This window comes from Pseudoalteromonas sp. SCSIO_11900 (genome assembly GCF_000576475.1).
In the GTDB taxonomy this organism is placed as follows: domain Bacteria; phylum Pseudomonadota; class Gammaproteobacteria; order Enterobacterales; family Alteromonadaceae; genus Pseudoalteromonas; species Pseudoalteromonas tetraodonis.
The window spans coordinates 1,830,191-1,945,533 of record NZ_KK070023.1; the positions used below are offsets into that span (position 1 = coordinate 1,830,191).

General features: G+C 39.8%; 98 protein-coding genes, 5 tRNA genes, 1 other RNA gene and 4 pseudogenes (1 of these 108 cut by a window edge). 70 read left to right on the forward strand and 38 right to left on the reverse strand.

The genetic code is table 11. The features are described from left to right. Positions 1–59 precede the first annotated feature (59 nt). The 4 genes and pseudogenes from BG00_RS18030 to BG00_RS18485 form a co-directional block, all read left to right on the forward strand. Positions 60–356 (forward strand): annotated as a pseudogene (locus BG00_RS18030) (zinc ribbon domain-containing protein); the annotation flags it as partial. A 58-nt stretch (positions 357–414) separates the two neighbouring features. Continuing rightward, positions 415–765, forward strand: a pseudogene (locus tag BG00_RS17360) (DUF3369 domain-containing protein); the annotation flags it as partial. 20 nt (positions 766–785) lie between these two features. Then, positions 786–1,157, forward strand: a complete 372-nt coding sequence (locus tag BG00_RS18035; RefSeq protein ID WP_252729905.1) for a sensor histidine kinase — start codon at positions 786–788, stop codon at positions 1,155–1,157. 155 nt (positions 1,158–1,312) lie between these two features. Then, entirely contained in the window at positions 1,313–1,435 is a 123-nt protein-coding gene (locus tag BG00_RS18485) for a hypothetical protein (RefSeq protein ID WP_340139791.1), read from the forward strand. A 198-nt stretch (positions 1,436–1,633) separates the two neighbouring features. Here BG00_RS18485 and BG00_RS08530 read toward each other — a convergent pair whose 3' ends face one another. Together BG00_RS08530 and BG00_RS08535 are read right to left on the reverse strand one after the other, a co-directional pair. After that, positions 1,634–2,368, reverse strand: a complete 735-nt coding sequence (locus BG00_RS08530; protein WP_036981895.1) for a UDP-2,3-diacylglucosamine diphosphatase — start codon at positions 2,366–2,368, stop codon at positions 1,634–1,636. A 67-nt stretch (positions 2,369–2,435) separates the two neighbouring features. Continuing rightward, positions 2,436–2,927 carry a peptidylprolyl isomerase gene (locus BG00_RS08535; RefSeq protein ID WP_008111051.1) on the reverse strand — a complete coding sequence of 164 codons (492 nt, stop codon included), beginning with the start codon at positions 2,925–2,927 and terminating at the stop codon, positions 2,436–2,438. A gap of 154 nt (positions 2,928–3,081) precedes the next feature. On the opposite strand from BG00_RS08535, the gene cysS reads away from it, so the two are divergent. Together cysS and BG00_RS08545 are read left to right on the forward strand one after the other, a co-directional pair. Continuing rightward, positions 3,082–4,461 (forward strand): cysteine--tRNA ligase, encoded by a 1,380-nt coding sequence (gene cysS, locus BG00_RS08540; protein ID WP_036981896.1) that lies wholly within the window; start codon positions 3,082–3,084, stop codon positions 4,459–4,461. A gap of 189 nt (positions 4,462–4,650) precedes the next feature. Then, on the forward strand, positions 4,651–5,547 hold the full coding sequence (locus BG00_RS08545) for an EamA family transporter (RefSeq protein WP_036981897.1): 897 nt from the start codon (positions 4,651–4,653) through the stop codon (positions 5,545–5,547). 30 nt (positions 5,548–5,577) lie between these two features. Here the strand turns inward: BG00_RS08545 and folD are convergent, their stop codons facing one another. Continuing rightward, positions 5,578–6,432, reverse strand: a complete 855-nt coding sequence (folD, locus tag BG00_RS08550; protein WP_036981898.1) for a bifunctional methylenetetrahydrofolate dehydrogenase/methenyltetrahydrofolate cyclohydrolase FolD — start codon at positions 6,430–6,432, stop codon at positions 5,578–5,580. Between the two features lie 349 nt (positions 6,433–6,781). Here folD and BG00_RS08555 point away from each other — a divergent pair. The 11 genes from BG00_RS08555 to ppiD all read left to right on the forward strand — a co-directional run bounded on the left by BG00_RS08555 (position 6,782) and on the right by ppiD (position 16,238). Continuing rightward, positions 6,782–6,858 (forward strand) — tRNA-Pro (locus BG00_RS08555). A gap of 55 nt (positions 6,859–6,913) precedes the next feature. Then, a tRNA-Arg gene (locus BG00_RS08560) sits at positions 6,914–6,990 on the forward strand. 24 nt (positions 6,991–7,014) lie between these two features. After that, positions 7,015–7,090: transfer RNA gene (locus BG00_RS08565), tRNA-His, on the forward strand. A gap of 19 nt (positions 7,091–7,109) precedes the next feature. Next, positions 7,110–7,186: transfer RNA gene (locus BG00_RS08570), tRNA-Pro, on the forward strand. A 56-nt stretch (positions 7,187–7,242) separates the two neighbouring features. Further along, positions 7,243–7,319, forward strand: a tRNA-Pro gene (locus BG00_RS08575). Between the two features lie 353 nt (positions 7,320–7,672). Then, positions 7,673–8,977 carry a trigger factor gene (gene tig, locus BG00_RS08580; protein WP_036981899.1) on the forward strand — a complete coding sequence of 435 codons (1,305 nt, stop codon included), beginning with the start codon at positions 7,673–7,675 and terminating at the stop codon, positions 8,975–8,977. 159 nt (positions 8,978–9,136) lie between these two features. After that, positions 9,137–9,754 (forward strand): ATP-dependent Clp endopeptidase proteolytic subunit ClpP, encoded by a 618-nt coding sequence (gene clpP / locus BG00_RS08585; RefSeq protein WP_013465450.1) that lies wholly within the window; start codon positions 9,137–9,139, stop codon positions 9,752–9,754. A 131-nt stretch (positions 9,755–9,885) separates the two neighbouring features. Further along, the gene (clpX, locus tag BG00_RS08590; RefSeq protein WP_036981900.1) at positions 9,886–11,169 is read left to right on the forward strand and encodes an ATP-dependent protease ATP-binding subunit ClpX; all 1,284 of its coding nucleotides are present in this window, start codon (positions 9,886–9,888) and stop codon (positions 11,167–11,169) included. 150 nt (positions 11,170–11,319) lie between these two features. Then, positions 11,320–13,680: an endopeptidase La gene (gene lon, locus BG00_RS08595; protein ID WP_036981902.1), complete on the forward strand. Its 2,361-nt coding sequence runs from the start codon at positions 11,320–11,322 to the stop codon at positions 13,678–13,680. Between the two features lie 126 nt (positions 13,681–13,806). Beyond that, positions 13,807–14,163: an HU family DNA-binding protein gene (locus BG00_RS08600; RefSeq protein WP_255314649.1), complete on the forward strand. Its 357-nt coding sequence runs from the start codon at positions 13,807–13,809 to the stop codon at positions 14,161–14,163. 173 nt (positions 14,164–14,336) lie between these two features. Continuing rightward, complete coding sequence (gene ppiD, locus BG00_RS08605) at positions 14,337–16,238, forward strand: peptidylprolyl isomerase (protein ID WP_036981903.1); 1,902 nt, start codon at positions 14,337–14,339, stop codon at positions 16,236–16,238. 51 nt (positions 16,239–16,289) lie between these two features. Here the strand turns inward: ppiD and BG00_RS08610 are convergent, their stop codons facing one another. From BG00_RS08610 to pspF, 6 genes are read right to left on the reverse strand one after another with little or no spacing between them, the layout of a single operon-like run. Further along, the gene (locus BG00_RS08610; RefSeq protein ID WP_036981905.1) at positions 16,290–17,051 is read right to left on the reverse strand and encodes an ATP-binding cassette domain-containing protein; all 762 of its coding nucleotides are present in this window, start codon (positions 17,049–17,051) and stop codon (positions 16,290–16,292) included. Beyond that, the gene (locus BG00_RS08615) at positions 17,051–18,043 is read right to left on the reverse strand and encodes a peptide ABC transporter ATP-binding protein (protein ID WP_036981906.1); all 993 of its coding nucleotides are present in this window, start codon (positions 18,041–18,043) and stop codon (positions 17,051–17,053) included. Before BG00_RS08615 ends, BG00_RS08610 begins: the two co-directional genes overlap by 1 nt. After that, positions 18,044–18,937 carry an ABC transporter permease subunit gene (locus BG00_RS08620; RefSeq protein ID WP_036981907.1) on the reverse strand — a complete coding sequence of 298 codons (894 nt, stop codon included), beginning with the start codon at positions 18,935–18,937 and terminating at the stop codon, positions 18,044–18,046. Then, positions 18,924–19,958 carry an ABC transporter permease gene (locus BG00_RS08625; RefSeq protein ID WP_036981909.1) on the reverse strand — a complete coding sequence of 345 codons (1,035 nt, stop codon included), beginning with the start codon at positions 19,956–19,958 and terminating at the stop codon, positions 18,924–18,926. Before BG00_RS08625 ends, BG00_RS08620 begins: the two co-directional genes overlap by 14 nt. After that, a complete protein-coding gene (locus tag BG00_RS08630) occupies positions 19,958–21,565 on the reverse strand; it encodes an ABC transporter substrate-binding protein (RefSeq protein ID WP_036981910.1) in 1,608 nt (535 codons plus the stop codon). Before BG00_RS08630 ends, BG00_RS08625 begins: the two co-directional genes overlap by 1 nt. Before the next feature lie 14 nt (positions 21,566–21,579). Then, positions 21,580–22,641 (reverse strand): phage shock protein operon transcriptional activator, encoded by a 1,062-nt coding sequence (gene pspF / locus BG00_RS08635; RefSeq protein WP_036981912.1) that lies wholly within the window; start codon positions 22,639–22,641, stop codon positions 21,580–21,582. Positions 22,642–22,827: 186 nt separating this feature from the next. Between pspF and pspA the strand changes: the two genes are divergently transcribed. The 8 genes from pspA (at position 22,828) to BG00_RS08675 (ending at position 29,425) form a co-directional block, all read left to right on the forward strand. Further along, positions 22,828–23,487 (forward strand): phage shock protein PspA, encoded by a 660-nt coding sequence (pspA, locus tag BG00_RS08640; RefSeq protein WP_016899278.1) that lies wholly within the window; start codon positions 22,828–22,830, stop codon positions 23,485–23,487. Positions 23,488–23,553: 66 nt separating this feature from the next. Then, positions 23,554–23,787 carry an envelope stress response membrane protein PspB gene (gene pspB / locus BG00_RS08645; RefSeq protein ID WP_008111014.1) on the forward strand — a complete coding sequence of 78 codons (234 nt, stop codon included), beginning with the start codon at positions 23,554–23,556 and terminating at the stop codon, positions 23,785–23,787. Continuing rightward, the gene (gene pspC, locus BG00_RS08650) at positions 23,784–24,182 is read left to right on the forward strand and encodes an envelope stress response membrane protein PspC (protein ID WP_036981914.1); all 399 of its coding nucleotides are present in this window, start codon (positions 23,784–23,786) and stop codon (positions 24,180–24,182) included. The genes pspB and pspC overlap by 4 nt, the downstream gene beginning before the upstream one ends. Before the next feature lie 63 nt (positions 24,183–24,245). Then, a complete protein-coding gene (locus BG00_RS08655; RefSeq protein WP_036981915.1) occupies positions 24,246–25,664 on the forward strand; it encodes a YcjX family GTP-binding protein in 1,419 nt (472 codons plus the stop codon). Continuing rightward, positions 25,661–26,689, forward strand: coding sequence for a TIGR01620 family protein (locus BG00_RS08660; protein ID WP_036981917.1), 1,029 nt, complete (start codon positions 25,661–25,663; stop codon positions 26,687–26,689). The genes BG00_RS08655 and BG00_RS08660 overlap by 4 nt, the downstream gene beginning before the upstream one ends. 135 nt (positions 26,690–26,824) lie before the next feature. Continuing rightward, on the forward strand, positions 26,825–28,006 hold the full coding sequence (megL, locus tag BG00_RS08665; protein WP_036981919.1) for a methionine gamma-lyase: 1,182 nt from the start codon (positions 26,825–26,827) through the stop codon (positions 28,004–28,006). A 238-nt stretch (positions 28,007–28,244) separates the two neighbouring features. Then, positions 28,245–29,042 (forward strand): phenylalanine 4-monooxygenase, encoded by a 798-nt coding sequence (gene phhA, locus BG00_RS08670; RefSeq protein ID WP_036981920.1) that lies wholly within the window; start codon positions 28,245–28,247, stop codon positions 29,040–29,042. Between the two features lie 38 nt (positions 29,043–29,080). Continuing rightward, on the forward strand, positions 29,081–29,425 hold the full coding sequence (locus BG00_RS08675) for a 4a-hydroxytetrahydrobiopterin dehydratase (RefSeq protein ID WP_013465435.1): 345 nt from the start codon (positions 29,081–29,083) through the stop codon (positions 29,423–29,425). Positions 29,426–29,510: 85 nt separating this feature from the next. Here BG00_RS08675 and BG00_RS08680 read toward each other — a convergent pair whose 3' ends face one another. The 5 genes from BG00_RS08680 to map form a co-directional block, all read right to left on the reverse strand. Beyond that, positions 29,511–31,568, reverse strand: a complete 2,058-nt coding sequence (locus tag BG00_RS08680; protein ID WP_036981922.1) for a BCCT family transporter — start codon at positions 31,566–31,568, stop codon at positions 29,511–29,513. A gap of 230 nt (positions 31,569–31,798) precedes the next feature. After that, entirely contained in the window at positions 31,799–32,815 is a 1,017-nt protein-coding gene (locus tag BG00_RS08685) for a tetratricopeptide repeat protein (RefSeq protein ID WP_036981924.1), read from the reverse strand. Positions 32,816–33,090: 275 nt separating this feature from the next. Further along, positions 33,091–33,918 carry a 2,3,4,5-tetrahydropyridine-2,6-dicarboxylate N-succinyltransferase gene (gene dapD / locus BG00_RS08690; protein WP_008467531.1) on the reverse strand — a complete coding sequence of 276 codons (828 nt, stop codon included), beginning with the start codon at positions 33,916–33,918 and terminating at the stop codon, positions 33,091–33,093. Between the two features lie 9 nt (positions 33,919–33,927). Further along, positions 33,928–36,546 (reverse strand): [protein-PII] uridylyltransferase, encoded by a 2,619-nt coding sequence (glnD, locus tag BG00_RS08695; RefSeq protein WP_036981926.1) that lies wholly within the window; start codon positions 36,544–36,546, stop codon positions 33,928–33,930. A 168-nt stretch (positions 36,547–36,714) separates the two neighbouring features. Then, positions 36,715–37,500: a type I methionyl aminopeptidase gene (map, locus tag BG00_RS08700; protein ID WP_008467527.1), complete on the reverse strand. Its 786-nt coding sequence runs from the start codon at positions 37,498–37,500 to the stop codon at positions 36,715–36,717. A gap of 272 nt (positions 37,501–37,772) precedes the next feature. Here map and rpsB point away from each other — a divergent pair, with 272 nt between their 5' ends. The 14 genes from rpsB to BG00_RS08770 all read left to right on the forward strand — a co-directional run bounded on the left by rpsB (position 37,773) and on the right by BG00_RS08770 (position 51,391). Next, positions 37,773–38,501, forward strand: a complete 729-nt coding sequence (gene rpsB, locus BG00_RS08705; protein ID WP_024601804.1) for a 30S ribosomal protein S2 — start codon at positions 37,773–37,775, stop codon at positions 38,499–38,501. Between the two features lie 104 nt (positions 38,502–38,605). Further along, entirely contained in the window at positions 38,606–39,457 is an 852-nt protein-coding gene (gene tsf / locus BG00_RS08710; protein WP_013465429.1) for a translation elongation factor Ts, read from the forward strand. A 158-nt stretch (positions 39,458–39,615) separates the two neighbouring features. Beyond that, positions 39,616–40,365, forward strand: coding sequence for a UMP kinase (gene pyrH / locus BG00_RS08715; RefSeq protein WP_016899281.1), 750 nt, complete (start codon positions 39,616–39,618; stop codon positions 40,363–40,365). Between the two features lie 50 nt (positions 40,366–40,415). Next, positions 40,416–40,937 carry a ribosome recycling factor gene (gene frr, locus BG00_RS08720; protein ID WP_215908014.1) on the forward strand — a complete coding sequence of 174 codons (522 nt, stop codon included), beginning with the start codon at positions 40,416–40,418 and terminating at the stop codon, positions 40,935–40,937. Positions 40,938–41,193: 256 nt separating this feature from the next. Beyond that, positions 41,194–41,973: an isoprenyl transferase gene (locus tag BG00_RS08725; RefSeq protein ID WP_036981930.1), complete on the forward strand. Its 780-nt coding sequence runs from the start codon at positions 41,194–41,196 to the stop codon at positions 41,971–41,973. Between the two features lie 21 nt (positions 41,974–41,994). Continuing rightward, positions 41,995–42,861: a phosphatidate cytidylyltransferase gene (locus BG00_RS08730; protein WP_036981932.1), complete on the forward strand. Its 867-nt coding sequence runs from the start codon at positions 41,995–41,997 to the stop codon at positions 42,859–42,861. Further along, a complete protein-coding gene (gene ispC / locus BG00_RS08735) occupies positions 42,858–44,060 on the forward strand; it encodes a 1-deoxy-D-xylulose-5-phosphate reductoisomerase (RefSeq protein ID WP_036981934.1) in 1,203 nt (400 codons plus the stop codon). Before BG00_RS08730 ends, ispC begins: the two co-directional genes overlap by 4 nt. Before the next feature lies 1 nt (position 44,061). After that, on the forward strand, positions 44,062–45,414 hold the full coding sequence (gene rseP, locus BG00_RS08740) for a sigma E protease regulator RseP (RefSeq protein WP_036981936.1): 1,353 nt from the start codon (positions 44,062–44,064) through the stop codon (positions 45,412–45,414). 106 nt (positions 45,415–45,520) lie between these two features. Continuing rightward, positions 45,521–47,992: an outer membrane protein assembly factor BamA gene (bamA, locus tag BG00_RS08745; protein ID WP_036983418.1), complete on the forward strand. Its 2,472-nt coding sequence runs from the start codon at positions 45,521–45,523 to the stop codon at positions 47,990–47,992. Between the two features lie 11 nt (positions 47,993–48,003). Then, the gene (locus BG00_RS08750; RefSeq protein ID WP_036981939.1) at positions 48,004–48,522 is read left to right on the forward strand and encodes an OmpH/Skp family outer membrane protein; all 519 of its coding nucleotides are present in this window, start codon (positions 48,004–48,006) and stop codon (positions 48,520–48,522) included. A gap of 7 nt (positions 48,523–48,529) precedes the next feature. Then, positions 48,530–49,552, forward strand: coding sequence for a UDP-3-O-(3-hydroxymyristoyl)glucosamine N-acyltransferase (gene lpxD, locus BG00_RS08755; RefSeq protein WP_036981941.1), 1,023 nt, complete (start codon positions 48,530–48,532; stop codon positions 49,550–49,552). Positions 49,553–49,579: 27 nt separating this feature from the next. Next, entirely contained in the window at positions 49,580–50,032 is a 453-nt protein-coding gene (fabZ, locus tag BG00_RS08760) for a 3-hydroxyacyl-ACP dehydratase FabZ (protein ID WP_036981943.1), read from the forward strand. 2 nt (positions 50,033–50,034) lie between these two features. Further along, on the forward strand, positions 50,035–50,805 hold the full coding sequence (lpxA, locus tag BG00_RS08765) for an acyl-ACP--UDP-N-acetylglucosamine O-acyltransferase (RefSeq protein ID WP_013465422.1): 771 nt from the start codon (positions 50,035–50,037) through the stop codon (positions 50,803–50,805). Between the two features lie 178 nt (positions 50,806–50,983). Next, positions 50,984–51,391 (forward strand): septal ring lytic transglycosylase RlpA family protein, encoded by a 408-nt coding sequence (locus tag BG00_RS08770; RefSeq protein ID WP_036981945.1) that lies wholly within the window; start codon positions 50,984–50,986, stop codon positions 51,389–51,391. On the opposite strand, the gene cydC is transcribed toward BG00_RS08770, so the two are convergent. Genes cydC through BG00_RS08795 form a run of 5 tightly spaced genes read right to left on the reverse strand, consistent with a single transcriptional unit; the run spans position 51,388 to position 57,778 of the window. Beyond that, a complete protein-coding gene (gene cydC / locus BG00_RS08775; RefSeq protein ID WP_036981947.1) occupies positions 51,388–53,124 on the reverse strand; it encodes a thiol reductant ABC exporter subunit CydC in 1,737 nt (578 codons plus the stop codon). The two genes, BG00_RS08770 and cydC, sit on opposite strands and share 4 nt — an antisense overlap. Then, a complete protein-coding gene (gene cydD, locus BG00_RS08780) occupies positions 53,117–54,892 on the reverse strand; it encodes a thiol reductant ABC exporter subunit CydD (RefSeq protein WP_036981949.1) in 1,776 nt (591 codons plus the stop codon). The genes cydC and cydD overlap by 8 nt, the downstream gene beginning before the upstream one ends. Continuing rightward, positions 54,882–55,046 carry a cytochrome bd-I oxidase subunit CydX gene (gene cydX, locus BG00_RS08785; RefSeq protein ID WP_036981951.1) on the reverse strand — a complete coding sequence of 55 codons (165 nt, stop codon included), beginning with the start codon at positions 55,044–55,046 and terminating at the stop codon, positions 54,882–54,884. The genes cydD and cydX overlap by 11 nt, the downstream gene beginning before the upstream one ends. Before the next feature lie 12 nt (positions 55,047–55,058). Further along, entirely contained in the window at positions 55,059–56,198 is a 1,140-nt protein-coding gene (gene cydB / locus BG00_RS08790; RefSeq protein WP_036981952.1) for a cytochrome d ubiquinol oxidase subunit II, read from the reverse strand. Beyond that, positions 56,195–57,778 carry a cytochrome ubiquinol oxidase subunit I gene (locus BG00_RS08795; protein ID WP_036981954.1) on the reverse strand — a complete coding sequence of 528 codons (1,584 nt, stop codon included), beginning with the start codon at positions 57,776–57,778 and terminating at the stop codon, positions 56,195–56,197. Before BG00_RS08795 ends, cydB begins: the two co-directional genes overlap by 4 nt. A 292-nt stretch (positions 57,779–58,070) precedes the next feature. Here BG00_RS08795 and lpxB point away from each other — a divergent pair, with 292 nt between their 5' ends. The 6 genes from lpxB (at position 58,071) to BG00_RS08825 (ending at position 66,058) form a co-directional block, all read left to right on the forward strand. Then, the gene (lpxB, locus tag BG00_RS08800) at positions 58,071–59,228 is read left to right on the forward strand and encodes a lipid-A-disaccharide synthase (RefSeq protein WP_036981956.1); all 1,158 of its coding nucleotides are present in this window, start codon (positions 58,071–58,073) and stop codon (positions 59,226–59,228) included. Then, positions 59,218–59,820, forward strand: a complete 603-nt coding sequence (rnhB, locus tag BG00_RS08805; RefSeq protein ID WP_036981958.1) for a ribonuclease HII — start codon at positions 59,218–59,220, stop codon at positions 59,818–59,820. The genes lpxB and rnhB overlap by 11 nt, the downstream gene beginning before the upstream one ends. A gap of 3 nt (positions 59,821–59,823) precedes the next feature. Further along, positions 59,824–63,315: a DNA polymerase III subunit alpha gene (gene dnaE, locus BG00_RS08810; protein ID WP_036981959.1), complete on the forward strand. Its 3,492-nt coding sequence runs from the start codon at positions 59,824–59,826 to the stop codon at positions 63,313–63,315. Between the two features lie 16 nt (positions 63,316–63,331). Beyond that, positions 63,332–64,288 carry an acetyl-CoA carboxylase carboxyl transferase subunit alpha gene (accA, locus tag BG00_RS08815; protein ID WP_036981960.1) on the forward strand — a complete coding sequence of 319 codons (957 nt, stop codon included), beginning with the start codon at positions 63,332–63,334 and terminating at the stop codon, positions 64,286–64,288. 121 nt (positions 64,289–64,409) lie between these two features. Next, entirely contained in the window at positions 64,410–65,720 is a 1,311-nt protein-coding gene (gene tilS, locus BG00_RS08820) for a tRNA lysidine(34) synthetase TilS (protein WP_036981961.1), read from the forward strand. After that, positions 65,717–66,058, forward strand: a complete 342-nt coding sequence (locus BG00_RS08825; protein ID WP_036981962.1) for a hypothetical protein — start codon at positions 65,717–65,719, stop codon at positions 66,056–66,058. Before tilS ends, BG00_RS08825 begins: the two co-directional genes overlap by 4 nt. Positions 66,059–66,115: 57 nt before the next feature. On the opposite strand, the gene BG00_RS08830 is transcribed toward BG00_RS08825, so the two are convergent. Continuing rightward, the gene (locus BG00_RS08830; protein ID WP_036981963.1) at positions 66,116–67,012 is read right to left on the reverse strand and encodes a GGDEF domain-containing protein; all 897 of its coding nucleotides are present in this window, start codon (positions 67,010–67,012) and stop codon (positions 66,116–66,118) included. Positions 67,013–67,139: 127 nt separating this feature from the next. Here BG00_RS08830 and BG00_RS08835 point away from each other — a divergent pair, with 127 nt between their 5' ends. Continuing rightward, positions 67,140–69,113, forward strand: coding sequence for a monovalent cation:proton antiporter family protein (locus BG00_RS08835; protein ID WP_036981965.1), 1,974 nt, complete (start codon positions 67,140–67,142; stop codon positions 69,111–69,113). A 17-nt stretch (positions 69,114–69,130) separates the two neighbouring features. Here the strand turns inward: BG00_RS08835 and BG00_RS08840 are convergent, their stop codons facing one another. Next, complete coding sequence (locus BG00_RS08840) at positions 69,131–70,276, reverse strand: patatin-like phospholipase family protein (RefSeq protein WP_036981966.1); 1,146 nt, start codon at positions 70,274–70,276, stop codon at positions 69,131–69,133. A gap of 346 nt (positions 70,277–70,622) precedes the next feature. Between BG00_RS08840 and BG00_RS08845 the strand changes: the two genes are divergently transcribed. From BG00_RS08845 to BG00_RS08865, 5 genes are all read left to right on the forward strand, one after another. Further along, a complete protein-coding gene (locus BG00_RS08845) occupies positions 70,623–71,501 on the forward strand; it encodes a DUF3014 domain-containing protein (protein WP_036981968.1) in 879 nt (292 codons plus the stop codon). 139 nt (positions 71,502–71,640) lie between these two features. Further along, positions 71,641–71,737, forward strand: an RNA gene (gene ffs, locus BG00_RS17365) — signal recognition particle sRNA small type. 133 nt (positions 71,738–71,870) lie between these two features. Beyond that, complete coding sequence (locus tag BG00_RS08855) at positions 71,871–72,500, forward strand: TnsA endonuclease N-terminal domain-containing protein (RefSeq protein ID WP_036981971.1); 630 nt, start codon at positions 71,871–71,873, stop codon at positions 72,498–72,500. Beyond that, positions 72,493–74,316, forward strand: coding sequence for a Mu transposase C-terminal domain-containing protein (locus tag BG00_RS08860; RefSeq protein WP_036981973.1), 1,824 nt, complete (start codon positions 72,493–72,495; stop codon positions 74,314–74,316). Before BG00_RS08855 ends, BG00_RS08860 begins: the two co-directional genes overlap by 8 nt. Before the next feature lie 2 nt (positions 74,317–74,318). Next, complete coding sequence (locus BG00_RS08865; RefSeq protein WP_036981975.1) at positions 74,319–75,320, forward strand: TniB family NTP-binding protein; 1,002 nt, start codon at positions 74,319–74,321, stop codon at positions 75,318–75,320. An 11-nt stretch (positions 75,321–75,331) separates the two neighbouring features. Here the strand turns inward: BG00_RS08865 and BG00_RS08870 are convergent, their stop codons facing one another. Beyond that, a complete protein-coding gene (locus BG00_RS08870; protein WP_150111313.1) occupies positions 75,332–76,159 on the reverse strand; it encodes an HNH endonuclease in 828 nt (275 codons plus the stop codon). Between the two features lie 344 nt (positions 76,160–76,503). Continuing rightward, positions 76,504–78,306: an AAA family ATPase gene (locus BG00_RS08875; RefSeq protein ID WP_036981979.1), complete on the reverse strand. Its 1,803-nt coding sequence runs from the start codon at positions 78,304–78,306 to the stop codon at positions 76,504–76,506. 183 nt (positions 78,307–78,489) lie between these two features. Between BG00_RS08875 and BG00_RS08880 the strand changes: the two genes are divergently transcribed. The 7 genes from BG00_RS08880 (at position 78,490) to cas6f (ending at position 87,815) form a co-directional block, all read left to right on the forward strand. Continuing rightward, complete coding sequence (locus BG00_RS08880) at positions 78,490–78,816, forward strand: helix-turn-helix domain-containing protein (RefSeq protein WP_036981981.1); 327 nt, start codon at positions 78,490–78,492, stop codon at positions 78,814–78,816. A 36-nt stretch (positions 78,817–78,852) separates the two neighbouring features. Further along, a complete protein-coding gene (locus BG00_RS18040; RefSeq protein WP_253861363.1) occupies positions 78,853–79,992 on the forward strand; it encodes an NACHT domain-containing protein in 1,140 nt (379 codons plus the stop codon). 83 nt (positions 79,993–80,075) lie between these two features. Further along, entirely contained in the window at positions 80,076–82,886 is a 2,811-nt protein-coding gene (locus tag BG00_RS08885; protein WP_253861364.1) for a hypothetical protein, read from the forward strand. 74 nt (positions 82,887–82,960) lie between these two features. Then, the gene (locus BG00_RS08890) at positions 82,961–84,136 is read left to right on the forward strand and encodes a TniQ family protein (RefSeq protein ID WP_036981983.1); all 1,176 of its coding nucleotides are present in this window, start codon (positions 82,961–82,963) and stop codon (positions 84,134–84,136) included. 3 nt (positions 84,137–84,139) lie between these two features. Next, positions 84,140–86,191, forward strand: a complete 2,052-nt coding sequence (locus BG00_RS08895) for a type I-F CRISPR-associated protein Csy2 (protein ID WP_036981985.1) — start codon at positions 84,140–84,142, stop codon at positions 86,189–86,191. Next, entirely contained in the window at positions 86,191–87,219 is a 1,029-nt protein-coding gene (csy3, locus tag BG00_RS08900; RefSeq protein ID WP_036981987.1) for a type I-F CRISPR-associated protein Csy3, read from the forward strand. Before BG00_RS08895 ends, csy3 begins: the two co-directional genes overlap by 1 nt. After that, positions 87,216–87,815, forward strand: a complete 600-nt coding sequence (gene cas6f, locus BG00_RS08905) for a type I-F CRISPR-associated endoribonuclease Cas6/Csy4 (protein ID WP_036981989.1) — start codon at positions 87,216–87,218, stop codon at positions 87,813–87,815. Before csy3 ends, cas6f begins: the two co-directional genes overlap by 4 nt. A 422-nt stretch (positions 87,816–88,237) precedes the next feature. On the opposite strand, the gene BG00_RS08910 is transcribed toward cas6f, so the two are convergent. The 4 genes from BG00_RS08910 to BG00_RS08925 all read right to left on the reverse strand — a co-directional run bounded on the left by BG00_RS08910 (position 88,238) and on the right by BG00_RS08925 (position 90,056). After that, positions 88,238–88,687: an antitoxin Xre/MbcA/ParS toxin-binding domain-containing protein gene (locus BG00_RS08910; protein WP_036981990.1), complete on the reverse strand. Its 450-nt coding sequence runs from the start codon at positions 88,685–88,687 to the stop codon at positions 88,238–88,240. 49 nt (positions 88,688–88,736) lie between these two features. Further along, on the reverse strand, positions 88,737–89,144 hold the full coding sequence (locus BG00_RS08915; protein WP_249929824.1) for a MerC family mercury resistance protein: 408 nt from the start codon (positions 89,142–89,144) through the stop codon (positions 88,737–88,739). A gap of 102 nt (positions 89,145–89,246) precedes the next feature. Beyond that, complete coding sequence (locus tag BG00_RS08920; protein ID WP_004588890.1) at positions 89,247–89,624, reverse strand: MerR family transcriptional regulator; 378 nt, start codon at positions 89,622–89,624, stop codon at positions 89,247–89,249. A 42-nt stretch (positions 89,625–89,666) separates the two neighbouring features. Then, the gene (locus BG00_RS08925; protein ID WP_004588889.1) at positions 89,667–90,056 is read right to left on the reverse strand and encodes a Cd(II)/Pb(II)-responsive transcriptional regulator; all 390 of its coding nucleotides are present in this window, start codon (positions 90,054–90,056) and stop codon (positions 89,667–89,669) included. A gap of 77 nt (positions 90,057–90,133) precedes the next feature. Here BG00_RS08925 and BG00_RS08930 point away from each other — a divergent pair, with 77 nt between their 5' ends. The 9 genes and pseudogenes from BG00_RS08930 to BG00_RS08970 all read left to right on the forward strand — a co-directional run bounded on the left by BG00_RS08930 (position 90,134) and on the right by BG00_RS08970 (position 103,476). Beyond that, positions 90,134–90,748, forward strand: a complete 615-nt coding sequence (locus tag BG00_RS08930) for a cation efflux transmembrane domain-containing protein (RefSeq protein WP_004588888.1) — start codon at positions 90,134–90,136, stop codon at positions 90,746–90,748. 55 nt (positions 90,749–90,803) lie between these two features. Beyond that, on the forward strand, positions 90,804–91,535 hold the full coding sequence (locus BG00_RS08935; RefSeq protein ID WP_004588887.1) for a transglutaminase-like domain-containing protein: 732 nt from the start codon (positions 90,804–90,806) through the stop codon (positions 91,533–91,535). Further along, positions 91,522–92,424 (forward strand): cation diffusion facilitator family transporter, encoded by a 903-nt coding sequence (locus BG00_RS08940; RefSeq protein WP_004588886.1) that lies wholly within the window; start codon positions 91,522–91,524, stop codon positions 92,422–92,424. Before BG00_RS08935 ends, BG00_RS08940 begins: the two co-directional genes overlap by 14 nt. A gap of 46 nt (positions 92,425–92,470) precedes the next feature. Continuing rightward, positions 92,471–92,830 carry a hypothetical protein gene (locus BG00_RS08945; RefSeq protein WP_235190303.1) on the forward strand — a complete coding sequence of 120 codons (360 nt, stop codon included), beginning with the start codon at positions 92,471–92,473 and terminating at the stop codon, positions 92,828–92,830. Between the two features lie 83 nt (positions 92,831–92,913). After that, complete coding sequence (locus BG00_RS08950; RefSeq protein WP_008468875.1) at positions 92,914–94,131, forward strand: TolC family protein; 1,218 nt, start codon at positions 92,914–92,916, stop codon at positions 94,129–94,131. Positions 94,132–94,195: 64 nt separating this feature from the next. Then, complete coding sequence (locus tag BG00_RS08955; RefSeq protein WP_002962258.1) at positions 94,196–95,452, forward strand: efflux RND transporter periplasmic adaptor subunit; 1,257 nt, start codon at positions 94,196–94,198, stop codon at positions 95,450–95,452. 11 nt (positions 95,453–95,463) lie between these two features. Continuing rightward, complete coding sequence (locus BG00_RS08960; RefSeq protein ID WP_036981991.1) at positions 95,464–98,664, forward strand: efflux RND transporter permease subunit; 3,201 nt, start codon at positions 95,464–95,466, stop codon at positions 98,662–98,664. 345 nt (positions 98,665–99,009) lie between these two features. Next, positions 99,010–100,452, forward strand: coding sequence for an IS1182 family transposase (locus BG00_RS08965; RefSeq protein WP_004589456.1), 1,443 nt, complete (start codon positions 99,010–99,012; stop codon positions 100,450–100,452). Positions 100,453–100,865: 413 nt separating this feature from the next. Then, positions 100,866–103,476: pseudogene (locus BG00_RS08970) on the forward strand (response regulator). Between the two features lie 74 nt (positions 103,477–103,550). Here BG00_RS08970 and BG00_RS08975 read toward each other — a convergent pair. The 5 genes from BG00_RS08975 to BG00_RS08990 all read right to left on the reverse strand — a co-directional run bounded on the left by BG00_RS08975 (position 103,551) and on the right by BG00_RS08990 (position 107,259). Beyond that, positions 103,551–103,952: a DUF6691 family protein gene (locus BG00_RS08975; RefSeq protein ID WP_036981992.1), complete on the reverse strand. Its 402-nt coding sequence runs from the start codon at positions 103,950–103,952 to the stop codon at positions 103,551–103,553. A 3-nt stretch (positions 103,953–103,955) separates the two neighbouring features. Beyond that, a complete protein-coding gene (locus BG00_RS08980; protein WP_036981994.1) occupies positions 103,956–104,369 on the reverse strand; it encodes a YeeE/YedE family protein in 414 nt (137 codons plus the stop codon). 3 nt (positions 104,370–104,372) lie between these two features. After that, a complete protein-coding gene (locus BG00_RS18050) occupies positions 104,373–104,684 on the reverse strand; it encodes a hypothetical protein (protein WP_253861367.1) in 312 nt (103 codons plus the stop codon). A gap of 6 nt (positions 104,685–104,690) precedes the next feature. Next, on the reverse strand, positions 104,691–105,668 hold the full coding sequence (locus tag BG00_RS08985; RefSeq protein WP_445322874.1) for an OmpP1/FadL family transporter: 978 nt from the start codon (positions 105,666–105,668) through the stop codon (positions 104,691–104,693). Between the two features lie 166 nt (positions 105,669–105,834). Further along, positions 105,835–107,259 carry a sugar porter family MFS transporter gene (locus tag BG00_RS08990; RefSeq protein WP_051498241.1) on the reverse strand — a complete coding sequence of 475 codons (1,425 nt, stop codon included), beginning with the start codon at positions 107,257–107,259 and terminating at the stop codon, positions 105,835–105,837. Between the two features lie 195 nt (positions 107,260–107,454). On the opposite strand from BG00_RS08990, the gene BG00_RS08995 reads away from it, so the two are divergent. Both BG00_RS08995 and BG00_RS18490 read left to right on the forward strand, forming a co-directional pair. After that, a complete protein-coding gene (locus BG00_RS08995) occupies positions 107,455–109,611 on the forward strand; it encodes an exonuclease domain-containing protein (RefSeq protein WP_036981999.1) in 2,157 nt (718 codons plus the stop codon). Between the two features lie 243 nt (positions 109,612–109,854). Further along, positions 109,855–110,289 (forward strand): annotated as a pseudogene (locus tag BG00_RS18490) (sel1 repeat family protein). 2 nt (positions 110,290–110,291) lie between these two features. On the opposite strand, the gene BG00_RS17370 reads toward BG00_RS18490, so the two are convergent. From BG00_RS17370 to dinG, 6 genes are read right to left on the reverse strand one after another with little or no spacing between them, the layout of a single operon-like run. Beyond that, a complete protein-coding gene (locus BG00_RS17370; protein ID WP_081762898.1) occupies positions 110,292–110,444 on the reverse strand; it encodes a YbaM family protein in 153 nt (50 codons plus the stop codon). Next, complete coding sequence (locus tag BG00_RS09005; RefSeq protein WP_036982001.1) at positions 110,437–110,709, reverse strand: late competence development ComFB family protein; 273 nt, start codon at positions 110,707–110,709, stop codon at positions 110,437–110,439. Before BG00_RS09005 ends, BG00_RS17370 begins: the two co-directional genes overlap by 8 nt. A gap of 50 nt (positions 110,710–110,759) precedes the next feature. Then, a complete protein-coding gene (locus BG00_RS09010; protein ID WP_036982005.1) occupies positions 110,760–111,647 on the reverse strand; it encodes a histone deacetylase family protein in 888 nt (295 codons plus the stop codon). Then, complete coding sequence (locus BG00_RS09015) at positions 111,647–112,255, reverse strand: primosomal replication protein (RefSeq protein ID WP_036982007.1); 609 nt, start codon at positions 112,253–112,255, stop codon at positions 111,647–111,649. Before BG00_RS09015 ends, BG00_RS09010 begins: the two co-directional genes overlap by 1 nt. Before the next feature lies 1 nt (position 112,256). After that, positions 112,257–113,033: a TSUP family transporter gene (locus BG00_RS09020; RefSeq protein WP_036982008.1), complete on the reverse strand. Its 777-nt coding sequence runs from the start codon at positions 113,031–113,033 to the stop codon at positions 112,257–112,259. Continuing rightward, the gene (gene dinG, locus BG00_RS09025; protein WP_036982010.1) at positions 113,033–115,108 is read right to left on the reverse strand and encodes an ATP-dependent DNA helicase DinG; all 2,076 of its coding nucleotides are present in this window, start codon (positions 115,106–115,108) and stop codon (positions 113,033–113,035) included. Before dinG ends, BG00_RS09020 begins: the two co-directional genes overlap by 1 nt. 60 nt (positions 115,109–115,168) lie before the next feature. Here dinG and BG00_RS09030 point away from each other — a divergent pair, with 60 nt between their 5' ends. Then, on the forward strand, positions 115,169–115,343 hold the 5' end (the start) of the coding sequence (locus tag BG00_RS09030) for a DNA polymerase II (protein ID WP_036983421.1). The gene runs 2,174 nt beyond the window's last position; 175 of the gene's 2,349 nt are visible here — the first part of the coding sequence; its start codon is at positions 115,169–115,171; its stop codon lies beyond the right edge, outside the window.

The window sequence follows — 115,343 nt, forward strand, 5'->3', positions numbered from 1 at the left end:
AAGCGGTTGAGCGCCAAGTTGCTATTAAACTATAAGACCCCGAATTTGAGCTTGAAGGTAAACTTTATCACGAGATTGGCAGGTTTGAAAAATCCACTGGGGTTTGTTCTGAATGCGGCCAACATCATGTTTTAACATTGAACGACAGATATTTCACATGTATGGCTTGTGAAACTTACCAAAGCCGAGACTTGTCAGCGGCTAAAAGCATAGCAAAAACAGGTGAATTAGATTTGATTGCGGCTGGGATCGTCGCAAGGGTTACCCCCACATCTCAGCAGAAATCAGCCATTAAAACGAAAGTCTTCGAGCTATCGAAGTTTGCTGTTGGAACTGAGAAAAAAGAAGCAGCCTAGTCTCCAAGTCAAGGCTGTAGAAGCCCATTGATCGACACGGAGTGGCGTCGATGGGTAGTTCACAGATGTGGTGATGGAGGAGGATGACTCGGGTCTGCGTTTGGTGAATACTATTCGAGAGGTCATCGGTAACGCAGAAATGCGTATTGTGCTGTTAAGAGGCAACCTGGTTTTGCACCAGAGAGCGGTATCATGAAAATGCTCGATATCGATGAATACTGGAATAAATCAGATATTACAGCAGATAAGCTGCAATCAATTGTTAATAGTAACATACGTACATGGGAGTATATTTCACAAATTAGGTCAGCTAAGCAAGGTTTATAGCTGGTGCTTGAAGCATCTAGAAGTATTAACGCTAAGCACGATATGGCCTCTTTCCTATGCTGTGCTTAAAGAAATTAGCAGTTTCAAAATCAGCTATTAGCCTTGTCACATAAATTACATATTGAAAAGATAGAGCTAGATATCGTTAATCGTGAGCTTGATGCCACAATTAAGCAGCAACTGCAAGAAGGGTTAATTGAAGCGCAAAAACTATCCTCATTAGGGTTGCTCGTGGCAGGTGTTGCTCATGAAATGAATACGCCTATCGGTGGAACCGTTATTTCTGTTTCAAATGCAGATATGTCATTGAATAAATTAAATGAAGCGATGAAACAGGGGCAGACTAAATCAACGTTAGAAAGTATTACAACAAGTATTGGAGAGAGCCTAGCGCTGGCTAAAATTAATTTAAATAAAACCGCCGTATTAGTAAAAAGTTTTAAAAAAATGGCGATTGATCGCCATAATGATTAATTTATAGCATGTGATATTGAAAAAATTATTGAAGAGCTATTATTGTCATTAAACTCCAGGTTAAAAAACTCGCCAATAAAAGTGAAAACTGTTTTTTACTTAATAAACATATAATTAGCTTGCCAGGTATTATTTCTTAGGAGGTCGAAAACTCAGTGGTTAATGCGCTAAACCATGCTTTTGATGAAAAGCAGGAGGGGGTAATAGAAATAAAAGTCGAACAAGCGACTAATAATAGGGTGAGGCTGAGCGTGTCAGATAATGGCAGATATATTTGAACCCTTTTATACTACAGCTAGAGGTAACACGGGTTTAGGTTTATATAGTTTATCAATGGGTAACCAAGGTTTTAAAAGGGGACATCAAACTTCATTCAGAACCACAAAGCGATACCTATTTTAAAACACAATTTATTATTACTTTACCTGACTTAAAAGCAAAGTCTCATTACGATTAGTCAATAAAGGCTAAAAACCCTACAAGGGGGTCGAAACTAACTCTTGAAAATTAGGGGTCACCACTAAATACGATCCTTGAGTATACCAATCGCCCAATACTGTGCGAGTAAGCGTTTGGTTATTAACTTCATAGGTATGTACATCAGGGCGGTGAGTATGGCCGTGGATCATATTAGCCACGTTATGTTTGGCGAAGGTTTCGAGTACTGCGCTTTGCACCACATCCAGTATTTCTATTGGCTTATTAGCTTGGCTGAGCTTACTTTTTTCACGTGCATCACGGGCTATTTTTTTACGATACCACAATGGCATAGCAAGCATAAGTTTAGGCCACCACCAACCACGGCTCTTTCGACGAAACTTTTGGTACTCAACATCCTGGGTACACATTTCATCACCGTGCAAAATGACAGTAGGAGTGCCGTAGAGGTCGATCACTGTTTGCTCATTCAGTAAGGTCATTCCTGCCATATCGGCGTACTGTTCTCGCATGATAAAGTCGCGATTACCGTGTACAAAATAAATAGGAATACCTAAGTTATTAACCGCTTTTAGTTGTTCTGCCACTGCTGCTGAAAGTTCGCTAACATAATCGTCACCAACCCAAACTTCAAAAAAATCACCTAAAATATATAGGGCGTCTACTTTTTGAGGAACAATATGGGAGTGTAAAAACTTAAAAAATGCCGCTGTAATATCTGGGCGATTTTCACTCAAATGTAAATCAGCAATAAAGTAGGTTTGGCGAGTCATGGTGATTCCAGTTAAATAAAAGCGGGTGAATACCCGCTTTATGTATTCTGTGAAGAATAAGGAGGTTTTAGCTTACAGTTACACTTTCAATTACCACATCTTCAAGTGGTACATCTTGGTGAAAACCATTACTACCTGTAGCAACACCTTTGATTTTATTTACTACGTCCATGCCTTCCACTACTTCAGCAAACACACAGTAACCCCAGCCTTGTGATGTTTCACTGCTGTGGTTTAAAAAGTCGTTGTTATTCACGTTAATGAAAAATTGCGCTGTAGCTGAGTGTGGATCAGGCGTACGCGCCATTGCTAAAGTACCTACTTTGTTAGATAGGCCGTTGTTAGCTTCATTTTCAATTGGGTCGTTTACTTCTTTTTGCTCCATGCCAGATGCAAAACCACCGCCTTGAACCATAAAACCATCAATTACACGGTGAAAAATAGTGCCGTTATAAAAACCTGAGTTTGCATACTCTAAAAAGTTTTTTACTGTATTTGGAGCTTCGCTTTCGTGCATTTTAATGGTGATATCACCAAAGTTTGTGTGTAGAACAACCATGAGGTTTCCTATAGCTAGTTTAAATATTGGCGCTATTTTATCGTAGTTGACCCAGATTAACAAAGTAGATGTTAGGTTTGTTATAAACCGCTAGAGCCCGTGCTTAGCAAGTGGTAACATAGCTTTTCTGTTAATCGTGAAGGAAAGCAACTAAATGGTACAAATATACAACACACTGACACGCCAAAAAGAAGAGTTTAAACCTATGGTCGATGGAAAAATCGACATGTATGTGTGTGGTATCACCATTTATGATTACTGTCACATTGGCCATGCACGCACATTTGTGGGTTTTGATGTAATTGTTCGCTACCTTCGCCACTTAGGTTACGATTTAAAGTATGTACGTAATATTACCGATGTTGATGATAAAATTATCAAGCGCGCAAATGAAAACGGTGAGGCGATTAACGACTTAACCGTGCGTATGACTAAAGCTATGCATGAAGACTTTGACAGTTTAAATATGCTACGTCCTGATATAGAGCCAACCGTAACCGGCCACATGGATGAAATTATTGCTATGGTTGAGCGTTTGATTGCCAAAGGCCACGCTTATGTTGCAGCCGATGGTGATGTATTGTTTGATGTTTCTACCTTTGAGCAGTACGGGGCGCTTTCGCAACAAGATTTAACCATGTTGCAATCAGGTTCGCGTGTTGAAGTAGCACAAGATAAAGACGACCCACTTGACTTTGTTTTATGGAAAAAAGCCAAAGCAGGGGAGCCGTCGTGGTCATCACCTTGGGGTGAGGGTCGCCCTGGTTGGCACATAGAATGTTCAGCGATGAGTTCAAAGCACTTAGGAGAGCATTTTGATATTCATGGTGGTGGTTCAGATTTACAGTTCCCACATCACGAAAACGAAATTGCGCAATCATGCTGTGCAAATAACGGCCAATACGTTAATACTTGGATCCACACCGGTATGGTACAAGTTAACAAAGAGAAGATGTCTAAATCGTTAGATAACTTTTTTACTGTCCGTGAAGTATTAAAACAATACGACGCTGAGTCGGTTCGATACTTTTTAATATCAGGCCATTACCGCAGCCAGCTTAATTACTCGCAAGAAAACTTAGACCAAGCACGTTCATCACTTGAGCGTATTTACACGGCATTACGTGGTGTTGAGCCAGTTGAATGTGAGCTTGAAGGTAATGAGTATGTGGCTAAGTTTAGAAGAGCTATGAATGATGACTTTAATTCGCCAGAAGCATTACCGGTTGTATTTGAAGTTGCTAAAGAGCTAAATCGAGTAAAAGACAGTGATAGCGAAAAAGCAGGACATTTAGCCTTTATTCTACGTAGCTTAGGTGAAATACTTGGTATTGCTCAACAAGCACCAGAGGCATTTTTACAAGGCAGTCAAAACGACGATGAAGTGGCTGAAATTGAGGCACTGATTGTAAAACGTAATGACGCACGTGCGAGTAAAAATTGGGCTGCAGCAGATGAAGCTCGCGATGCTTTAAATGCACTGGGTGTAATACTTGAAGATTCAGCGGGAAAAACAACGTGGCGTAAAGCATAGAGGTTATTAACCTTTGCGGATTTAGCCATAACGCGCGGATCACAAAAAAAAGGGTTGCCATAGGGTAACCCTTTTTTGGTTATATCAATTGCATTAAATTGATTATGTTTTTAATAAAATTGATATTCTTGACCTCAATTATGGTTGAGGTTTTAAACTCGCATTCATCAGTTTAAAAATGGAAAATTAATGAATATTTTACTTGCCATGATCCCTGCTTTTTTGTGGGGAACAACTTATGCGGTAACTAAATACGCAACCCCAGAGTGGCCGCCAATTTTATTAGGGGCCATACGTGCACTGCCTGCTGGTTTATTATTGTTGTTATTTAAACCTTCTTGGCCAACAGCAAAGCAATGGCCTGGTATCTTTTTAATCGGCACGATTAATATTGCGCTATTTTTTAGTTTTATTTTTGTAATGGCAATTAACCTACCTGCAGCTATTGCAGGCGTGGGTATGGTGTCTGTACCGGTAGTGGCATTATTGTATGCCTGGCTTGTTAAACGGCAACGGCCTGCGTTAGTGCAAGGTTTTTGTGCCCTTGCTTTAGTGGTTTTAGCATGGCGCTTATTTGATCCACAGCATGTAGCACTTAATGTATTGGGAGTAGTGGCACTGATAGGGGCGCTATTAACTATTGTTATAGGCAGTACGCTGGTAAAAAAAGTAACCGCTAAAGTTCACTGGTGGACGGTACTTACCTGGCAGTTAATCATTGGCGGTAGCTTGTTAGCAATTGCCGCTATGGTTCAAGCTTTTTATTTTGCTCCACAGCAGTATCAATTTTTAACTGCATCAATAACTAGCACCCAATGGCTGGCGTTATTTTGGCTGGTGATACCTAACACTGCTTTGGCTTACATCCTATATGTTTGGTTATTAGGACGAATGTCAGTAGTTGAATTTACTTTTGGCACTATAGCCAACCCAATTGCCGGTATTTTATGTGCAGGAATATTAATTAACGAGCAGTATGCAAATTGGCAATACGCGATTATGTTATTAATGATTGTGTTTTCGGTTTTGCCACAAGGCTTGGACTTAATAAAACGTAGAATGATGATACAAAAAGCCCGCAATTAAGCGGGCTCTTCATTGCTTTGTTTTTGCTTATTAGCTGTGATATTTCTCACACGCTTCTAATGTATTTTCAATTAAGCTGGCAACTGTCATCGGGCCTACACCGCCTGGTACAGGAGTAATAAAGTCAGCTTTTTGTTCTGCAACGGCGTACTCAACGTCACCCACTAATTTACCGCTGTCCAAACGGTTAATACCCACATCAATAACAATCGCACCGTCTTTTATCCAATCGCCAGGAATAAACTCTGGTTTGCCTACGGCAACAACCAGTAAATCAGCACGGCGAACATGGGTTTCTAAATCTTGGGTAAACTTATGACAAACAGTAGTAGTACAGCCAGCTAACAACAGTTCAAGTGACATAGGACGACCTACAATATTAGAGGCGCCCACAACCACTGCGTGCATGCCTTTGTAACGCACGCCAGTTGAATCTAATAAGGTGATAATACCTTTAGGTGTACATGGGCGAAGGGCTGGCATACGCTGCGCCAAACGACCAATGTTATAAGGATGAAAGCCATCAACATCTTTATGCGGGGTAATACGCTCAAGAATTTTTTCCGCGTCTAAGCCTGCAGGTAAAGGAAGTTGCACTAAAATACCGTCAACCTCGCCATCAACATTCAATTCATCAATTAATGCTAATAGTGCTTGCTCTGTAGTGTCTGCGGGTAAATCAAAAGATTTAGAAATAAAACCAACTTCTTCACAGGCTTTACGTTTTGAACCAACGTAAACTTGGCTTGCTGGGTCTTGTCCAACCAGCACCACAGCTAATCCTGGGGCTCTTAGGTTTTGTGCAACACGTTCTGAAACTCGTTCAGCCACTGCGCTACGTACTTGTTTTGCTACTGCTTTACCATCAATGATGTTTGCCGTCATGGGTGACCTTTAATTAGGTTAATTAACTTGATACCGATACATTTAAAAAACGAATGCATATATAGGGGTTAAAATGCCGATAAAGAAAAACACCTTTACCTTACTCATTTTTTAATATGGCGACTATTTTCGCAGAAAAGCGGTTGAGCGCCAAGTTGCTTTTAAATTATAAGCCCCCGAATTATAAAAAAAGAGTTTAAAATTTATCCCTGTATCGTAATATTTGAGCATTATGAACTAAAAATGAGCAATTGATTTTTTTTCTTAAAAAAACGTTTGACCTAACCCGGTCAAATCACTATTATGCACCCCGTTGTCAACGAGGTCACTCGCAGACAATAGTAAGTATCGGCGATTAGCGCAGTTTGGTAGCGCACTTGGTTTGGGTCCAAGGGGTCGCAGGTTCAAATCCTGCATCGCCGACCATTTTTATGTTTACTCATAACAATTTAACTTACTAGTGAACTATGAAGTTTTCGATGCGCCCATAGCTCAGCTGGATAGAGCAACGCCCTTCTAAGGCGTCGGTCGAAGGTTCGAATCCTTCTGGGTGCGCCATTTTGAAAACATTGTAATGCCGTGGTGATTGTAGCTCAGTTGGTAGAGCCCCGGATTGTGATTCCGGTTGTCGTGGGTTCGAGCCCCATCAGTCACCCCAATTTACAAAAAAAGAATATCGGCGATTAGCGCAGTTTGGTAGCGCACTTGGTTTGGGTCCAAGGGGTCGCAGGTTCAAATCCTGCATCGCCGACCACTTTCTTATAAGTGGTCTTAAAATCTAAGTTTGAGTATTCGAGAAAATATCTACATCGGCGATTAGCGCAGTTTGGTAGCGCACTTGGTTTGGGTCCAAGGGGTCGCAGGTTCAAATCCTGCATCGCCGACCATTTTCCCCTAAGTAAAACACATCTAAATTCTACTTTTATTACGCAACTCCCTTAATTTTTTCTTTACTAATCGTATTTTCACTTAATTAGTCTGTTTTTTATTCGCTTAGTCGTTATCTACCCTGATCTACCCCAAATAATTGCCCCCTACACTCGACTATCATAAATATTAGGTTATAATGCCGCGTCTATTTGTTTAATAATATAGTGCCCGAAGGGCAGAGCAGCAATGGTATCTCCTGGTAGCGACGGATTTTTTTAAGCCCAAAGCTTGAATTTTATCAAGACGCCTATAGATTACTTTGTTTGTAAGGAAGGCGAACAGTCGCCAAAATTGAATATTGAGGTAAATCATGCAAGTTTCTGTTGAGACGACTCAAGGCCTTGAGCGCCGTCTGACCATCACCGTTCCTGCAGAGAACGTTGAGACCGAAGTAAAAAAACGCTTACAACAACTGTCAAAAACGCAGCGTATCGACGGTTTCCGTGCTGGTAAAGTTCCAGTATCAGTAATCAACAAGCGTTTCGGACCAGCTGTTCGTCAAGAAGTTGCTGGCGAAGTAATGCAACGTAATTACATTGAAGCAATTGTTGCTGAAAAAATTAACCCTGCAGGCGCACCGACATTTGCTCCTAAAGCGCTTGAAGCAGGTAAAGATTTAGAGTTTTCAGCAACATTTGAAGTTTACCCTGAAATTGAAGTTCAAGGTTTAGAGAAAATTGCTGTTGAAAAACCAGCGGTAGAAGTTACGGACGAAGATTTAGCAAACATGCTAGAAACACTTCGTAAGCAACACGCTTCTTGGGCTGATGTTGATGCAGCGGCTGGCGCAAACGACCGTGTAACGGTTGATTTCGTTGGTACTATCGACGGCGAAGAATTTGAAGGCGGCAAAGCTGAAGACTTCCCATTAGAACTTGGGCAAGGTCGTATGATCCCAGGTTTTGAAGATAACATCGTTGGTAAAAAAGCAGGCGAAGAAGTGGTTGCTGATGTAACTTTCCCTGAAGATTACCATGCTGAAAACTTAAAAGGTAAAGCGGCTCAATTCACTATCACAGTGAAAAAAGTGGAAGCGCAAGAATTACCTGAATTAAGCGATGAGTTTGCAACTAAATTCGGTGTTACCGAAGGCGGCGTAGACGCGCTTAAAGAAGAAGTTAAAAAGAACATGACGCGTGAGCTAGACCAAGCGGTTAAAGCTAACGTAAAAGACCAAGCAATCAAAGGTCTTTTAGAGCAAAACGAAGTTGAAGTGCCTAAAGCATTAATCGACCAAGAAGTTGACGCTCTACGTGAGCAAGCTGCTCAACGTTTTGGTGGCAATGGTCAAAACATGCCAGAGCTTCCAGCTGAATTGTTCCACGAACAAGCTGTAACACGTGTTAAAACTGGCCTATTATTAGGTGAAGTGATTAAAGCGAATGACATCAAAGTTGATGACGCTAAAGTTGAAGCATTGATTGCTACTGTAGCTTCTGCATACGAAGATCCAACTGAAGTAGTAGAATACTACAAAGCAAATGATCAACTAATGCAGCAAATGCGTAATGTAGCAATGGAAGAGCAAGCTGTTGAAGCTATTTTAGCTAAAGCAACTGTGACTGATGTTGAAAAAGCATTTGATGACATCATGAATCCACAGCAAGGTGCATAATAAGTCATTGACTTAAGCGCTCGCTAACGATTAAATGGCTCGTGTTACTCTGTTTATGCAGTGTGCCCGGGCCATTTTAGTTTGTGGTTCTTAATTAGCTAAAAATGATCATTATGCTTTTCTCAGAATAAGTATAAGCGCATAAGGAATTAAATAAGTATGAACACTGGTATGACAGATCCCCTAAACGCATTAGTCCCTATGGTTGTTGAGCAAACAGCTAAAGGCGAGCGCTCGTTTGATATTTATTCGAGGCTATTAAAGGAGCGTATTATCTTTTTAACGGGCCAAGTTGAAGACAACATGGCAAACCTGATCTTAGCGCAAATGCTATTTTTAGAATCAGAGAACCCAGAGAAAGATATTTTCTTATATATCAATTCACCGGGTGGCTCTGTCACTGCGGGAATGGCTATTTACGATACAATGAACTTTATTAAACCAGACGTAAGCACAATCTGTGTAGGCCAAGCGGCTAGTATGGGCGCATTTTTACTGTCTGGTGGCGCGAAGGGTAAACGTTTTTGTTTACCAAACTCACGCGTGATGATTCACCAACCGTTAGGTGGATTCCAAGGTCAAGCGTCTGACTTTGAAATACACGCGAAAGAAATCCTGTCTATTAAAGACAAGTTAAATCGCTTAATGGCTGAGCATACTGGCCAACCGCTTGACGTTGTTTCACGCGATACGGACCGTGACAATTTTATGAGTGCAAGCCAAGCTGTAGATTACGGTATTGTTGACTCAGTATTTACTAATCGCGGTAGCAAGTAAGTATGCCTGCAAGCAGTGATGCTTGCTAATGAGAGTTACTATGCGAAAAACACTAAATTTTGGTATAGTTAAAGCGTATTAAAATAGCCACCAAGACTTTGGTGGCCAACGTAATAAAATGAGGTAGCTGAATGTCTGACACTCCTACAGACGGCGAAAAAAGTAATAAATTGTTATACTGCTCTTTTTGTGGCAAAAGCCAGCATGAAGTTCGAAAGTTAATTGCAGGACCTTCAGTATACGTTTGTGATGAATGTGTAGAGCTGTGTAATGATATTATCAGGGAAGAAATTAAAGACATCGCGCCTAAGCATGATGCCGCTGACAAATTACCTGTGCCAAAAGAAATTCGTAACCACTTAGACGACTACGTTATTGGTCAAGACCATGCTAAAAAAGTATTGTCTGTAGCGGTTTACAATCACTACAAGCGTTTACGCAATCAATCAACTAAACAAGACGTTGAACTAGGTAAAAGTAATATTTTATTAATTGGCCCAACCGGGAGTGGTAAAACATTATTAGCTGAAACGTTAGCTCGTTTACTTGATGTGCCGTTTACTATGGCCGATGCCACTACACTAACCGAAGCCGGTTATGTAGGTGAAGATGTTGAAAACATTATTCAAAAGCTTCTACAAAAATGTGACTACGACGTAGAAAAAGCACAACGTGGTATTGTTTACATTGATGAAATCGACAAAATTTCTCGTAAATCAGATAACCCATCAATCACACGTGATGTATCAGGTGAAGGTGTACAACAAGCCTTACTTAAACTGATTGAGGGTACAGTGGCTTCTGTTCCTCCACAAGGTGGACGTAAACATCCACAGCAAGAGTTCCTGCAAGTAGATACTTCTAAGATCCTGTTTATTTGTGGTGGTGCATTTGCTGGTCTTGATAAAGTTATTGAGCAGCGTAGCCACAAAAACACCGGTATCGGTTTTGGTGTTGACGTTAAAGAGTCGGCGGCGAGCCGTTCTTTGAGTGAAACATTTAAAGATGTTGAGCCAGAAGATTTAGTAAAATATGGTTTAATTCCAGAGTTTATTGGACGTTTACCTGTAGTTGCAACATTGACTGAACTTGATGAAGCCGCGCTGGTACAGATTCTAAGTGAGCCTAAAAACGCCATTACTAAGCAGTTTTCAGTATTGTTTGGTATGGAAGACGTTGAACTTGAGTTTCGTGATGATGCACTACGTGCTATTGCTCACAAAGCAATGGAACGTAAAACCGGTGCGCGTGGCCTACGTTCAATCGTAGAAGGTGTATTGCTTGATACTATGTATGAGCTGCCTTCAATTGATAACGTAAGCAAAGTGGTTGTTGATGAAACCGTCATTAAAGGTGAGTCTGACCCAATCTTGATTTATGACAGCAGTAATCAAGAACACGCAGCAGCAGATTAAATTCTGAGCGAATTATAAAAAAAGGAGCCATTGGCTCCCTTTTTTTTATAATTAATTTAATCGAGTTGGCAAAAATTGTTGAACTTTAATTAGGTTATCCCCATATACTTGAGTAATCTTTAAATAAATGAAGTGCAAAGAGAAAATACAATGACGCTTGAGAGAAACGATCGAGTCGAAATCCCTGTGCTAGCACTGCGCGATGTTGTGGTGTATCCACACATGGTGATCCCGCTTTTTGTAGGCCGTGAAAAATCAATAAAATGCCTAGAAGCGGCAATGGACAAAGACAAACAAATTTTCTTAGTTGCACAAAAAGATGCAACTGTAGATGAGCCTGAGAAAGACGATATTTATCGTGTTGGGACAATTGCGACTGTACTTCAATTATTAAAGCTACCCGATGGTACAGTAAAAGTATTAGTTGAAGGCACGCAGCGTGCGAATATCGAAGAGTTTGTTGATAACGAAGACTTCTTTGTTGCCAATGCACAGTTTATTGAATCGGATTCAGTGAACGAACAAGAACAAGATATTTTTATTCGCAGTGCATTAAGCCAGTTTGAAGGCTACGTAAAATTAAATAAAAAAATCCCACCTGAAGTGATGACCTCGGTCTCTGGTATTGATGAGCCAGCGCGTCTTGCTGATACCATGGCTGCACATATGCCATTAAAAGTGCCTGAAAAGCAAAAAGTACTTGAAATATCAAGCGTTACAGAGCGCTTGGAGTACTTAATGGCGCTAATGGAAGGTGAAATAGATTTATTGCAAGTTGAGAAAAAAATTCGTACCCGCGTTAAAAAGCAGATGGAAAAATCGCAACGTGAGTATTACCTCAATGAGCAAATGAAAGCGATTCAAAAAGAGCTTGGCGAAATTGATGATGTACCAGATGAATTCGAAGCGCTAAAAAAACGCATCGAAGAGTCAGGTATGCCCAGCGAAGCAAAAGAAAAAGCCACCGCAGAGTTTAACAAACTTAAAATGATGTCGCCGATGTCGGCAGAGGCCAGTGTTGTTCGCTCATACATAGATACGTTAATCAACGTACCGTGGAAAAAACGCTCTAAAGTGAAAAAAGATTTAGCCGGTGCGCAAAAAATACTAGATAGCGATCACTACGGGCTTGATAAAGTCAAAGAACGCATTATTGAGTACCTCGCGGTACAGCAGCGTACCAATAAACTTAAAGGGCCAATTTTGTGTTTAGTAGGGCCGCCGGGGGTGGGTAAAACCTCACTTGGGCAATCTATTGCGCGTTCAACGGGTCGTAAATACATTCGTATGGCACTGGGTGGCGTGCGTGATGAAGCCGAAATACGTGGTCACCGTCGTACTTACATTGGCTCTATGCCTGGTAAGTTGATTCAAAACATGACTAAAGTGGGCGTTAAAAACCCGTTATTCTTGTTAGATGAAATTGATAAAATGTCAGCGGATATGCGTGGCGACCCTGCATCAGCATTATTAGAAGTACTGGATCCTGAACAAAACAGTCACTTTGCGGATCATTATTTAGAAGTTGATTACGACTTATCTGATGTGATGTTTGTTGCAACTTCAAATAGCTTTAATATTCCAGGTCCTTTATTAGACCGCATGGAAGTGATTCGATTATCGGGTTACACCGAAGACGAAAAGCTAAATATTGCTAAAGAGCACTTAATTCCTAAGCAAATTAAGCGTAACGGTTTAAAAGCTAAAGAAGTTGAAATTGCCGACAGTGCCATCATTGGTATTATCCGTTATTACACCCGTGAAGCGGGCGTGCGTAATTTAGAGCGTGAAGTATCTAAGCTATGTCGTAAAGCAGTTAAAAATATCTTAATCGAGAAAGACACTAAAACAGTGACGATCGATGCAGATAACCTTGAAGAGTACTTAGGTGTGCAACGCTTTGATTATGGTAAAGCAGAAGACGGCGACCGTATTGGCCAAGTTACTGGCCTAGCATGGACAGAAGTAGGCGGTGACTTACTCACGATTGAATGTGCTGCAGTACCAGGTAAAGGTAAGCTGACCTATACAGGCTCGTTAGGCGATGTGATGCAAGAGTCGATTCAAGCGGCGATGACCGTTGTTCGTAATCGTGCTGATGAGCTGCGTATTAATAGCGACTTTTATGAAAAACGCGATATTCACGTACACGTACCTGAGGGCGCAACACCTAAAGATGGCCCAAGTGCCGGTATTGCAATGGTAACGTGTTTGGTTTCAAGCTTAACCGGTAATGCGGTGCGCTCTGATGTAGCCATGACAGGTGAAATTACCTTACGTGGTGAAGTATTGCCTATTGGTGGTTTAAAAGAGAAATTATTAGCGGCTCACCGTGGTGGGATTAAAACGGTCATCATTCCAAAAATTAACGAACGTGACTTAAAAGAGATACCTGACAATGTATTGGCGGGTCTTGATATTCACCCAGTTACATGGATTGATGAGGTATTAAAGCTTGCTTTAGTGCATCCAGTTGATAGTTTTTCAGTCGAAACTCCGAAAAAGCAGTAAAAAAGCCAAAAAAAGTGCTTTTAGGGGCTTTTCAAATCTAAACGGTATGATAAGTTAAGCACTGGTTTTCAAGCCTAGCCCTTGCAGGGCCTAGGCTTAAGAAAAATATAATCATATGAGCTTTAAATAAATGCTCAAAAATTTCAAAACAGTGATGTTAGTTTAAAAAAACAATCGCTCTTGATAACAACAATGAAAGAGGATGATATTGTGAATAAATCTCAATTAATCGATCAAATCGCAGCTGATGCTGACATTTCTAAAGCGGCTGCAGGTCGTGCACTAGATTCATTCATCGAATCTGTATCTGGCGCGCTAAAAGATGGCGACTCAGTTGCACTTGTTGGTTTTGGTACTTTCTCTGTACGTGAGCGTGCTGCTCGTGCAGGTCGTAACCCACAAACTGGTGAAACGATTCAAATTGCTGCAGCTAACATCCCAGCTTTCAAAGCCGGTAAAGCGCTTAAAGACGCAGTAAACTAATCATTGTGTAAACAATTTAGTTATGGCGAGTAAAGAGACGCTTAATTATTGCAATCGATAGATTAAGTTACTTCACCGCCAGTTACTTCAAGTGAAAAAGCGTATCTGGTAAGATACGCTTTTTTTACATATGACAAGGTAGAAAAGACCTTGGTCAGAAAAGAGATAAACAAATGCTTGAGAAAATCAGAGAAGGTTCGCAAGGGCCGGTAGCCAAAGTCATTTTAGGCGCGGTGATTTTATCTTTTGCCTTAGCTGGGATCGGTAGTTACTTAGGTCAAACCACAGAACAACCCGTTGCTGAAGTAAATGGAATTAAAATTAGCCAAACAGAATTTAGCCGTGCGTTTCAAAATGAACGTAGCCGCTTAGAACAACAATTTGGTGAATATTTTACCCAAATAGCAGCCGATCCAACTTATATGGCTCAAATACGTCAAGGCGTGATTGACCGTTTAGTACAACAAGAATTACAAAGCCAGTTAGCGACTGAGCTGGGTCTGCGTGTGAGTGATGAAAGTATTCGTCAAACAATTTTAGAGCTTCCTTATTTTAAAATTGGCGATCAATTTAATAACGACCGTTACTTACAAGTGATTCGTCAAATGAACTTCCAACCTGATTCATTTCGAGAGTACCTTCGTGATGATATGACACGTAGCCAGTTAGTGTCAGCGGTTGCAGGAACTGACTTTGCATTGCAAAACGAGCTTAAATCAGCCATTGCACTGCAACAACAAACTCGCAGCATTGATTATTTAGTCATTGATAAACAAGCAATGCAGGCTGATGTTGACGTTACTGATCAAGAAGTGGCTGATTATTACGAATTAAATGCAGGGCAATTTTTATCGCCAGAGCTTATTTCAGTTAATTACATTGAGTTAGATGCAGATGATATCGATGTTGCATCGGTAAGCGAAGACGACGTAAAAGCATATTATGAGCAGAGTAAAGCGCAATATGTTGAGCCTGAAAAACGTCGTGTATCACATATTTTAATTGATAACAGTGAAGATGACGATGCGGCAAAATCCAAAGCTGAATCTTTATTAGCCCAGCTTAATGCGGGTGCTGATTTTGCACAATTAGCTGAATCGTCGTCAGATGATATTGTTAGCGCCGAAATGGGTGGTGACTTAGAGTGGATTGAACGTGATGTCATGGAACCTGCATTTGAGGATGCTGCTTTTGGACTGCAAAACAAAGGTGATTACTCTGATGTAGTAGCCTCTGAATTTGGCTATCACATCATTAAACTTACAGACATTCAATCGCAGCAAGTTAAACCTTATGATGCCGTTAAAGCCGATTTACGCGCTGAACTTGAGCAAGCTGAAAAAGTGGATGCGTTTTACGAGAAGCAAACAGAAATGGGTGCATTAGCCTTTGAAATTTCTGACCGCTTAGACGATGCTGCTGAAGTAGCAGGTGTTGAAGTACAATCTACACCGCTATTAGCACTGAGTGCGCTTCCTGAGCCGCTTAATAATCCTGCGGTTATAACCGCATTATCATCAGTTGAATTACTAGAAGATAAAGTAAACTCTGAAGTAATCGAACTTGGTAATGAGCACGTGATTGTGGTTCGTGTTAACGAGCATCAACCAGCTGCAACTAAAGCATTGAGCGAAGTAAGCGAGCAAATTAAAACACGCTTAGTAAACGAAAAAGCGTCGGATCTTGCTAAAGAAAAAGCACGTACCTTATTTGCACAAATCAAAGACGGTAAGAGCTTAAATGACGTTGCTGCTGAGCAGTCACTAAGCGTTCGTCATGAGTCGCAACTTACTCGTGAAAGCTTTGCTGTTTCGCCTGCTATTGTTACCCAAGTATTTAAAATGGCGCACCCACATGATGGCGCAGTTTATGATGTAGTTAACTTAAACAATGGTGATGCTGCTATTGTTGCGCTTAATGCGGTAAATGATGCACCAGTGAGTGACAGCATTGAGCCACAAATGAAGCAAAATATCACCATGGCCCAAGCACAGAAAAACTATACGGTATTCATTGAGTCGCTTAAGCAACAAGCGGAACTAAAAGTACCAAAAGCAGCGCAACCTGCTGAATAAATCATAGCTAAACTATAAAAGGCGCCAATTGGCGCCTTTTTTGTTTTTTCATTAACAACTTAACAGGCGCTGGGTGACCTTTGACTGCGGGTTTTGAAAAATAGTTTCTGTGGCACCGTATTCAACAATCTCACCCTTATTGAGTACCACTAGCTGGTCGCTAATATGGCGCACTAAACTTAAATGATGGGTGATCAAAATATAGGTTAAGCCAGTTTCAAGCTGTAGTTTAAGTAATAAGTTTACTATTTGCGCTCTTACAGAAGGGTCAAGCGATGAAAGTGCCTCATCGAGCACAACAACCTTAGGATCTAATATAAGCGCACGAGCGAGCGCTACACGCTGTAATTGCCCTACACTAAACATATGCGGATAGTATTGCTGATGATCGACCAGTAGACCCACTTTAAGCAGCGTACTAGCAATTTTTTCACTACGTTGAGTTCTATCAAAGTCAGTATTGAATTTTAGACAATCATCGAGCATTTCAGCAATGGTCACTGCTGGGTTTAAAGAGGTGGCGGAGTCTTGAAAAATCATTCGGATATAACGACACTGGGCATCACGATTACCATTGTTTTCTATGGTGTTATTCTCTAATAATATCTGCCCGCTATCGGCACTGTATGCACCCACTAATAATTTAGCCAGGGTGCTTTTTCCTGAACCGGTTTCACCAATAATGGCAATTGTTTCACCTTTACCAATACAAAATGAGATGTTTTTTAGTACATCAAATTTTTTACGGCTAAATAAACCTGCACGTATGTTAAAGGTTTTTGATAAGGCTTGAACTTTTAACAAGGGTTGCATTATTTTATTTCCTTGATCAATGGAAAGTGACACGCGTAACTATGGCCGTGGTGTTTAGAGAGTTTAGGGGCAACCACACACTCTTTTTGTGCTTGCGGGCAACGCGGTCCTAAACGACAACCAATCGGTAAATGTTGTAGTGTAGGTATGGTACCTTTTAGTGCATAAAAAGGTTCTTTATGTGCTAAGCCGTGCTCATAATCAGGTAAGCTTTTTAATAAAGCCTGCGTATAAGGGTGACGCGGTTGGCTAAAAATAAGGTGCGTTGGACCGGCTTCAACCATTTGTCCGCAATACAAAACATGAATACCATGTGACCAATTTACTATTTCTTCTAGCTCATGGGAAATCATCAAAATAGACATATTCTTTAGCTGATTCAAACTTTTTAATAATCGAAATACCTGCGCACGAGTGGTACTCTCTAGTGCGGTTGTGGGCTCATCAGCAATGAGCAACTTAGGTGTACGCGCAATGGCCATGGCTATCATGACTTTTTGACACACACCTTCAGAGAGTTCATGAGGGTAGCTATCAAGCACGGCTTCATGATTTTTAATACCTACTTTATGTATTAAGGCTTTAACACGGTCTTTACGCTCTCGGTTGCGTTTTAAGAAAAACCCTTTGGCGGCTACTTCAGGCAGTGTTTCAGCGATTTGGTTAAATATTTTTGCAGTAGGGTCAAGGCAGCGACTTGGATCTTGATAAATCATTGCAATGTCTTGGCTGACGGTTTTACGGCGCTGCTCTGGTGTTAAGCGCATTAAATCAACACCACGCCAATGCATTCTATCGGCGGTTATCACCCAACGCTCATTAAGCACACCGACGATGGCTTTTGCAATTAAGCTTTTTCCTGATCCGGATTCTCCCACTAAGGCGTGTACTTCACCTTCTTTTAAACTAAAACTTACTCGGTCAACAGCGCGAATAGCAGTTTCAGACGTTTGCAGCTCTATGGTTAAATTTCGAATATCTAGTAAATGCATTTAATCGGCCTTACGCGCTTGTAAAACTTTGCGAAGTCCATCGCCCACCAAGTTTGTTGAAAGAACGGCTAAAAATAGCAGTACACCCGGAAGTGCCACTGTCCATGGCGCTAAGTAAATAAGCCCTAAGTTTTCAGCCAAAATAGCACCCCATTCAGTGGTGGGCGGCTGTGCGCCAAGCTTTAAAAACCCTAGCGCAGCAATATCTAAAATAGCTGTGGAGAGGGCCATAGTAAAAATAACCACAATATACTCATACACATTAGGAAAAATCCCGCGCGATAAAATATGCCACTTAGAGGCGCCATCTAAGCGGTAGGCGGTAACATAATCTTTGCCAAGTTCGTCAACTATCAGGTTTCTAATTGAATGAATAAACTGGGGTAATAAGGCCAAAATAATTGCCCATACGGTATTCATTAATCCAGGACCGAGTATAGCAATAATAATGATGGCCAGTAACAATGAGGGAATTGACAGCGTTACATCCAGTAAGTGGTTCAAAAAACTAGAACGTATGCCTTTGTTGATCCCTGCAAAGGTACCTAGCAACACACCAATAACAGTGGTGATCAGTGCAGCCACAACCGATAACCCGAACGTATATGTGGCGCCATTCATTAAACGGGACAGCACATCTCGGCCTAAATCATCGGTGCCAAGTATAAACCGCACATCGCCTATTTCATTCCACGAGGGAGGTAGTAATAGTGCATCACTGTGCTGTTGATTTACCCCATAAGGCGCAAGAAAAGGTGCGGTAGCCGCTAACAGGCTAAAGGCAATAAACACCCATAAACCAACCAGTGCAGGGTGGTTATTTTTAAACTTTCGCCAGAGTCTCGCTAATGGCGATTTATTTGAATCTTCTGAAAATAAGTTAAACTTTGCCATGCGCTTGATTCCGAGACAGAGGATCGAGTAGGGTGTAGGTCAGTTCGGCCATAATTGTCGCAATAATAATGAAAAAAGAAACGGCCATTAACCCCCCTTGTATAGCAGGGTAGTCACGTTGATAAATACTGTCTATTAACCAACGGCCAATCCCCGGCCATGAAAAAATAACCTCGGTGATCATAGCAAGGGTGATCAAAGTGCTAAATTGTAAACCAATTTGCTTTATGACTGGCAGTAATGCATTTCTCAGGGCGTGATGAATAATAAGCTGCCCACGAGTAAGGCCTTTGGCGCGAGCTGTTTTGATAAAGTTTTGATCCATCACTTTTAACATCGATTCGCGAGTAAAGCGCACTAATACAGTAGTTGGATACATAGCCAGTACAATGGTAGGTAACGTTAGGTGATGCAGTGCATCAAGCATTGCCATGCCATTGTAGGGAAAATCAGCAAGTAAAATATCCAGTAAGATAAACCCCGTACTGGCAGGTATTTCATACAATAAGCTCACTCGCCCCGACATGGGAAACCAGCCAAGTTTGAGCGAAAAAACCATAATTAGTAATAACGCGAGCCAAAAAATAGGCATAGAATAGCCAACCATAGCTGTTGAGCTAATTAATTTATCAGGCCATTGTTTATGATAAGCCGATGCTAAAATTCCGACAGGCACACCCACTACCACCGAAATAAATAACGCATAGATACTTAGCTCTAACGTTGCAGGAATTAAATCAACCACGTGAGCAAAAACACTGCTCCCCGAGGCAAACGACACGCCCCAATCGCCTTGTACTATTCGCCCGACAAAGGCAATGTACTGCATAAAGTAGTTACTGTTAAACAGGTACTTTTCTTCTAGCTGTACATTTTGAGTAAAGTTAGTGTCTGGTATGCCGCTTAAGTTACTCAGTGGATCGCCAGGGAATAAGTAACTCAGCGAAAAAGTAAAAATACTCAGTAATAACACCATGAAAAATAACAATCCGAGGCGGCGTAAAATATAATCGAATAACATTACTTCTTCCTCGCGTTAGCCAATGAAATAGCGCCAAATGGCCCGAGTGTGATCCCCTCAACATCAGCACTACTTGCCTGAAAACGCATGCCATGGGCAATTGGCAGTAAAGGCAATTGTTTGATGATCATGCTTTGTGCTGCGTCGTAATATTGTTTACGTAAATTTAAATCGGTCGTATCGAGAGCTTTAGTTAACAGTAAATCAAATTCAGGATTACACCAGTTCGCTGGGTTTTTGCCACTGAAGGTCGCGGTGCAGCTAAGTAACGGGCTAAAAAAGTTATCAGGATCAGGCGTATCTGCTGCCCAACCTAATAATACACTGTCGTGACGGTGCTCGCCTATGCGTTGAATAAAGGTGTTCCACTCATACTCGACAATATTAACGTTAACGCCAATTTTGCGTAAATCGCTTTGCATCAGCTCTGCCATTTTTCGTGCATTGGGGTTATAAATACGGCTGACAGGCATAGCCCAAATGCTCATATCAAACCCTTTTGGAAAACCTGCTTCAGTTAATAATTTTTTTGCCAGTTGTGGGTCGAAAATTGGCATGTTCTTTTGTGGTTCAAACGCCCACGACGTGGGTGGTAATATTGACCGCGCACGAAGTCCATTACCATAGTAAACTGCCTGCATTATTTTTTCTATATCAATGGCATGCACTAAGGCTTGGCGTACTTTTAAGTTATCAAACGGAGGGCGTTCGGTATTAAATGCCCAATAACCTATGTTTAAGTTGGTTTCCTTTTCAACGTTAATATCATCTCGCTGAGCTAAAATACTTAACTGTGCACTGCTAGGATGCGCAGTTACGTCACACTCTTTGGTAAGAATTTTAGCAATACGCGTAGTGCCATTAGGGGTAATGTCGTACACCAACTGCTCAAGTGTCACCTCGTGTTTCCAATAGTCAGCGTTTTTATAAAAGCGTACTAAATGGTCTCGTCGGTATTCTTTGTAAATATAAGGACCGGTGCCAACTGGATATTGATCAAATAGGTTTTCTTGGTTGTTGGCTTTGAGCGCCATGGCATATTCTTTAGAGAGCACCACGGCGAAATCGGTCGCCATATTCGCTAAAAAACTGCTTTCTGCGTTAAATAATTCAAACCGAACTTGGTGATCAGACACCCTGACAATTTTACGAATAAGTTGGTCAATACCCACACTTTGAAAGTAGGGGTAATTCGCATCACCGACAAAGTGATAGGGGTTGTATACATCAAATAAACGACTGAAAGTGAAAATGACGTCATCAGCGTTAAATTCGCGTGTTGGAGTAAAATACGCGGTGGTATGAAATTTAACCCCTTTGCGCAGAGTAAATGTGACAGACTTACCGTCTTTGCTAATTTTCCAGTCGGTGGCTAGTTCGCTTTTAAATTCGGCGGTCACAGGGTCAATACTAATTAACCGGTCGTACAACTGGTTAGCAATAATATCGATGGTTGATCCTGTGGTTGTGACTTGTGGATTGAACGACACAGGATTTGCCTCAGCGCAATAAACGAGGCCTTGGTTTTTTTCTTCTAAGATTTCTTCTTTACTATCAATGCAACCTACTAAACTCAATGATAATAAAGCAAGTAATAATTTACGCACCCGCACAACCTCTACTATTCCAGCAAATTGTATTTTTTCAAATAACCACGTAATTGATGATACGTTAAACCAAGTACTTCTGCAGTCTTCTTTTGATTAAATTGACTATGTTCTAATGCTTTTTTTATTAATGTGATCTCAAATTCATTAGAGAGTGTTTTTAAGTCACAAGGAAACTCAAGTTCTGCGTTACTTAAACTCGGTGTTACAGGCGCTTCTGTAGGCTGGGTGTTAACAACTTCATTTTGCACAGCAACAGGGGCTTGTGTATGTTTAATACGTGCTTTAGGTCTAAAGCGGCTTTCGAAAGGGTCTAAAATAATTTTATGCACAGGGATGTGTTCATTGCCGTGGCGATAAAGGCTTCGCTCCACCACATTTTTAAGCTCACGCACATTACCCGGCCACTCATAACTAAGTAAACTTTCTTGTGCATTACGAGTAAAACCACTAAATAGCTCCCACTCTAAGTCGCGTGCCATATTCATTGCAAATTGCTCAGCCAATAACATAATATCGTCTTGGCGTTCGCGCAGTGGCGGTAGAGTGATTACATCAAATGCGAGCCTATCGAGTAAATCGCTTCTAAATTCACCTTGCTGCGCTAAATGCGGTAAGTCTTCATTGGTCGCACAGACTAAGCGCGTATCTACTTTAACCGTTTGTTTGCCGCCAACACGCTCAAACTCACCATACTCTATTACCCTTAATAGCTTTTCTTGCACTAGGGCAGAAGTATTTGCCAACTCATCTAAAAATAAGGTGCCGCTATTAGCCCGCTCAAATCGGCCTTCATGACGTTTACTTGCGCCGGTAAATGCACCACTTTCATGGCCAAATAATTCACTTTCGAGTAGATTTTCGTTTAATGCCGCACAGTTGAGTTTGACGTAACTTTGATCCCAGCGCTTGGATAAAAAGTGTAAACGTGCTGCAATAAGCTCTTTACCGGTACCGCGTTCACCAATAATAAGTACGGGTTTATCTAGGTTTGCTAGCTGCGATACCTGATCAAGAACCGATAAAAAGCTGTCTGATTGGCCGAGCAAATTATCCTGTTGGCGATATTGACTCATATTTCCTAACTCTTAGTCATTTTTACTAACAGTTAGTGTATTTCATTATGATTAACAACAAAAGTAATTTGTAATTTGCATTTAACTATTTGAAATTTATTGCTATTTTAAAATTAAAAAAGTTGGCAAGCATATTGATACTAATAAAAGCAGACACATTTAGATTAAATAATAGAGGTATATGTTATGGGAATTTTTTCACGTTTTGCAGACATTGTTAATTCTAATATCAATGCCATTTTAGATAAAGCAGAAGACCCTGAAAAAATGGTTCGTCTTATTATCCAAGAGATGGAAGATACACTGGTAGAGGTCCGCTCTACATCAGCAAAAACACTCGCTGAGAAAAAAGAATTAGTACGTCGCGTAGATACACTAAAAGCCCAAGTAAACGATTGGCAAGACAAAGCCGAATTGGCACTGAGCAAAGATCGTGACGATCTAGCACGCTCAGCATTACTTGAAAAGCAAAAATCAGCCGACGCAGTTGCTGCGGTAGAAAGTGAACTTGACCATGTAGAGTCTCATATAGAGAAGCTACAACAAGAGGTAACTACGCTACAAGAAAAGCTAGCAGATGCTAAGGCACGTCAAAAAGCGATTATTTTACGTCAACGCTCGGCTGAGTCGCGCCTTGAAGTTAAAAAAGCGCTTGATAGTTCTAAAGTAGAGGATGCACTTAATCGCTTTGAACGTTACGAAACCAAAATTGATGGGCTAGAATCTCAAATAGAGTCTTATGATTTAGGTAAACAAACGTTAGCTGATGAAATTGCAGACTTACAAAAGAATGAAAAGATTGATGACGAGTTAGCTGAACTTAAAAAGAAACTCGCAAATAAATAAAACGATAATATCAGGGGCCACGTGCCCCTGACATCAACATAGAATATGGATTGTCAGGAGAGGATTATGTTTGATCCAGAGATACTAGTTGCCCCCTTTATCTTATTTATGATTTTTGTTGCGCCACTGTGGTTAATTTTACACTACCGTAGCAAAAAGCAAGTAAGCCAAGGGTTGAGTGAGCATGAGCATCGCCAATTATTGGAGCTTGCACAAAAAGCTGAAAAAATGGCTGATAGAGTAGAAACATTAGAAGCGTTGCTTGATCAAGAGTCACCTCAGTGGAGACAAAAAGTATGAACACTAAACGCGAATTATTAAGAGACCCACAACGCGGCAAAATAGCTGGCGTATGTGCCGGTTTAAGTGACTACTTTAATATGGAGTTATGGTTAGTTCGCATTATATTTGTTAGTGCGGTACTACTAACCGGTGGCCCATTATTTGTGGTAGCGTACATTGCAGCATGGTTTATTTTAGATAAAAAACCTGCTGCAACACATAAAACGCATTCAACTTATAGCGATGACCCACTGGAAGTTAAGTTTAAAGTATGGCAAAAGGGCGAGCCACCTCGTCGTGCATTACAAGACTTAAAAGAGCGTTTAACGCGTGTTGATGTTCGCTTACAAGAGATGGAACGTTACGTTACCTCAAGCGAATTTACGGTCAGTCGTGAAATTAATAAACTTTAAAGGATTGATAGGCACCTTGTTTGTAACGTGAACAATTACGGCAGATAGGGTGCAAAACACTTTATGAGCCAATCATTTGCAAAAAAGACCTTTAAAACCTTTAAAGGCAAAGCACAAAAAGCCCTGCACCGTAGTTTAGACCAACATGTTAAGCTTGCCGTAACTGGGTTGAGCGGCAGTGGTAAGACTGCGTTTATCAGTGCGTTAGTTAAGCACTTAACCTCTCAGGCGAATGACAACAACTTACCTTTTTTTGATGTGATGCGCAAGCATCGTCATATTGCCACTAAAATTGTGCCGCAAGAGGCATTAAACGTGCCCACCTTTGACTTTAACCGTGCAATAAATGCTTTACTGCCAATGGAAGGTGACCCTGCTTGGCCGGCGTCTACAGAGCGAATAAATACCCTGCGCTTAGCGATTAAATACCAAAGTAATGCGGGTCTGCGAGGTCATTTTTCACCGCAATCAACGTTATACCTTGATATTATTGACTATCCAGGTGAATGGCTGCTCGATTTACCTATGCTTGAACAAAGCTATACTGCGTGGTGTGAACAGCAATACCCATTATTAAATCAGTCTCCTCGCAGCGCTACCTCAGGCGATTTTTTACACGCCGTAGAGCAACTTGATTTACATGCCCCTGTGGATGAAAGTGAGCTTGCTAACATTGCACAACTTTATCAACGCATGCTGGTAGGGCTAAAAAAAGACACTAAACTTGCGATGCTACAACCAGGGCGAATGTTAATGCCAGGCGACTTGCAAGGTGCGCCGTTATTGTTATTTTTTCCAATTAATCCTGAAAAAATGAAAGACGATGTGGTGGCGGGTTCTAATTTAGCGCATTTAATTAAACGTTTTAACGCTTACGTGAAAGAAGTCGTTAAGCCATTTTATAATGAGCATTTTCGTCATTTTGACCGCCAAATTGTGTTGGTTGATGTACTCAGTGCATTAAATGAAGGCCATGAAACGTTGCATGAGCAAAGCCGTGTTATTAATCAATTGTTGGCCCATTTTAGTTATGGGGAGTCTGGCTTTTTTAAACGTTTATTCAAACCGAATATTGATAAAATATTGTTTGCTGCTAATAAGTCAGATCACATCAGCGCTAAGCATCATAAAGCGTTAGCCTTGTTACTAGACTCGCTGGTTAAAGAGCAAAGTAATCATTTAAAGTTTGATGGTGTACAAATTGAAACTATGGCTATGTCATCAATTACCGCAACCCAGCCTCGCCAAGTGGTTGATAAAGGTCAAACTCTTGATTGCGTTTACGGTAAACCTTTAAATGAGGATGAGTGGCTGACTTATTTACCACCAGAGCCGCCAAGTAGAATGCTTAATAAAAGTGAGTGGCCAGCGCAAGGGTTTGAATTTTTGTCATTTTCGCCGATGCCAAGCCCCGACAAACAACTTAAACATATTCGATTAGATCATGTGATGCAGTACCTGCTAGGAGATAAATTAACATGAGTGAGTCAACGCAACAGTTTCAAGCAGGGCGTCGTATTAGTGCACCAAGTATTGAGCAAAACGAGCCTGCGTTAACATCCGCTAAAATTATTGAACACGGACAAAGTGATTACACCTCTGAGGTTGAGGATGATGCGCTTGAGCCTGAAGTTGATTTAGATCCGGTGTATAAAAAGTCAAAATGGCAAACGCTAAAAGGCTTGTTTGCGCTCAGCTTTATTATTTTAGTACTGCTAGAGTTTGGGTTTTCTATTGTGCTTGCTTATCAGCAATCGCTTATTTTGGGCAGTGTTTATTTAACCGCTGTGGTAAGCGGTGTGTTATTAATAACAAGATTGTTATGGCGAGAATATCTGATGTTGCGCAGTTTAAAGCGTAATCAGCTGCATCGCCATGAAGCCGATAGGCTATTAAACAGTGAGCAAGTGGGTGGTGCACTCCCTTGGCTTGAAAAATTGAACAAGCACCAGCAGTTAGACAATTTTGAAAACTTTAAAAACCAAGTTGCTACGCACCATAGTGATAAAGAAATAATGACACTTTACGCTAATAGCCTACTGGTAAGGCAAGACACCCAAGCTAAAAAGCTTATAAACCGCTTTGCAACAGAGTCAGCCTTATTAGTCGCATTAAGCCCTCTTGCGCTGGTGGATATGATGGCGGTGCTTTGGCGCGGTACAAAATTAATCGAGCAAATAGGTAAAATTTATGGCATTGGTTTTGGTTACGCCAGTCGCATTAAGCTCTACCGAATGCTGTTAAAGCAAGTCATGTTTGTAGGCAGTGCAGAGCTTGTATCTGATTTAGCGGCCACAGCATTTAGTGCTGAGCTATTAGGCAAACTTTCAGGGCGAGCCGCGCAAGGCGTCAGTGCGGGTATATTTACAGCTCGTATAGGCTATAAAGCCATGGAATTAAGCCGACCCTTACCGCGTCTTGAAAATAAACGCAGCTTGTTAAAAGGCACTGTTCAAGGGATCGTGAGTAAAATTATGAGTCGCACTAAGAGAGCCGAGAGTAAATAGTTGGCAATATTTGTGTACAGCTTTTTGAGTGAAGTTTGCACAAATAGCCATCTGAGCATCCGGCATGCTTGTGATTTAAAGTGCGGTGCGTTTTATTTATGTAATTGACACACATAATAAAAACGAGAGCACACAATGAGCAAGCATCATCCACACACCCAATGTATTCATGGCCCACAAAAAGCCAATGATCCACATGGCGCATTAACCTCGCCATTATACCAAACATCGACATTTCATTTTGAAAATGCTGCGCAGGGTGCTGCACGGTTTGCTGGCGATGAGCCAGGTTATATTTATACGCGTTTGGGTAACCCTACCACCACTGAACTTGAACAAAAAGTGGCGCAATTAGAGGGCTGTGAGGCTGCAGCGGCAACGGCTACAGGTATGGGGGCGGTATCAGCTTCGGTACTGAGCTTTTTATCACAAGGCGATCACTTAGTAGCATCGAGTGCGCTTTATGGTTGCACCTTTGCTTTTTTTGCGCATATGTTGCCGCGTTGGGGCATTGAAGTCACCTTTGTGGATATGACCAATGAAGATGAGTTACGTGCTGCAATAAAGCCAAACTCAAAAATGATATTTGCAGAAACCCCGATAAACCCAACGATGGCTGTTATTGATTTAGCACTTATTGGTGATATAGCAAAACAGCATAATTTAATAAGTGTGGTCGACAATACCTTCTTAACGCCGCTGCTACAGTCACCTAAACAATACGGCATCGATATTATTATGCACAGTGCTACCAAGTATTTAAATGGTCACGGCGACGTAGTCGCAGGTATTGTGTGTGGATCCCTTGAGCACATTACACATATTAAAATGACGGTGTTAAAAGATATTGGCGCGACGATTAGCCCACACGATGCATGGTTAATTAACCGAGGCTTAAAAACATTAGCTATACGGGTAGAGCGTCATTGTCAGAGTGCGCAAACGATTGCTGAATATTTAGAGGCTCACCCTCAAGTGAGTAAAGTGTACTATCCTGGACTGAAGTCGCACCCAGGTCATCGGTTTATTGGTAAGCAAATGAAAGCTGCTGGCGGTGTTATTGCTTTTGAAATTAAAGGGAGTTTAACCGACGGTGAGCAGTTTATTGATAGCATGAAGCTATGTACTTTAGCGGTTAGCTTAGGCGATGCCGAAACACTTATTCAACACCCTGCATCGATGACCCATTCGCCTTACACGCCCGAAGAAAGATTAGCAGCCGGAATTAGTGATGGTTTAATTCGCTTATCTGTTGGGCTTGAAGATGTTAACGATATTATTAACGATCTCAACCAAGCATTTACTAAAATATCGTAAGGTGTAGCTTATTGTTTACAGAAATTTCGATCTGTAAGTACTGTTAAATGTGGGGTGTGTTTTTATCTTTGCTTTGGTGTAATTATAAATTTACGATCTGTGCGATCTGCGAAAGTATTGATCTGAGTCAAGCTATTAAACTTTTGTTCACTTTTGCATAGTATGGCTACATCGAATAGCCGAGCACGTGGCTATTATTTTGACACCGATTTAGGGTTTAAACCCAAAGAAGGTATTTATGGCTAAAGCAAGTAATTACACCTCCAAAACACCAGATGAAAATGGCGTTATACATTGGAGCGATGAAGAAAATAAAATTTGGTCTGAGCTTGTAGCACGCCAACTTGCGTGCATTGAAGGCAAAGCCTGTGATGAGTACATGGAAGGGTTGAAAAAAATCAACCTGCCTCATGACCGTATCCCACAGCTTAGTGAGCTAAACGAAGTCCTATTAGCAACCACAGGTTGGCAAGTTGCACCTGTGCCTGCACTTATCGATTTTGATGAGTTTTTTAGGTTACTCGCTAACAAGCAATTTCCTGTAGCGACCTTTATTCGTAGCCGTGAAGAATTTGACTATTTACAAGAGCCCGATATTTTTCATGAGATATTTGGTCACTGTGCCATGCTAACCAATCCTGACTTTGCTGAATTTACCCATAAGTATGGGCAACTAGGTTACGCGGCAGAGAAAAAAGATCGCGTTTATTTAGCACGCATGTACTGGTTTACCGTTGAGTTTGGTTTGATGCAAACCGAAAAAGGATTACGTATTTACGGCGGTGGTATTTTATCAAGCCCAGGGGAAACCCAATACGTGTATTCAGATACACCAGAGATAAACTCAATGAATGTATTAGATGTACTGCGTACACCGTACCGTATAGATATTATGCAACCATTGTATTATACGATTAATTCGATTCATGATCTGTTTGAAATATCGCAAATGGATATAATGACTTTAGTTGAGCAAGCTAAGGCGCTTGGTTTACATGAGCCGAAATTTCCCCCAAAAGAAAAATTAGCTAGTTAGTTTTTTAATAAAAGTAACACTAGAATTAAGGATTTAAAATGTCTTCATTAAGTGAACAAAAATGTGAAGCCTGTCATGCAGATGCACCAAAAGTATCTGATGCAGAATTGGCTGAATTAATTAAAAAAATCCCTGATTGGGTGCCGGAAGTACGCGACGGTATTATGCAATTAGAGCGCGTTTATAAGTTTAAAAACTTTAAGCAGGCTATTGCATTTACTAATAAAGTTGGCGATATGGCTGAAGACGAAGGCCATCACCCTGGTCTATTAACCGAATGGGGTAAAGTAACTGTTACTTGGTGGAGCCATTCAATTAAAGGTTTGCATAAAAACGATTTTATTTGTGCTGCTAAAACAGATGACGTATTTAACGCCCTGTAATTAATTATATTTGAGTAAATAAAAAGGCACTTTACAGTGCCTTTTTTATTTTTAATTACCGTTTTACCAATATTGACTGCATCCGTTAAGCTTTATCGGTATTTAACATGTCATCATGTTCGGCCATATCCCAAGGAAGTTCGCCTGGGCTATTACCTAGAAAGTGTAAGTAGTTCTCAAACTGATCAAGAATATCTTTCACAATATCATCTTCACTGTAGCCATAAACATCGTATGATAGACCACCACGACGTAAAAACACGTCGGCCTTATAGTACATTTCATTATTATCATTATTATCATTATTATCATTATTATCATTATTTGGCCGCAGCTCTGAGTAAGCAAAGCTCGGCATAGGGTGCTCGGTAAGGCGAATATCATAAACAAAATCCACATGCTCATGACGTAGTACAGTTAAATGAGCGCGTCCTAAATCAGTATCAAATTCGACCACGGCATGCCATTGTCGAGATTTCAATTCTGCTTGTACGGCTTTCATTGCCTCAACTACTACACTGCCAATAAAAGCATGTACTTTTTCTTTATTAGGGTAATTAACCATAGCCGCTAAACGGCGTTTCCAATGGGATAGATCGATATTACGACCATTAAGTGAATGTGCTTGTAGACTGGTATCGCGATGGCCTTCAATTTTTAGAGCTCGCCAAAGCCCGGCAGTGGCAATTAACATAATAACAGCAAAGGGTAAGGCACTGGCTATGGTCATGGTTTGCAGTGCACTAAGTCCGCCTGCCACTAATAAGACAGCCGCCACAGCACCTTCTTGTACCGCCCAAAACACGCGTTGCCAAGCCGGCGTATTGATATTTCCACCAGAGGCGAGTGAATCAATGACTAAAGAGCCTGAATCAGATGATGTAACAAAAAAAGTTATGATCAGAATTACGGTGAGCAGTGAAATGAAAAATGATAGTGGTAACACTTCAAATAATTGAAATAACGCCACGGCATGATTTGCTTGTACATCACCAATGAGCGTATCAAAGCCTTCATTCATTATTAAATTCAGTGCTGTATCGCCAAACACTGAGAACCATAAAAAAGTAAAAATAGTAGGAACTAACATTACGCCAACAACAAATTGTCTGATGGTTCTGCCGCGGCTAATTTTTGCGATAAACATCCCGACAAACGGCGCCCACGCAATCGTCCAGCCAAATATAAATAAAGTCCAGTTACCAATCCAATCACTGCGACTATAAGCTTGTAAATTAAAAGTACGCTCAACAATACCGCTTAGGTAGCTGCCGGTATTTTGTAAAAATGATTCTAAGATGTGAATAGTTGGGCCAATGAAAAACACAAAAGCCATTAGTGAAACCGCTAAGGTCATATTCACAATTGATAATCTCTTAACCCCTTTATCCATACCAGCAACTACTGAGAGCGTAGCTGCGGCAGTAATAACGGCAATGGTCGTAATTTGCACTGTGGTATTAATAGGGATGTTTGGCCATAAGTAATGTAGGCCTGCATTTATTTGGGTCACCGAAAGCCCTAGTGTAGTAGCAATACCAAATAAAGTACCTAATATGGCAAATACATCCACAGTATGGCCGATTGGGCCATAAATTTTATCGCCAATAAGTGGATACAAGGCAGAGCGAATAGACAGTGGTAAGCCATGGCGAAATGCAAAATAAGCAAGCACTAAACCAACAATTCCATAGATAGCCCAAATATGAAATCCCCAATGGAAAAAGGCAATTTGCATTGCCTGCTTGGCGGCATCAACGGTTTCAGCCGCCCCCGATGGCGGGGATGCGTAATGCAGCACAGGTTCAGCAACACCAAAGTAAAGCAGTGCCACGCCATAACCGGCAGAAAAGAGCATGGCAAACCATTCACCAAAGCTGTATTGTGGCTGTGCATGATCGGGGCCTAATTTTATATTCCCCCAACTAGAAGCCGCGACCGAGACAATAAATACCAAGAAAATAGCGACAGACAACATATAAAACCAGCCAAAGGTTTCTGTTATCCACGCAAGGGCAACACTAAATGCCTGACCAGCGAGTTCAGGGTTACTACTTGTACCAATTACCAAAAGTAGAATAATAAATACTGCAGGCAAAAATACGGGTAGCAAAATGGTTGAGCGTAAAGCAGTTTTTGTCATATTAATCCTTAATATTAATTGCTAACTTTCAAGTATGCCTAACTACCTTATTATAAATTCACTATGGTTGGCTAATTTTGCAGCTTAAAAACGACACTTTTTTAAATTAAAGTTAATATTTACAGCAGATTGGTTTTAAAAAAGAAAGTAAGTGAAATTTGATATAGGAGTGTTAATGCCGCTGTTTTAGAGGGGGATAGACTTTTACATGCTAAGGGCTAAATCGAGTCTTAGCGTTTCCAATCACATTGCTTTACCAGCTCAAACCAAGGGCTGGTAAAGTCCTTAGCGACAATAGAAGCGGGTAAGGTTACAGCTACATCTAGTTTGTTGGCTAAATAGCGCGCGACCAGTAGTTTCATTTTATCACTTTCTAATTGCTCATAAGCTGTTTGTAACTGTTGTTTGTCTTTTTGGCTTATAAAACCACCGGTCAAATTTTTGTAGCCTATTTCAAGCCAAAGAAGTAATGCTTGTTTTGCTTCGTTGGGAAAGGCATGGGTTAATGTGGCTGTTGGGCTATAGAGTCGCTCAAAGTTAATTTGCTGCTCTTGAATCAAAAAAACCATTAATAAATTAAGTCCGGTTGAGATTTGCCCCGCGCGTTTATCAATGTTTTGGTTATTACTTAATGCACTTCTAAAATAGCGCTCAGCTTCGGGTATGTTGCCCTCATCTAGGGCTAAATAACCTAAGTTACTCTCTATCAATGCGGTTACATTGGGAAGCTGTAATTGTGTGGTGATTTTATGGCTACCAAGGTACAAGGCACGCGCTTTTGCAAAGTCATCTTGCGAGCGAGCAACCAATGCTATGCTGTTGGTGAGTGTTAGCCGTTGACGATCGTTTTGCGCATATTTGTAAGCACATTTAAATGAATATTGGGCATCGTCTAAATATTCTGCATGGCGAAGCCATATTCCCAAGGCACTCATAATGGTGGTCAGCTTTTGTTTGAAATAGTCAGTTTGATGATGCTGAAATATTGCTTCAATCGATGTATAAAGCTTGTCATAGTGACTTGTAGGTACTGCTGTACGGGCATAGATAAGGTGCCAGCGAATAAATAATTCTGGCGGCATGAGTTGTAACCCTGTGAGGTTTTCTAAAATAGTAATAGATTGAGCTGGATTAACAGTAAGATAATCTTCGGCTTCGTCTAATTTTTTTTCAAAGGTATTGAAGTCATTAGCAAAGAGGTGTTTTGAACATAATAATATCAACCAACTTATTACAAAAAGCCGCAACAACGTAACCTCGACAATCGAACTATGCGTCAATTCATTATAGTTGTAGGCATCTAACAAAGCAACGCCATTAAAGGGTGCAGGTTTGTGAGAAAGTATTTTAAAATCACTAAAAAAGCCCTAAAGCTATACAAGCTTAGGGCTTTTTCTGTATGTAATTAAATTTTAGCGAATACACATTAACTTAATGTGTCGTTGGGTTTCGTTTTATTCAACCCAACCTACGTTTAACATCAACCTGCTTAGCGCTAACAGCTAAAAACTTACAGCTGCTCTTAATCATCAATCGAGCGCAGTAGGGCATTAATGCCCACTTTTTCGCGAGTTTGTTTGTCTACTTTTTTCACAATAATAGCCGCATACAAGCTATGGCTGCCATCTTTTGAAGGTAGAGCACCTGGAACCACAACTGCGCCGGCAGGTACGCGGCCATAGTGAATTTCACCGGTTTCACGGTCGTAAATACGGGTACTTTGGCTGATGTAAACACCCATTGAAATAACGGCGCCTTCTTCAACAATTACGCCTTCAACAATTTCTGAACGTGCGCCAATAAAACAGTTGTCTTCAATGATGGTAGGATTTGCTTGTAACGGCTCTAAAACGCCGCCTATGCCTACGCCGCCAGATAAGTGTACGTTCTTACCAATTTGAGCACATGAGCCCACTGTCGCCCATGTATCAACCATGGTGCCATCGTCAACAAATGCACCGATGTTTACGTACGATGGCATTAATACGACATTTTTACCTACAAAGCTGCCTTTACGAGCAACGGCGTTGGGTACGACACGCATGCCGCCTTGCTGAAATTGCTCGGGCGTGTAGTCGCTAAATTTAAGCGGTACTTTATCGTAAAATTGATTTACGCCGTCGTTCATTGGCTGGTTTTCACGAATTCTAAATGAAAGTAGTACTGCTTTTTTAAGCCACTGGTGAACAACCCATTCGCCTGAAATTTTCTCTGCAACGCGAGCAGCGCCGCTATCTAATAGCTCAAGCGCATCTATAATCGCTTGTTTAACATCGCTTGATACTGTAGCAGGGCTAATGCTGTCGCGGTTATCCCACGCATTTTCAATCATGGTTTTTAAATCTGACATAGTGTCCTCTTATTCAATTTCGGCGTTGAGTTTTTTACGTAATGCCTGATGAATTTTTGCTTGCTCTTCATCAGTCAGCGCTTGATATTCGTTATTTGATACCACAAAGAAATCTTCTGCACGTTCGCCTACCGTGGTAATACGTGCGGCATGTATGTGGAGTAAGTAAGCTTGAAAAACCTCGGCTATTTTAGTTAATAGTCCAGGTATATCAACCGCTTGAATTTCTATTAAGCTACGATCCTTACGAGGATGCGGGCGCAGTACAATTTTAGGTTTAATATTAAAGTCTTTAAAACGCTGTGATCGGCTCTTTTTAAAGCGTATTTTTTTACGTGGATCATTAAGCGCTTGCTCTAATCCGCGTTTAATCGATTGTGCGCGGCTACTGGCAATCGGCTCGCCGTTAACTTCTAAAATAACAAAGTTGAACAGTACGTAGCCATCTTTGGTGGTCAGTACTTGGGCGTGCTGAATTTGCGCTTTTTTAGAGCCAATAACACTAACCAGTCGAGCAAAGAGCGCACCTGAATAGGGGCTATAAGCAAACACTTGGGTACCGCCATGCATCGCTTTATTAGAAACGATAACACTGGGCTGGCTTAAATCAGTGCACTTGAGTAAGTGCTCAGTATGCCAAGAAATTTGTTGCTCACTAAAAGCGGTAAAGTAATTTGCTTTAAAACGGCTCCAAATTAAGTCAATTTGCTCCTCGTGATAATGCAAATTAAGCAGGCGTTGCTTAGCTTGGTGCTTTTTATCACGAATTTGGTCGCGTTGATCCATCGGGTTTTCAAGCCCAAGGCGCAAGGCGCGCTGTGTGTGCAAATAAAGCTCGCGCAGCAGCGTGTTTTTCCAGTCATTCCATAGGTTGTCATTGGTGGCTCGAATATCAGCCACGGTTAAACAATAGAGGTAATCGAGTTGGCGTTCGGTTTTTACTCGCGATGCAAAATCTTTTATTACATCGGGGTCGTTAATATCTTTACGTTGCGCAGTTACCGACATAAGTAAGTGGTTGCTTACCAACCACGCTATGAGCTTACCATCTGAAGAAGCAAAACCATGCAGCTTTGAAAACGTTATGGCATCAACAGCGCCCAGCTCTGAGTGATCTCCTCCTCGCCCCTTAGCAATATCATGAAAAATACCAGCCAAATACAGTAATTCGGGTTTATCCATGCGCGTGACTATTTCACTGCAAATTGGAAATTCACTAATGCTGGTTTTATCGAAGTATTGGTAAATATTATTAATTAATTTATGGGTATGTTCATCTACGGTATAGGCATGAAACAAATCAAACTGCATTTGGCCAAAAATATTGCGCCACTGCGGAAGGTAAGCTGCAATCATGCCGTGCTTATGCATTAGCGTAAACGCACGGCCCATGCCGTTAGGGTGCTTTATAATACGTAAAAAAGCTTCGCGGCACGCGGCATAATCTTGTAAGTCACCTAATAAGCGACGACGTACTTGGCGGATAGTTCGAATAGTGCTTGGGTATATATGGGTAATTTCTGGATGATCAGCAATGTGCTCAAATAATACAAAAAGTTGGTCACGCCTAAAAAATACTGACGGACTTTTTACCCGAATTTGATGGCCAACGCGTTCAAAATTACGATCAAGTTCTTCAACAGTGGCTTGGCTACTGTCTGGTGAAATACTTTGCTCAAAGTACGAAAGTAGCATTTGATTAAGTTCACGAACCCGGCTCATTATTCTGAACAAGCGTTTCATCATGCGCTCAACAGAGGCTTTTCCATCACTACCAAAACCCAAAATTTCAGCCGCTTGCGGTTGGTGATCGAATAATAAACGGTTTTCTGAGCGACCTGCGGCTAAATGCAAAGCAAAGCGAATATTCCATAAATTTTCAAGGCACTCTAACAGTTCTTGGTATTCTTCGTGAGTTAGGTAGCCGTGATTTATCAGCTCTTGAAGGGTTTCGGCTCTAAAGTGTTTTTTTGCAACCCAAATAATGGTTTGTAAGTCGCGCAGCCCGCCTGGATTTTCTTTTATATTAGGCTCTAAATTATAAGCCGTACCATGACATTTTTTGTGGCGTAAATTTTGCTCTTGTACTTTTGCAACAAAGAACTCTCCAGAGCCCCATACAGGCCTTTCGATGAGGTGACTTTTGAGCTTTTCGAATTCAATATGGTTGCCGAAAATTAATCGGCTTTCTAGTAGGCTGGTGGCAAAGGTAACATCTTCACGTTTTTGCTCTATGGCTTGTTCAATGGTGCGTACACTGTGACCTATTTCTAAATTAAGATCCCACAGCATAGTGACAAACTGGCCAATTTTTTCGCAAATATCGTCATTGGGTTGCTGGGTAACAAGCAGTAAAAAGTCAATGTCGGAGTAGGGATGAAGTTCACCGCGACCATAACCTCCTACAGCAATTAAAGCGAGATCTGGCTCGTGGGCTAAATCGAAAACATGAAAGAGTTTAATCAGTAACCGGTCTATAAATTCTGCACGGGCGTTTATTAGATTACCAACGGGTTGTTTTGAGAATTCATTATGCAACCATTTATAAAAATAGGCAGAGCAATCGCGGTATTCGCTAAGTTGCTGAGCATCATTGAGCAACTTTTTTACTTTGTTAGGTAATGCCACTTAGGCTGGCTCCTATATATGGACTGCATTATAAGTCTTGGATTAAGTTATTTTTATACTGTGTTTACTGCAAAGGGAATAAATCATGATATTTCCCTTTGCAGCAAACCACTTAATCTGTGAACAGGCTAAAGCCTGCTTAGTATCATGATTAAGCGCACACTAAGATTAGTGCTCGATGATTCTATCGATAGTATCATCTGATCGTAGTGTTAAAATTTCAACACCATTTTCAGTTACCAGTAAGGTATGTTCCCACTGAGCTGATAAACTACGGTCTTTTGTTACCACAGTCCAGTCGTCTTTTAGTAATTTACATTGGCGTTTGCCTGCATTGACCATGGGCTCGATTGTTAAACACATACCGGCTTTTAATGTTTCGCCTGTACCTGGTTTTCCGTAGTGCATTACCTGTGGTTCTTCATGAAATTCACTGCCAATACCGTGCCCGCAGTATTCACGTACGATAGAGTAATTAAAGCTCTCTGCATATTTTTGAATAGCTGCACCAATATCACCAAGGCGAACACCCGGTTTTACCATTTTAATGGCAAGGTAAAGGCTTTCTTGAGTCACTTCTGCAAGGCGTTTGCCTTGAATGTTAGGTGTGCCAACATGGAACATTTTTGAAGTATCACCATGGTAACCATCTTTAATAACAGTAATGTCAATATTGACACTGTCACCGTCTTTTAATGCTTTGTCGTTCGGAATTCCGTGACAAATTACATGATTTACCGAGGTACAAATTGATTTTGGAAAACCATGATAATTAAGAGGAGCAGGAACGGCATCTTGCACATTAACAATATAATCATGACAAATTGTATTTAGCTCATCGGTGGTGATACCTGGTACCACATGTGGTTCGATCATTTCTAGCACATCAGCAGCCAAACGGCCGGCTACACGCATTTTCTCGATTTCTTCAGGGGTCTTAATCACAGCGCTCATTGAGGCTCCAAAGTTGCGTTTTTAGATGATTATCGTCGCACAATTTTTGCACGAGACGTTGAGTATTTAATTTTAATATGGTATAAAGCGCGCCGTCTTTTTACAAATAAATTCTTAAATGATTTTTTGTATTTAAGGCAAACACAATTTTATTTTAACACACACACGTATCGTCACATACACTTGGGTGCATTTCAGTTTCATTTAACTGCGGTGTTGGTGCTATGGGATATGTGGAGGCCTAACCCTAAACAACTTAGAGGATTTACAAAATGGCAAACGTTTCAATGCGCGATATGCTTCAAGCTGGTGTTCACTTTGGTCACCAAGCACGTTACTGGAACCCTAAGATGAAGCCTTTCATCTTCGGCGCACGTAACCGTGTACATATCATCAACCTTGAGCAAACTGTACCAATGTTCAACACTGCACTTAAGTTTTTATCTAGTGCTGCTGCAAACAAAGGTAAAGTTCTTTTCGTTGGTACTAAGCGCGCAGCAAGCGAAGCAGTAAAAGAAGCTGCTTTACAAAGCGATCAATTCTTCGTTAACCACCGTTGGTTAGGCGGCATGTTGACTAACTGGAAAACAGTTCGTCAATCAATCAAGCGTCTTAAAGACCTTGAAGCTCAAAGCCAAGACGGTACTTTCGAGAAGTTAACTAAGAAAGAAGCGTTAATGCTTACTCGTGAAATGGACAAGCTTGAAAAAAGCCTTGGTGGTATTAAAAACATGGGTGGCCTTCCAGACGCTATCTTTGTAATCGATGCTGACCACGAGCACATTGCTATCCGTGAAGCTAACAACCTAGGTATCCCAGTTGTTGCAATCGTTGATACTAACTCTAACCCAGACGGTGTTGATTACATCGTACCTGGTAACGATGATGCTATCCGTGCAATCAACCTTTACACTAGTGCTGTTGCAGCTGCGATCACTGAAGGCCGTGAGAGTAACATCGTTGCTCAAGCTGAAAAAGATGACTTCGTAGAAGCTGAGTAATTAGCTGTCATCAAGTCTTCATCTTCTAAAGGTGAAGACTTGCTATTCTTGTGGAGCGGGTAACCCGCTTATCTAAACCTGATTTCAGATTTGAGGATTTACTAATGGCTGTAACTACTGCCCTAGTTAAAGAATTACGCGAGCGTACTGGCGCTGGCATGATGGATTGTAAAAAAGCGTTAACTGAGACTGATGGTGACATCGAGTTAGCGATTGAAAACATGCGTAAGAGCGGTGCTGCAAAGGCTGCTAAAAAAGCAGGTAACATCGCTGCTGAAGGTACTATCATCATCAAGCAAAACGCGGGTGTTGCAGTACTTGTAGAAGTTAACTGTCAAACTGACTTCGTAGCTAAAGATGCAAGCTTCTTAGCGTTTGCTAATAAAGTTGCAGATGCTGCTATTGCTGACACTTCATCTATCGAAGACTTACAAGCTAAGTTTGAAGAAGATCGTGTTGAGCTAGTAACTAAAATTGGTGAAAACATCAATGTACGTCGTCTTCAGTACATCACTGGTGAGCAACTAGTTGAGTACCGTCACGGCGAGCGTATTGGTGTTGTTGTTGCAGGTGTTGCTGATGAAGAAACACTTAAGCACGTTGCAATGCACGTTGCTGCTTCAAACCCAGACTACCTAACGCCAGATGATGTACCTGCTGATGTTGTTGAAAAAGAAAAGCAAGTACAAATCGACATCGCGATGAATGAAGGCAAGCCTGCTGAAATCGCTGAGAAGATGGTTGTTGGTCGTATGAAAAAATTCACTGGTGAGGTTTCTCTTACTGGTCAAGCTTTCATCATGGAACCTAAAAAGTCTGTTGGCGAAATTCTTAAAGAGAAAAACGCAACAGTTACTGGCTTTGTACGTATGGAAGTTGGTGCAGGTATCGAGAAGAAAGAAGAAGATTTTGCTGCTGAAGTTGCTGCTCAAATTGCAGCTGCTAAAGCTAAGTAAGATTAGCTATTTGTGATGCCAAAGGAAAATACATGCAATTAAAGTACTATTTGCTTTTGCGTCACGCTTAGAAATTCTTTAAAATAACCGCGCTTTTATGTTTAACATAAGCGCGGTTATTTTTTATCCATAATTCAATAAAAGTTGGCCCCAAAACTATGACTATCAATCGCAAACCTATTTTTAGACGTGTTCTTCTCAAATTAAGTGGTGAAGCTTTAATGGGAGACGAAGGCTTCGGCATCGACCCTAAAGTTTTAGATCGTATGGCACAAGAAATTAAAGAGCTCGTAGAACTCGACGTAGAAGTGGGTTTAGTTATTGGTGGCGGTAACTTTTTACGTGGTGGCTCACTAGCCGAAGCGGGTATGAACCGCGTTGTTGGCGACCACATGGGAATGCTTGCAACTGTCATGAATGGTCTTGCTATGCGTGATGCGTTGCACCGTGCATTTGTAAATTGCCGTTTAATGTCAGCCATTCCTTTAAATGGCGTATGTGATGCGTATAACTGGGCAGAAGCCATTAGCTTATTAAAAACAGGTCGTGTTGTTATTTTTGCAGCCGGTACGGGTAACCCGTTCTTCACAACTGACTCTGCAGCGTGTTTACGTGGCATTGAAATTGAAGCTGACACAGTAATTAAAGCAACCAAAGTAGATGGTGTATTTAGCGATGATCCGGTTAAAAACCCAGATGCGACACTTTACCGTCACTTAAGCTACAATGAAATTATTGATAAAGAACTAAAAGTAATGGATTTAGCGGCATTTACATTAGCTCGCGACCATAATATGCCATTGAGCGTATTTAATATGAATAAATCAGGCGCATTAAAACGCGTAATAATGGGTGAAGAAGAAGGAACCCTTATTTCTTCACAAGCCTCAGATGAAGTTAGTAACTAGATTAGGATTAAACCGTGATTAACGATATTCAAAAAGATGCGCAAGCGCGCATGCAAAAAAGTGTAGCAGCACTTGGTAGTCAATTATCTAAAATTCGTACTGGCCGTGCTCATCCTGCAATTTTAGACGGCATCATGGTGTCGTACTACGGCGCACCAACACCGTTAAACCAAGTTGCAAATGTAACAATTGAAGACTCACGTACATTGGCTATTGGTGTATTTGATAAGTCATTAGCGCAAGCTGTTGAAAAAGCCATTATGGCATCTGACCTTGGTTTAAATCCAATGTCTGCAGGTACAGTGATCCGTGTACCACTTCCTCCATTGACTGAAGAACGTCGTAAAGATTTAATTAAAATCGTACGTGGTGAAGTAGAAAGCGGTCGTGTTGCCATTCGTAACATTCGTCGTGATGCAAATGGCGATATTAAAAACTTATTAAAAGATAAAGACATCTCTGAAGATGAAGCGCGTCAAGCTGAAGATGCTATCCAAAAAATCACTGATAAGTTTATCAAAGAAATGGATACGCAACTAACAGCGAAAGAAGCTGAGTTGATGGAAATCTAATTGCTAATCTAGGCTCGGATTAACAGCTTTACTAAAGTAACTAAGTCGTTGTTTATATGCCTTCGCACTTAACTCTAATTGTTTGATTTTAAAGGGTAGCAGATTGTGTTTACTCTTTACTATTGGCTCGATGATCAGTAAATACAAGGTTGTTAGCTGTATAATTATTTGCTTTATGTAGATTTATTATCACGGGTACAGGTTAAAATTATTAGTTTTGAAACGCCGTCTGGGGTATACTAGGCGGCGTTTTTTTATGGAATACACAAAATTTATGGTTCTAGACGCTGATACAATTTCACAGCAATGTTTACCTAAACATGTTGCCATCATCATGGATGGGAACGGGCGTTGGGCACAAGCTAGAAATAGACCTCGTGTATATGGGCATAAAAAAGGCGTGGATGCAGTTCGTCAATCCGTGCAGTTTTGTACTAAATTAGGAATACAATCGTTAACCTTATTTGCTTTTAGTAGTGAAAACTGGCGCCGCCCTGAAGACGAAGTAAATACACTTATGGAGCTTTTTTTATTTGTACTGAGTAAAGAAGTTAAAAAGCTACAAAAAAATAACGTAAAACTAACCATCATTGGAGATTTATCTCGATTCTCTGAAAGCTTGCGCGCTAAAGTACATACAGCTCAAGAACTAACAGCGAACAATACCGGGCTGCACTTAAATGTTGCGGCAAATTACGGTGGTCGCTGGGATATGACTCACGCTGCTAAGCAAGTTGCTTTACAAGTAGCGAATGGAGAAATTGACCCAGCAGATATTACAGAAGAACATATTGCACAGCATATGAGTATGGCAGATCAAGCTCAGCCTGATTTATTGATCCGTACCGGCGGCGATGTCAGAATTAGTAACTTTTTACTTTGGCAGGCAGCCTACGCTGAACTTTATTTCACAAATACACTTTGGCCTGATTTTAATGAAGCTGCTTTTGCAGAGGCCATTGCATGTTACGTTGCCAGAGAGCGACGTTTTGGTTGCACGGGCGAACAAATAAAACAATTACTCGCTCAAACCTAAAATAGATTAAGGGTCATCATTTTGTTAAAACAACGTATTTTAACCTCACTAGTGCTAGCGCCATTAGCACTGGCTTTGGTTTTTTACACCCCACTAACGTTATTTAGTTATTTTGCGGGTGCTATTGTATTAATGGGCGCGTGGGAGTGGTCTGCCTTTATGGGACTATGCGATAAGCTAAAACGTGGCGCCTTTGTATTATTAGTGGCAGTATTACTAGGGTTACTCAATTTGCATTGGCCTATAGAGACTCTATGGCAAAATGGTCAACTTGTAGGCGATGCTAATTACTTATTTACCTTGTCGTTTTCTTGGTGGTTGGTAGCCAGTTATTTAGTGTGGCGTTACCCTGCTATGGCCAAAGGGTGGAACGAAGGGCTTGTGATGCGCGGCATTGCTGGTTTGTTGACCTTAGTACCGCTATGGCTTGCACTTAACACACTGCGTAGTGCGCAATATACGGAATCTACTCACTATGGCTCTGTGCTTATTTTAGTTGTATTAGGCATTGTATGGAGTGCCGATATAGGCGCTTACTTTACAGGTAAAAGTTTTGGTAAACATAAGTTAATGCCTAAAGTTAGTCCAAATAAAACCATAGAAGGCCTCGCAGGTGGCGTGGTTGCTGCGGTGTTATTTGTACTGGCTTTTTGTTATTACACTAACGTTGATACCTCTGTATGGCCTATTTATGCAGTTATGACAGCGTTTATTGCCTTGTTTTCTGCGGTAGGTGATTTACTTGAGAGTATGTTTAAGCGCGAAGCGGGACTTAAAGATAGCGGCAGTTGCTTACCAGGTCACGGTGGTATTTTAGACCGTATTGATAGTTTAACTGCGGCAGCACCGATGTTTGTTATTTGCTTTGCTTGGACGCTTAGCTTATGAGTGCTGTGCAACAACTGGTTATTTTGGGTGCGACGGGGTCGATAGGTCTTAGCACGTTAGATGTTGTTGCAAGAAACCAACAGCAATTTAAAGTTTTTGCATTGACCGCAGGACAAAATGCAAAAAAAATGGCTGAACTGTGTATAGCTCACCAGCCTCGTTATGCTGTAATGGCATCTGAATTGGCGGCTAAGCAGCTTTCTGCGCTTTTAAAGCATGAGAGTAAAACACAAGTAATGCATGGCGAGAAAGCCATGAGTGAGCTCTGTGCTCATGGTGATGTTGATACGGTTATGTCAGCGATTGTCGGTGCAGCCGGATTACTCCCTACCTTGAGCGCTGTTGAAGCGGGCAAAAAAGTATTGCTTGCCAACAAAGAGTCACTGGTGATGTCGGGTCAGTTATTCATTGATAAAGTTAAAAAGCATCAAGCAACTTTATTACCCATCGACAGCGAACATAATGCTATTTTTCAGTGTTTACCTGGTGCGTTACAAAATACCCAAGGTGAAGCAAAACTTGAGCATCATGGGGTTAGCAAAATTTTACTAACCGGTTCTGGTGGCCCATTTTTAAACCGTGATATTAATACGCTTGATAGCGTTAGCGTCAATGAAGCGGTTGCTCACCCTAATTGGTCTATGGGGCAAAAAATATCGGTAGACTCAGCTACAATGATGAACAAAGGCTTAGAGTTTATTGAGGCAAAATGGTTATTTAACTGTGATGCAAGCGATATTGATGTGGTGATTCATCCTCAAAGTATTATCCATTCTATGGTGCAATACCAAGATGGCTCTATTTTAGCGCAAATGGGTAACCCTGATATGCGCACCCCGATAGCACATGCACTTGCCTTTCCACAGCGAATTGATGCGGGTGTTAAACCATTAAACTTTTCTGATATTTGTGATTTTTCGTTCACCAAACCTGATTTCTCGCGCTACCCTAATTTAAAATTGGCAATTGCCGCGTGTGATGCGGGACAGGGCGCAACCACTACGGTGAATGCTGCTAATGAAATGGCTGTAAATGCATTTTTGCAGGGGCAAATTAGTTTTACTGATATTTATAAAGTGAATGCGAAAACGTTAGAGGCAGCAAAGTTTACCAATGTGCAAACGCTCGATGAAATTTTAGAGTGTGATCGTTTAGCACGTTTGAGCGCAGCGCAGTTTATAACCAAAGTGGTGCATTAAAATGTTCGATTTTTTTTGGAATTTAGGCTCGTTTATACTCGCACTCGGTATTCTAGTGACCGTTCATGAATATGGTCATTTCTGGGTGGCACGTAAGGCGGGCGTTAAAGTACTGCGCTTTTCAATTGGTTTTGGTAAACCCTTACTAAAATGGTACGACAAATACAATACTGAATACGTGATTGCGGCAATCCCACTCGGTGGTTACGTAAAAATGTTAGACGAGCGTGTTGATGAAGTACCCGAAAATCAACGTCATTTATCGTTTAATGCTAAATCAGTTCAAGCCCGCATAGCCATTGTGGCAGCAGGGCCGATGGCGAACTTTTTGTTCGCTATTTTTGCTTTAGCGGCCATGTACATGGTAGGTGTGCAAACCATAAAACCTGTTGTGGGTAGTGTTGTTGAAGGCAGCCGAGCTGAACAGGCCGGTATTATGCCAACCCAACAAATTATTAAAATTGGTGATGACGACATAAGTAATTGGCAAGATGCGACCTTTTCTTTGATGTCTCATTTAGGTGATAAAAGCGTTGCCGTAACCTTACGTAACGAAAATTATCAGCAAACAGTGCAAACACTTAACCTAGATGGTTGGAAGCTTGATCAACAAGATGTACCGCCGCTCAGTTCGTTAGGTATTGTACCGTTTCGTCCTCAGGCAACCTTAGTTATTGCCGCTATTACTAAAAACTCAGCTGCTGAACAGGCTAATTTACAGGTTAACGACGTTATTTTAGCTGTGAATGGTGAAACAATGAGCGGTTGGCAGCAATTAGTTAATCTTATTACTCAATCGGCTAACAAATCCTTACAATTTAGTGTAAAAAGACAAGATAGTATAAAAACAATAACAGTTACTCCAAAGCGCCGGGTCGTCAGTAATGGCATAGAGCAAGGCTTTTTGGGTGTTGCTCCCGTTGTAGAGCAGTGGCCTGATGATTTTGTAGAGACTAGACATTATGGGCCACTAGATAGTATTGTGCTGGGCACAAAAGAAACATGGCGTTTAATTACGCTGAGCTTTGACATGATAGGTAACTTAATAACAGGCCAAGTGTCGGTTAAAAACCTAAGTGGACCCGTCGGCATAGCCGTAGGCGCCGGCACCAGTGTTAGTTATGGGTTAGTCGCATTTTTAAGCTTTTTAGCTTTGATAAGCGTTAACTTGGGAGTATTTAATTTACTTCCTCTGCCAGTGCTTGATGGTGGGCACTTAATGTATTACATAATTGAACTTTTTCGTAAAAAGCCAGTCTCTGAAAAGACACAAGAGTTTGGTTTTAAAGTGGGAGCCTTGCTACTCATTTTTCTAACATGTTTCGCTTTGTTCAATGATGTATCCCGCTTGTAGTTATGTAAGCGTGGTAACGACAAATTAGAACACGATTGTAAAGCTCGTAAATATTTAATTTCCGATGCTAAGCGGTAATACAGTTGTAAAGGATAAAGATAATAAAATGGCTATAAAAAAACATTTGGTAGTTTCAAGTTTATTGGGTGCAAGCTTTGCAGCCCTAGGCCAAAGCTCCTTTATTGTTGAAGATTTAAAAGTTGAGGGATTGCAACGTGTTGCACTTGGTGCTGCATTAACGCATATTCCTATTAACGTGGGGGACAATGTTGATGAATATACAATTTCAAAAACAATTAAGTCACTTTATCGCTCTGGTCACTTTGACAATATAAAAGCGTTACGCGATGGTAATAGCGTTATTTTTAAAGTAACTGAACGTCCAACCATTAGCTTTATTGAATTTGAAGGCAATAAAGACATAAAAGATGAGCAGTTAAATCAGTCACTCGATCAACAAGATATTCGCCAAGGCGAGCAGCTTGATAAAACGGTAATCGATAACATCGAAAAAGGCCTGATTGAATTTTTTCACAGTATTGGTAAATACAATGCAAAAGTGGAGATCAGTGTCACTAAATTACCACGTAATCGCGTTAAATTAAGACTTGAGTTTGACGAAGGCGATGCAGCCTCGATTCGTCAAATTAACTTAGTGGGTAATGAGCTTTTCTCAAACGAAGAATTATTGCAACTAGTTGAGTCGCAGCAAGACTTACCATGGTGGCAGTTTATGGGTAGCGACCGCTATCAAAAACAAACCATTGAAGGCGATTTAGAGAAAATTCGTAGCTTTTATTTAGACCGTGGTTATTTGCGTTTTAATATTGATTCAACTCAAGTATCAGTGAGTCCTGAGCGTGAATCGGTTTATGTAACGGCAAATATCACCGAAGGTGTAAAATACAAAGTGAAAGGCTTTGATTTTATCGGTGATTTACTCGGCCGAGAAGAACTAATAAAAAGTGTTATTCCACTTCGTACCGGAGAGCTCTATAATGGCTCGGTGGTGACTTCTTCAGAAGAGTTTATAAAAAGTTACTTAGCTCGTTTTGGATATGCTAACGCTGAAGTACGCACCATTCCAGAAATTGATGACGAAAACCAAGAAGTACAACTAACTTTGTCAGTTGACCCTGGAAAACGTGTTTATGTTCGTCGAATTATTGTAGGTGGTAACCAAAATACAGCTGATGAAGTACTACGTCGTGAAATGACACAGCTTGAAGGTGCATGGCTATCTAACCAAAACCTTGAGCGTTCTAAATTGCAAATTCAACGCTTACCTTATATGGAAACTGTTGACTTTAACGTAGTGCCTGTTCCAGGTGTAGATGACCAAGTAGATGTTGATTTTACTGTTAAAGAGCAATCTGCGGGCAGCTTCAATGCCGGTCTTGCTTATGGTTCGTACCTAGGTCTGCAATTTAATATTGGTGTAACTGAATCTAACTTTTTAGGCACAGGTAACCAAATTGGTTTTAACATTAATACCTCGCGTGGCTCTGAGCGTGTCAGTGTGTCGTACACAGACCCTTACTTTACGCCAGATGGCGTATCGCAAGGCAGCAGCGTTTTTTACAGTAACTACGATGCTAGCCAGTTTAGCTTGATTGACTATAAGTCAAAAAGTTATGGCCTTGGGACAAACATTGGTTTTCCAATTGATGCCATTAACCGTATTAACTTTGGGGTTCGTTGGATAGAAGAAGAACTATCAGATATCGCTGAATATGAGCAAACACGTGTATTACGTGAAACCTTCCTCGATCCAGAGAACCCTGATGCGGGCTTTGAGTTTACCAAGTATGAGTTAAGTGTAGGTTGGTCGCGTGTAACGGTAAACCGTGGTTTATTCCCAACCGCTGGCTCAAGACAAACATTAAACCTAACAGCAACAACGCCGAATTCAGATTTAAAATACTTTAAATTAAATTACGATTCACGTTTTTACTGGCCGATTTCAAACGATCATCGTTGGGTGTTCTCAACGCGTGCGGCATTAGGTTACGGTAATGGTTATGGCTCTACTAACGGGTATGAGCAGACGCTGCCATTCCAAGAGTATTTCCGTATTACAGAAATGGAACTACGTGGCTTTGATAGAAATACTATCTTACCGCGTGCAGTATCACGAGTACCGCAATCTATACCAGGCACGCCATCGGGTGATGGTACAACCACAGGTAATATTGGTGGGGCGTCAGAGTTTGACGTGCTAATACCACAAGGTCGTATTGGTGGTAATGCTAAAGCAGTGGCAGGTATGGAGCTTATTGTTCCTACACCGTTCTTAGATGAAGAAAATACCAGTTCGGTGCGTACGAGTTTCTTTGTTGACGCTGCCAATGTATGGGATACCGAATTCAGTGTTGATCGCTATCAAAACTTAGGTATTGATGAGCGTGCAAAATTAGATGATTATTCAGATCCAATGCGCTTTAGGGTTGCAACCGGTTTATCATTACAGTGGATCTCACCTATGGGTCCTATGCTGATCAGCTTTGCGTATCCGTTGCAAAAAGAAGAAGATGACGATACCAAGACCATCAGTTTTAATATTAGTAACACTTTCTAAAGGAGTTTTTTGTGAAAAAATTATTCAAATCAACAGCAGTTGCCGTTTTAGCTACACTTATGATGGGTACATCAGTTAATGCTTTTGCTCATAAAGTGGGTATTGTAGATATGCAAGAAATCTACAAGCAGCTTCCACAAATGGCTAAAATTGAACAGTCTTTACAAACTGAATTTGCTGAGCGTCGTCAAGAGCTTGAAAAGTTACAAGGCGATATTCGCTTTGAAGCTGAAAAGTTTAAGCGTGAAAGCACCACAATGAGTCAAGATCAAAAAGACGCATTACGTGATAAAATTCAAGGTATGCAAAAAAACCTTGCTGAAAAGGGTCGTCCGTTAGAGCAAGAAATTAAAGCACGTCAAAATCAAGAGTTGGCTAAAGTTCAGACTTTAATCATTGAAACTATCCAAGAGATTGCTAAAAAAGGTGACTTTGACGAAGTTAAAGTAAAAGACACAACAATTTACTTTAACCCTAAAGAAGTAACTGATCTTTCTGATAAAGTTGTAGACGCTGTAAGTAAGAAATAATTAATCTATGCAAAATTATACGCTTTCGCAAATTGCGGAACTTCTAGGCGCTGAGCTTCAAGGTGATGGCGCTTTAGAAATAAAAAAAATAGCGACACTTGCAAATGCCCAGACTGGGCATATTGCATTTTTAGCGAACAAGAAATATCGCTCTCAGCTTGAAACAACACAAGCCAGTGCTGTGATACTGGGCCCTGAGGATGCGCCTTATTTTTCAGGCAACAAAATCATCGTCGCCAATCCGTATGTGAATTACGCTAAACTCGCTCAGTTAATGGATACCACGCCACGTAGTGCCATTAGTGGTATACACCCAAGTGCGGTTATACATGCCAGTGCGCAAGTCAGTAAAAGCGCATCCATAGGCGCGAATGTTGTAATTGAAGCTGACGCTGTGATTGGCGATAACGTACAAATTGGTCCGAACAGTTTTATTGGTGAACGTGTTAAAATAGGCTCAGGCACCAAACTATGGTCAAGTGTGAGCGTTTATCATGATGTTGAGATTGGCGCAGACTGTTTATTTCAAGCGAATACTGTTATTGGCAGCGACGGTTTTGGTTATGCGAATGAACGTGGTCAATGGCTTAAAATTCCACAACTAGGCTCAGTGATCATTGGCGATAAAGTCGAAATTGGTGCAAGCACCACCATAGATCGTGGTGCACTCGATGACACTATTATTCACAGTAACGTTATTATTGATAATCAGTGTCAAATAGCACACAACGTTGAAGTTCAGTCAGGCACTGCAATTGCCGGTTGTACTGTACTTGCAGGCAGTGTCAGCATAGGTAAAAATTGCCAGATTGGCGGCATGACCGCAATTAACGGTCACATGTCTGTATGTGATGGTGTTATAATTACTGGTATGAGTATGGTGACTAAATCAATCACCGAACCGGGTATTTACTCATCCGGTATGCCTCATACGACTAACAAAGAATGGCGAAAATCAATTGCTCATTTGCGTAACCTTTCAGACATGAAGTCACGTCTAAAAGCGCTTGAAGCATTGAATAAGTCATGAACGTTGAACACTAATAAGGATGCTATTTTGGCAAACGAATTAAATAGCCTTGATATTCAAGAAATTTTAAGTTTATTACCGCACCGTTACCCGATGCTTCTGATTGATCGCGTTATAGATTTCACCCCTGGTGAATCGTTACATGCAATTAAAAACGTATCGATTAATGAACCCATTTTCACCGGCCATTTCCCAAACCAGCCGATTTTTCCTGGTGTGCTAATATTAGAGTCAATGGCACAAGCAACGGGTCTATTAGGGTTTAAAACGGTTGAAAATCGTAATGAAAACGAACTTTACCTATTTGCAGCCGTAGACAATGCTCGTTTCAAGCAGCCGGTTGTGCCAGGTGATACCATGCATCTTCATGTTAAGTTTTTGAAAGAGCGTCGTAACATATGGAAATTTGCGGCTGAAGCTAAAGTTGACGGCAAAACAGTGTGTAGCGCCGAAATCATGTGTGCTAGAAGAGAGTTTTAATTGTGATCCATGCTACGGCAATAATCGAACCGGGTGCAAAACTTGGTAACAATGTGTCAGTTGGACCATACAGTTACATCGGTAATGATGTTGTTATTGGTGATGACTGTATTATTGAGTCTCACGTTGTTGTTAAAGGGCCTGCTACTATTGGCTCTGGTAACCATATTTTTCAGTTTGCTTCTGTGGGCGAAGCCTGCCAAGACAAAAAATATAACAACGAGCCAACCAGCTTAATTATTGGCGACAATAATGTTATTCGTGAATGTGCGACTATTCATCGCGGTACAATCCAAGATGAAGGTGTTACCAAAATAGGTAGCAATAACTTATTTATGGCTTACACTCACGTTGCACATGATGCGGTGATTGGCGATAACGTTATTTTTGCAAATAATGCCAGTGTAGCGGGTCACGTTCATGTTGGTGATTGGGTTATTTTAGCGGGTAACTCAGGTGTGCATCAATTTTGTAAAATTGGTGCTCATGCATTTGTTGGTATGTATTCTGGTGTAAATAAAGACGTACCTCCTTTTGTTACCACCATTGGGATGCCAGCAGGCCCTGCAGCAATCAACACCGAAGGTATGAAACGCCGTGGTTTTGAAAGTGATGAGATAATGGCAGTACGCCGCGCTTATAAAGCGTTTTATCGCAAGAGCCTAGGCGTTGATGAAGCGATAGAATCGCTTTCAGAAGACGCTGAAAAATACCCAGCTGTTCAACTTATGATTGATTTTGTTAAAAGCTCAGAGCGCGGTATCGTGCGTTAATAAAGAGCATTTTAATTTATAAAAAAACCACCTTTGAGTAATCAAGGTGGTTTTTTATTAGCTGATATTTGATTAATAACTCAGCCATGAAGTGCATGTTGCTGTGTTTATTAAATTCAGTCTCTACTCAGGCTTACCTTATTAAACTCCCTACATATTTTCCTATAAAGTATTAATAATGAAACGGATAAAGTTAGTATTTATTTCAGTATTATTAGTGATTTTGACCGCCTGTAGTACTGCGCCAAGTAATATAAATAATCAACAACGCGATGTTGCAGAGCAAGGTAAAGCATCATTTTATGCTGATAAATACCACGGCCGAACTACTGCCAGTGGCGAGCGATTTAGCCAACAAGCAGCAAGTGCTGCGCACCTAAGACTCCCATTTGGTACAAAAGTGAAAGTTACCAATATTGCTAATAATAAGTCTGTAGTGGTCAGAATTAATGACAGGGGGCCTTATATTCGGGGGCGAATTATTGATTTATCTAAGGCGATGTTTAAAAAAATAGCCGACCCTAAAGTCGGCGTTATTGATGTAACGGTCACCGTTATTGATAAAAGTAATACTGCTAAGGACTAAAAGCGGGTCGTTAACGCCACATAGTCAGGGTGTTCATTGAGCAATTGTTGATGTGAACCTTGAGCGATGATTTTCCCACTGTCTAACCAGATGACACTATCCATTTGCGATAACAACGCTGGATCGTGTGTGATTGTTAGTACACTGGCACACTCTTTTAGCTGTAAAATACTGTTCATAACGGCTTGTTTAGAAATATTATCGAGCCCTTCAGTGGGTTCATCGAGCACTACAATGGCGGGTTGTTGCAGCAGCGCTTGTGCTAAGGCAATGCGTCTTGACTGGCCTTGAGATACATTTCGCCCGCCGGTACCTAAACGAGTATTTAAACCTTCTTTTAGCGCGCTAAACCAGTTACCCAGCTCGGCTTGATTTAACGCCACTGTCATTTGTTGCGCTGTTGCATCAGGTGCCGCATAGGCAAGATTATCGCTTAATGTACCATCAAAAATATGATGCTGCTGGGCTAAAATATTTAATGTTTTTGCACGGCTTTCATTATTTAAATTTTGCAGGTTTATTGTTTCTTTTTCGTTTTGTAAGCTAATTGCACCTTGTTGCAGAGGCCATAAACCGCTTAGTAAATTCACTAAGGTTGTTTTACCACTGCCGCTTCGTCCAACAATCGCCACTTTATGCTTTGCAGGTAGCTCAAAGCTCACATTATTTAATGCCTGCTTTTGGCCATAGTGGTAGCTAATTTTATCTAGCGAAAGTGTCCATTTTTTATTTTTTGAATCAATAACTTGTGGCGGAACCTCGTTTTTCTTCAGTACTTTATCTTCAAGGGTAAATAGTCGCTCAGCTGATTTTAATACATTAGGTAGTTCAATAAACGCGTTGGGTAGTAACAATACGCTTTCAAAACTGGCCAGTACAAACAAACTCAACATCGCCAATTCAACATTTACCATCTCGGCGCTAAATACCAGCGGCACAATAGTGACAATGCTGGCGAGCATAGCCAGTTGCACTATGAGTAAGCTCAAACCATCAGCATTGCTAAGAGCCTTATGACGAATAAATAATTGCTGATTATACTGCTTACTTAACTGATCACACTTAGTGAGTTGTTGGTTTCGAGCTTGGTAAATATTTAGTTCTCTAAGACCCGTTAAGGTATCAGCTAGCTCAGCTCTTAATTGGGCGCTGAGTAATGTTTCTTGGTGGCTGTTTTTATCTAATTGTCTGCTCAATATAACGGGTATAACCACCCCAATAACAACGATGCCCGTAAAACAAATTAAGGCTACACTTGGGCTGTAAGCAGACATAAACAGCATAATAATAGGCACAGTGAGTAAGGCTACTAACATCGGTAGCAACACATTTAAATAAAATTTATCTAGTGCGTCTACATCATTTTGTAAGCGGTTAACTAAATCGGCACTGCGGCTCATAGCCAAATCAAGGTTATTAAGTTTACTGAGTGTGGCGAACATATTTACTCGTATTTCACTTAACAATAAAAATGTGGCGTTGTGAGTAACTAAGCGTTCAGCGTAACGTGAGGCGGTGCGCACAATTGCCAAAAAACGAATGGTGCCAGCTGGGGTAAAGTAGTTCATATGGACGCCTGCAAGTCCTGCGGCAGCCATAGAAGCTAAAAACCAGCCGGAAATAGCGAGTAAGCCTGCATTAGCTAGCACCGTGAGTGACGCTAGAAACGTCCCTAAAAGCATCGCTTTATAATGAGGGCGGCACAATTTAAGTAAACGAATAAAGTTAGTCATTAGTCGCTCCATGTTGCGCTGTTTGCAGCAGCTTTGCAAATTCGCCAGCTTGCTGGCTGAGCGTTATAAAGTCGCCTTGCTGAGCGATGGCACCGTTTTCCATAACGATAAGTTGTTTAGCATTTTTTACTGTATTTAAGCGGTGCGCTATGGTGATCACTAAGTGTTCTTTTGCATACTCAGCAATAGCGTTTTGAATGAGCTGTTCAGTTTGACTGTCTAAATGAGCGGTTGGCTCATCAAGCATTAAAATAGGGGCGTTTTTTAAAAATGCACGAGCTAAAGCAATACGCTGCTTTTGCCCTCCAGAGAGCCCTTCGCCTTGTTCACCTATTAAGGTGTTAAACCCATCAGGTAAGTCGTTAATAAATTCCAGCGCACCAGCTTGCTGCGCCGCCTGTTCAAGTGCTGCATTTGAAACGCCTGGATTACCTAGCTTTATATTAGCGCCAATGGTGTCGTAAAATAAGGTTGGCTTTTGTGGGATCCAGGCAATGTTTTGTTGTAATTGGCTTATATCGGCTGTCGTCAATGGTTGTTGGTCAATGGATATGTGTTGTATTACTTCTGGGTGAAAACCAAGCATGCAATCAAGTAGGGTGCTCTTACCTGAGCCGCTAGCTCCCACAATGGCTACTAGTCCTGTGATTGGCAGGGTTAAATTAATATTATTAATTCCCTCATTGCTATTAGGGTAACTAAAATTGAGATCATGGACGCTGATAGTGCTGTTACCCTCCATGTTTATATGAGCTGTGTGGTTATTATTTTTTGATGGCAGTGGTGCATTTAAAATGATTAGCATATCTGCAGCAGCACTAATTCCTTGTAAGCGCGCATGATAATGGCTGCCTAATTGGCGAAGCGGTAAGTAAAATTCAGGCGCTAGCAGCAATACTACAAAGCCGGTTGCAAAGTCGAGCGTGCCAAAAAATAATCTAAAACCAATAATAACCGCTACCAGTGCCACACTAATTGTGGCTAAAAACTCCAGTGCAAAAGAAGATAAAAAAGCAATTTTTAACACGCTTAGCGTTGCATGCCTAAAATCATCTGAAATTTGGGCTATTTGCTTTAGCTCTTTGCGCGTAGCATTAAACAGTTTTAGTTGGGTAAGCCCTTGTACGCGATCAAAAAAGTAATTACCGAGTACAGCTAATTGTTGCCAGCGCTGTTGATTAAGTGCCTCGGCCTTATGGCCAACCAAAATCATAAAAAATGGGATAAGCGGGGCGGTTAATAAAAATATTAAGCCTGCCTTGTAATCGGTAGGGAATATAACCACTAATATGGCCATTGGAATAAGCGCGCTATAGGCAACACCAGGTAAATATTTAGCGTAGTAATCGTGAAGTGCTTCAACGCCATTGTGCAGCGTGTTGAGTGTAGCACCTTGACCGTGTTGTTCAATATAACTAGGGCCAAGTTGAGTCAATTTGGTTAATAAGGTTTGGCGCATAGCCGACTTTATTTTAAGTGCCGCATAAGCACTGAGCCTTTCACTAATAGCTAAAAATAGAGCTCTGAGTAAAATAATTCCCGCGAGAGGCCAAAGTAAGTGATTTACTTGCTCAAGGCTTGCGCCTGCAAACATGACGTTGTGAATAGCCTGTGCCAGTAAATACGCACTAGCAATCATTAAAATAGCGTTAAATGTGCCCAGTGCAATACTTAACTTTAACCATGCACCCGCAGGCTTACTTTGCTTTTTTAAAAAAGCGCGCAGAGATTGCTGCTGCGCGCGATTTGGTCGGGGGTTAGTCGTCATCTTTTGTTTTGTTAGCTTCGTTTAGTAAATCGTGCATAGGTTGTTCATCATCAGCAATACTGTTCTTATTTTGATGAAACTCGTACCACATTACATTGATAACCCCTAAGGTACAGGCTAAAAGTACCCCTAAAATCCAAGCGAAATACCACATAATTTAGTCTCCTTAGTAGCTACCGTGTGTGTTATTTTCAATTTCTTCGACTGTTACTCTGCGCCACATTTTTACGTAACACCACGTGGTGTAGGCCAGGATTAACGGAATAAATATAACAACAGCAACAAACATAATATTGAGTGTTTTGTGACTCGATACAGCATCCCAAATAGTTAAGCTAATATCAGGGTTATTAACCGATGGCATAATAAATGGGAATAGCGACACACCTGCCGTCATAATAACGCCAATTAACATAAAGCTGGTTGAAATAAGCCCAAGTGCTGGCTTGTTAAGCTTTGAGAAAAGCAGGGCACTTAATGCCATAGCAAAACCTAAAATAGGGAAGGTTATTGTCCATGGGCGTTCACTGTAGTTGTTAAGCCATGCGCCTTTTGCTGTGCTTACTACTTTTGCCAGCGGATCTGCGTGGCTTTGCGTATCAGGCATCGATACAATTTGGTAGCCATTAATGTTTGCCACCCAAAAGCCAGCTGCTGCAAACAAAACAATAAATACCACTAAGGCATAGCGGCCATATTGCGCTGAGCGCTGTGCAACCGCATCTGCTGTGCGCAATTGCAACCACATACCTGCATGGGCAATTAACATGGCTACACTGATTAAACCCGCTAGCAAACCAAATGGGTTAAGTAAGCCAAAAAATGAGCCTTGGTAGCTTACACGTAGTAGATTATCAATGTTAAACGGTACACCTAAAAATAAGTTACCAAAGGCTACACCAAATACTAAAGCGGGAATGGCGCTGCCTGCAAATAGGCCCCAATCCCAGTTATTACGCCAGCGTTTAGAGTCTATTTTTGAGCGGTAGTCAAAACCTAACGGTCTAAAAAATAATGCAAATAAGACCAGCATCATAGCAAAGTAAAAACCAGAAAACGCTGCCGCATAAACCATAGGCCACGCTGCAAACAAGGCACCGCCTGCAGTAATAAACCATACTTGGTTACCATCCCAGTGGGCACCAATGGTATTAATAACGGTACGCCGTTCACTGTCTGTTTTGCCCACAATACGCAGTAACATGGCAACGCCCATATCCATGCCATCGGTAATTGCAAAGCCTATAAGCAGTACGCCAATGAGCAACCACCACAGCATTTTTAATGTTTCATAATCAAAAATCATAATTGCTCTCCTGCGTCTTTATCTGCTTTGTTTGGTAATTCAAAGTGATACTTACCTGTATGTAATGAGCTTGGGCCTTGTTTAATAAAGCGCAGCATTAACCATCCCTCTACAATAGCAAGGCCGGTGTAAAAAATAATAAATCCAGTTAAGCTAATTAAAATATCGTTTACCGTCAGTGACGAAGTCGCTAAAAAGGTTGGTAATATTTCAGATATTGCCCAAGGTTGGCGGCCGTATTCGGCAACGATCCAGCCAAACTCTATTGCAATCCAAGGGAGTGGGATACTCAAAACCGCAGCCCACAGCAACCAGCGTTTTTGCTCAATAATGCGGTGTGCGTTGTAATAAAATGCCAGTACAAACACGGCGAGCATGACTACGCCACAGGCAACCATTATTCTAAATGACCAAAACATAGGGCCCACTCTAGGGAAGGAGTCTTTAACCGCCATTTGAATTTGTTCCTCTGTGGCATCTACCACATTGGGGGTATAGCGTTTGAGCAATAAGCCATAACCTAAATCATCTTTGAGGGAGTCAAATTTAGCTAGGTTTTCTTCGCTGTCTTCGCCATTTCTAAGTTTTTCGAGATATTCGTACGCTATCATGCCATTACGAATACGCTTCTCGTGTTTTTTCTCTAAATCAGAAATACCAACTACTTGCTCATCTAGAGAGCGAGTAGCAATAATCCCCAATGCGTAGGGTATTTTCACTGCTGCATGGGTAACTTGCTCATCTGAATCAGGAAAACCAAACGCAGTAAACGCTGCAGGTGCTTCTTCGGTGTGCCACTCAGCTTCTATGGTGGCTAGTTTTACCTTTTGAACCTCGCCCACTTCATAGCCTGATTCGTCACCTAATAAAATAACACACAGTATTGACGCTAAACCAAAGCCGGATGCCACCGAAAACGAGCGTTTTGCAAAGGCTAAATCACGGCCTTTTAATATGTACCAACTACTAATACCCAGTACAAACATAGAAGCGGCAACATAACCTGCCGATACAGTATGAATAAACTTAACTTGTGCTACAGGGTTAAATACAAGCTCAGCAAAGCTAGTCATTTCCATGCGCATAGTTTGATAGTTAAATTCTGCTCCCACAGGGTTTTGCATCCAGCCGTTAGCAATTAATATCCATAGCGCCGACAAATTAGTACCCAGCGCCATTAAAAAGGTAGCACCTAAATGTTGGCGTTTAGTTAACCTGTCCCAGCCCAAAAAGAACATACCCACAAAAGTTGACTCTAAAAAGAACGCCATTAAACCTTCAATAGCCAGCGGCGCGCCAAATATATCGCCTACATAATGTGAGTAATATGACCAGTTAGTACCAAACTCAAATTCCATGGTGAGGCCCGTCGCCACGCCAATAGCAAAGTTAATACCAAATAACTTGCCCCAAAACTTAGTCATATCACGATAAATTTCGCGACCGGTCATAACATAAACCGATTCCATGATAACTAAAATCCAGGTCATACCGATTGTTAACGGCACAAATAAAAAATGAAATAGAGCGGTGACAGCAAACTGTAATCGCGATAGATCCACAAAGGTTTCATCTATCATTTTTGGCTCCTTTGGTTGTGATGCAGTGACAGCACAAAGCAATTGTTAATGTTTTAATAAGCTTTCAGTAATTTCTGAAAGTTTGCATTATTATTGGCGTTTGTACAATTTTTGTCAATATGTATATTAGAAAACTTTAATATACCATGACATTACATCAGTCTATAAAATACGCAATCATCAATTAAGAGTAAGTTAGAAAAAAGTGGTGTGTTTTAAGCGTTTAACCTAGCCTTAAAACACGGTAAACTAATCGGTATTAACGCCGGGTTTACTTGTGAAAAAATAGCAAATGAAAAAAGATAAAAAACAACTACGAATTGGTATTGTGGCAGGTGAACTGTCGGGCGATATTTTAGGTGAAGGGCTCATAAAAGCGCTTAAAATACACTTTCCTAATGCAATCTTTGAAGGTATTGCAGGCCCTAAAATGCAAGCTCAAGGCTGCAGAACATTGTTTGATATGGATGAGTTGTCGGTTATGGGCTTGGTTGAAGTCCTTGGCCGTTTACCGCGCTTGCTAAAAATCCGCAAACAGTTAGTACAGCACTTTATTGAAAACCCTCCTGATGTTTTTATAGGCATTGATGCGCCGGATTTTAATTTACGTGTAGAAAAACCGTTAAAAGACGCTGGCATCAAAACCGTGCAATACGTAAGCCCTTCAGTGTGGGCGTGGCGTGAAAAACGCATTCACACTATAAGTGCAGCCACTAACTTAGTATTGGCTTTATTGCCTTTTGAAAAAGAATTTTACGACAAACACCAAGTACCGTGTACTTTTGTAGGTCATACATTAGCTGACGACATTGCACTTAAGCACGACGATAGCAAAGCCCGTAGCCAACTAGGCTTAAGTGCTGATGACAAGGTGTTAGCGCTATTACCTGGGAGCCGGGGCTCAGAAGTGGGCTTGTTAAGTGAAACCTACATAAAAACAGCGGCGCAGTTACAAGCGCAGAACCCAGCGCTTAAAGTCGTTGTGCCACTGGTGAACGAAAAGCGTAAAGCGCAATTTATTGCTATTTTAAATGCCACAGCGCCCTCTCTTAATGTTAACTTACTAGATGGCCAATCAAATTTAGCCATGCAAGCCGCCGATGCTATATTGCTTGCATCAGGTACAGCAACGCTTGAGGGCATGTTATATAAAAAGCCAATGGTAGTTGGTTATAAAATTAAACCCATGAGTTATTGGATTTTTAAAACCTTCTTTACCTTTAATATTAAATATTTTTCGCTACCCAATTTATTGGCAGACGAAGAGTTAGTACCAGAGTTTTTACAAAGAGAGTGTAATGTCGCTAACTTAACAGCAGCACTTACCCCTATGCTCAATAGCGATAATAAAGAATTAAAAGCACGCTTTTTAGCTATACATGAAAAAATTAGATTAAATGCCAGTAAACAAGCAGCCAAGGCTGTGGCGGAGTTAATAGATGCAAATTGAACGACCTAATGTAACCTTAATAGCCGGTGTGGATGAAGTTGGTCGTGGACCGCTGGTGGGTGATGTGGTTACTGCCGCTGTTATTTTAAATCCCGCTAAGCCAATCGCAGGCCTTGCAGATTCTAAAAAATTAACGGATAAAAAACGCCAATTATTAGCCATCGAAATAAAAGAAAAAGCACTGTGTTACGCCATTGGTCGTTGTAGCCCCAGTGAAATAGATGAGCTAAATATATTACAAGCCACCATGCTTGCCATGAGCCGCGCGGTGGAAGCACTTAACACAGTGCCTGAATTTGTGTTTGTAGATGGCAACCGTTTACCTAAATTAGCAATGCCGGCACAAGCCATTGTTAAAGGCGACAGCTTAGTAGAAGAAATTTCAGCAGCCTCTATTTTAGCAAAAGTGGCTCGCGATGACGAAATGCTTGAGCTTGATGCGCGCTACCCACAATATGGGTTTGCAGGGCATAAAGGCTACCCAACTAAGGCCCATTTTGCAGCACTTGAGCAATACGGCGCAATTGATGAGCACCGTAAAAGCTTTAAGCCGGTACAGCGTGTGCTGATGCAAGCAAAGGGCGAGGCATAAATAATGGCTGCACCAGAGTTTGTACATTTACGCGTTCACTCAGACTTTTCGATGGTCGATGGCTTAGCTAAAACCAAGCCTATTGTCGCTAAAGCACAAGAGCTTGAAATGCCCGCGCTGGCTATTACCGATCAAATGAACTTTTGTGGTCTGGTGCGTTTTTATGGCGCAGCGCACAATGCGGGTATTAAGCCGATTGTTGGTGCGGATTTTTGGGTACGTAGCCCAGAATTCCCCGACGAACCAAGCCGATTAACATTGTTAGCCAAAGATAACATTGGCTATAAAAATATTACTTTATTGATCTCTAAAGCCTATCAACGTGGCCATGTTTTTCATCGCCCTGTCATTGACCGTGAGTGGTTAGTTGATTTAAAAGAGGGGCTTATCATACTCTCGGGCGCCAAAGATGGCGATTTAGGAAAAGCCTTAATAAAAGGTAACCCCGTTATTGTTGAGTCGGTGGTCAGTTTTTATAAGCAGCACTTTAGCGATCATTTTTATATTGAGCTTATTCGTACCAACCGTGCCCAAGAAGAAAACTATTTGCACATGGCGGTGGAGCTTGCAACAAATGAGCAATTGCCAGTAGTGGCCACCAATGAAGTGGTATTTTTAAAACCTGAAAACTTTGAAGCTCATGAAATACGCGTGGCGATTTTTGACGGTTACACATTGGATGATAAACGCCGACCAAAGCGTTTTTCACAAGAGCAATACCTAAAAACGCCAGAACAAATGGCAGAGCTATTTAGTGATATTCCAGAAGCGCTACAAAATACCGTAGAAATTGCAAAGCGCTGTAATGTAACAGTGCAATTAGGTGAGTATTTCCTACCAGATTACCCGACGGGCTCACTAAAAATTGATGAGTTTTTGGTTAAGGTTTCACAAGACGGCCTTGAAGAGCGACTACAGTTTTTATTCCCTGATGAACAAGAGCGACAAGAAAAACGGCGCGAATACGACGATCGCTTAAAAGTAGAGCTAGATGTAATTAACCAAATGGGTTTCCCTGGCTACTTCTTAATCGTAATGGAGTTTATTCAGTGGAGTAAAGATAACAATATTCCAGTAGGGCCAGGACGTGGTTCGGGTGCGGGTTCATTAGTGGCGTACGCGCTTAAAATTACAGACCTAGATCCGCTGGAATTTGACTTACTCTTTGAGAGATTTCTAAACCCAGAACGTGTATCAATGCCCGATTTCGATGTCGACTTTTGCATGGATAGGCGTGATGAAGTAATTGATCATGTATCGGCCTTGTATGGACGTGACGCGGTATCGCAAATTATTACCTTTGGTACTATGGCAGCAAAAGCGGTAATACGCGATGTAGGCCGTGTACTTGGTCATCCGTATGGGTTTGTCGATCGTATTTCTAAGCTTATTCCGGGCGATCCTGGAATGACCTTAGCCAAAGCGTTTGAAGTTGAACCCCGTTTGCAAGAAGCCTACGACGGCGATGAAGAAGTTAAAGACTTAATCGACATGTGTCGTATTCTTGAGGGTTGTACCCGTAATGCCGGTAAACATGCCGGAGGGGTTGTAATATCGCCGACCACAATTACCGATTTTGCGGCGCTCTATTGCGATGACGAAGGTAAGTTTCCGGTTACCCAGTTTGACAAAAACGACGTAGAAACTGCAGGGCTGGTAAAGTTTGACTTTTTAGGCTTACGTACCTTAACCATTTTGCAGTGGGCAGTGGATATGACCAATGAGCGCATGAAGCGCGAAGGCAAAGCGCCCATTGATATCAACACCATTCCACTTGATGATAAAAAAAGTATAGAGCTATTGCTGCGCGCTGAAACCACCGCGGTATTCCAGCTCGAATCGCGCGGCATGAAAGACCTCGTACGCCGATTAAAGCCCGATTGCTTTGAAGATATGATTGCACTTGTAGCCTTGTTTCGCCCAGGCCCGCTGCAATCAGGCATGGTTGATAACTTTATCGACCGTAAACTTGGCCGAGAAGAAATTTCATACCCCGATGCGCAATACCAACACGAAAGCTTAAAGCCAATTCTTGAGCCGACTTATGGCATTATTTTGTATCAAGAACAAGTAATGCAAATAGCGCAGGTACTCGCCGGTTATACACTGGGCGGCGCCGACATGTTACGTCGTGCTATGGGTAAGAAAAAGCCTGAAGAAATGGCAAAGCAGCGCTCAACCTTTGAAGAAGGCGCACGTAACAACGGTATTGACGGCGAACTGGCAATTAAAATATTCGACTTGGTTGAAAAGTTTGCGGGTTACGGGTTTAACAAATCGCACTCAGCAGCTTATGCATTAGTATCGTATCAAACACTGTGGATGAAAACGCATTATCCTGCAGAGTTTATGGCGGCGGTAATGTCGGCCGATATGGATAACACCGACAAAATAGTGATCTTGGTGGATGAATGTGAAAACATGAAGCTCACCTTATTACCGCCAGATGTAAACGCCGGTGAGTTTAAGTTTACAGTAAACCTAAAAGGTGAAATTGTTTACGGCATCGGTGCAATTAAAGGCGTTGGTGAAGCGCCGGTAGAGGCTATTTTAGAGGCGCGCGAAAAAGGCGGCCCTTTTAAAGATTTATTTGATTTTTGTGCCCGTGTCGATTTAAAACGCTTAAATAAACGCGTGACCGAAAAATTAATTTACGCCGGTGCACTTGACCAACTAGGGCCAGATAAAACCCAAGCAGGGCGTGCAACGTTATTAGCAAGTTTAAAAGATGCCATGCGTGCAGCCGATCAGCACAATAAAGCTGAGCAACTTGGGCAAAGCGATTTATTTGGCTTACTTGCCACCGAACCTGATGAAGTTGAGCAAGCGTTTATAAAAGCCACACCGCTTACCGATAACCAATGGCTTGATGGCGAAAAAGACACACTAGGCCTTTATTTAACTGGGCATCCAATAAATCAATATCGACGCGAGCTGAGACATTACACCAGTGGTAAGCTGGTGGATTTACAGCCAACCAATCGTGATGTACTCTCTACGGCTGCGGGCTTAGTTATTTCAGCGCGAACCTTAATAAATAAAAAGGGAAATCGTTGGGGCTTAATAACTTTAGATGACAAGAGCGCCCGAATTGATGTACGCTTGTTTCCAGAACAGTTCGAAATGTACCAAGAAATGCTTCAAGTAAACAATATCTTGGTAATATCTGGACAGGTCAGCTTTGATAACTTCTCCGGTGGCATTACAATGACCGCCAGAGAAATAAACACCATTGCTCAGGCGCGTGAAAAACGTATAAAAGCGATTAAGATGACGCTGAATATGGTGCAGATCGAGGCTGGTTTCTTCGATAAATTACAAAAAGTACTCGAACCATACAAAATGGGAACGTGTCCGATCAAGGTATATTATCAACGCCCCGATGCGTTGGTGCAATTAACCCTAGGGATCGAATGGTGTGTTACGCCAAGTGACGACTTAATTCATAAGTTATCGCTGATGGCAGCGCAAAATGTAGAACTAGAATTTAACTAATTAGGTAGTTTAGAGCATGAGCCTCAATTATCTTGATTTTGAGCTTCCAATTGCAGAATTAGAAGCAAAAATTGAAGAATTACAAAATGTAAGCCGCGCTGGCGAATTAGACCTTGGATTAGAAGAGGAGGTCAGCAAACTTAAAGAAAAGAGCGCACAAATGAAGGAGAAAATTTTCTCTGAACTAGGCGCTTGGCAAGTATCACAGCTAGCACGTCATCCGTTGCGTCCTTATACTCGAGATTATATCGAGCGTATTTTTACGGAATTTGACGAATTTGCGGGTGATCGCACGTTTGCTAACGACCCTGCCATTTTAGGCGGCGTAGCCCGTTTAGATGGTGAGCCTGTTATGGTGATCGGTCAGCAAAAAGGCCGTGGTACTGCTGAAAAAATTAAACGTAATTTTGGCATGCCAAAACCAGAAGGTTACCGTAAAGCATTGCGCTTAATGGAAATGGCTGAGCGTTTTAAAATGCCAATCATGACCTTTATCGACACCCCAGGTGCATACCCAGGTGTTGGCGCTGAAGAACGTGGTCAGTCAGAAGCAATTGCACGTAACCTAAAAGTAATGGCCGCACTAAAAGTACCTACAATTTGTACTGTTATTGGTGAAGGTGGTTCAGGTGGTGCATTAGCGATTGGTGTTGGCGACAGAGTAAACATGCTGCAATACAGCACTTACTCAGTTATTTCACCAGAGGGTTGTGCCTCTATTTTATGGAAAAGTGCTGACAAAGCACCATTGGCTGCAGAGGCAATGGGTGTAACAGCAGAGCGTGTTAAAGAGCTAGATTTAATTAATAATTTAGTTGAAGAGCCCCTAGGCGGCGCGCACCGTAATTACGATGGCATGGCACGTAACTTAAAAGTACGCCTTAAGCGAGATTTAGCAGACCTACAAGCGTTATCGCTTGAAGAGATGCTTGATCAACGTTACAAGCGTTTAATGTCGTTTGGTTATTGTTAAAAGTAGCTAAATGTAGCTAAATAGAGAAAAAGCCGCCTATGCGGCTTTTTTTGTTTTAATATACCGTAACGTAGAGCCTTTTTTATTCGGGTTATTAGCAATTCATTCATTGGTTATAATAATGCACACATCACAAATTTATCTGCAGGTAAAAAAAGCCCTTAATCACTACTTAGAAAATGGGCAATTCACATTTACAGTAGCCTTATCTGGTGGCGTAGATTCGGTAGTGTTGTTGCAGATAATGCATGGGTTAAAAGAGCAGTGGCCACAATTAAATTTAAGTGCAATTTATGTAAATCATGGCTTAAGTGATAACGCCCATCACTGGCAGCAATTTTGCCAAGCACGTTGTGAGCAACTTTCAATTGATTTTAAAGCGGCACACGTCATTATTAAGCAGCAATCGCGCACCAGTATTGAAGCGCAAGCTCGCGAAGCGCGTTATCAAGCGCTAGATGAATACAGCCCAAGTGATAGTATTATTTTGTTAGGCCAGCATTTAAACGACCAAGTAGAGACATTTTTACTTCGTTTAAAGCGCGGCTCAGGCTTAAAAGGGCTCGGCGCTATGCAGCAAACTCGTGTGCTTGAAAGTGGCCGTGAGTGCTATAGGCCATTATTGGCGGTAAAACGCAGCGAGATAGAAGCGTTTGCCCAGCAATTTAATATTAGCCATATTACCGATGAATCCAACGCCAATGAGCGCTTTGATCGTAATTTTTTGCGCCAGCAAATAGTGCCTAAGTTGGCAGAGCGTTTTACTAGGTTTGAGCAGTGTACAGCACGCAGTATTGAGTTATTGCAGCAGCAACAAACACTGCTTGATGAATATACCCAGCAAGATCTCGCACAGTGTCTTAACCAACATCAGGCGCTTAATATACAAAATATGGCTCATTACAGCGCTATTCGCATTGCGAATCTTCTGCGCGCATGGCTGGCTCTATTTACCCATACCATGCCTTCGCAAAAACAGTTAATGCAAATAATGAGTCAGGCGATTCATGCCAAAGCTGATGCGCAAATGGTTATTGAGCTAAGCGGTGGGCAAATACGCCGCCACCAAGGTTATCTGTATTTTGTGCAACCGAGGCCTTTAGCCGTTAATATTGAACGGGTAACAAGTCACGAACTAGTGCTTAATGACGGAAAAATACTACAATGTTTGCAAGGGATGGGTGTACGCGCCCCCAAATCGGATGAACAAGTTAGTGTTCGTTTTAACTGTAATAGCGCGCGTATTAAACCACTAAAAAAGCCAGGCAGTAATACGCTTAAGCATTGGTTTAAAGATGCAAAGGTAGCGCCTTGGCTACGTGCTGATATTCCATTAATTTTTTACAACGATGAGCTAGTACAAGTGGTTGGTTATTTTATTAGTGATAACCATAAAGATGATACTGGTGTTATTTGGGAGTATAAATCATGAGTCAGCAGCCTCATGTTGGGCTGTCGCTTATCAATAAGGCACCCATTGGCATATTAATTACGCTATTGATTGCGGTTTTATCGAATGTATTTTTAACCCTTAATATTACTACCCTTGGCTACGCTGTATTGGGTGGTATGGTATGTGCCGCCATTTTACTTGCCTATTGGTTAGGTAAAGGGGGCGTGTTTTTCATTCTAGGGGTGAGTACGCCTTTACTGTTAGTGCTTTTTACACCGCTTACGACAATTGCTGCATTACTTAATTTACTCAGTGGTTTCTTTTTTGGCTTTTTCGCCATGTTACTAATTTACAAATACTTTATATTAAAAAAGTAGTATAAAAAAAACCAGCGGGGGAGGCTAGGCTTTTCAATCAGTAGGCTCTTTTATAGCTTAATAAGCTTTTGCGCAGTTTCGCCCAGATGCTTTTGCTTTATACAAGCCCTTGTCCGCACGAGAAAATATCTCGTTTTGGCAATCACCACTGTTAGTTAAGGTAAAACCAATACTGGTTGTTACATTGTACTTAGACATAATCGGTGAGTTTCGTACTAAATGCAAAATACGTTCAGCGATCACTTTATTGGTGGTGAAAGCCGGGTCTTCGATTAATATTGAAAACTCATCGCCACCAAAGCGAAATACCGAATCAGTCCCTCTAATACTGCTCGATAAAACTGTAGCAAATTCTATTAAAACGTCATCGCCAATTTTATGACCATAGTTATCATTCACTTGTTTAAAATTATCTAAATCAAGCAGCATTAAACTAAATGGATAGCCGTTACGTCTATGATTTTCAAGCTTTTGTTGTAACATGTCATTAAATTGACTACGGTTGTTTAATCCGGTTAATGAATCTTTTGTGGCTAACCTTAATACACGGTTATACATAAGCGCATTACGCAATGGATAAATTAGTACACTATGAAAGTGTTGTAGCTTTTTCTCAATAGCCGCACTAAGCGGATACTTTGTATAATAAGTTAATGTGCCTAAGTACTCATTTTCAACTTTTAAATCAAACGAGTACGCTGGATTTTCAACATCACTATTGGGTGTTTTTACATCAATACTTGTTGCTTTAAAATGCACACCAGAAAAATTAAGCAGCTGTTTTGCAAAGTTTGCAAACGTACCTAAAATATCTTCTAAAACTAAGCTAGTTTGTAGTTTAGCCGCCAGCTCATGCAGTGATGTCGGTGTATTGCTATTATATTGCTCTGCTGAGAACGGCAAAAATTCGCCGCGACCAGAGATACGTTGTGTCAAAATATGAACGTTTTCCACTATTTATTCCCCCTATAGTATTACTTTTTATAACTAAGCAGGTTATATGCCATATTTACATTTTTGCTGAAACTTATACGGTTGCTATAGTTAAGTCACATTCCATTGATTGCTTATAAGGATTGCATTGCAAAATATTAATGCTCAGGTTTTTGGACTTTTAGTTGCTGCGGTTCTATTTGTATGGCTATTTAAGCGAATAGGGCTTCCCCCTGTGTTGGCTTATTTGGCAGTGGGTTTATTAGCGGGTGGTCATGGTGTTGGCTGGATAACACAAAGCCATGAGATGGACTTTATTGCAGAGCTAGGTATTGTATTTTTGCTGTTTAGTTTAGGTTTGGAGTTTTCTGTATCGCGCCTAATGGCAATGCGTAATATTGTATTTGGTTTAGGGTCGTTGCAAGTATTTGTTAGTAATATTTTGCTGATTGTGATTCTGCATTTATTAAATTTTAATTTATTAACCAGTTTTACCATTGGCATTATTATTACGCTCTCCTCTACTGCGGTGGTTGCTAAATTATTAAAAGAGAGTGGGGATTTAAATAAACGCCGAGGGCAATTAGCAATCGGTGTTTTACTATTTCAAGACATTGCGGCTGTGCCATTACTCATTATTTTGCCTTTATTTGCCAGCAGTGATTCCAATAGTATTGGTTGGGCATTACTGTTAGCGTTGACTAAAGGCGCGTTTGTGTGTGTATTGCTATGGACTATTGGCAAGTGGGTTTTGCCCAAGGTGTTTAAAGAAGTGGCACTAGCACGGAGCGATGAGCTGTTTGTATTAACCACGTTATTGGTGTCTTTGTTTGCAGGGTTACTCACATACTCTTTTGGTTTATCGATGGCATTAGGGGCATTCTTAGCCGGTATGATGCTTGGTGAAAGCCATTACCGTCACCAGCTAGAAGCGGATATTCGCCCGTTTCGTGATATTTTAATGGGGTTATTTTTTGTCACCGTAGGTATGCAGCTAGATATCAGCTTTGTTGTTAATCATGCGAGTATTATTGTTGTTGCCTTACTGGGCATTCTAGTCTTAAAAATCGCCGTAGTGATGTTATCTTCTTTATTTATGGGAGAGCGAAAACAAGATGCATTAGCGTGCGCTATAATGCTGTGGCAAATGGGCGAGTTTGGCTTTGTGTTAATTGCACTCGCAGCACAGCATGACTTACTGAGTGCGGAGCAAGTATCATTTTTAATTGCCATGGGTGTAATTTCTATGGCACTCACCCCGTATTTAATCGATAAAACTCCCTTTATTTTAAAGCGACTGGGTATGTTAGAACGCGCTAAGTTTGCCTATGAAGATGAGCCACAAAGCAGTACGCTTTATAATAATCATGTAGTTATATGTGGATTTTCTCGGGTAGGGCAAACTATCGCTCGCTTTTTATCGCCAGAGGCTATTGATTATGTGGCCATTGAAAGCGACCCCATATTAGTGCAAGAAGGAAAAGCGGCGGGTGAACCGTTATTGTTTGGTCACGTTGAGCAAAAAGATATTTTAAAGTGCGCAGGAGTAGAGCGAGCACGCTTAGTGATTATTACTTTCACGGAATTTCAACAAACTCAAATAGTGATTGATGCCATAAAGCAGGTTGCTCCTAGGGTAAAAATACTCATAAGAACCCGTGACGACAGCCAATTAGAGCGTTTAAAAGATTTAGGCGTCACTGAGGTTGTGCCTGAGGCGCTTGAAGCAAGTTTAATGCTGGTCTCACATGTGTTGTCTATGTCGGGTGTACCAATGAGCCGAATAATTCGCCGTGTTAGTAGCGAAAGACGTAACCGCTATAAGCTATTACAAAGTTTTTTTGCAGGCGAAAACATTGACAGCGATACCAACTTGTTAGAGCGTTTAGAGTATTTACATGTAATAGCCTTACCAGATAAAGCATTTGCGGTAAACAAGGCTATAAGCGAGCTCAATTTAGCAAAAAGAAAAGTGCTAATTAAGGCGCTTCGCCGCGAGGGCGAAGAAATAGACACACCACCAGAACACACAATATTGTATGCTAATGATATTTTAGTGTTGCAAGGCAAACCGAGGCGAGTAGAACGTGTTGAGCATTATTTACTTGATGGTATAGAGTAGCCCATCAAGCAATAAACTTACTCTAGCTCTAAGAACTTTCTGATCTCAGGTAATTTTGCCATACCATCGTCGTATCCGATTTGAATTAAATGCTGGGTGTAGCGTTTTTCAAATAACAAATAGCTGGTCAAACTCGACTGAGAGCGCTTTTTTACCCCGATTATACGTAATAAAACTTTTATCGCCCAAGGCATATCATCGTAATACTGCGCTGCAATGGCATTGAAGTTTTGCGATGGATTAATAATAAAGCTATCTATTTGTTTCAACTCTTGATGCTTATGCTTATTGGGCAATAAACCGAGTGTGCGGTTTATTCTGTCCAAGCGCTCTAGATCAGATTGCATAGTGTCGGTAAATACACTGTCGAGTAAATGCCCTGCCACGGCCGAAAGTCCCGGGAAATGTGCAGAGTATCCAGGAGGATGTGGCTCTTTGGGTTGATCAACCCCAATAATAAATATTTTATTTGCCCCTAAGTGAATAGACGGGCTTAAAGGTGAAAGCTGATGTATAGAGCCATCACCAAAATAGTGGTTATAAATATTCACACTTGGAAACACCATAGGAATGGCACTTGAGGCCATTAGGTGTTCAACATTGATACGAGTAGCACGACCTTCGCGTTTGGCTCGTTGCCAAGAATGTTGCGTATTTGACTGAAAAAAAGCAACAGAATCGCCAGTAGTATAACTGGATGCAGTAATAGACAGCGCCTCTAAATAGTCACGGTGTAAATTACGCTCAATACGATGTAAATCCAGTATATCGTTTAACAGTTTTCTAAGTGGTCGGTTATTTAACAAGCTTGCTGGTGGATGGTTTATATGTTCTGACTGGAAACTGGTTAAAATATTACGGGTAATATGACCAAACACACTTAAAAAGTCGCTTTTATATACCATCGAAGTTGAAAAGTTTTTCCATACTGTTTCTAGTTTTCTTACCGCTAAATGCATGCATGAGGCGTAACATGCTAAGGCCGCAGAATTAATTGCACCGGCAGAGGTGCCATTTATCACTCTAAAGGGGAGCGGGGCGGTTCTGGGCATACTTTGCGCTAACGCTTTCAAAACACCCACTTGATAAGCCGCTCGGGCACCACCACCTGTTAGTAATAAGGCAATTTTAGGTTTACTAGGATCGACTTGCTTAATTTTCATGTTAGGTATTTAAACTGTTCGCTGTCTATACTTTATTTATTCACTTTAAGTCTTTAAGCTAGAAGAATCAAAGGATATGTTAGAGTCTATTTATCTTTCGAGGTTGAATTTTTATCAGTGTGTTTGTATTTTTAGGCAAGGAAGAGCCTATGTATTGTGGTTACTTCCCATAAATAGGCGATAACGAAGCTTAAAAACCAAACATCCTCTGCTAAGGGGGGGTGAACAAATTTTAATCAGAAAGGTCAACAGACCCTACTTATTAATGAATATTAGTGTAAGTTAGGAATTAAATCTGTTTAGAGTACTCTAAACGGTATCGCATTTTTATATTTATGGAGTTCGTATGTCAGATAAACCATCAGAATCAGATGTTCAAAAACGTCCACCGAATAACAACCTTATCTTCGCAGGGGTTATTTTATTAATCATTATTATTGCCGCCGCGTTTGTATTATTAAAACCAAGCGAAGCCCCAGAAACAGTTATGCAGGTTGAAGAACCCATAAAAGAGCAACCCGTTATGGAGCTAAAACCTGAAAACGATCCTGTGGTGGGGGCGCCATCGGTTAAGCCAGAAAAACCTGAAGAGTTTGCAGTGCCAGCACAGCGCCCAGACGTTGAGCCAGAGCCTGAGGTTGTACCTCTACCAACATTAAATGACAGTGATCCTGTCGTGGTTGCAAAATTAGATGAATACTTAGGCGATGCGGCAATGAGCCTAGTGTTAAACGATGATGTTATTCGTCGTGGTGTGGTGTTTATCGATAACTTAGCAAAAGGTAAGGTAGCTAAGAAACATACCCCAGTTGTAAAGTTAGAAGAAGGTTTTAGCGTAAACGAAGGCGATATTTTAACCATTGACCCTAATAGCTATGAACGCTACACCCCATATGTAAAAGTACTAACGAGTATGAGTGCCGCACAAGCTGTTCGTTTATATGAAGAATATAAACCGCTAATCAACAGTGCATACACTGAAATTGGCTATGGCGATGATGAGTTTACACAAACACTTGAAGATGCCATTGACTTGCTACTTGATACTCCAGAGCCAAAAGGCAGCTTACCTTTATTGCGTGACTCGGTTACTTATCAGTATGCGTTTTCTGAGTGGGAGCAATTACCCGCTGCACAAAAGCAACTTTTACGCATGGGCCCAGAGAACATGAAAAAAGTAAAAGCAGCGCTACGTAATATAAAAGCGCAGTTAGAGAGTAATTAATAACCGCTTTAACCACTAAACACTCTGCGATTGTATATGAAGTATGCAATCGCACTTTCTTTTTTGATTATCCCTTGAATAATAGAATAAAAGTAGCGATAATCTCAATCGCGCCAACCAAGGCCCTCAATGGTAGTCTTATTGGTCCTCTCGCAACACTAGCAGGCGAACCTGGTCAGGCCCGGAAGGGAGCAGCCACAGTTTGTGACGTGTGTGCCGAGATGTGGCTGGTAAGACTGCCACCCAAATTCCTCATTTGGGTGTTGTTTGAAGTATAAGTTGACATATTTGTACTAAAAGATGGCATAAATTGGAAGTATAAGGTGGCATAGTCTAGTATTTAACCAAATGGTTAGATGGTTGACTCACATGTACAGAAGAAAACTCAAACACTCCCGTGTAAAAAACCTCCATAAATTTGCTAGTCAAAAAAATAAATCTACCTGTTTAGTTGAATCCTCTTTAGAGTTTGATGCCTGTTTCCATTTTGAATTTTCACCATCAATAGCCGCATTTGAGGCACAACCACTAGGTTACGAATATGAGTTCGATAACCGTATTTGTCGTTACACACCTGACTTTTTACTTACCCACACAGACGGCACGCAAAAATTTATAGAAGTAAAACCGCAAAGCAAAATTGCTGACGAAGACTTTCGTGCACGTTTTATTGAAAAGCAAACCATAGCTAAGCAAGATGGACGCGACTTAATACTGGTTACTGATAAACAAATCCGTGTATACCCAACACTCAATAACTTAAAGCTTTTACATCGCTATTCTGGTTTTCAGTCTTTAACAGAGCTGCAAGCATCGGTGTTAGAACTTGTTAAGCAATACGGCTCTATTAAAGTGGGCCAGTTAGTTAACTTTTTAAAAGTAACTGCCGGTGAGCTACTTGCTACTGTGCTACGCTTATTATCACTAGGGCAGTTATTTGCCGACTTAACTACAAATGAAATATCAATAGAAACAGCAATTTGGTCTAACAATGTTTAATGACGGTTTGTTTGATGATGAGTTTAACCAGCCATTACCAAAAGTAGAAACCAAACTACCTCAAAATTACGCCAAAGATTTACAAGCCCTTCCTGAAAAAATTAAAAATACAACATTTGCTAAGCTTAAATATATTCAATGGCTTGAGGCTAATATTCAAGGTGGTTGGACACAAAAAAACCTTGAGCCTTTATTGAAAGTAATGCCTGAAGTTGAGGGAGAAAGGAAGCCCAGCTGGAGAACAGCAGCACGATGGTATAGCGCTTATACAAATGCAGATAAAAATATCATGGCGCTAATACCAAGCCATCAAAAAAAGGGTAACAGGGAGCGCGATACAGCCACCGATAAGTTTTTCGAAAAAGCACTTGAGCGTTACTTAGTAAAAGAAAAGCCATCAGTGGCTTCTGCTTATAAGTATTATGCAGATTTAGTTATTATTGAGAACGACAGTGTTGTGGGCAGTGTTTTAAAGCCTTTAACATACAAAGCGTTTAAAAACAGAATAGATAATTTACCACAATACGAAGTAATGATCGCTCGTTATGGTAAGCGCCTTGCTGATATTGCTTTTAATAAAGTAGAAGGGCATACACGGCCTACCCGAGTACTCGAAAAAGTTGAAATTGACCATACACCGCTTGATCTTATTTTATTAGATGATGAGCTACATATCCCGCTTGGTCGGCCAACACTCACCATGTTAGTCGATGTGTATAGCCATTGTATTGTTGGCTTCTACTTTAGCTTCAGCGAGCCTAGCTATGATGCAGTAAGGCGAGCAATGCTAAATGCAATGAAACCTAAAAGTGATGTGGCAAAACTATACCCAGATACGATAAATGAGTGGAAATGTGCTGGCAAAATTGAAACTCTCGTTGTTGATAATGGCGCTGAATTTTGGAGTAACAGCCTTGAACTAGCTTGTGAAGAAATAGGCATTAATACTCAATATAATCCTGTTGCAAAGCCGTGGTTAAAACCCTTTGTAGAGCGTATGTTCGGCACAATTAACACTGAATTATTAGACCCTGTTCCTGGTAAAACCTTTTCTAACATTTTACAAAAGCATGAATACAATCCCAAAAAAGATGCAATCATGCGCTTTACGACCTTTATGCAGCTATTTCATAAATGGGTAGTAGACGTTTACCATCAAGATGCCGACAGCCGCTTTAAGTACATACCAAGCCAATTATGGGATCAAGGTTTTAATACGTTACCACCAACAATGCTGAGTGATGCTGACCTTCAACAACTAGATGTTGTACTCAGTATTTCAAACCATCGGGTGCTTCGTAAAGGTGGAATAAGGCTAGAAAACTTAAGCTACGACAGTACTGAACTAGCAAACTATAGAAAACAGTTTAGCCACAAAGTATCTCAAGAAGTTTTAATTAAATTAAACCCCGATGATATTTCTTATATATACGTTTACCTCGATAAGCTAGAGCATTACATAAAAGTGCCATGCATAGACCCAAACGGTTACACCCAAAATTTAAGTTTGAATCAGCATAAAATAAATATACGTATTCATCGCGATTTTATTTCGGGCTCTATCGATAATGTAGGCTTAGCAAAAGCGCGTATGTTTATTCATCATAAAATTCAAAATGAGTTTGAAGAATTAAAAAATGCGCCAAAACACTCAAAAGTAAAAGGGGGTAAAGCATTAGCTAAGCATCAAAATGTAAATAGTGACTCACAAAAATCAATAGCTCAGAGCGAGCCAGTAGAACCCAAAAAGGTTACACCTAAAGAGCAACCAGCTGATAGTTGGGATGACTTTATCTCAGATTTAGATGGATTTTAACTATGCTGACCGATAAACAAAAAGAAAAGTTTAATGAATTTCGTGATGTCTTTATTGAATACCCAATAATAACCACTGTATTCAACGACTTCGACAGATTAAGGCTTGGTAAAGGGTTAACAGGTGAAAAGCCCTGCATGCTTTTAAATGGCGATACAGGCACAGGTAAAACAGCACTGATCAAGCAATATAAAGAACGCCATTTACCGCAATTTATTAATGGTGTGATGAATCATCCTGTATTAGTAAGCCGCATACCCAGCAACCCAACACTAGAATCTACTTTAGCCGAACTTCTTAAAGACTTAGGGCAAGTAGGCAGCACAGAGCGCAAACTGCGAGTAAACGGTACACGGTTAACGACATCATTAATAAAATGCCTAAAAACGTGTGGTACAGAGCTTATAATTATTGATGAGTTTCAAGAACTAATTGAGCACAACCAAGGTAAAAAGCGCCGCGAGATTGCTAATCGATTAAAATATATTAACGATGAAGCGGGTGTATCAATCGTATTGGTAGGTATGCCGTGGGCAGAAAAAATAGCAGACGAGCCTCAATGGTCATCGCGTTTATTAGTGAGGCGGCAGCTGCCTTATTTTAAGTTATCAGAAAATCCTAAGCATTTTGTACAGTTAATAATTGGCTTAGCCAACCGTATGCCATTTACCGAAAAACCAAATTTAAGTGAGCAAGCAACAGTATTTGCTTTGTTCTCACTATCAAAAGGTTGTTTTAGAACGCTTAAATACTTTTTAGATGATGCAGTACTCTACGCTTTAGTGGATAACGCGCAAACCCTCACAACCAAGCACTTAGTTAAAGCATTTGATGTACTTTTTCCTGATGTATCAAATCTATTTACCTTGCCCGTTGCAGAAATTACAGCAAGTGAAGTCGAGCGCTATTCATTATATAAACCTGAAAGCGCCCAAGATGAAGATCCGTTTATAGCGACTAAGTTTACTGACCGAATGCCTATTAGTCAGTTGTTGAGGAAGTAATATAAAATCAGTTAATCATCAGTTTTAAATTGGCTGCCAAATATGTGGTTCAAAGAGTCAACTTTGTATTTTTTGAGTCGGTATTTTATTGAAGGTTTTTTCAAATCAACACCTACTAGATGTTTAATTTTTTTATGTGGAACTTTACTAATATCAGTGGTTTTTTCTATTAAACCAACCTCTTTTAAAAACTCTTTCTTTTCGTGCATATCTATAAAATCACTTTTATAAGTTTGATCATAAAAAAGTGAAATATTAAATAGGCACATATTCATATGTAGGGCATTATCATTGGTATTAACACTTACTTCTACATTTTCAAGCTCAAACTCCTTACTGAAAACTTCTTTAAAAAAGAATAAACTTTCATCAGTTTTTACAGCATCATGGTATGGATTTGCAAAGCCAATCATTGAGTTAGCTTTCTTATAATCTTCATTACAGCGTTTACCTGATGGTACTAAGTTACTCAAGGTTGTGGCTAAAAAAGGGAATTTAGATTTGGGATAAAAATGGTCTAAGCTTGGCCTCGTTTTAGCTCCTTCAACAGCAATTGTTGGTATTTCTTCCTGATTACAATAAGGACAAACATCAATTCCAAGAAAATTTGTTATGTCGTATCCAAATTCTTTAGACATTAACTCATAATCAAAAATACTTGAAAAATCACTTACCCAAAAAGGGAATTTCATTTGTTCTGAAAGCTTAAATGTACCTTTTTTAAATTTATAAATGTCGAGTAACTTTTTTTTCTTTTGTGCAGTGGTTACTCTATGTTCTTCAGTGAAAAGGAACTTTATTAATTGAGTGGCCTGAAATTCTCTTAGAGTTAAAAGCAAGTTATTCTTAGTTTCATCAAAGAGTTCGTTTATTACATCAGTATTTTCTGGTTTTCTTAAATCAAGCTCATTTATATCAGACTTTGTGTAGTTAAGTTCAAAGTTTACAAAGAAATACTCTGGGCAATAAAACTCAGCTAGGCTGGGTACTTGTTTATAAATTTTATCAATAATTTGGCATAACTCTGAAGAGCCGCAGAAAGTTAATTCAATTAAACTCTCTTCTGAAAAAAGTGCTTCAATTTTATTTTTATGCTCTAAATCAACTGTTTTTAAATTTAGGCAATAGAGACTTTGATATAACTTTCTTCTTATAACGAGCTAGAAAATTATCATCAGTAATTTCATTTATTTTTATCATTTTCGTCCATAAAATATGCTTTCACTTTTTCATCAGGAATGAGATTTATAAGGTATTGACTATAGTTAGATAATTCCCCCTGCTTTAATTCTTGATAAAATCGTAGTATTTCGTTTCTTGATATTTCACCAAATGTAGAGTCTAAGTGCATACCGTCAAGGTACAAATCGTTAATCCTTGTACCAAATCCGTTCGATTTTTCTTGAAATATTTGATTGTTGTATTTAATAATTGAAATTATGTCATCAGGTAAAAAATCGCTAAGTATGATTGGGGAATGTGTAGTCAAAATAGTATTTACACTGATTTTTTTTATATTGTGCTTTAAAAATATAGGTTTTTCGAAATTATTAAGAATTTCGATAATATCAAGTACGATTTTTCTTTGCCATTCTGGATGAAGGTAGGCATCAACTTCATCAATGAGCAACTGGATATTTGAATATCCTTTAGAAATTAATTCCCTAACACCTGAAAAAATACGTGATTGTAGTTTTAGCCGAGCCTCCTCTCCAGAACTTAAACCATACCAGCCATATGTAAAATTATTTGCTGCGTACCTGTTTAATTCATTAAATTTTCTAGTCATATCAGTGATTAAATCAATATTATCAAGGTCAAAGTAAATAGTTTCGGTACCATGTAAAATGGGTACGCCATCATCTAACAATTTTTGAACTGTACTTTCTAAGAAATGACAAAAGCTTTCTGCTTCATAAACTATATTTTCTATATCATCACCCATATTCAAAAGAGAATGCTCGTCAATATGGTCTTTGATAGCTTGAGGAAGTTCTTTTATTGAAAGTGTGTTATCGAGAACGATTTTTACATAGAACCAAGCCCTTTCAGTTGGCTCTTTTATCCTTAGAGAAAAGCTTTTAATAACATCGTCAATACAACTATCTAAAATGTACCAAAAGGAATCATCAAGATAATGTTTATTTACTCTAAATTTATCTTTTTTTAAAAGTTTATTTAAAGCGCTTTTAAGTATTTTCGGGGTTATTTCCTTTTTGTCTGAAAGGTTATTTATTTTAAATACTCTTTCGGTGGTTTCGATATCTATAATTTCAGGCATTGTGTGTAATGCTTCTTCAACTATTGTGCGAAGCTCTTTACTTTCAAATAAAGTATTAACGTTTTCATTTGTTAAGCTGTCGATGGAGTTATTAAAATGCCTTCGACTTGATGGGTAGATAGTGAATCTAAATGCAAGAGGTGTATCTGCATCTTGTTTTTTATGATTGAAATATTCAGAATATTCTAACTCTCTTGATACTTCAGCCATTAATAGCTCTTTTTTTGTAACTCTTTTTTCAAGGAACTTATTTGAAGATAATTTTAGTACATTCTTTTTTCCTTTACTGTGTTCATTGAAAGCAAATTTATTTAAATCAAAAAGGTTGGTTATAAAAAGTAGGCTAGTACTGTTGTTTGGCTTGTACTCATTAATAGGGGCGCCATTTAGGAACATACCTGATAAAGAGTTGTTTTTTACATAATAGTTAGAGTCAACGTCATTCCAGAAAACAGCTGTACCAATACCAACGATTTCGTTAAAAGCTCCTTCAATAAACTCTAAAATTGATGTTTTACCTGCTCCATTTTTACCAATTATCAGTTTTATATTTTGTCCACGATAATATTCTTCTTTAAATCCACAATGCTGTTTTTTTACCTTAATGTGAGGTCTATCGAAATCGCATATGAAGTTCTGATTCAGATTCATGAAGAGATCTTTAATACCTTTATATTCATCAATGTATATACAAACAAGTTCCATATTAGAAGGCTACAATTTTTTATGATAGGCATAGATTGCTAGATCCCAAGCATTTTTTAAAGAAGAAAAGTGAAAAAGTTAGATTTAAGTGTAAACTCAGGAGAAACTAAAATATCCTTAGTACACTTATGGGTTAGATACTAAGAGAATCTTAGCAATATATAATTTATAGCTAAGGTTCACATGGAAACTCCAACACCTTCACGCCTAAAATCTGCAAGAAAAGCAGCTGGCCTTACTCAGCAACAGCTAGGTATGGCATTAGGAATGGAGCCAAATACGGCTAGTGCACGCATGAACCAATATGAAAAAGGCAAACATGCCCCTGATTTTTTAACCATGAAACGCATTGCTAAAGAGCTAGATGTGCCAGTAGCTTACTTTTATTGTGAAGAAGATGATTTAGCTGAACTAATTTGCGCATGGGGTAAAGCAGACCAGCATGATAAGGCGAAATTACTTAATAGTATGAAAACTTCCAAAATATCTTTAGGCTTAATTAAAGAGTAAATACCTTACTTTAATTTGTGAATATACAGAGAATCTATGACCTCAAATATTTATCTTCAGCGTACTCTTGAAAATGATGAGCAAATTTATGCTGAAGATGAACTCTTGAGTGTCTCTAAGTGCGTAATTATGTTAGCAGAACCAGGAGCAGGTAAGACTGAGTTTCTTAAAAGCTTAGCAAGTAAGGCTAATACTAACCCAGTCACTGCTAGCAAGTACTTGTATTCTAGTAAATTATTTAGGGATTTTCTTGTTATAGATGCCTTAGATGAACTATCCAAGATTGACAACTGTGGTATACACAAATTATTAGCTAAAGTCATAGAGTCAAAACCTGAAACTTTAATAATATCAAGTCGCTCAAGTGAATGGAGCAGTGACTCAACACAAGCAGTTATAGAGTATTTAGAATGTGATCCTTTGGTATTAAGGCTGAGGGAGTTTAATGAATTAGAACAAAGGAAGATTTTTGATCACCACTTGCCTGATGAAGATTTTGATAATTTTTATACAGAAGTATCACGCTTTAATTTAGATGTTTTGCTTCCGAACCCCCAGTTTTTGAAAATGTTTGCAGATGCCTACATTGAAAGTAATCGAAAATTTAAAAGTAAAAGCTCTATCTTTGAAAAAGCAGTTGAGCACTTAGCTAAAGAGCTTAACCCTTCGGCAAAAAGAAGAACTGGAATAGATTTCCCGTATAAGAAAAAAATAGAGCTCGCTTCAGAAGTATTTTCTAAAACTCTTTTATCAGGTGCTGAAGGAGTAAGTGTTAGTGATTTATCAGAGGAATACTTATACCCCAATATCAATGCACTAATAAGAGAGGGCTTAGATCTATCGAGCATTATAGATTCTCGCTTATTTAAACTTGCAGATGATGTTGATCAGCATCGAGCTGTTCACAAGATTATTGCTGAATATTGTGCCGCCCAGTATTTAGTAAAGCGAATACAGAGTAATCAAGATCCACTAACTTTAAGAGTTTGTAAAACAGTAATAGCTTCAAATAATATTGTTCGTGATGAATTGAGAGGAATGCTTGGTTGGATGGCTACTCTCGGCGGGTTAGCGCTACAACATGAAATTATAAAGCTTGATCCTTATGCTGTGCTAGCTAATGGAGACCCTCACAACTTGATCGCTCATCTAAAAGGTTGCTTTTATCACAGTTAACACAAATTGAAAAAAATGACCCGTATTTTAGAAGAGGTGATTTTTGGCGGCGATACAGTACAGTTGGTTTTTTTGATAAAAATATGGCTGAAGATATTAAGCCAATTTTAGAAAATAAAAGTGATGGGCATTTACGAGACTTAGTATTAACTATAATCAAAGAATCTCAGGTTATTGAGCACTTAACCCCCAATCTCATAAACATACTATTCGAACCTAATGAGAGATTAGATACTCGAAGGCTTGCTATGGAATGTTTGTTTTCGCTTGTTGATGATATTAAAATACTCGAAACATTAATATCTGAGTCTAGTAATACCTCTCTAAACATCGCAGCTAAAGGGATTGAATTCTTAGGTGCTAATTCTATTGATTTAGGCATACTAAAACGCTTCTTTCGAGCATGTTCAAATCTCTACCCTACTGAAAAAACCTCACTAGATGATAGACGGTTACAAGGCAATCGATATTTCATCAATAAATTGGTATGGACTTTAAGTGCTGAAAATACAGAACGATTATTAAATTTTTTAACCGATGAGTTAACTTGCAGTTGTGGTAAAGAGTACTATGAATGTTTTTGTAGAGACGGGATAAGCAAGCTTGTAGGTAAATTGCTCGATCATTACTTTGATATTACTAGCCTCCCTTATAACCCAGAACAGATATGGGGGTGGCTAAAAAACTTAAATTATCACAGGGACGAAAGTGAAAACTTCTGTAAGTCTGTAAAAGCAATTAGAGAAAATAAAGACTTAAGACAAGGACTTTTTAAAACCGTTTTTTCTGGTTTAACTGAACGTAAAAAAATCTACAATCTTAAACAAAGTAGGTTTGAACCACATTGCGGTGCGCATTCTGGATTATTTTTTTCCGCTGATGATATTGAATACTTAATCAATTTAGCATTTGAAGAAAACAATTTAGAACTGTGGTCAACCTTTATAACGAGGCATTATTACTTCCAGCACAACAAACTCCAGTTGAATAATCAGATACGCAGTATTATGCGTAAACAAGCTAATCAAAAGCCAGAATTTATGCGAGAGTGGGCAAAAGCAAATAATACAGATTACTCTATTGGATTACAGATACGAAAACGAAATTCGAAGTCTAATAGACTAGATAGAAAGGTCAAAAAATGTGAGAGCCAAAATCGTGCAGACAACATTAGCTTTATCCAGAGAAACCGCGCTTTAATCGAATCTGGAGGGCATTTCGGGTGGTTAGTTAATTTTTCAGAGTGTTTGTTATTTGAACCTGAAAATATACAAAAAGAGTTTGGTGATGAAGAACTAATGAGAACTTCATTAAAAAACTGTACTAGCCTGATTGCTCCCGATGTACCTAACCTACAGAAACTTGCGGAGTTGAGGAGTCAATCGCAGAGGTTACATGTTGAAACAGTTTTGTATGCTTTGTGTTTAGAAACAATACGTATGGAGGGAACTCTAGACAATATTAGTAAGCAAATACTTTCTGCTGTGAAAACTAGATGTAATATTTATTATGACGCAGTAACTGAAGATGAACGTGATCTTCTTAAGTGTGAAATTGATCGTTTGTTATTTCCTGATGTAACTTCCAAAGAAAATTACTTAAAAGAGTATGTTGAGCTTCAATTAGACAAGTTTAAATGCGAACACCCCGAAGTAGAAGTACTAAGAGACGATGAAATATTTAGTGATTTTAAAGCCAATTTACCCTTAGAGTGGTTAAACAAGTATTCTGGCCTGAGCTATTATGCGTTGGATATTTTATTTGATTTAGCCGTTCATTATGGTGATAAAGAACAGCTTAAAGATTTGATCTTAATTCGTTGCGATGAATGGCTGGGTCGAATTGAATCACCTCATATAGATAAGCCTGAAGAGAAAATCATACAATTCTGGTTTTTAAGGGCTTTTTATTTTTTGAATTTATGCGATTCCCAAAAGTTTTTTTATTTCCTTACTCAGAAGAAAAGCTCAATATTTTTTTTCGAGGGAATATCAAGTAGTTTAAACTCAGGAAGTCGCGATATTTTGCCAAGTTTAACTAGTGATAAAATATATCTATTATTAGATCGCTTTATTGAAGATTGGCCACAAGTTAATTTGCCTTCCTCATATGGCACTTCTAGTCCTGACGGAGAAAGAGCATATCGATTTCTGGTTGATATATCTAGACAAATTGAATTGGACGCTTCTGAGAGAACAATTCATATTATTGAACAGTTAATTGAGGACTCTCGTTTTCAGGTTATGCGCCAAAATCTTAAAAGTATGAGAGCAAATCAAATTCGTGCTTTAGCTTTGAGAAACTTTATTCCTCCAAATATTTCAAAGGTTATAGACCTTTTGGATAATTGTGAGATTGTTACAGTTGAAGGACTTAGAGATAGAGTCTTGTATGAGCTAGATAAATATCAAAAAGATATTAAGGGTGGGGAGTTTAACCCAGGAAATCGTTTTTATTCACAAGGCGGAGTTCGTCTTGACGAAGTAAGCTCAGTAGAAATTATTGCAGAGTATTTGAAGCCTCGCTTAGAAGCAGACAGCATAGTTATCAATGCAGAGCATCAAACAAAAGATAAAAATAGAATTGATATTACTGCTTCCAAAGTAATGGATGGTATTCGAAGATTACTTGTGATTGAAGCTAAAGGACAGTGGCATACAGAACTGTTTTCAGCAGCAGGAAACCAACTGGCTGAAAGGTATTCAATTCATCCTGACGCTGAAGGACAAGGTATTTATCTTGTTATTTGGTTTGGGGCTGAAGAAAAGGTAGCGAATAGAAAGCAGCATGGCTTGAAAAGCGCAGATGAACTTAAAGTAAAATTAGAAAATGACTTACCTAAAAATCTTGTAGGGCTGATTGATATATTTGTTTTAGATGTTTCAAAAGATTAATTTCTCTTTAAGCTTGACCTAAGTATTACTTTTAATCTAAACCTAAACTAAGATTTTCTTAGTTTAGGTTGGCGATGCATTTTTTAGTTCAAACAAAACCTTATCCTGATGAGGCGCTTGAAAGCTATTTACTCAGGCTTGCAAGGGATAACTCATACGATGGTTATAGTGAGCTTGCTGATATTTTATGGCAATGGCTTGTAGAGCAAGATCATGAGCTTGAAGGTGCTTTGCCGTTAGAGCTGAGTAAGGTTGATGTTTATCATGCTAGGCAAGCGAGCAGCTTTAGAATAAGGGCGCTAAAATTGGTTGCTCAATTAGCAGATGTTAACGCTGGTGATATACTATCTCTTGCATTGCGGCGCAGTAATTTTAAATTTGGCAATTTAGCAGCAGTAAGCCGAAATGAACTGACTATTCCCCTTGAGCTACTTCGCACTGATAGTATACCTGTTTGCATTAAATGCTTGTCTGAATCTTCATGTATTCCTTTTTATTGGCATTTAAAGCCCTATAAAGCGTGCCATAAGCATAAAGCACAATTAACTACACGTTGTAAAGAGTGCCATAACTTAATTGATTACAGAGCTTCTGAGGCGTTTTTAGAGTGTGGTTGTGGTTATAAACTAACCAATAGTGAAAAATTAAATGATGCAGACTTTAAAATTGCAATTGCTCTTGCAGGTAATAACAGCCAAAAAATAGTTGGGTTAATATCTTGGTTTGCGAAGGTTAAGCAACTTGATGTAAACGATGCTGACTTTAATCTAGCTTTTGTTAATTACTTTAGTACTTGGCCTGAAGGCCTTACCGCTGAATTAAACTTACTCACAAACAATGCGCGGCTTAAGCAACTTAATCCTTTTAATAAAACTAAGTTCAACTCTGTGTATGGTGATTTGATCTGTGATGGTCAAATAGCTGCAACAAGTAGCCTTAAAAACAAAGTACTTGATGAGATTATTAATTATTTTGTCGAATTAGTTGATAGTAACCCTAAAGCTAAACATCCAAATATTGCAGATGTACTGCTTTGTACTTTTGATGCCGCAGTATTATTAAACACCACCACAGAGCAAGTTTACAGGCTTCATCAAGAAGGCTTTTTAAACTGCGCTTATCTACAAAAAAAGCACGAACAGCTCAGAGCTGATAGCCATGTTTTTTATTTACGCCAAGTAATTGAACTACAGCAAGCATTCGCAGCTGAAAAGCCTCAAACAAAAAAACAATTTATAGCGCCGTGGTAACTTATGAACTTACAAAATGCACTCGTAATTGAATCGCTAAAAGAAAAAACCACAACACTTAGAAAGTTGTTTGCTCCATATACGGCTCATGTTGCGGTAGATGGCTTTGAAGAACAAGCGCTGACTGTGCTCATTAACCTAGTTTATAAGCGAAGTGAAATTGATGATTTAACAAGTACAAGAACCGCTAAAAGCGTATTACGCGATGAAGTGTTACTGAGTAGGTGTATTAACGAAGTTAAATGGTTTCATACTCATAATTTAAAATACCCCGATATACGAGTAAGTCATCAACGTTTAATTAGTGAAGTTGTAAGTGAAGATATTACGGGTATTTGTAGCCGGTCATTATCTTTAAGTTTTGGCTGGTCGCACAACAGTGCTGAAATTAATCATGCAAAGTTATTTTTAACCTCATTTAGTTGGCAGGGCGAAGTGACTTGTTTAGCAAAGTTATTAATAACTGAAGAGCCTGTTTGGATTAATTTAATAAGAGCATACGGGTTTACTAAAAAGACGGTTTTAGACATCGCGGGTAAAATAAAACAGCAGTTGCCAGTTGCAGAGCTCCCATTAGAAGTAAGCCCTTTTTCACCACAATTACAAATGCCATTTCAGCAAAGCTACCTTGCGGTTACGCCTGTAGTAAGCCACGCAATGCTAGCTAAAATTCAGCAATTAACAACAGAGCGTAAGTTAAACTTTGCTTTAGTTGAGCACTCAAGACCAGCCAATGTTGGCGATTTAGCAAGCTCAGTAGGTGGTAATATAAGAGTGCTTCGTTACTTCCCTAAAACATATTCAAAGGCTATTAACCGCTCTAAAGTAGCTAATTATGATATTGAGAAAGCATTTAAAATTCGTGCGCTATTAAGTAGTCAATTTCAACAGGCGCTTTTGGTATTGGTTGGTATTAAACAGTTTAATACGTTAAGGCAAAAGCGATTAGCGCGAGTTGCGGCTATTAGGCAAGTACGTGTTAGCTTGCAGTTGTGGCTTGATAACATTCTGGAAGCTAAAAATAACGCTCAAGAGCAAGCTTACCCTGAGTGTGCAAAGCATTACTTAGATCAGAGTATTACCAACTGTATTAGCCAATTTAGTAACGTACTAAATGAGAGCCTTAGTAATTTAAGTAAGCTCAAACGCTTTGCGTATCACCCTAATTTAATGGGGCTGTTTAAAACGCAGTTAAACTATGTGTTTACTCACTGTGCAGCTGAAGAAGAAACATTAAATGATGAGCAAATAGTGTATGTACATTGCCAAGATATGCGAGTGTTTGATGCCGAGACAATGGCTAACCCGTATATCCAAGGTATGCCATCACTTACAGCCTTAAATGGGCTTGTTCATAACTTTGAGCGTAAGCTAAAAAACTTTATAGACCCTTCAATTAAGAGTATTGGCAGTGCTATTTACATTGAAAACTATCAATTACATACAGGTAAACCATTACCTGAGCCAAGCAAGTTAAAACAAGTTGCTGGCCGAAGCCATGTAATAAGTTCTGGTATTATCGATAAGCCTAAATGTGACATAACACTCGATTTAGTATTTAGGCTTTTTGTACCAAATAAAGAGGTGCTTAATAAATTAAACAGTCAGCTTATAAAGCCCGCACTACCATCTATGTTTGCGGGCGGGACTATGCATCCACCTTCGTTATACCAAAATATAGACTGGTGTCATGTGTATAGTAAACCGAGTGAGCTGTTTAAAAACCTTAAGGCAAAATCGTTAAATGGCAGTTGGTTATACCCTTCAAAAAAAGTAGTCAAAAGTTTTGAACAATTGATTGATGCCCTTAACGGTAACTTTAATTTAATACCCGCTGCAATTGGCTTTGCTGCGCTTGAAGAACCCGTAAAGCGAGATGCAGCATTACATGAATACCATTGTTATGCTGAGCCCGTAATTGGGCTTTTAGAGTGTGTTAGCAATACATCAGTTAAGTACGCAGGCGCTAAGCAGTTCTTTCATGACGCATTTTGGGTTATGGATGTTCAAAAAGAGTCTATGCTTATGAAAAAGTCTAAGTTTGAGTATGAATAATGCAATTATCTCGGCACTTAAGTTACACGCGTTCGCTCTCACCCAGTAAAGCGGTGTTTTTTTATAAAACACCGGAGTCTGATTTTGAACCGCTACAAATAGAGCAAAATAAATTAGTTGGGCAAAAGTCAGGGTTTGGCGATGCTTATCAAAAGCAAAATGTGGCTAAAAATTTAGCGCCACAAGATCTCGCGTTTGGAAACCCTCAAACAATTGATGTGTGCTACGTGCCTCCAACAGTAAATGAGCTATTTTGCCGTTTTTCACTCAGGGTTGAGGCTAATAGCAATGAGCCACATGTTTGTGATGACCCTAAAGTTATTTATTGGTTAAAACGGTTTTTTGAAACCTATAAAAAGAACAATGGCCTTAATGAAGTTGCTACCCGTTACGCTAAAAATATACTGATGGGCAATTGGCTTTGGCGCAACCGTCAATCACCAAATATAGATATTGAAATCCTTACTGAGCACGCAGCTCCAATTATTGTTGAAGGTGTACAAAAACTAAAATGGCAAGGCAATTGGCAAAATAATCAAACAGCATTATTAACGTTGTCAGAAGCTATTCAAGAAGGGCTTAGCAATCCTCAAAATTATTGTTATTTAGATATAACCGCAAAAATTAAAAATGCATTTAGCCAAGAGGTTCACCCTAGTCAAAAGTTTGTAGATAATGTTGCACAAGGCATGTCATCTAAACAACTTGCATACACACAAGTGGGCGATAAAAAAGCAGCAAGTTTAAACTCACAAAAAGTAGGAGCTGCTATCCAAACTATCGATGATTGGTACGAGGGAGGCTACAAACTTTTGCGCACTCATGAGTATGGCGCAGATAAGCAAATATTAGTTGCACACAGAACACCTAAGACCCATTCAGACTTTTATTCATTACTCCCGCGCATTGCTTTGCATATTAAACACATGGAAAAGTATGGTTTAGAGCAAAGTGAAAAATCAAACGCGGTTCATTTTATTGCGGCAGTGTTGATCAAAGGTGGCTTGTTCCAAAGGAGTAAAGGTTGAAACGCTATTATTTTACTATTACTTATTTACCTAAAAATTGTGATGTAAGCCTTCTTGCAGGGCGTTGTATTGGCATTTTGCATGGGTTTATGAGTTCACGCGGAATAAGTAATATTGGTGTGTGCTTTCCTAAATGGAATGAGCAAACGATAGGTAATCAAATAGCGTTTGTATCGATAGATAAAAAGCAATTAATCCATCTGTCTCAGCAAAGCTATTTTGAGATGATGGCTTATGACAAGTTATTTGGCTTATCAAAAATACTCGAAGTACCAGCAAACCAAAGCGAAGTCATGTTTGTTCGCAACCAATCAGTAGCCAAAGCATTTGTAGGTGAAAAGCAAAGACGGTTAAAGCGCGCTAAAAAACGAGCTGAAGCCAGAGGCGAGGTTTACAATCCTGAATATAAATTTGAGGCAAAGGACATAGGCCACTTTCATTCAATACCCGTATCAAGCAAAGGCAGTGGCCAAAGTTATGTTCTGCATATACAAAAAATTGAAAAAGCTGAACCCATAAATAATCATTTTAACAATTATGGCTTTGCTACAAATCAAACATTTCAAGGCACGGTTGCTTCTTTAAAGGCCCTTTAAAAGTAGTTATAAAATATTCATAGTTTTTTCAATAGCTTAAACTTATAGGTAAAAGTAAGTGTAGATCATATAAAAATCACTTAACAGTTTGGTATTTAAGGTAATACGTACTATTATTTATAGTGAACTGCCGAGTAGGCAGCTGGAAATTTTTGAATGTGGTCTGGTCGTTCATTACGATGGTGAACTGCCGAGTAGGCAGCTGGAAATGTCATTAGGGGGTTATCTAGGGTTAGGCTTTTGTGAACTGCCGAGTAGGCAGCTGGAAATTCTAAGTTAACTAATGCTTCTTTACGCAAATCGTGAACTGCCGAGTAGGCAGCTGAAGTTAGGCCGGGAAGTAAACAACCACAAATTGTAACTTTTAACTGCCGAAAAGGCAGAGGGTAAATAAAAAGACCTCAGCAAACGCTGGGGTCTTTTTAAGCGTTATAACCGTGTTTAAGGCTATTAACAACGTTCCTAATTAACCTTCTACCCGCAATTGTATTTACAAATGTTAAAGGTGTTTTAGAGCTAAATTGTAAGGAGTACGTATTTAGCCATTTATTCCATCGTTCAATATTTTCAAAGTAATCAATACAAGCTGATGCTAGATGAGCTAACTCAAAGGTATTTTCACTCAAAGTTGCATTTAAGCGTGTGTACTCTTTTTTATGACGTTTCAAAGTTCTAATATTTGTACCAATTGCTTTAGCAAAGGATTGAATATCCCAACCTAACTGAAGCCTAAACTTCTCAACACTCTTTATATCTAAACCACGCTGAATTAATTCAATTTCATCTAAAGGGTTTGAGCTTAAATTAACTTTTCCATTGCTGAGTATATCTACAAATTTATGATTAGTGCTAGGTTGCATATCACTAGGCATACATACCTCAAAGTCAGGAAAGTTATATTTAATAATAGCACTTCTACTATTAAGCTGATAGTCGGGTTAGAGCGAAAAGCAGACATTGACCGTTAATCGTTTCAACGACGGCAATTAGCCATACGTTGCATGTTTGCTCCCTTACTGGTTTTACGATATCCAAAACCGACATAACGACCATTAAGCAAATACCAAAGTAAAATAGGTATGTGCTCCAATCATATAGCCAAAGAGGATAAAGCGTTAATAGCACTGCTACAGGCCCTAGAATGCTGAAGACAGCTCTGGTATGGTTTTTATTTTTGTGCCAGTTGTATAAGTTTACCAATAGTTCCAAAGATGCAAAAATAGGTAAAAGCGTATTTACAGCTATTCCTTCGAAGTGAGAGAAGAAGCCTAGTCCTAATGCCGATGCAAGTGACCTTAATGCAGGGAGGCAGGCCGTGCCGCTAGCCAAACGCCACTAGAGCCTACTCTGTCTAATATTTTATTTATCATTTGAAAGTCTATTGGTTGATATTACCATCATTCTAAACTCCGTATACAAGTACGGAGTCAATCATTTTAATGAGTCAATTATGGGGCAATGTGTTGGATCTTCGTTTTGCATACAGGTATTTGTCATACCCACAATTACTTTCTCTAAACGTTGAAGGTCATTAATTTTGTCTCGAATGATTGCTAACTTTTGTCGGTTTAATAGCTCAACTTGAGCGCAGTTGCTGTCCATAGACATTAGCGATTTTATTTCTCTTAACGTAAAGCCGAGCGCTTTGGCTTTTGTGATAAACCTAAGTTGTCCTGCTATTGATTCGTCATATTGTCTATAACCAGATATTGGTTTTTCAGGTTGTGTAATCAGTCCTTCTCGTTCATAAAAACGAATGGTTTCTACATTTAAATTTAATGATTGTGCTAATTTGCCAATGGTTTTCATTATTGCCTTTGTGAATACTACTAATCTAAAGTTATATTTAGTTCAACTATCTAATGACTTGATAATGCCACAGACTTCAATTGTACCGTCAGACCCGCAAGAGCTTGCCATTAGTTTTAACTCTTTTTTGAGTGCATTCAATTCCTTCATTCGTTGATTAACTAAAGTTAGTTGCCGATCAATTAATGCATTTACACTAGAGCAACTCTCCTCTGGCTTGTTTTTTAATTCAATGAGTCGCTTAATATCATTAAGCGGAATATCTAAACTTCGACAATGCTTTACGAACTCTAGCTCTTTAAATGCCTTATTAGAATACAACCTGAAATTCCCTTCAGTGCGATCAGGATCTGACAGCAAGCCCTCCTTTTCATAATATCGGATGGTTTGTACTGAATACCCCGATGTTTTCGATAACTCACCAATTTTCATAAAATTTCCAAATAAACTTGACCCTATAGTCACTATAGGATTTATAGTTAGAGCATACAAGTTAATCGGAGATGAAAATGAGCGATTGTGGGTGTGAAGTTGAGCTAAAAGATAACCAGCAAAAAACGGTGCTTTATTGGCTTCTGGCTATCAATGCCTCGATGTTTGTTTTTGAAATTGGCTTTGGTTGGTTATCAGAATCAACGGCTTTAATTGCAGATTCGTTAGACATGCTAGCGGATGCAATCGTCTATGCAATTGCACTATACGCGGTGGGAAAGTCAATCCAACATAAGGCTAATGCTGCTTTAGTGAGTGGCTATTTCCAACTGGGGTTAGGCGTGCTAATTCTAATGGATATTGCTAGAAGGCTGTATGGTGAAAGTGAGCCTCACTCTTGGTTTATGATTGGCGTAGGCATGGTTGCTTTAGTTGCAAATGTGATTTGTCTCATCCTTATTCGAAAGCACAACAACGATGAAGTACATATGAGAGCTAGCTGGATATTTTCAGCGAATGATGTAATTGCAAATCTTGGTGTCGTTATCGCAGGCATACTCGTTATGGTGCTGAAACAGCGTTGGCCTGATATCGTCATTGGTAGCATCATTTCAATGTTAATTCTTCGAGGCGCTTACCGAATACTAAGCGATGCTAAACAAGAATTAGCTGTTGCTGAGAAAACACGTTAAACACCAAATGAAGATAAACAATCAACCTTTGGTTGTTCAAAGTAAGGAAACATCAATGAATAGCAAATATCTAGAAAAAACCAAGATAGTAAATTTTGAACACTCTACAATTCAATCATTAATTTCTGAGCGTAATTGGCAAGAACTCGATGACTTCAACAAAATTGGTGCAGCCTACCAATTTGTTAAAGATGAAATATTATTTGGTTACAATGAGAGTGATGATATTTCAGCAAGCAGTGTTTTAGCCGATGGTTACGGACAATGCAATACCAAGGGTAACTTGCTGATGGCTTTGTTACGAGGATTAGGTATTCAATGTCGTTTTCACGGCTTTACTATTGAGCAGCGATTACAAAAAGGAGCTATTCCAACTTATGTATTTTGGTTAGCACCTAAATATATCATTCATAGTTGGATTGAAGTTTATTTCAAGGATCGTTGGATAAACTTAGAAGGCTTTATATTAGATGAACAATATTTAAGTTCACTACAGCACAAATTTAGTCAAATAAAAAACGAATTTTGTGGTTATGGTGTTGCAACAAAGTGTTTCTCTTCGCCAGATACAGATTGGCGTGGTCAAGATACCTATATACAAAAAGAAGGTATTCATGATGATTTTGGTGTTTATAATTCCCCTGATGAGTTTTATCTCGAAAAAGGAACTAACTTATCAGGAATCAAACGTTGGATGTATCAACGAGTGATCCGTCACTTTATCAATTTTAACGTAGTCAATGTAAGAAATTTAAAAGTTCTTGAGGTGGAAAATGCACAATCATAGCCATAGCCATTCGCATGGAAAAGACGACCGTATAGGTTGGACATTTTTCCTTAATGTTTCATTTACTATTATCGAATTTATTGGTGGTTGGCTAACCAACAGTACCGCTATTATGGCTGATGCTGTACATGACCTGGGTGACAGTTTATCTATAGGATTCGCTTGGATACTGAGTCGTTTCTCGGATAAAGAAGCATCCGATAGATTTAGCTATGGCTATCGTCGTCTTACCCTGTTTGGCGCATTAATTAACAGTATTGTATTAGTTATTGGTTCTGTCTGGGTGCTATTTGAAGCAATACCAAGATTATCTAATCCTGAAATGCCAATGGCTGAAGGAATGTTGGGTCTTGCATTACTTGGGGTTGCTGTTAATGGGTATGCAGTATTTAAACTAAAAGCGGGTAAAACGCTGAACGAAAAAGTACTTACGTGGCATTTGCTTGAAGACGTACTTGGCTGGGTTGCAGTCCTAATTGTTTCTATCGTGCTGCTTTTTGTAGATCTACCAATATTAGATCCTTTGCTTTCTATAGGCTTTACACTGTTTATATTGTTTAACGTTTTGAAAAACCTGAAAACAACATTGGCACTATTTCTTCAAGCTACACCTGATGAAGAAGTGCAGAATAATATTGAAAAAGCGATAAAGGCTATACCTGAAATTAATGGGATTCATCATATGCACTTTTGGTCATTAGACGGGGAAAGTCACGTATTAACTGCTCACCTAGAGTTAGCCCATAACTTTGAGGTTGATAAATTAATTAGGCTAAAACAACAAGTGGCTAAGGAACTTTCTTCTTATAATTTATCTCATACAACCATTGAGTTTGAGTTTCCTCAAGAAACTTGCCGTGACGAGCATGAAAAACATGCGCATGGCTAGTTTAGAAAACCTTTTTTTGATATTATAATTTTTCATATTTAAGTAGGTGTTTATTTTGAAATTCAATGTTGCGTTAAAAATACTATTAGTCGTTTCGATTGTTTTGCAATCGTTAACTGCTGTTGTATCCGCAACACCTGAGAATCACCAAATAGATATAGAGCACCTTCAAATTCAACATGATCATGCAGATGATCGAAATGTCTCAAATGATAATGTAGGTGATGAGCAGCATAATGAAAAAGATTGTCATCACTGCGGACATTGCAGTGGCAGCCACTTATCTTGGATTTTAGTCAGTAATTCAAATACCACGGGCAAACTAAACATTATCAATAAAACGCCTTATCAAATTGATCAAACAAGTACCTTTCTTGAAGCGATACTTCGTCCGCCCATTTCTTAATTAGATTAATTTTTAATGACCTATTTATCCTTTAATAATGGATAAAGGTTTCGTGTTTATTAATTTTAAAATTAAGAATTTTTATGTATATATATTTAAAAAATGCAGGTTTAGTCCTGTCTTTATGTATGGCTGTGAGTTTTTCAGTTGCCACTTATGCCAAACAGAAAAGTATTTCATGGCTAGATAGTCAAATAAATAAAGATCCCGAAGTTGTTGCGGCTAAAGAGTTACTTAATGCAAGTAATCATAGAGCCAAGAGCTTAACTAAAGCCGTATATAACCCAGAGCTTGAAGCAAGCTATGAAAAAGAGGGTGATTTTGATAATTATTCTATTGGTATCAGTCAAACGATTGATTTTTGGGATAAGCAATCAGCAAATAAAAGCATTGGTGAAATTGGTGTTTATGCAAACCAGCAACAATTGTTATCTCTACTCGATTCTAAAAAGGCTAACGCTTTAACTGCAATAGTTAATTGGCAAGCAGCAAAAAAGGTGGCTCAGTTACTTTCAGTAAGAGAAAATCAATTACAAACGCTCGTTGGAATTATTGAAGATAAGCGAAAAGCAGGACTTTTAGAGCCACTTGACGCTGAACTGGTTTATTTAAACTTGTCCCAAGTTTTCAGTGAAATATCTGAGTCGCAAATTGCTTTGAAAAATGCAGAGGTAAATGTTCAGGAGTTATTGCCTGATTGGACGCCTAATACTACCAATTTGTTTTCATTTACTTTTGGAGCAACAAACTATTCATTTAACTCTCAGTGGGTTGAGGAACATCCAAAAGTTAAACTCGCTAGAGCGCAATGGAAGATAAAACAATCTAAAGCTCAACTAACCACTATGGAATCTAAAGCCAATCCAACCATTGGAGTTAACGCAGGGAAAAGTGGAGATGAAGACTTGATTGGCGTGACTTTCTCAATGCCTTTAAATATCAGAAATAACTATTCAGATACTGTTAAAGCCGCTTATTCAGAAGCAATTGCAGCAGAGGCTAACTTTCGGTCGGTTTATCGAAAGCAGTCATTTGAAGCAAAAGCTAATTATGAATCGCTTATTGTCAGTAAAAAATATTATGAGCAATGGCAAAAACTGACAAAAGGCAGATTAGATAGCAGCGAAAACTTATTAAATAAGCGCTGGGAAGCTGGTGACATTAATACTTCTGACTACTTACTTGCATTAAATCAACGTGCGGAAGGGCTTCATGCAGGAATACGTTTGGAAAATCAATTCAAGCTTGCAGAAATATCCTTCATTTTAAGTATGGGTCAGTTATCCAAATTTGAGATTTGAGCGCTTTGTTTTTTCAGTAGCGAAAAACGAAATCTTAAATTTATTAAAAATATAGGTTACAAAAATGAATACAGTAATTAGTAAAAAATTTTTAGCCGTAGTAATTAGCTGCCTGTTAGTTGGGTTTACTACAAATCATGATGCTTTTGCACAGTCGTCAGATGGAACTGGTTCTGTCACAAACGTTTCGAAACAAGAAGAAAAAGAACATCAAGATGAGCATGAACACGAAAAGGGACATGAAGAAGATAAAGGTGACCATGACGAGCACGGCCATGAAGGTGGTAATAAAGAGGGAGAAGAAGGACATGAAGAAGGTATCACTATTGATCCAAAGAAGATGTCGCTTGCTAACATTAAAGTGGAAAGTGTTAAGCCTGAATATCAATTTAGCTCCGTATATGCACCTGGCGAAATAAAAGCTAATGGCTATAAAAGTTATGTGGTATCACCACGTACAGAGTCAGTCATTATCAGTCGCCATGCAGCGCTTGGCGAGTATGTAGAAATAGGTCAGAAGTTAGTTACATTATTTAGTGAAGCAATGGCACAAGCACAAGCTGACTATTTAATCGCTTCAACCGAATGGCAACGTGTAAAAAAGCTGGGTAATAAGACGGTGAGTGAAAGTCGATTATTACAAGCTGAAACAACATACAATGCGAGCTATGGCAAGCTCATTGCTTTAGGGTTAACTGAAAAAGCAATAAATGGTATTTCTAACAAAGACATTAAAGCATTTGGACAATATGCATTAACGGCGCACCGTGAAGGTGTCGTGCTTCAAGACGACTTTATCCAAGGGCAACGTGTTGATGCTGGGGATTCAGTCATGTTGTTAGCTGATGAAAAACAACTATGGGTTGAAGCAAAAGTTTCTCCAAATAAAAAGCTAAATTTATCAATTGATTCTCCTGCGGTACTTAAATTAGAAGGCCAGAGTTACAATGCCAAAGTTATCCAAGAAGCCCATACAATTGATCCCGTAACTCGTACAAGAATTATTAGATTGGGGGTACAGAATGCTGATGATAACCTTCATTCAGGTATGTTTGTAAAAGTTTACTTTCAGTTTGCCACAAAGCAGAAAGTGATGGCTGTGCCAGAAGAAGCATTGATCCGCAGCGCAGATGGTGATTGGACCGTATTTGTCGAAGACCACCCTGGAGAATTTAAAGCTGTAGAAGTAGAACTAGGCCGAGCCTTAGGTGATTTTAGGGAAATCATTGGCCTTGATAGTGGGACGCGAATTGTAACCAAAGGCGCATTTTTTGTTGCTTCTGAAATCGCTAAAGGCGGATTTGATCCGCATAACCACTAAGGAGCAAGACTATGTTTAATAAAATAATAGATTGGTCTGTTAATAATAGACTCCTGATTTTGATTGCGCTGTTTGCCACAATTGTCGGCGCAATTATGGTTATACCAAAACTAAATTTAGATGCCTTTCCTGATGTTACTAATGTTCAAGTTGCTGTAAATACTGAAGCGCCAGGACTAGCTGCTGAAGAAGTTGAACAACTCATTACGTACCCCATTGAAGCGGTCATGTATGCCTTACCTGATGTAGAACAAGTGCGCTCAATTTCTAAAACAGGCTTGTCTGGCGTCACGGTTGTTTTCAAAGAAGGCACCGACATTTACTTTGCAAGACAACTTGTATTTGAGCGTCTTCAAGCCGCAAAAGAACTGATACCAGAAGGTGTCGGCACACCCGAAATGGGGCCAAACACCTCAGGGCTAGGCCAAGTATTTCAGTACCTTCTTATTTCAGATAAAGATGCAGGCTATGATGCTATGGCACTCAGGAGTCTCAATGATTGGGTAGTAAAATTACTCGTTATGCCTGTCGATGGTGTTACTGATGTACTCTCCTTTGGAGGTATTGTTAGGCAGTACCAAGTAAATGTAGATCCATCTAAGCTTCTTTCTTATAACCTAACGCAAGAAGACGTTGTTGGTGCCCTAGATAACAACAATGCCAATGTTGGCGGATGGTATATGAACCGTGGGCAAGAGCAGCTTGTTATTAGAGGTGCAGGTTGGTTTGAAAGTGGTGACGCTGGTATTAGTAATATCAAACAAGTTCCCGTCAAAACAGTTGATGGGACAGTTGTGACGGTTTCGGATATTGCTAAAGTTGAAATGGGCAGTGAAATTCGTCAAGGTGCTGTCACAATGACGCGCAAAACCGAAGACGGTAAAGTCGAAAATTTAGGTGAAGTTGTCTCTGGCATTGTCTTAAAACGCATGGGGTCTAATACTAAAGCCACCATTGATGGTATCAATGCAAGAATCCCATTGATTAATCAAGCATTGCCTAAAGGTGTTCGCTTTGAACCATTTTATGATCAGGCTGATTTGATTGAAAAAGCCGTTGATACAGTAGTTGATGCACTATTACTAGCATTTATTTTCATCTGTATTGTATTAGCACTATTTTTAATGAATATACGTGCAACCTTCCTTGTCCTAATATCTATTCCAATTTCAATTGGTATCGCGTTAATGATCATGGCTTGGTGGGGCATTTCTGCAAACCTTATGTCATTGGGTGGCATTGCCGTAGCCATTGGTATGCTAGTTGATGGTTCAGTCGTGATGGTTGAAAACATGTTTAAGCATTTAAATAGACCAGACTCTACCCATTTAAAAACTGTAAAAGAAAGAGTGCCTAGTGCTGATACTGATCCACATGATGTAGAACAAGATGAGCATGGTATTAAGTTACGTCTTCAAAATGCGGGTAAAGAAGTGGCTCGTCCCGTATTTTTTGCAGCTTCTATTATTTTAGTCGTATTTACGCCTTTATTTAGCTTTGAAGGTGTTGAGGCAAAGTTATTTCAACCTATGGCAATAAGCATCATTTTAGCTGTTATATCTGCTATTGTGGTTGCGTTGTTTGTTGTACCCGCTTTAGCTACTTATTTATTTAAGTCAGGTGTAAAAGAGAGGGAAAGCTTTGTTCTTAGGCCATTAGACAAACTCTACAGAAAAGGGCTTACATTCGCACTAAAACGCACCAAATTAGTCATTTCAGCCGCACTTATATTAGTTTTCTCTGCCTTTGCATTAGTTCCATTAATTGGTACTGAATTTGTACCTGAGTTAGAAGAAGGGACGATAAACTTAAGAGCAACGCTTGCACCTTCTTCCAGTTTAGATACCGCGCTCACTGTGGCACCAATTCTAGAAGAAAAACTAATGGCTTTTCCTGAAGTAACCTATGCATTAAGCCGAATTGGTCGAGCAGAAATAGGTGGAGACCCAGAGCCTGTGAATAACATCGAAATTTACATAGGGTTGAAGCCTGTTTCTGAGTGGACCAGTGCATCTAATCGATATGAACTTCAAGGAAAAATGGAGAGATCTTTAGAAGAATTCCCTGGGTTGCTACTCAACTTTTCTCAACCTATTGCGACTCGTGTCGATGAGCTACTATCTGGTGTTAAGGCTCAGTTGGCGATAAAGTTGTTTGGGCCTGAACTTGAGGTACTGGCGGCTAAAGGTCAAGAAATAGAAACAGCAATTAAAAACATTGAAGGTGCAAGGGATGTTGCATTGGAGCAAATTGCTGGTGAAGCGCAATTGGTGATAAGTCCTAACAGGCAAGAACTATCACGCTTTGGATTGTCTGTGAGTGACATAATGGAGGTTGTGCGTGATGGTATTGGTGGTGTTGAAGCCGGACAAATAATCAATGGTAATGAACGTTATGATATTTACGTTCGCATAGAGGAAGAGTACCGAAGTAACAAAGAAGCTATTGCTGATATTCGGCTTCAATCACCTACTGGTGCTTGGGTGCGGCTGGGTGACGTAGCCTCAGTCTCATTTGAGTCAGGCCCACCACAAGTTAGACGCGATGATGTACAACGAAGAGTCGTTATCCAAGCAAATGTACAAAATCGAGATATGGGAAGCGTGGTTGCCGATATCAGAACGGTAATTACTGAAAAGGTTGACTTACCTTCAGGTTATTCTGTTTCGATTGGCGGCCAGTTCGAAAGTCAAAAACGTGCTCAAAATAGGTTAGCTATAGTTGTACCTTTATCGTTAGCACTAATCGCACTACTACTTTACTTTGCCTTTGGTTCTGTTGGTCAAGCTATGCTGATATTGGTCAACGTGCCGCTTGCTGTAATTGGCGGAGTTTTCTCCTTATATTTATCTGGACAATACTTGTCTGTACCAAGCTCCGTTGGCTTTATTACCTTATTTGGTGTAGCGGTATTGAATGGGGTCGTTATGGTAGAAAGTATCAACCAACGTATTAAAGACGGTCTAGAAGCATCTAAAGCCGTTTTTGAAGGCGCTACTTCAAGATTAAGACCTGTACTTATGACTGCTATAACATCAGCTTTAGGTTTGATACCGATGTTAATGTCTAATGGTGTTGGTGCAGAAATACAGCGCCCATTAGCGAGTGTTATTGTTGGCGGCTTGGTAACTGCAACACTGTTAACATTATTTGTTTTACCTGTTTTATATCGCTGGTTTTCAGAGAAAAAAATAAAAGAGCTATCCAGATAAAATTACTGTGAACTCTAACCCCACGCTAAAGTCACGTTTAGCGTGGGGTTATTGAGTAGATGAACGAAAAGAAAGATTAGATTTAACAATAAACTAATAGTCATGACTGCTTTGTCGGAATATTTGTCGTTAAACAGGCCAAAGCTAACTTCCGCTTTCGTATCTTTGCAGTCTTAATCTCTATGTGTCTCAAGGTCGGATTATGGCACAGACTGTGTGAAAACTCTGATCACCTTTTGGTCTAAGTATGTTCTGCTTATGATCTATTAATCTATACATTTAGTTCACTTAATATACTGATATTTATATAATTAGACTATTGATTCAGTTGAGGGTTGAGGCAGTATGTCAAAGTTTATAAGCGGTGAAAGTCGTGACCAATCAACGTTATTTCCAGAATCGTTGGAAGACTACGTCAGTGAAGATAATACGGTCAGAGTGATTGATGTTTTCATTGAGGAACTAAATCTAGCTGAATTGGAGTTTAAAGGGTTAACTTTAAAGTCCACAGGCCGCCCTAAGTATCATCCAGCCACATTATTAAAACTGTATCTTTATGGTTACCTCAACCGTATTCAATCATCCCGCCGATTAGAAACCGAATGCCAACGCAATATTGAACTGATGTGGCTACTTGGTAAGTTGGCACCCGACTTTAAAACGATTGCTGATTTTAGAAAAGACAACGGAGATGGTATAAAAAATGTGTGCAAAACGTTTGTTGAAGTCTGCCGTCGTCTGAATATGTTTGAGAAACCAGTTGTTGCCATCGATGGTAGTAAGTTTAAAGCTAGCAACAACAAAGGCAATAATTTTACGCCAAGCAAAGTTAAATTCCACATCGACCGAGTCGAAAAGAATATTGAACGTTACCTTGAATTACTTGATGAAGCCGATAAAGAGCAAGCTAACGTCACAAAAATTAAAGCCACAAAAGATAGGCTAGCTGACTTTCGCAGCCAGTTAAAAAAACTACACGAGATTAAAGAACAAGTTGAAGCTCATCCTGACAAGCAAATATCCACTACTGATCCTGATTCACGTTTAATGAAAACTCAAGGTTTTACAAGAGTTGTGAGTTATAACGTGCAAAGTGCGGTTGATACCAAGCACCACCTTATAGTGGCGCATGAGGTGACCAACGTGCCAGATAGAGGCCAGCTTGCGTCAATGACAAAACTCGCACAAAAAGCATTGCGCAAGGAAGATATAAGGGTATTAGCAGATAAAGGTTACTTCAGTCAGCCCGATATAAAAGATACTATCGATTTGGGTGCAGAGCCAATCATGCCCAAGACGGATACATCGTCCTCTGAAAAGAAAGGGATATTTAACCGCTCACTCTTCAAATACGATGCAAATAAAGATATTTACTTATGCCCCGCTGGTAATGAACTTCAAAATCGAATGCAGGTATTTGAGCAAGGTAAATACCTTGATGTTTACTTCAATCACATTGCTTGTCGAGATTGTAAAATAAGAAGTCAGTGCACTAACTCTAAAAAAGACCCTAGGCGAATAAGGCGGTGGGTGCATGAGATTCTGACAGAAGAAATGCTTCAAAAGCTAAAGAATGAACCTGAATTGATGCTTCATCGCAAGCAAACTGTTGAGCACCCCTTTGGCACAATTAAACTCTGGATGGGAGCTACCCACTTACTAACACGAGGTTTAAAAAGCGTGGGGACAGAAATAAGTCTTCATGTCCTAGCTTACAACTTCAGAAGAATGATAACAATTATGGGAGTTAACGGCCTAAGTAAAGCAATTAGAGTAGCGTTGCCATAGCAGTTTCGTTCGCGCGGAGAAAATTGCGATACTGAGAAAAAATCGATCGCAACCATCTTAAATGGTTTCAAACTAAGAACATACCCAAGACAATTTATTAAAAATTAGTTTTTACACAGTCTGGGCACAGAGCAGTCAACTAAACTGGGCTGCATTATTAAGTGGTTAGCTACATAAAGCCTGTATTTGGTAGCTTTATGCCATTATACACTTCAATTTTATGCCAAGTTATACTTCACTTACGACGCTGTAGCTCAGTAAAAGCATATGTTCTTATGCCAACTTATACTTCAAACAACATTGGGTGTATTAAAATTCCATTTTTTAATATTTCTTATTTATATTATTCGTACACTAATTCTAGATCATACCCACTTAGCTAAATTTTTACCTTTATAGACAATAGCTAATGAGTGAGCAATAAGTGGGCGCTTGCTATATTATTATGGCTTTTAGGGGGATGCGCTAACCTTTTTACCTCTGTATTTTTTTGATAGCTCTGAATTTTTATTTGGTCAGACGTTTGTAATACTCAGTTTAGTGTTTGCTGGGCTTCGTTATTCCCTCCTTAGTTTAGCTATTGTCACTGGTTTTTTATTTTATCGCTGGGGGCATAGCTGGGCCAGTGTTGTTTATGTGCTTGAGCTGTTTTGGCTTTATACCTTTTGCTTAAAGCGTTCTAAGCCAATACTTCCTTTAGGTGCAGTATTTTGGTTTTTAGTCGGCTTACCACTGGTGTGGGTTTTGGGTCACTTTGTTATAGGCCTTCCTTGGCTCACGCTTGTTGTGGCTGCCTCAAAATACTTTATCAATGCCATGATAGCGTTAGCTTTGGTCGACTTAGTGAGTGTGTTTGTTACCCACGCAAGCCGGGCTTATCAAGGGCAGCCTCTGGTCCGTATATTAAGTTATGTTGTCAGTATCATTATTGTTTTGGTGGTTTTGATCACCAGTGTCTTTTTGGTTAATCAGCATTACTCGCGCTTAGAATACGAAGTAAATACGCAACTTAAAGAAAAATCACGCTCGATCAGTGCCCAGCTTAGTGACTATTTGTTGTTTCATAAAATGCAATGGTAATAACCAGTGATGCAATGAGTGCCGGAGCACCAATACAGCAGCTTGAGCGGCTAATGGCTTTATGCCCTGGTTTTGCAACTAGTCTGTATGCGAGCTCCGAAGGTTATGTTGAGAAAAGTATACCCAGTGAATTGCTCAGTGGTTTAAGCCAGAGTCAGCGTTATGTTAATGATCGTCCTTATTTCGCTCAAGCTAGATCAGTTAGAGCGGTTTATTCCCAATTTATTTGAGTATAAAGGGGATTTACTTGTTCTTGATGCCGATAAAAAAATAGTATTTAGCTCGTTAAGTCAGTTTACGGTGCTGACTGATTTTAAGCAGCAGGATCTTAGTATCCAACGTTTTAGTGGTAATCAGCTTTTTCGCTCAAACGATAACGAGGTGTACCATACAAATCAGTATGTTTACGACACTACAGGGTGGCAGGTTATATCGCTCTACAATCGTAAATATTTAAGCTTGGTGGTAGTGGATTCTTGGTTGCCCACTATGTTGCTGGGGCTATTTTCTATTGCACTGGTGGTATTATTTATCTATAAATTTACCCATTTGCTGGTTAAACCCATCATAGAGTTAACTCATTTAATTAACAGCTTTAGTAAAACTAAAAAACACGTATTTAATACAGACTCTAGTTGGTACGAAATACTGCAATTACAGCAACAATTTGAAATGTTGAGTAATGCATTTCAGCATTCAATCAAAAGTTTGCAAGCCTCTAATGTAAAAAATGAAGACCTTAATAAACAACTTAGCCAATTTAATCAGCAATTAGAAGATAAAGTAGCAGAACAAACAACTGAGCTAACACAAGCAGTTAAACTCGCTAATGAAGCAAATATCGCTAAGTCACAATTTTTAGCTAATATGAGTCACGAACTTCGCACACCTATGAATGGCATATTAGGTATGGGAGAGGTTTTGCTTCGAGATCAGTCTTTAAGTAATGAACAAAAAGAGTTGTTGCTCACGCAGCAAAAAAGCTCAAAAAACTTGCTTAATATTCTTAACGATATTTTAGATTTTTCTAAAATTGAAGCAAATGCCATGGAGCTAAATAGTAGACCCACGCAGCTAGCTCCATTTATCGAAAATATACGCTCTTTATTTACGCCGATTGTTAGTACTAAAGAGGTGGAATTTAGCATAATTCAAACCACAAATTTACCACTGTACATTAGTGTTGATGAATTACGCTTAAATCAGGTGATTATTAATTTACTCTCTAATGCGTATAAATTTACAGAGCAAGGCTTTGTGCGATTATCGTTCGATTATAACGATAATAAACTTCAGGTTAGCGTTGAAGATAGCGGTATTGGTATTGCAAAGGCACAGCAATCATTATTATTTAGTGAGTTTACTCAAGCTGATGTTGGCGTTGCTCGCAAGTATGGCGGAACAGGGTTGGGGCTGGCTATTTCTCAAAAGCTGATAAAGATGATGGACGGTGAAATTCATTTACACAGCGAAGAGGGTAAAGGTAGTACGTTCACCTTTAGTATTAGTGCGCCAGAATCAGCAGAGGCTCCCTCAAAGTTACCTAAAAAAACAGCCTCGCAGCCCAGTCTTTTGGATAAACGTATACTGTTGGTAGAGGATAATGCGATTAACCGACAGGTGATTGCAAAAATGCTTGAGCCTACTAAAGCGAGTTTAACAATGGCTGAAGATGGCTTAAAGGCGCTTGAAGTCTTGAAGAGTCAGTCGTTTGATTTGATTTTAATGGATTGCCAAATGCCGAACATGGATGGCTATGAATGCACTCGCGCGATTAGAACCAATGAAATTAAAAGCGGCTTACGAGTACCTATAGTGGCGATCACTGCAAATGCTTATGAGGAAGATAAGCAGCGCTGTTTAATTGTTGGTATGGATGACTTTATAGCCAAACCCATTAATAGCGATGATTTATATACAGTGATTGGTAATTTACTCAGTTGAGCAGCAGTTGAAGAGCACACAACATAGATCACGGTTAGTATGCTAAGTGGCCGAGGCGTGCTCGGCGACTCATATTATATTTTTTTGGTCAGCCACATACCGCCAAGTACGGAAGCAAAAAATAACCAAAACTCTGTTTTAAGTGATACCAGTTGTACAAGCCCGGGGCCCGGGCACACGCCGCTTAAGCCCCAACCTAAACCAAATAGAATAGAGCCAGTAATTAACCGCGTATCGACCTTTTTTAAATCGCTAAGGCTTAGTTTGTCGTTAAACACCGGCGTGCCTTTTTTAGTGAGCCAAAACCATGCGCCCATCATAATGGTCATTGCAACAGCCATAACAATAATTAAGCTACCGTCCCATTGCTGATTAAAAGTGAGAAAGTTAAGCACTTTATCTGGGTTGGTCATGCCACTAATAATTAGTCCCAAACCAAATACAAACCCTAAAATAAGCGTAATAATTGCGTGCATGATTTACCCTACTAAATTAGCGGTGATAATGGCGATTGCCATAAACGTACAGGTTGATACCCATGAACGGGCCGAAAAGCGAGACATACCACATACGCCGTGACCACTCGTGCAGCCATTCGCTAACGTGGTCCCCGCACCGACCAAAAGCCCTGCAATAATAATCATCCAAGGCGATAAGTTTAATTCGCCTACTAACAGCTCAGGGGCAAATAATTGTATAAATACACCTGCTAGTAATAACCCCATCACAAAACACAGTTTCCAACGAGAAGCTGCTGCCAGTGGATTAAAAATTGATTTTATAAGCCCTGAAATTCCCGCTACTTTACCAAATAAAACCAGTAATAACGCGCAGGCTAGACCAATTAAACCACCGCCAATAGCCCCAGATAGTGGTGTGAATTCGGTTGTCATCGTTTAAATCCTCCAAGCAAGGGATAAACCCAATCCTGATTGTTCCATTGAAATTGATAGTTGTTGATTAGGCGCTAAATAGTTTGCACCTGTCACATTTTTAGAGGGTGAATAAAAAGCCATTGCGTTAAATTGCACCGCGTCACTAAGCGCATGACTAATGCCGACTGTAAAATGCCATTCTTGCACACCGGGCGCTAAAATATTAAATAAAATGTCAGATGATGGAATGGGTTGCTCAGTATAAGAAGCACCAAACCTAATTTTTTGTTGCTCAGTGCGTTGCCATTGATAACCCAGTTTATAAATACTCATATCGTGTCAACCAAAGCCTGCTCCGGCTTCAGCCCCTAGTGGCGCTGACATTAAATTAGTAATAGGGTTGGCGATACTTTTTACTTCACTGTAATTTATTTTTTGCCAATCAAACACCACTTGGTGCGATGGTAAAAACTGCCAAGCGGTACTGATCTGAATAGAGCTTGGTAAATCAAACCCGCCTTGCTCTGCAAACAGGCCGCTGTAACGGTCAAATTCATCCATAGACGCTGATGAACGGTAACTGGCGCCCCAGCTAAATGACGAATTAATAATGTGGCTGATCCCAAGTTGCATTCCAATGCCTGTGCTGGTATCAACGCCATTATTAGACAGCGCCTCTGGCTTTTGCGAAAAGGCGGCAAAATTTGCCAAACCTTGTGCTTCAAATTGTTGCACTACATAAATAGCAGAAACACCTAGGCGTATTTGTTCATTTAATTGATAGCTCATGGTTGGACTGACAAATAACTGTTTTAAGTCAACACCAGTGGTGCCGCCATAAAATGTGCCTTGAGGGGCAGAAGCAGCCACATATTCTGTGTTCATTCCGCCGTTACCGTAAACTAATAGGCCAATATTAATGCGCTCATTTAATTGATGGCCAATAGCAAATTCGGGAATTGCAAATAAGCTGTTATCACTTTTTTTGGTTGTTGCGTCCAAATACAGTGCATTGGTAAAGTATTCATCGACCTTTGCAGCGGTGTAGTTACGCTCAGGAGCAAATAATTCTATGCCTACCGACATTTGCGTGCCATTAGCTGAAAAAGTAGCCGGGTTATTTGCACCCGACATTAACTCTTCTGATAACGCTACACCAGCACCTGCCATGCCTTTGTGAGTCATACCGTAGCCATGAGTAAAATAGCCATTCGTTGCAAATACATTAAATGTGCTTAACGCAGAGGTGAAAATAAGGCCCGAGAGTAACTGTTTTTCATTTAAATTGAGACTAAGTAGAGATAGTTGGCGAACAATAGCTAACTTTTTATATTCTAAAAAAGAACTTTAAAAGATTATATATACTAAAAAAGCATATTGTTTGTAGATGAGGAACAAGCAAATGAAAGGGCTTACAAAGGAGAGATAAATACGTTGGAGTAAAATAGCATTTTTAAGCGCTATTTTACTCCAGCCAAGTAATTTACATTGACTCTAATTTCATACCGCGTGTTTCTTTAATGTATTTAACCACAAAGAACACACTAATAAACGCCGAGAGAGTGTAAAAACCATAGGCGCCTGCTAAACCAATACTACCTAGCATAATCGGGAAGGTCATAGTAATAGCAAAGTTAGCTATCCACTGCGCACTGGCAGCAACTGCAAGCGCTGCACCACGGATGCGGTTATTAAACATTTCGCCAAGCAGTACCCACACAATTGGGCCCCAGCTTAAACCAAAAAATACCACAAACAGGTTAGCCATTATTAAAGCAAAGGTACCCATATTTTCGCTAAGTGCTAACTTGCCCGCTTCATCAAGACCTGCACTGCCAAAGGTGTAGGTAAGTGCACTTAAACTAATAAACATACCTATACTACCTACCAATAATAGTGGCTTACGACCTACTTTATCGACCAAAGCAATAGCTATAAAGGTCGATAAAATATTAGTAGTGCCGGCAAGTACATTAATAAATAGTGATTGTGATTCATCAAAACCAGCGGCTTGCCAAAGCTCTGAACCGTAATAAAATACCACGTTAATACCAACAAATTGTTGAAACACTGACAAGGCCACACCCACCCAAACAATAGGGTGTACCTTTTTACTGCCATCTATAAATAAATCGCGAATACTTGGTTTTTTATCGCTTTTCAGAGACTGCTTTACGTCATTGATTTGCGCATCAGCATCATCGTCTGAAATTTTATTAAATACAGTTTTAGCGTGTTTAAGCTTGCCTTGTGCAACTAAGTAGCGCGGTGACTCAGGGATAAACAAGACCCCAATTAAAAACAAGCCTGCAGGAACCAGTTCAGCCCAAAACATCCAGCGCCATGCAGCTAAGTCTAACAGTAAAATACCCTCGGCACCGCCTGCGGCATTAGCAATTAGGTAGTTACTTAAAAAGGCAGCAAACAGACCCAGCACAATAGCAAGCTGCTGCAGTGTTGCTAAACGGCCGCGTAAGCTGGCAGGTGCTACTTCTGCAATATAAGCCGGCGCTAAAACAGATGCCGCACCTATACCTAATCCACCAAATAAGCGGTAAAAAATAAACTCAGCTGAGCTATCAGCAATGCCAGAGCCAAATGCACTGATAGCAAATATAAGTGCAGTGACAATCATAATAGCGCGACGGCCAAATTTGTCAGCTAATGGGCCAGCAGCTAAAGCACCCAGCGCACAACCAAGTAAAACAGAGGCAACATTAAACCCTGTTGCTACACTGCTTGAGTTAAATGTATTACCTAATGCCGATACAGTGCCATTTATAACGCCTGAATCAAAACCAAATAAAAAGCCACCAATGGCGGCAACAGCCGATATAAAAATAACGTATAAAAGTGAGCACTTTGTCTGTGCGCTTTGCACACCTTTAGCTGCATACTGTGTTGTCATGTTGTTCAATCCTAATTTTTATTATGTGTAATGAAGTTAAAGTACCACTAATAATTTGCGGGCAACCTTAGCACAGAGTAATCACGCTAAAAAAGATATTTCAATAGTAATACGTATGCATAAAAAATTTTTATTGGGTTGATAAAAATAATGAGATGCTAGATACTGTTTTTATATACAGTGTAGGCGGTTTTTATGAGAAAAGAGTTACCAGCAAAATATTATTTGGCACATTTTAAAGAGCTAATAGGCTTTGTGAGTGATAAATGTATGCATTTGCTTGAGCAAAAGCACATTACATTTATTAATAAAATAAACACGCTCGACGAGCAAAGCCAATGCATGCTAGCACGTATTTATTCTCGTAAACCTTATTTAGTGCAAACTCAGTCATTAAATTATGAAGAGATTATTTCGCCTTATCAGGCACTTTTTAATTTAAAAACAGCTGGGTTAGTCTGTGAACCCTCACAAGCAGACGCTAAGCAACTGCTTAGTCATCTAACAAAGCCGGCCTTAATTGAGTTGTTAGCTCAACAAGAGCTGCCACCATTATTTAAAAAAAGTGCGGCTAAAAGTTGTTTAGTTGAAGTCGCTATTTCATTTTTTGAATCTAAGCCAGAGCGTCTTTCGCATTTGTATAATCAGTACGTGATCAATAATAGAGAAGAGTATTACGAGTATTTTGAATTTTTGTATCTTGGCAGGCTCAGTGCCGGTGATGTTAATCATCAAAACCGGTTTGTACTAAGAGATTTAGGGGTAACTCCTGTTAGGCAGGGGCATAATGAAAGTTTGTCTCGCTTTGACTCAATTGAGGAAGCGCAATCTAACTATGTGTTAAACCGTTTTCGGTTAGCTGTTAAAAACGCGAAAGATGACAATGAAAATGAGACGCTAGCAAAACAGTTAATAAATGAATTAGCAATAGGAGTTATAGCTCGAGAGCTAAAGAATAAGTTATTGGTCATACTTTATAAGCAACTAAAAACAACTAACCCTGTATTAGCGTTTGATTTACTTAATGCCTGCGAAGACGATGCGCACGCACTAGAAATTCAAATAAGAGAGCAATACCGTTTAGGCAATAAAGAATGGGTAAAGGCGCAACTTGAGGAAATTATAGAAAATCCGCTCACCGATGAGTTATTGTACTTTGCGGATGACTTTTTAATGCGAAAATTTAACAAGCAAACACGCTCACGGCTTAGTGAAATGTTAGCCAGTACACGCTGTATTATAGAAGTTGATGAGCTTTACCGTGGCGATGTTGAGTTAGGTGTAAGTGAGCACTACACTCGTCAAGGCAAACACGTTTTTTATACTGAAAATACGTTGTGGCAAAGCTTATTTGCGCTGGTTTTTTGGCAAGAGCTCTTTATTGAAACCCCAACACCACCTTGTAACGAATTTGATATTTTCCCGCAAGCGTTAAAAACAGACACATTTTATATAAATCAATCCTCACAAATAGAAGCGCGGCTAGCTGCGTGTAGTAGTGCCCAGAAATTGCTGCGTTTAGTGTGTGACCATGCCGCGAAGTATTATGAGCAACCAAATGGCTTATTTAGGTGGCACAAAGATGTATTAAAGCCAGTAGAGATGCTTATATTAAATAGCCCAATAACGGCTTTACTTCAGCATTTAAAAAATATGGCAAAAAACTACCGACAGCTAAAAGATGGTTATCCCGATTTAATGATTGTTGATAACAATAGCGTTCATTTTGAAGAGGTAAAAGCGCCCGGAGACAAGCTTAAAAGAAACCAGCTAGTGAGCATCGATAATTTAAAAAACAGTGGTTTTAAAGTCAATATTGCAGCGGTAAACTGGTATGTAGACCCTAACCGTATTTATAGTGTGGTAGATATTGAAACTACAGGAGGTCTCAAAGGCGGTAACCGCATTACCGAAATTGGTATTGTTAAAGTAAAGCAGGGCGAAATAGTTGACACATGGACTACGCTGATAAACCCAGAGCGGCCCATCCCTCGTTTTATTACCAAACTAACCGGTATTAACGATGCTATGGTAAGTGATGCGCCTATATTTAGCGACATTGCTTCGACTTTATTAAATAAGCTTTCGGGTAGTATTTTTGTCGCTCACAATGTTAATTTTGATTATGGCTTTATTAAAAAAGAGCTTGAGAGGGTGGGAATTAATTTTAAAATGCCAAAACTGTGTACAGTCGTTGAATCACGCAAAGCATTTAAGGGATTAAAGTCATACTCACTCGGTAATTTATCGGCACACTTTAATTTAGATTTAACCAATCATCACCGTGCATTAGACGATGCCAAAGCGGCCGCGCAGTTATTGCTACTAGTTCAACAAACAGACAGCCAGTGATAAATTTGAGCCAGTTAAATGTATTGTACTTAAAGTAGTAAAGTAGCTTGGGTATAAACACAGGGTATTAAAAATTAGGTTTATCTATTTTTAAATGGGTGATTAAAACTGCGCTAATAAAATAATCGCTGTAAGCTTTGCAATCCCATGATAATGTTAAATTTATGCTAACAAATTTTAGGGCGGGTGTTTTAAAAGTGGTGTATGTTTCTGGGCAAAAACAATAATAAATTAAGGATAATATTGAATCATCGACAATTGAGTGCCACTTTGCTGGTATTGATGGCTTTAATAACTGGCTGTAATTCGTCACCAATAAGTCTTTACAACGATAATACCATGAAGAAAAAAAGAATATAATGGTGTTAAGGCATACAGAAAAGGGCAATATTTAGAGCAATAACTAAGCTTAGTATGGGGTGGTTGGGTGTTGCTGCACAAGCAGGCGTTGAAAATTGGTCACAACAATATGATACTTTTTATACTGCTGCGACAACACACGAGAAGCAACAAATAGATGCAATTGTGGCCGTTTATATTGAGCAGTTTAGTGTTAAAGCTCAAAACATGAACTGCCGTAGGTCAACATCACCGAGACGAACATTCGGCGAAATTAAAATTGATTGTAATAAACACGATGGTGTTGTCACCGTTCATGAAATACAAACAATAGAGTAAAGCTAGTTACTAACTAGCTTTTTCTCAAAGTCACTTTTTACGATATCGAGCGCTTTTAATACTTCTTCGGGCTCTACGTCGTGTTGCTCTAATATCATAATTAAATCCACAGCAAGTTTTATGTGTGTAGGGGCGTCTTCTAGCGGGTTACTCATTAATATCTTTCTTTTTAGCAATCTGATCAATCGCAAAATTAATAGCAAGTGCAACGCGTTGCTGCATATCTAAACGATCTGTTTGAGTTAAATAAAATGCCATATCTACATCGTATCGAATATAACGTGGGGGTAATTGATTGAGTACGGTACAGCAAAAGTCAGCCATTACATCGTCGTTGTAACGTTCATTAAGTTTACGTTTTTCTATTTCTTCTAAAACGAGTTTTTCGTAAAAATTGTGTATGTCGTCATCTAATCGCATATTCCAGTCACTTTTTGTTATTGTCTTTAATGAGTCTATACCAAGGACTGTTATAAATCGAGAGCCGCTTTAAATAGTTGTTTATGGACACGGACTAAATCATTAATGTTACGCTGATAACCACCACCTAAAGCACACATAAGCGGGATGTTTCGCTGCTTACATAAGTTAAGAACGGCAAAGTCACGCGCGTATACGCCAGCCAAAGAAACATCAAATAAGCCGAGTTCGTCTTTGGTATAAATATCGGCGCCCGCATTATATAAAATAATATCGGGCTGGTGGAGGCGAACACATAACTCAAGAGCTTGCTCTAGTGTTGTTAAATACTCTGCATCTGTGGTGTTTGCAGGTAAGCCAAAGTCGTAGTTTGAGTGCTGTTTTTGCCGAGGAAAGTTTTGTTCACAGTGAATTGAGCAGCTAATTATCTGCTCGTGCTGTTGGGTTATTTGCGCGGTACCGTCACCTTGGTGTACGTCACAATCAAATATTAATACGGTGTCGGCTTGCTCCGTTGCAATAAGATGCGCTGCCGCAATGGCTAAATCATTAAAAATACAAAAGCCACTGCCGTAATTGCTATAAGCATGGTGGTACCCGCTACTTAAATTAGCCGCTAAACCACTTTTAAGTGCATTCTCAGCTGCTTGAATACTGGCACCAACAGAATAAAGGGTTCGCTCGACTAGTTCAGGTGAGTGCGGAAACCCCATTTTCTTAACCGCTTTGTCAGTTAACGAGCCATTTAAAAAATCTGCGATGTACTCTGAGCTATGACGCAATTTCAATTGCGCTGTTGTTGCTGGCGAAGGTGATATAAATTGTGTGTAGCCTAAACGCTCTATTTCATGCTTAAGCTGCTGATACTTTTTAATTGGAAAGCGATGGCGCTCAGGTAACTCTAATTGCGAGTACAGAGGGTGATAAAAAAGCTGCATTAGCGTAGCTGTTGTTTTTCTACTTGTTGAATTTTGTCTTCGGTGGCAGAAATTGCTTTTCTACAACGGCCGAGTCGTGCATGAGTGGTTAAAATTTCTTGATTAAGCTTTTGCGCTTGCGCTGGTGATGCTTTTTCCATTTGCAATTTACGCTCTTCAATCATTAATACCAGGCGGCGTTCAAACTCATGGTTTTGTTTAAGTTCATCATATAACTCATGGGATGATTGCATGATTTTTTGCACTGCTTGTTTGTAAATAGGCTGTTTGGCACGAGGCTTAAAATGACTTTTGTTTTCTTTCACCCAAATAGGGGTCGATTTAATTACATTAAAGACCGCTTGTACCTGGCTGGCAATGCGCTCAAGTGCATAGGTGTAGGCATGACGGTGTTCGCTCGGTGGTAGGCTGGCTATTTCATCTTCTATTTCTACTACATAGTCGGCTAAGTTCATGCTTTTGGTACTAAATACGCCTCTGTCAAATAAGCTCGGCTGTGCCTGCATATACCGGTTTTTAGCAAATAATTTTGCTTTATCAAATTGCTCTGCCTGTTGCTTAAGCGTAGCAACTTGTTGGCGTAGTTTGTCTAAAGCAGCAGATTGCATGTTAAAAGTATGCCTCGTAAATTAGTTTTAACGCTAAAAGTATAACCATAGTATTAAATACTGGACGAATAAATTTACTGCCAAAACGAATAGCTGAATGTGCGCCAAACCATGCACCAAGCATGATAAAGAAGCCCATTGTAATTCCCAGTAAAAAGTTAACATGGCCAAGTGCAACAAAGGTGATCAGCGAGATAAAGTTAGAAACAAAATTCATTGAACGCGCCAAACCACAATTAAGTAGCAAGCTCATTTTATAAAGCATACCGTTTGAGGCAGTCCAAAAAGTTCCCGTTCCAGGACCAGCTAAACCATCAAAAAAACCTAGGCTTAATCCTTGTAGCCACTGTTTTACTTTTATTGTGCGGGTTAATTTAGGCAGATCATCACTTTGTGTGGTACTTAAATTACCAAACAAGCTGTAGCAAGCCACTAAAATAATAATGATGGGTAAGAGTTTATTTAAAAACTCAATGCTTAAATGATCAACAATAAGTGTGCCTAACAAAGCACCTATGGCGGTAGCTATAATAGAAGCAAACCAAAATCGTGGGTTAAATAACTGTTTTTTATAATAGGTAATACTGGCGGTTAACGAGCCAAAACTGGCGGCCAATTTATTAGTGCCGAGCGTCAAGTGAGGAGGCAATCCCGCCGTTAACAGTGCTGGTACAGTAAGTAATCCACCGCCGCCAGCAATAGCATCAATAAAGCCCGCTAAAAGTGCAACGCCACATAAAATAGCCCAAGTTGTTGGGTCGAGTGCAAGTTCAAACATCAGTAATCTATTTGTCTTTTAAAAGGTGGTAAGGTGTCAAGCATGGCTTTGCCATATCGTTTGGTGACTAGGCGTCTATCTAAAATAGTTATTGTGCCTGCATCACTTTCTTTGCGCAGCAGTCTACCACAGCTTTGTACCAATTTCTTTGCTGCGTCTGGCACGGTTATCGATAAAAACGGATTACCGCCTTTACTTTGCACAAACTCTGCTTGTGCTTCTTCTATTGGCGAGGTGGGCACCGCAAACGGAATTTTGGTAATAATCAGGTTTTCTAAATACTTTCCAGGTAAATCAAGCCCTTCAGAAAGACTTTGGGTGCCAAATAAAATACTGCCTTTGCCTTCATCAATATTTTTAGTATGTAATTTGAGTAAAGTTTCTCGTGACATTTCACCTTGTACTAATAAGTTAAAACCTTTTGTTCTAAGAAACTTACTTACATGGTCCATTTGCCAGTAAGAGGCAAATAACACTAAGTTGGCTTTTTTAGTGTTCAGATATTCGGGTAATGTTTTAGCAATATGATCGCTAAATTCTTTATCTGTTGGCTCTATACTTGAGGCCGGAATGCGTAAAGTGGCTTGTTTTGGGTAGTCAAACGGAGAGGGGACTTTAATAAATTTCACCCCTTCCTCTTTGGCAAGGCCGCTTTCATAGGCAAAGTGATCAAATGAGCCGAGAGCGCTCAAGGTGGCTGAACATAACACGGCTCCAGCACATTCGCTCCACAGCTTATCTTTTAAATAATAACCGACCTCAATGGGGCAGTCGCTAAGCAAGTGATCATGATGGCTTTTATATTCAAGTCGTTTTATCCAACGTGCATGCGGCGTGCCTTCACCTTTAGTGGCGTAACTAAACCATAATTTATTAAGTTGCTCTAATCGGTTTATGTATTGCCCACTTTCAGCCAAAATGGGGTCGGCAATATAAGGTTTAATATCACCGTCGCTTACATCTTGGGTGAGGGTGTCGTGCATTTTATTTAAACACCGTAATGCATCAAGCGTGGCCTCACTAATGTCTTTTGCCTTAGCGTGTAACGATTTAGGTATTTCACCATGTTCAAAGCGATAGGTATCGTCTTTTGAATATTCAAAATCGGCGTTGTCGAGTATATCGCGCACCACTTTTAAATCTTTGTTAGCATCGTTAACGCTATCGCATAACTTAAAGTTTTGCCCAATACCTTTTTGACCCACTAACACTTTGGCCATTTTGCCACTAAATTTAGTGAGTTTGTCGAGCCAATCTATCGTGCCTTTTATTGTAGCCGCAGCAGATGAAAAATCGCGGGTAATATGCGCAAGGTGATGCGCTTCATCGATTACATAAATGGTGTTGTCAGGTTCGGGTAAAATTTTTCCGCCCCCTAAATCTAAATCAGCTAACAGTAACGAATGGTTTATAACTAAAACATCCATTTGCATTAACTGCTGGCGAGCCAGTTGAAACGGGCATGTTTGGTGTGCTTTCATCTGGCGTTGGCAAGCATGCTTATCGCAAGCAATGAGCCCCCATACCCTATCAGGAATGGTATCGGCCCAGCTGTCTCTATCGCCTTGCCATTTTTTATTGATATAGGCATCGTAAAGTTGCTTTAAGCACTTAGTTTCCATATCACTTAATGGCGATGTAAGGGTAGGCATAAACTCCATTTGAGTTTGGCTATCGCTGTTTAGTGCATTATGAAGTTTGTGTGCACAAATATAACGTTGGCGGCCTTTTACTAAATCAAATTTAAAATCGAGCCCTGAGTGTTTTTTAAAAAACGGCAGCTCTTTAGCGATTAATTGCTCTTGCAAAGCCACAGTAGCTGTGGAAATAACCAATTTCTTTTTTTGTGCTAATGCCAGTGGTAGAGCGCCTAGGCAGTAAGCTAATGACTTTCCGGTGCCTGTGCCTGCTTCAATAACACAAATACGTTGTTTTTTATGGTATTCACCGGCTAATGTTTTGGCGATTTCAGCAACTAAATAGTTTTGACTACTGCGAGGGCGGTAATCGGTTAGGTTATTTGCAACATGCTGGTGTACTTGTCTAATTGTTTTTTTAAGTGAGCTCGATAGCATGTGATGATTAACCTAAAATATGTATATAATTACAGTGTATATATTAAGTGGGATCGAACATTGACACAAGCAATCTATCAGGGCTTTATTTTATCAAGGCAACAATACGCGGCTAAAAATGCACAAGGTATTACTTTGTGCTATTGGCTAAGCTCTGATCAGGGCCCACTTAAAGTTATTATTGAAAACCAGCAGGCAGTGTTTTTCATCCCATTGTCAGCGCAACAGACTGCAA

What these genes read in the sequence shown, in the direction of transcription:
- BG00_RS08530 (WP_036981895.1), bottom strand. Translation starts at nt 2,368, where the DNA reads ATGACTCGCCAAACCTACTTTATTGCTGATTTACATTTGAGTGAAAAT.
- BG00_RS08535 (WP_008111051.1), bottom strand. Translation starts at nt 2,927, where the DNA reads ATGGTTGTTCTACACACAAACTTTGGTGATATCACCATTAAAATGCAC.
- cysS (WP_036981896.1), top strand. Translation starts at nt 3,082, where the DNA reads ATGGTACAAATATACAACACACTGACACGCCAAAAAGAAGAGTTTAAA.
- BG00_RS08545 (WP_036981897.1), top strand. Translation starts at nt 4,651, where the DNA reads ATGAATATTTTACTTGCCATGATCCCTGCTTTTTTGTGGGGAACAACT.
- folD (WP_036981898.1), bottom strand. Translation starts at nt 6,432, where the DNA reads ATGACGGCAAACATCATTGATGGTAAAGCAGTAGCAAAACAAGTACGT.
- tig (WP_036981899.1), top strand. Translation starts at nt 7,673, where the DNA reads ATGCAAGTTTCTGTTGAGACGACTCAAGGCCTTGAGCGCCGTCTGACC.
- clpP (WP_013465450.1), top strand. Translation starts at nt 9,137, where the DNA reads ATGAACACTGGTATGACAGATCCCCTAAACGCATTAGTCCCTATGGTT.
- clpX (WP_036981900.1), top strand. Translation starts at nt 9,886, where the DNA reads ATGTCTGACACTCCTACAGACGGCGAAAAAAGTAATAAATTGTTATAC.
- lon (WP_036981902.1), top strand. Translation starts at nt 11,320, where the DNA reads ATGACGCTTGAGAGAAACGATCGAGTCGAAATCCCTGTGCTAGCACTG.
- ppiD (WP_036981903.1), top strand. Translation starts at nt 14,337, where the DNA reads ATGCTTGAGAAAATCAGAGAAGGTTCGCAAGGGCCGGTAGCCAAAGTC.
- BG00_RS08610 (WP_036981905.1), bottom strand. Translation starts at nt 17,051, where the DNA reads ATGCAACCCTTGTTAAAAGTTCAAGCCTTATCAAAAACCTTTAACATA.
- BG00_RS08615 (WP_036981906.1), bottom strand. Translation starts at nt 18,043, where the DNA reads ATGCATTTACTAGATATTCGAAATTTAACCATAGAGCTGCAAACGTCT.
- BG00_RS08620 (WP_036981907.1), bottom strand. Translation starts at nt 18,937, where the DNA reads ATGGCAAAGTTTAACTTATTTTCAGAAGATTCAAATAAATCGCCATTA.
- BG00_RS08625 (WP_036981909.1), bottom strand. Translation starts at nt 19,958, where the DNA reads ATGTTATTCGATTATATTTTACGCCGCCTCGGATTGTTATTTTTCATG.
- pspF (WP_036981912.1), bottom strand. Translation starts at nt 22,641, where the DNA reads ATGAGTCAATATCGCCAACAGGATAATTTGCTCGGCCAATCAGACAGC.
- pspA (WP_016899278.1), top strand. Translation starts at nt 22,828, where the DNA reads ATGGGAATTTTTTCACGTTTTGCAGACATTGTTAATTCTAATATCAAT.
- pspB (WP_008111014.1), top strand. Translation starts at nt 23,554, where the DNA reads ATGTTTGATCCAGAGATACTAGTTGCCCCCTTTATCTTATTTATGATT.
- pspC (WP_036981914.1), top strand. Translation starts at nt 23,784, where the DNA reads ATGAACACTAAACGCGAATTATTAAGAGACCCACAACGCGGCAAAATA.
- BG00_RS08655 (WP_036981915.1), top strand. Translation starts at nt 24,246, where the DNA reads ATGAGCCAATCATTTGCAAAAAAGACCTTTAAAACCTTTAAAGGCAAA.
- BG00_RS08660 (WP_036981917.1), top strand. Translation starts at nt 25,661, where the DNA reads ATGAGTGAGTCAACGCAACAGTTTCAAGCAGGGCGTCGTATTAGTGCA.
- megL (WP_036981919.1), top strand. Translation starts at nt 26,825, where the DNA reads ATGAGCAAGCATCATCCACACACCCAATGTATTCATGGCCCACAAAAA.
- phhA (WP_036981920.1), top strand. Translation starts at nt 28,245, where the DNA reads ATGGCTAAAGCAAGTAATTACACCTCCAAAACACCAGATGAAAATGGC.
- BG00_RS08675 (WP_013465435.1), top strand. Translation starts at nt 29,081, where the DNA reads ATGTCTTCATTAAGTGAACAAAAATGTGAAGCCTGTCATGCAGATGCA.
- BG00_RS08680 (WP_036981922.1), bottom strand. Translation starts at nt 31,568, where the DNA reads ATGACAAAAACTGCTTTACGCTCAACCATTTTGCTACCCGTATTTTTG.
- dapD (WP_008467531.1), bottom strand. Translation starts at nt 33,918, where the DNA reads ATGTCAGATTTAAAAACCATGATTGAAAATGCGTGGGATAACCGCGAC.
- map (WP_008467527.1), bottom strand. Translation starts at nt 37,500, where the DNA reads ATGAGCGCTGTGATTAAGACCCCTGAAGAAATCGAGAAAATGCGTGTA.
- rpsB (WP_024601804.1), top strand. Translation starts at nt 37,773, where the DNA reads ATGGCAAACGTTTCAATGCGCGATATGCTTCAAGCTGGTGTTCACTTT.
- tsf (WP_013465429.1), top strand. Translation starts at nt 38,606, where the DNA reads ATGGCTGTAACTACTGCCCTAGTTAAAGAATTACGCGAGCGTACTGGC.
- pyrH (WP_016899281.1), top strand. Translation starts at nt 39,616, where the DNA reads ATGACTATCAATCGCAAACCTATTTTTAGACGTGTTCTTCTCAAATTA.
- frr (WP_215908014.1), top strand. Translation starts at nt 40,416, where the DNA reads ATGCAAAAAAGTGTAGCAGCACTTGGTAGTCAATTATCTAAAATTCGT.
- BG00_RS08725 (WP_036981930.1), top strand. Translation starts at nt 41,194, where the DNA reads ATGGAATACACAAAATTTATGGTTCTAGACGCTGATACAATTTCACAG.
- ispC (WP_036981934.1), top strand. Translation starts at nt 42,858, where the DNA reads ATGAGTGCTGTGCAACAACTGGTTATTTTGGGTGCGACGGGGTCGATA.
- rseP (WP_036981936.1), top strand. Translation starts at nt 44,062, where the DNA reads ATGTTCGATTTTTTTTGGAATTTAGGCTCGTTTATACTCGCACTCGGT.
- bamA (WP_036983418.1), top strand. Translation starts at nt 45,521, where the DNA reads ATGGCTATAAAAAAACATTTGGTAGTTTCAAGTTTATTGGGTGCAAGC.
- lpxD (WP_036981941.1), top strand. Translation starts at nt 48,530, where the DNA reads ATGCAAAATTATACGCTTTCGCAAATTGCGGAACTTCTAGGCGCTGAG.
- BG00_RS08770 (WP_036981945.1), top strand. Translation starts at nt 50,984, where the DNA reads ATGAAACGGATAAAGTTAGTATTTATTTCAGTATTATTAGTGATTTTG.
- cydC (WP_036981947.1), bottom strand. Translation starts at nt 53,124, where the DNA reads ATGACTAACTTTATTCGTTTACTTAAATTGTGCCGCCCTCATTATAAA.
- cydD (WP_036981949.1), bottom strand. Translation starts at nt 54,892, where the DNA reads ATGACGACTAACCCCCGACCAAATCGCGCGCAGCAGCAATCTCTGCGC.
- cydX (WP_036981951.1), bottom strand. Translation starts at nt 55,046, where the DNA reads ATGTGGTATTTCGCTTGGATTTTAGGGGTACTTTTAGCCTGTACCTTA.
- cydB (WP_036981952.1), bottom strand. Translation starts at nt 56,198, where the DNA reads ATGATTTTTGATTATGAAACATTAAAAATGCTGTGGTGGTTGCTCATT.
- BG00_RS08795 (WP_036981954.1), bottom strand. Translation starts at nt 57,778, where the DNA reads ATGATAGATGAAACCTTTGTGGATCTATCGCGATTACAGTTTGCTGTC.
- lpxB (WP_036981956.1), top strand. Translation starts at nt 58,071, where the DNA reads ATGAAAAAAGATAAAAAACAACTACGAATTGGTATTGTGGCAGGTGAA.
- rnhB (WP_036981958.1), top strand. Translation starts at nt 59,218, where the DNA reads ATGCAAATTGAACGACCTAATGTAACCTTAATAGCCGGTGTGGATGAA.
- dnaE (WP_036981959.1), top strand. Translation starts at nt 59,824, where the DNA reads ATGGCTGCACCAGAGTTTGTACATTTACGCGTTCACTCAGACTTTTCG.
- accA (WP_036981960.1), top strand. Translation starts at nt 63,332, where the DNA reads ATGAGCCTCAATTATCTTGATTTTGAGCTTCCAATTGCAGAATTAGAA.
- tilS (WP_036981961.1), top strand. Translation starts at nt 64,410, where the DNA reads ATGCACACATCACAAATTTATCTGCAGGTAAAAAAAGCCCTTAATCAC.
- BG00_RS08825 (WP_036981962.1), top strand. Translation starts at nt 65,717, where the DNA reads ATGAGTCAGCAGCCTCATGTTGGGCTGTCGCTTATCAATAAGGCACCC.
- BG00_RS08840 (WP_036981966.1), bottom strand. Translation starts at nt 70,276, where the DNA reads ATGAAAATTAAGCAAGTCGATCCTAGTAAACCTAAAATTGCCTTATTA.
- BG00_RS08845 (WP_036981968.1), top strand. Translation starts at nt 70,623, where the DNA reads ATGTCAGATAAACCATCAGAATCAGATGTTCAAAAACGTCCACCGAAT.
- BG00_RS08855 (WP_036981971.1), top strand. Translation starts at nt 71,871, where the DNA reads ATGTACAGAAGAAAACTCAAACACTCCCGTGTAAAAAACCTCCATAAA.
- BG00_RS08860 (WP_036981973.1), top strand. Translation starts at nt 72,493, where the DNA reads ATGTTTAATGACGGTTTGTTTGATGATGAGTTTAACCAGCCATTACCA.
- BG00_RS08865 (WP_036981975.1), top strand. Translation starts at nt 74,319, where the DNA reads ATGCTGACCGATAAACAAAAAGAAAAGTTTAATGAATTTCGTGATGTC.
- BG00_RS08875 (WP_036981979.1), bottom strand. Translation starts at nt 78,306, where the DNA reads ATGGAACTTGTTTGTATATACATTGATGAATATAAAGGTATTAAAGAT.
- BG00_RS08880 (WP_036981981.1), top strand. Translation starts at nt 78,490, where the DNA reads ATGGAAACTCCAACACCTTCACGCCTAAAATCTGCAAGAAAAGCAGCT.
- BG00_RS18040 (WP_253861363.1), top strand. Translation starts at nt 78,853, where the DNA reads ATGACCTCAAATATTTATCTTCAGCGTACTCTTGAAAATGATGAGCAA.
- BG00_RS08885 (WP_253861364.1), top strand. Translation starts at nt 80,076, where the DNA reads ATGGCTGAAGATATTAAGCCAATTTTAGAAAATAAAAGTGATGGGCAT.
- BG00_RS08890 (WP_036981983.1), top strand. Translation starts at nt 82,961, where the DNA reads ATGCATTTTTTAGTTCAAACAAAACCTTATCCTGATGAGGCGCTTGAA.
- BG00_RS08895 (WP_036981985.1), top strand. Translation starts at nt 84,140, where the DNA reads ATGAACTTACAAAATGCACTCGTAATTGAATCGCTAAAAGAAAAAACC.
- csy3 (WP_036981987.1), top strand. Translation starts at nt 86,191, where the DNA reads ATGCAATTATCTCGGCACTTAAGTTACACGCGTTCGCTCTCACCCAGT.
- BG00_RS08910 (WP_036981990.1), bottom strand. Translation starts at nt 88,687, where the DNA reads ATGCCTAGTGATATGCAACCTAGCACTAATCATAAATTTGTAGATATA.
- BG00_RS08920 (WP_004588890.1), bottom strand. Translation starts at nt 89,624, where the DNA reads ATGAAAACCATTGGCAAATTAGCACAATCATTAAATTTAAATGTAGAA.
- BG00_RS08925 (WP_004588889.1), bottom strand. Translation starts at nt 90,056, where the DNA reads ATGAAAATTGGTGAGTTATCGAAAACATCGGGGTATTCAGTACAAACC.
- BG00_RS08930 (WP_004588888.1), top strand. Translation starts at nt 90,134, where the DNA reads ATGAGCGATTGTGGGTGTGAAGTTGAGCTAAAAGATAACCAGCAAAAA.
- BG00_RS08935 (WP_004588887.1), top strand. Translation starts at nt 90,804, where the DNA reads ATGAATAGCAAATATCTAGAAAAAACCAAGATAGTAAATTTTGAACAC.
- BG00_RS08940 (WP_004588886.1), top strand. Translation starts at nt 91,522, where the DNA reads ATGCACAATCATAGCCATAGCCATTCGCATGGAAAAGACGACCGTATA.
- BG00_RS08950 (WP_008468875.1), top strand. Translation starts at nt 92,914, where the DNA reads ATGTATATATATTTAAAAAATGCAGGTTTAGTCCTGTCTTTATGTATG.
- BG00_RS08955 (WP_002962258.1), top strand. Translation starts at nt 94,196, where the DNA reads ATGAATACAGTAATTAGTAAAAAATTTTTAGCCGTAGTAATTAGCTGC.
- BG00_RS08960 (WP_036981991.1), top strand. Translation starts at nt 95,464, where the DNA reads ATGTTTAATAAAATAATAGATTGGTCTGTTAATAATAGACTCCTGATT.
- BG00_RS08965 (WP_004589456.1), top strand. Translation starts at nt 99,010, where the DNA reads ATGTCAAAGTTTATAAGCGGTGAAAGTCGTGACCAATCAACGTTATTT.
- BG00_RS08975 (WP_036981992.1), bottom strand. Translation starts at nt 103,952, where the DNA reads ATGCACGCAATTATTACGCTTATTTTAGGGTTTGTATTTGGTTTGGGA.
- BG00_RS08980 (WP_036981994.1), bottom strand. Translation starts at nt 104,369, where the DNA reads ATGACAACCGAATTCACACCACTATCTGGGGCTATTGGCGGTGGTTTA.
- BG00_RS18050 (WP_253861367.1), bottom strand. Translation starts at nt 104,684, where the DNA reads ATGAGTATTTATAAACTGGGTTATCAATGGCAACGCACTGAGCAACAA.
- BG00_RS08990 (WP_051498241.1), bottom strand. Translation starts at nt 107,259, where the DNA reads ATGACAACACAGTATGCAGCTAAAGGTGTGCAAAGCGCACAGACAAAG.
- BG00_RS08995 (WP_036981999.1), top strand. Translation starts at nt 107,455, where the DNA reads ATGAGAAAAGAGTTACCAGCAAAATATTATTTGGCACATTTTAAAGAG.
- BG00_RS17370 (WP_081762898.1), bottom strand. Translation starts at nt 110,444, where the DNA reads ATGAGTAACCCGCTAGAAGACGCCCCTACACACATAAAACTTGCTGTG.
- BG00_RS09005 (WP_036982001.1), bottom strand. Translation starts at nt 110,709, where the DNA reads ATGCGATTAGATGACGACATACACAATTTTTACGAAAAACTCGTTTTA.
- BG00_RS09010 (WP_036982005.1), bottom strand. Translation starts at nt 111,647, where the DNA reads ATGCAGCTTTTTTATCACCCTCTGTACTCGCAATTAGAGTTACCTGAG.
- BG00_RS09015 (WP_036982007.1), bottom strand. Translation starts at nt 112,255, where the DNA reads ATGCAATCTGCTGCTTTAGACAAACTACGCCAACAAGTTGCTACGCTT.
- BG00_RS09020 (WP_036982008.1), bottom strand. Translation starts at nt 113,033, where the DNA reads ATGTTTGAACTTGCACTCGACCCAACAACTTGGGCTATTTTATGTGGC.
- dinG (WP_036982010.1), bottom strand. Translation starts at nt 115,108, where the DNA reads ATGCTATCGAGCTCACTTAAAAAAACAATTAGACAAGTACACCAGCAT.